At 72.0% G+C, this 108,411-nt stretch carries 129 protein-coding genes, 3 rRNA genes and 20 pseudogenes (1 of these 152 only partly in view); 72 read left to right on the top strand and 80 right to left on the bottom strand.

Features of this window, described 5'->3' with window-relative positions; genetic code table 11:
* Positions 1-814, top strand: the 3' portion of a protein-coding gene (locus U6N30_RS31565) for a M20/M25/M40 family metallo-hydrolase (RefSeq protein WP_324275400.1). Its footprint begins 440 nt before the window's first position; the window shows 814 of its 1,254 coding nt (coding positions 441-1,254); its start codon lies off the left edge, out of view; its stop codon occupies positions 812-814.
* Positions 799-993, top strand: a complete 195-nt coding sequence (locus U6N30_RS31560; protein WP_324275399.1) for a hypothetical protein — start codon at positions 799-801, stop codon at positions 991-993. The genes U6N30_RS31565 and U6N30_RS31560 overlap by 16 nt, the downstream gene beginning before the upstream one ends.
* A gap of 118 nt (positions 994-1,111) precedes the next feature.
* On the opposite strand, the gene U6N30_RS31555 is transcribed toward U6N30_RS31560, so the two are convergent.
* The 12 genes and pseudogenes from U6N30_RS31555 to U6N30_RS31505 all read right to left on the bottom strand — a co-directional run bounded on the left by U6N30_RS31555 (position 1,112) and on the right by U6N30_RS31505 (position 11,488).
* Positions 1,112-1,624 carry a hypothetical protein gene (locus tag U6N30_RS31555; protein ID WP_422678165.1) on the bottom strand — a complete coding sequence of 171 codons (513 nt, stop codon included), beginning with the start codon at positions 1,622-1,624 and terminating at the stop codon, positions 1,112-1,114.
* A gap of 84 nt (positions 1,625-1,708) precedes the next feature.
* Positions 1,709-2,007: pseudogene (locus U6N30_RS35020) on the bottom strand (L-arabinose isomerase family protein); the annotation flags it as partial.
* Positions 1,998-2,612, bottom strand: coding sequence for a hypothetical protein (locus U6N30_RS35015; protein WP_422678004.1), 615 nt, complete (start codon positions 2,610-2,612; stop codon positions 1,998-2,000). The gene U6N30_RS35015 and the pseudogene U6N30_RS35020, both read right to left, overlap by 10 nt.
* Positions 2,613-2,625: 13 nt before the next feature.
* Positions 2,626-3,303: an L-ribulose-5-phosphate 4-epimerase gene (locus tag U6N30_RS31545; RefSeq protein ID WP_324275398.1), complete on the bottom strand. Its 678-nt coding sequence runs from the start codon at positions 3,301-3,303 to the stop codon at positions 2,626-2,628.
* Complete coding sequence (locus U6N30_RS31540) at positions 3,300-4,343, bottom strand: FGGY-family carbohydrate kinase (protein WP_324275397.1); 1,044 nt, start codon at positions 4,341-4,343, stop codon at positions 3,300-3,302. Before U6N30_RS31540 ends, U6N30_RS31545 begins: the two co-directional genes overlap by 4 nt.
* Complete coding sequence (locus tag U6N30_RS31535) at positions 4,295-4,936, bottom strand: FGGY family carbohydrate kinase (protein ID WP_324275396.1); 642 nt, start codon at positions 4,934-4,936, stop codon at positions 4,295-4,297. The genes U6N30_RS31540 and U6N30_RS31535 overlap by 49 nt, the downstream gene beginning before the upstream one ends.
* Positions 4,937-5,087: 151 nt before the next feature.
* Complete coding sequence (locus U6N30_RS31530) at positions 5,088-6,005, bottom strand: LacI family DNA-binding transcriptional regulator (protein WP_324278554.1); 918 nt, start codon at positions 6,003-6,005, stop codon at positions 5,088-5,090.
* 108 nt (positions 6,006-6,113) lie between these two features.
* The gene (locus U6N30_RS31525; protein ID WP_324275395.1) at positions 6,114-6,668 is read right to left on the bottom strand and encodes an ABC transporter permease subunit; all 555 of its coding nucleotides are present in this window, start codon (positions 6,666-6,668) and stop codon (positions 6,114-6,116) included.
* A gap of 130 nt (positions 6,669-6,798) precedes the next feature.
* Complete coding sequence (locus tag U6N30_RS31520; protein ID WP_324275394.1) at positions 6,799-7,362, bottom strand: ABC transporter permease subunit; 564 nt, start codon at positions 7,360-7,362, stop codon at positions 6,799-6,801.
* On the bottom strand, positions 7,359-8,909 hold the full coding sequence (gene mmsA / locus U6N30_RS31515) for a multiple monosaccharide ABC transporter ATP-binding protein (protein ID WP_324275393.1): 1,551 nt from the start codon (positions 8,907-8,909) through the stop codon (positions 7,359-7,361). The genes U6N30_RS31520 and mmsA overlap by 4 nt, the downstream gene beginning before the upstream one ends.
* A gap of 263 nt (positions 8,910-9,172) precedes the next feature.
* Positions 9,173-10,297 (bottom strand): multiple monosaccharide ABC transporter substrate-binding protein, encoded by a 1,125-nt coding sequence (chvE, locus tag U6N30_RS31510; RefSeq protein ID WP_324275392.1) that lies wholly within the window; start codon positions 10,295-10,297, stop codon positions 9,173-9,175.
* 261 nt (positions 10,298-10,558) lie between these two features.
* Complete coding sequence (locus U6N30_RS31505) at positions 10,559-11,488, bottom strand: DUF5926 family protein (protein ID WP_324275391.1); 930 nt, start codon at positions 11,486-11,488, stop codon at positions 10,559-10,561.
* Positions 11,489-11,645: 157 nt separating this feature from the next.
* Between U6N30_RS31505 and U6N30_RS31500 the strand changes: the two genes are divergently transcribed.
* From U6N30_RS31500 to U6N30_RS31485, 4 genes are all read left to right on the top strand, one after another.
* Positions 11,646-12,806, top strand: a complete 1,161-nt coding sequence (locus tag U6N30_RS31500) for a cytochrome P450 (protein WP_324275390.1) — start codon at positions 11,646-11,648, stop codon at positions 12,804-12,806.
* A gap of 103 nt (positions 12,807-12,909) precedes the next feature.
* Entirely contained in the window at positions 12,910-13,557 is a 648-nt protein-coding gene (locus U6N30_RS31495) for a class I SAM-dependent methyltransferase (RefSeq protein ID WP_324275389.1), read from the top strand.
* Positions 13,558-13,696: 139 nt separating this feature from the next.
* Positions 13,697-14,077: an AMP-binding protein gene (locus U6N30_RS31490; RefSeq protein WP_324275388.1), complete on the top strand. Its 381-nt coding sequence runs from the start codon at positions 13,697-13,699 to the stop codon at positions 14,075-14,077.
* Between the two features lie 8 nt (positions 14,078-14,085).
* Positions 14,086-15,312, top strand: coding sequence for an AMP-binding protein (locus tag U6N30_RS31485; protein WP_324275387.1), 1,227 nt, complete (start codon positions 14,086-14,088; stop codon positions 15,310-15,312).
* Between the two features lie 90 nt (positions 15,313-15,402).
* Here the strand turns inward: U6N30_RS31485 and U6N30_RS31480 are convergent, their stop codons facing one another.
* Together U6N30_RS31480 and U6N30_RS31475 are read right to left on the bottom strand one after the other, a co-directional pair.
* Positions 15,403-15,711, bottom strand: coding sequence for a hypothetical protein (locus U6N30_RS31480; protein ID WP_324275386.1), 309 nt, complete (start codon positions 15,709-15,711; stop codon positions 15,403-15,405).
* Between the two features lie 5 nt (positions 15,712-15,716).
* Positions 15,717-16,586 (bottom strand): HoxN/HupN/NixA family nickel/cobalt transporter, encoded by an 870-nt coding sequence (locus U6N30_RS31475; RefSeq protein WP_324275385.1) that lies wholly within the window; start codon positions 16,584-16,586, stop codon positions 15,717-15,719.
* A gap of 78 nt (positions 16,587-16,664) precedes the next feature.
* Here U6N30_RS31475 and U6N30_RS31470 point away from each other — a divergent pair, with 78 nt between their 5' ends.
* On the top strand, positions 16,665-16,994 hold the full coding sequence (locus tag U6N30_RS31470; protein WP_324275384.1) for a hypothetical protein: 330 nt from the start codon (positions 16,665-16,667) through the stop codon (positions 16,992-16,994).
* Between the two features lie 102 nt (positions 16,995-17,096).
* On the opposite strand, the gene U6N30_RS31465 is transcribed toward U6N30_RS31470, so the two are convergent.
* The 8 genes and pseudogenes from U6N30_RS31465 to U6N30_RS31425 all read right to left on the bottom strand — a co-directional run bounded on the left by U6N30_RS31465 (position 17,097) and on the right by U6N30_RS31425 (position 22,875).
* Complete coding sequence (locus U6N30_RS31465; RefSeq protein WP_324275383.1) at positions 17,097-17,612, bottom strand: hypothetical protein; 516 nt, start codon at positions 17,610-17,612, stop codon at positions 17,097-17,099.
* Positions 17,588-18,406: a tetratricopeptide repeat protein gene (locus tag U6N30_RS31460; RefSeq protein WP_324275382.1), complete on the bottom strand. Its 819-nt coding sequence runs from the start codon at positions 18,404-18,406 to the stop codon at positions 17,588-17,590. Before U6N30_RS31460 ends, U6N30_RS31465 begins: the two co-directional genes overlap by 25 nt.
* Positions 18,407-18,408: 2 nt before the next feature.
* The gene (locus U6N30_RS31455) at positions 18,409-18,960 is read right to left on the bottom strand and encodes a class F sortase (RefSeq protein ID WP_324275381.1); all 552 of its coding nucleotides are present in this window, start codon (positions 18,958-18,960) and stop codon (positions 18,409-18,411) included.
* A pseudogene (locus U6N30_RS31450) lies at positions 18,891-21,016 on the bottom strand (DUF4331 domain-containing protein). Before U6N30_RS31450 ends, U6N30_RS31455 begins: the two are co-directional and overlap by 70 nt.
* 464 nt (positions 21,017-21,480) lie before the next feature.
* The gene (locus U6N30_RS31440) at positions 21,481-21,690 is read right to left on the bottom strand and encodes a rhodanese-like domain-containing protein (RefSeq protein ID WP_324275378.1); all 210 of its coding nucleotides are present in this window, start codon (positions 21,688-21,690) and stop codon (positions 21,481-21,483) included.
* Complete coding sequence (locus tag U6N30_RS31435) at positions 21,633-21,812, bottom strand: rhodanese-like domain-containing protein (protein WP_324275377.1); 180 nt, start codon at positions 21,810-21,812, stop codon at positions 21,633-21,635. The genes U6N30_RS31440 and U6N30_RS31435 overlap by 58 nt, the downstream gene beginning before the upstream one ends.
* A gap of 47 nt (positions 21,813-21,859) precedes the next feature.
* Positions 21,860-22,318 carry a hypothetical protein gene (locus U6N30_RS31430; RefSeq protein WP_324275376.1) on the bottom strand — a complete coding sequence of 153 codons (459 nt, stop codon included), beginning with the start codon at positions 22,316-22,318 and terminating at the stop codon, positions 21,860-21,862.
* Positions 22,315-22,875: a helix-turn-helix domain-containing protein gene (locus tag U6N30_RS31425; RefSeq protein ID WP_324275375.1), complete on the bottom strand. Its 561-nt coding sequence runs from the start codon at positions 22,873-22,875 to the stop codon at positions 22,315-22,317. The genes U6N30_RS31430 and U6N30_RS31425 overlap by 4 nt, the downstream gene beginning before the upstream one ends.
* Before the next feature lie 206 nt (positions 22,876-23,081).
* Between U6N30_RS31425 and U6N30_RS31420 the strand changes: the two genes are divergently transcribed.
* The 4 genes and pseudogenes from U6N30_RS31420 to U6N30_RS31405 all read left to right on the top strand — a co-directional run.
* Entirely contained in the window at positions 23,082-23,585 is a 504-nt protein-coding gene (locus tag U6N30_RS31420) for a PH domain-containing protein (RefSeq protein ID WP_324275374.1), read from the top strand.
* 115 nt (positions 23,586-23,700) lie between these two features.
* Positions 23,701-23,940: pseudogene (locus U6N30_RS31415) on the top strand (PH domain-containing protein); the annotation flags it as partial.
* Positions 23,941-24,076: 136 nt separating this feature from the next.
* Positions 24,077-24,664, top strand: coding sequence for a YdbT family protein (locus U6N30_RS31410; protein ID WP_324275373.1), 588 nt, complete (start codon positions 24,077-24,079; stop codon positions 24,662-24,664).
* Positions 24,664-24,903, top strand: a pseudogene (locus U6N30_RS31405) (PH domain-containing protein); the annotation flags it as partial. The gene U6N30_RS31410 and the pseudogene U6N30_RS31405, both read left to right, overlap by 1 nt.
* 132 nt (positions 24,904-25,035) lie before the next feature.
* Here U6N30_RS31405 and U6N30_RS31400 read toward each other — a convergent pair.
* Together U6N30_RS31400 and U6N30_RS35010 are read right to left on the bottom strand one after the other, a co-directional pair.
* Positions 25,036-25,359: a glutamate mutase L gene (locus U6N30_RS31400; protein WP_324275372.1), complete on the bottom strand. Its 324-nt coding sequence runs from the start codon at positions 25,357-25,359 to the stop codon at positions 25,036-25,038.
* A gap of 98 nt (positions 25,360-25,457) precedes the next feature.
* Positions 25,458-26,305 (bottom strand): annotated as a pseudogene (locus tag U6N30_RS35010) (glutamate mutase L); the annotation flags it as partial.
* Between the two features lie 226 nt (positions 26,306-26,531).
* Here U6N30_RS35010 and U6N30_RS31390 point away from each other — a divergent pair.
* On the top strand, positions 26,532-26,939 hold the full coding sequence (locus U6N30_RS31390) for an Nramp family divalent metal transporter (protein WP_324275370.1): 408 nt from the start codon (positions 26,532-26,534) through the stop codon (positions 26,937-26,939).
* Positions 26,940-27,004: 65 nt separating this feature from the next.
* Here U6N30_RS31390 and U6N30_RS31385 read toward each other — a convergent pair whose 3' ends face one another.
* Positions 27,005-28,738, bottom strand: coding sequence for a sodium:solute symporter family protein (locus U6N30_RS31385; protein ID WP_324275369.1), 1,734 nt, complete (start codon positions 28,736-28,738; stop codon positions 27,005-27,007).
* Positions 28,735-28,964, bottom strand: a pseudogene (locus U6N30_RS31380) (DUF4212 domain-containing protein). The gene U6N30_RS31385 and the pseudogene U6N30_RS31380 overlap by 4 nt, the downstream one beginning before the upstream one ends.
* 236 nt (positions 28,965-29,200) lie before the next feature.
* Here U6N30_RS31380 and U6N30_RS31375 point away from each other — a divergent pair.
* The 5 genes and pseudogenes from U6N30_RS31375 to U6N30_RS31355 all read left to right on the top strand — a co-directional run bounded on the left by U6N30_RS31375 (position 29,201) and on the right by U6N30_RS31355 (position 32,242).
* On the top strand, positions 29,201-29,620 hold the full coding sequence (locus tag U6N30_RS31375) for a hypothetical protein (protein ID WP_324275368.1): 420 nt from the start codon (positions 29,201-29,203) through the stop codon (positions 29,618-29,620).
* A gap of 104 nt (positions 29,621-29,724) precedes the next feature.
* Positions 29,725-30,885 carry a PP2C family protein-serine/threonine phosphatase gene (locus U6N30_RS31370; protein ID WP_324275367.1) on the top strand — a complete coding sequence of 387 codons (1,161 nt, stop codon included), beginning with the start codon at positions 29,725-29,727 and terminating at the stop codon, positions 30,883-30,885.
* An 87-nt stretch (positions 30,886-30,972) separates the two neighbouring features.
* On the top strand, positions 30,973-31,125 hold the full coding sequence (locus U6N30_RS31365; RefSeq protein ID WP_324275366.1) for a hypothetical protein: 153 nt from the start codon (positions 30,973-30,975) through the stop codon (positions 31,123-31,125).
* Positions 31,122-31,949, top strand: a pseudogene (locus U6N30_RS31360) (Rieske 2Fe-2S domain-containing protein); the annotation flags it as partial. The gene U6N30_RS31365 and the pseudogene U6N30_RS31360, both read left to right, overlap by 4 nt.
* 113 nt (positions 31,950-32,062) lie before the next feature.
* A complete protein-coding gene (locus U6N30_RS31355) occupies positions 32,063-32,242 on the top strand; it encodes a hypothetical protein (RefSeq protein ID WP_324278634.1) in 180 nt (59 codons plus the stop codon).
* A 155-nt stretch (positions 32,243-32,397) separates the two neighbouring features.
* On the opposite strand, the gene U6N30_RS31350 is transcribed toward U6N30_RS31355, so the two are convergent.
* On the bottom strand, positions 32,398-32,829 hold the full coding sequence (locus U6N30_RS31350) for a MarR family winged helix-turn-helix transcriptional regulator (protein ID WP_324275365.1): 432 nt from the start codon (positions 32,827-32,829) through the stop codon (positions 32,398-32,400).
* Between the two features lie 97 nt (positions 32,830-32,926).
* On the opposite strand from U6N30_RS31350, the gene U6N30_RS31345 reads away from it, so the two are divergent.
* From U6N30_RS31345 to U6N30_RS31295, 11 genes and pseudogenes are all read left to right on the top strand, one after another.
* Complete coding sequence (locus U6N30_RS31345) at positions 32,927-33,496, top strand: copper chaperone PCu(A)C (protein WP_324275364.1); 570 nt, start codon at positions 32,927-32,929, stop codon at positions 33,494-33,496.
* A gap of 79 nt (positions 33,497-33,575) precedes the next feature.
* Positions 33,576-33,970 (top strand): annotated as a pseudogene (locus U6N30_RS31340) (DUF7134 domain-containing protein); the annotation flags it as partial.
* A 123-nt stretch (positions 33,971-34,093) separates the two neighbouring features.
* Positions 34,094-34,402, top strand: a complete 309-nt coding sequence (locus tag U6N30_RS35005) for a sensor histidine kinase (RefSeq protein ID WP_422678164.1) — start codon at positions 34,094-34,096, stop codon at positions 34,400-34,402.
* A gap of 2 nt (positions 34,403-34,404) precedes the next feature.
* Positions 34,405-34,734, top strand: a complete 330-nt coding sequence (locus U6N30_RS31330; protein ID WP_324275361.1) for a sensor histidine kinase — start codon at positions 34,405-34,407, stop codon at positions 34,732-34,734.
* Positions 34,731-34,895, top strand: coding sequence for a response regulator transcription factor (locus U6N30_RS31325; RefSeq protein ID WP_324275360.1), 165 nt, complete (start codon positions 34,731-34,733; stop codon positions 34,893-34,895). Before U6N30_RS31330 ends, U6N30_RS31325 begins: the two co-directional genes overlap by 4 nt.
* Positions 34,895-35,026, top strand: a pseudogene (locus U6N30_RS31320) (response regulator); the annotation flags it as partial. The gene U6N30_RS31325 and the pseudogene U6N30_RS31320, both read left to right, overlap by 1 nt.
* A 220-nt stretch (positions 35,027-35,246) precedes the next feature.
* The gene (locus tag U6N30_RS31315; RefSeq protein WP_324275359.1) at positions 35,247-35,651 is read left to right on the top strand and encodes a LuxR C-terminal-related transcriptional regulator; all 405 of its coding nucleotides are present in this window, start codon (positions 35,247-35,249) and stop codon (positions 35,649-35,651) included.
* Positions 35,652-35,896: 245 nt separating this feature from the next.
* A complete protein-coding gene (locus tag U6N30_RS31310) occupies positions 35,897-36,511 on the top strand; it encodes an ABC transporter ATP-binding protein (RefSeq protein ID WP_324275358.1) in 615 nt (204 codons plus the stop codon).
* Positions 36,484-36,669, top strand: a complete 186-nt coding sequence (locus tag U6N30_RS35910; RefSeq protein ID WP_324275357.1) for a hypothetical protein — start codon at positions 36,484-36,486, stop codon at positions 36,667-36,669. The genes U6N30_RS31310 and U6N30_RS35910 overlap by 28 nt, the downstream gene beginning before the upstream one ends.
* A 4-nt stretch (positions 36,670-36,673) precedes the next feature.
* Positions 36,674-39,136, top strand: coding sequence for an FtsX-like permease family protein (locus tag U6N30_RS31300; protein WP_324275356.1), 2,463 nt, complete (start codon positions 36,674-36,676; stop codon positions 39,134-39,136).
* Between the two features lie 385 nt (positions 39,137-39,521).
* On the top strand, positions 39,522-40,496 hold the full coding sequence (locus tag U6N30_RS31295) for an MBL fold metallo-hydrolase (RefSeq protein WP_324275355.1): 975 nt from the start codon (positions 39,522-39,524) through the stop codon (positions 40,494-40,496).
* A 57-nt stretch (positions 40,497-40,553) separates the two neighbouring features.
* Here the strand turns inward: U6N30_RS31295 and U6N30_RS31290 are convergent, their stop codons facing one another.
* From U6N30_RS31290 to U6N30_RS31255, 8 genes and pseudogenes are all read right to left on the bottom strand, one after another.
* Positions 40,554-41,111: a zinc finger domain-containing protein gene (locus tag U6N30_RS31290; RefSeq protein ID WP_324275354.1), complete on the bottom strand. Its 558-nt coding sequence runs from the start codon at positions 41,109-41,111 to the stop codon at positions 40,554-40,556.
* Complete coding sequence (locus U6N30_RS31285) at positions 41,078-41,407, bottom strand: DNA-formamidopyrimidine glycosylase family protein (RefSeq protein ID WP_324275353.1); 330 nt, start codon at positions 41,405-41,407, stop codon at positions 41,078-41,080. Before U6N30_RS31285 ends, U6N30_RS31290 begins: the two co-directional genes overlap by 34 nt.
* A gap of 78 nt (positions 41,408-41,485) precedes the next feature.
* Positions 41,486-42,055, bottom strand: a complete 570-nt coding sequence (locus U6N30_RS35905) for a malic enzyme-like NAD(P)-binding protein (protein WP_324275352.1) — start codon at positions 42,053-42,055, stop codon at positions 41,486-41,488.
* A 245-nt stretch (positions 42,056-42,300) separates the two neighbouring features.
* A pseudogene (locus tag U6N30_RS35900) lies at positions 42,301-42,585 on the bottom strand (NAD-dependent malic enzyme); the annotation flags it as partial.
* Positions 42,586-42,988: 403 nt separating this feature from the next.
* The gene (locus U6N30_RS31270) at positions 42,989-43,303 is read right to left on the bottom strand and encodes an SRPBCC family protein (protein WP_324275351.1); all 315 of its coding nucleotides are present in this window, start codon (positions 43,301-43,303) and stop codon (positions 42,989-42,991) included.
* A complete protein-coding gene (locus tag U6N30_RS31265) occupies positions 43,300-43,458 on the bottom strand; it encodes an SRPBCC family protein (RefSeq protein WP_324275350.1) in 159 nt (52 codons plus the stop codon). Before U6N30_RS31265 ends, U6N30_RS31270 begins: the two co-directional genes overlap by 4 nt.
* A gap of 71 nt (positions 43,459-43,529) precedes the next feature.
* The gene (locus U6N30_RS31260; RefSeq protein ID WP_324275349.1) at positions 43,530-44,207 is read right to left on the bottom strand and encodes a hypothetical protein; all 678 of its coding nucleotides are present in this window, start codon (positions 44,205-44,207) and stop codon (positions 43,530-43,532) included.
* Between the two features lie 94 nt (positions 44,208-44,301).
* A complete protein-coding gene (locus U6N30_RS31255; RefSeq protein WP_324275348.1) occupies positions 44,302-44,703 on the bottom strand; it encodes a DUF309 domain-containing protein in 402 nt (133 codons plus the stop codon).
* A gap of 197 nt (positions 44,704-44,900) precedes the next feature.
* Between U6N30_RS31255 and U6N30_RS31250 the strand changes: the two genes are divergently transcribed.
* The 8 genes and pseudogenes from U6N30_RS31250 (at position 44,901) to U6N30_RS31215 (ending at position 48,868) form a co-directional block, all read left to right on the top strand.
* Entirely contained in the window at positions 44,901-45,740 is an 840-nt protein-coding gene (locus tag U6N30_RS31250; RefSeq protein ID WP_324275347.1) for a DUF4397 domain-containing protein, read from the top strand.
* 234 nt (positions 45,741-45,974) lie between these two features.
* Positions 45,975-46,124 carry a class F sortase gene (locus U6N30_RS31245; RefSeq protein WP_324275346.1) on the top strand — a complete coding sequence of 50 codons (150 nt, stop codon included), beginning with the start codon at positions 45,975-45,977 and terminating at the stop codon, positions 46,122-46,124.
* Between the two features lie 58 nt (positions 46,125-46,182).
* Positions 46,183-46,407 (top strand): annotated as a pseudogene (locus tag U6N30_RS31240) (class F sortase); the annotation flags it as partial.
* On the top strand, positions 46,404-47,051 hold the full coding sequence (locus tag U6N30_RS31235) for an RNA polymerase sigma factor (RefSeq protein WP_324275345.1): 648 nt from the start codon (positions 46,404-46,406) through the stop codon (positions 47,049-47,051). The pseudogene U6N30_RS31240 and the gene U6N30_RS31235, both read left to right, overlap by 4 nt.
* Complete coding sequence (locus U6N30_RS31230) at positions 47,032-47,589, top strand: hypothetical protein (RefSeq protein ID WP_324275344.1); 558 nt, start codon at positions 47,032-47,034, stop codon at positions 47,587-47,589. Before U6N30_RS31235 ends, U6N30_RS31230 begins: the two co-directional genes overlap by 20 nt.
* Positions 47,529-47,771: an anti-sigma factor gene (locus tag U6N30_RS31225; protein WP_324275343.1), complete on the top strand. Its 243-nt coding sequence runs from the start codon at positions 47,529-47,531 to the stop codon at positions 47,769-47,771. Before U6N30_RS31230 ends, U6N30_RS31225 begins: the two co-directional genes overlap by 61 nt.
* Before the next feature lie 60 nt (positions 47,772-47,831).
* Entirely contained in the window at positions 47,832-48,764 is a 933-nt protein-coding gene (locus tag U6N30_RS31220) for an aminotransferase class V-fold PLP-dependent enzyme (RefSeq protein WP_324275342.1), read from the top strand.
* A complete protein-coding gene (locus U6N30_RS31215; RefSeq protein ID WP_324275341.1) occupies positions 48,725-48,868 on the top strand; it encodes a hypothetical protein in 144 nt (47 codons plus the stop codon). Before U6N30_RS31220 ends, U6N30_RS31215 begins: the two co-directional genes overlap by 40 nt.
* A gap of 159 nt (positions 48,869-49,027) precedes the next feature.
* On the opposite strand, the gene U6N30_RS31210 is transcribed toward U6N30_RS31215, so the two are convergent.
* From U6N30_RS31210 to U6N30_RS31175, 8 genes and pseudogenes are all read right to left on the bottom strand, one after another.
* The gene (locus U6N30_RS31210; protein WP_324275340.1) at positions 49,028-49,150 is read right to left on the bottom strand and encodes a hypothetical protein; all 123 of its coding nucleotides are present in this window, start codon (positions 49,148-49,150) and stop codon (positions 49,028-49,030) included.
* A complete protein-coding gene (locus U6N30_RS31205; RefSeq protein ID WP_324275339.1) occupies positions 49,147-49,962 on the bottom strand; it encodes an amidohydrolase family protein in 816 nt (271 codons plus the stop codon). Before U6N30_RS31205 ends, U6N30_RS31210 begins: the two co-directional genes overlap by 4 nt.
* 11 nt (positions 49,963-49,973) lie before the next feature.
* Positions 49,974-50,399, bottom strand: a complete 426-nt coding sequence (locus tag U6N30_RS31200) for an amidohydrolase family protein (protein ID WP_324275338.1) — start codon at positions 50,397-50,399, stop codon at positions 49,974-49,976.
* Positions 50,400-50,441: 42 nt separating this feature from the next.
* Positions 50,442-50,762, bottom strand: coding sequence for a DUF4333 domain-containing protein (locus U6N30_RS31195; protein WP_324275337.1), 321 nt, complete (start codon positions 50,760-50,762; stop codon positions 50,442-50,444).
* A 79-nt stretch (positions 50,763-50,841) separates the two neighbouring features.
* Positions 50,842-51,396 (bottom strand): hypothetical protein, encoded by a 555-nt coding sequence (locus tag U6N30_RS31190; protein ID WP_479690633.1) that lies wholly within the window; start codon positions 51,394-51,396, stop codon positions 50,842-50,844.
* A 135-nt stretch (positions 51,397-51,531) separates the two neighbouring features.
* A pseudogene (locus U6N30_RS31185) lies at positions 51,532-51,788 on the bottom strand (allantoicase); the annotation flags it as partial.
* A 320-nt stretch (positions 51,789-52,108) separates the two neighbouring features.
* A pseudogene (allB, locus tag U6N30_RS31180) lies at positions 52,109-53,248 on the bottom strand (allantoinase AllB); the annotation flags it as partial.
* Between the two features lie 56 nt (positions 53,249-53,304).
* Positions 53,305-53,463 (bottom strand): hypothetical protein, encoded by a 159-nt coding sequence (locus tag U6N30_RS31175; RefSeq protein ID WP_324275335.1) that lies wholly within the window; start codon positions 53,461-53,463, stop codon positions 53,305-53,307.
* A 183-nt stretch (positions 53,464-53,646) separates the two neighbouring features.
* Here U6N30_RS31175 and U6N30_RS31170 point away from each other — a divergent pair, with 183 nt between their 5' ends.
* From U6N30_RS31170 to U6N30_RS31145, 6 genes are all read left to right on the top strand, one after another.
* The gene (locus U6N30_RS31170; RefSeq protein WP_324275334.1) at positions 53,647-53,829 is read left to right on the top strand and encodes a hypothetical protein; all 183 of its coding nucleotides are present in this window, start codon (positions 53,647-53,649) and stop codon (positions 53,827-53,829) included.
* A complete protein-coding gene (locus U6N30_RS31165; RefSeq protein ID WP_479690632.1) occupies positions 53,757-54,098 on the top strand; it encodes an AAA family ATPase in 342 nt (113 codons plus the stop codon). The genes U6N30_RS31170 and U6N30_RS31165 overlap by 73 nt, the downstream gene beginning before the upstream one ends.
* Positions 54,095-54,343, top strand: coding sequence for a hypothetical protein (locus U6N30_RS31160; protein WP_324275332.1), 249 nt, complete (start codon positions 54,095-54,097; stop codon positions 54,341-54,343). The genes U6N30_RS31165 and U6N30_RS31160 overlap by 4 nt, the downstream gene beginning before the upstream one ends.
* Positions 54,340-54,504 carry a hypothetical protein gene (locus tag U6N30_RS31155; protein WP_324275331.1) on the top strand — a complete coding sequence of 55 codons (165 nt, stop codon included), beginning with the start codon at positions 54,340-54,342 and terminating at the stop codon, positions 54,502-54,504. The genes U6N30_RS31160 and U6N30_RS31155 overlap by 4 nt, the downstream gene beginning before the upstream one ends.
* Before the next feature lie 67 nt (positions 54,505-54,571).
* Positions 54,572-54,853, top strand: a complete 282-nt coding sequence (locus U6N30_RS31150; protein ID WP_324275330.1) for a hypothetical protein — start codon at positions 54,572-54,574, stop codon at positions 54,851-54,853.
* Positions 54,850-54,978 carry a hypothetical protein gene (locus U6N30_RS31145; RefSeq protein ID WP_324275329.1) on the top strand — a complete coding sequence of 43 codons (129 nt, stop codon included), beginning with the start codon at positions 54,850-54,852 and terminating at the stop codon, positions 54,976-54,978. The genes U6N30_RS31150 and U6N30_RS31145 overlap by 4 nt, the downstream gene beginning before the upstream one ends.
* 424 nt (positions 54,979-55,402) lie before the next feature.
* On the opposite strand, the gene rrf is transcribed toward U6N30_RS31145, so the two are convergent.
* The 6 genes from rrf to U6N30_RS31115 all read right to left on the bottom strand — a co-directional run bounded on the left by rrf (position 55,403) and on the right by U6N30_RS31115 (position 64,264).
* Positions 55,403-55,519, bottom strand: a 5S ribosomal RNA gene (rrf, locus tag U6N30_RS31140).
* A 180-nt stretch (positions 55,520-55,699) separates the two neighbouring features.
* A 23S ribosomal RNA gene (locus U6N30_RS31135) occupies positions 55,700-58,827 on the bottom strand.
* Positions 58,828-59,277: 450 nt separating this feature from the next.
* A 16S ribosomal RNA gene (locus tag U6N30_RS31130) occupies positions 59,278-60,794 on the bottom strand.
* The 16S, 23S and 5S rRNA genes sit together here, the layout of an rRNA operon.
* 396 nt (positions 60,795-61,190) lie before the next feature.
* Positions 61,191-61,847, bottom strand: a complete 657-nt coding sequence (locus U6N30_RS31125; RefSeq protein WP_324275328.1) for an alpha-ketoglutarate-dependent dioxygenase AlkB — start codon at positions 61,845-61,847, stop codon at positions 61,191-61,193.
* Positions 61,848-62,291: 444 nt separating this feature from the next.
* Positions 62,292-62,723, bottom strand: coding sequence for a hypothetical protein (locus U6N30_RS31120; RefSeq protein ID WP_324275327.1), 432 nt, complete (start codon positions 62,721-62,723; stop codon positions 62,292-62,294).
* Complete coding sequence (locus U6N30_RS31115) at positions 62,606-64,264, bottom strand: RecQ family ATP-dependent DNA helicase (RefSeq protein ID WP_324275326.1); 1,659 nt, start codon at positions 64,262-64,264, stop codon at positions 62,606-62,608. Before U6N30_RS31115 ends, U6N30_RS31120 begins: the two co-directional genes overlap by 118 nt.
* Before the next feature lie 78 nt (positions 64,265-64,342).
* Between U6N30_RS31115 and U6N30_RS31110 the strand changes: the two genes are divergently transcribed.
* From U6N30_RS31110 to atzD, 4 genes are read left to right on the top strand one after another with little or no spacing between them, the layout of a single operon-like run.
* Positions 64,343-65,176, top strand: a complete 834-nt coding sequence (locus tag U6N30_RS31110; RefSeq protein ID WP_324275325.1) for a histidinol-phosphatase HisJ family protein — start codon at positions 64,343-64,345, stop codon at positions 65,174-65,176.
* A gap of 55 nt (positions 65,177-65,231) precedes the next feature.
* Positions 65,232-66,197: a carbamate kinase gene (locus U6N30_RS31105; protein WP_324275324.1), complete on the top strand. Its 966-nt coding sequence runs from the start codon at positions 65,232-65,234 to the stop codon at positions 66,195-66,197.
* Positions 66,198-66,227: 30 nt separating this feature from the next.
* Entirely contained in the window at positions 66,228-66,494 is a 267-nt protein-coding gene (locus U6N30_RS31100) for a ring-opening amidohydrolase (RefSeq protein ID WP_324275323.1), read from the top strand.
* Positions 66,467-67,330 carry a cyanuric acid amidohydrolase gene (gene atzD / locus U6N30_RS31095; protein ID WP_324275322.1) on the top strand — a complete coding sequence of 288 codons (864 nt, stop codon included), beginning with the start codon at positions 66,467-66,469 and terminating at the stop codon, positions 67,328-67,330. The genes U6N30_RS31100 and atzD overlap by 28 nt, the downstream gene beginning before the upstream one ends.
* Positions 67,331-67,434: 104 nt before the next feature.
* Here atzD and U6N30_RS31090 read toward each other — a convergent pair whose 3' ends face one another.
* The 3 genes from U6N30_RS31090 to U6N30_RS31080 form a co-directional block, all read right to left on the bottom strand.
* Positions 67,435-68,055 (bottom strand): hypothetical protein, encoded by a 621-nt coding sequence (locus tag U6N30_RS31090; RefSeq protein ID WP_324275321.1) that lies wholly within the window; start codon positions 68,053-68,055, stop codon positions 67,435-67,437.
* 505 nt (positions 68,056-68,560) lie between these two features.
* Complete coding sequence (locus U6N30_RS31085) at positions 68,561-68,986, bottom strand: S24/S26 family peptidase (protein WP_324275320.1); 426 nt, start codon at positions 68,984-68,986, stop codon at positions 68,561-68,563.
* Between the two features lie 222 nt (positions 68,987-69,208).
* Complete coding sequence (locus U6N30_RS31080; protein ID WP_324275319.1) at positions 69,209-69,598, bottom strand: hypothetical protein; 390 nt, start codon at positions 69,596-69,598, stop codon at positions 69,209-69,211.
* A 455-nt stretch (positions 69,599-70,053) separates the two neighbouring features.
* On the opposite strand from U6N30_RS31080, the gene U6N30_RS31075 reads away from it, so the two are divergent.
* Positions 70,054-71,148 carry a Cache 3/Cache 2 fusion domain-containing protein gene (locus U6N30_RS31075; protein ID WP_324275318.1) on the top strand — a complete coding sequence of 365 codons (1,095 nt, stop codon included), beginning with the start codon at positions 70,054-70,056 and terminating at the stop codon, positions 71,146-71,148.
* Between the two features lie 59 nt (positions 71,149-71,207).
* Here the strand turns inward: U6N30_RS31075 and U6N30_RS31070 are convergent, their stop codons facing one another.
* From U6N30_RS31070 to rpsD, 3 genes are all read right to left on the bottom strand, one after another.
* Positions 71,208-72,896, bottom strand: coding sequence for a SpoIIE family protein phosphatase (locus U6N30_RS31070; RefSeq protein WP_324275317.1), 1,689 nt, complete (start codon positions 72,894-72,896; stop codon positions 71,208-71,210).
* 157 nt (positions 72,897-73,053) lie between these two features.
* Positions 73,054-74,169 carry an RNA 2'-phosphotransferase gene (locus tag U6N30_RS31065; protein ID WP_324275316.1) on the bottom strand — a complete coding sequence of 372 codons (1,116 nt, stop codon included), beginning with the start codon at positions 74,167-74,169 and terminating at the stop codon, positions 73,054-73,056.
* Positions 74,170-74,266: 97 nt separating this feature from the next.
* Entirely contained in the window at positions 74,267-74,869 is a 603-nt protein-coding gene (rpsD, locus tag U6N30_RS31060; RefSeq protein ID WP_324275315.1) for a 30S ribosomal protein S4, read from the bottom strand.
* A gap of 365 nt (positions 74,870-75,234) precedes the next feature.
* Here rpsD and U6N30_RS31055 point away from each other — a divergent pair, with 365 nt between their 5' ends.
* Positions 75,235-75,699, top strand: coding sequence for a hypothetical protein (locus U6N30_RS31055; RefSeq protein ID WP_324275314.1), 465 nt, complete (start codon positions 75,235-75,237; stop codon positions 75,697-75,699).
* Positions 75,700-75,769: 70 nt separating this feature from the next.
* Here the strand turns inward: U6N30_RS31055 and U6N30_RS31050 are convergent, their stop codons facing one another.
* From U6N30_RS31050 to U6N30_RS31035, 4 genes are all read right to left on the bottom strand, one after another.
* Positions 75,770-77,179 (bottom strand): YlbE family protein, encoded by a 1,410-nt coding sequence (locus tag U6N30_RS31050; protein WP_324275313.1) that lies wholly within the window; start codon positions 77,177-77,179, stop codon positions 75,770-75,772.
* Positions 77,176-77,814 (bottom strand): hypothetical protein, encoded by a 639-nt coding sequence (locus tag U6N30_RS31045; RefSeq protein WP_324275312.1) that lies wholly within the window; start codon positions 77,812-77,814, stop codon positions 77,176-77,178. Before U6N30_RS31045 ends, U6N30_RS31050 begins: the two co-directional genes overlap by 4 nt.
* On the bottom strand, positions 77,775-78,227 hold the full coding sequence (locus U6N30_RS31040; RefSeq protein ID WP_324275311.1) for a hypothetical protein: 453 nt from the start codon (positions 78,225-78,227) through the stop codon (positions 77,775-77,777). The genes U6N30_RS31045 and U6N30_RS31040 overlap by 40 nt, the downstream gene beginning before the upstream one ends.
* Before the next feature lie 229 nt (positions 78,228-78,456).
* Entirely contained in the window at positions 78,457-78,594 is a 138-nt protein-coding gene (locus U6N30_RS31035) for a hypothetical protein (RefSeq protein WP_324275310.1), read from the bottom strand.
* A gap of 290 nt (positions 78,595-78,884) precedes the next feature.
* Between U6N30_RS31035 and U6N30_RS31030 the strand changes: the two are divergent.
* From U6N30_RS31030 to U6N30_RS31000, 5 genes and pseudogenes are all read left to right on the top strand, one after another.
* Positions 78,885-80,341, top strand: a pseudogene (locus tag U6N30_RS31030) (uracil-xanthine permease family protein).
* Between the two features lie 194 nt (positions 80,342-80,535).
* A complete protein-coding gene (locus U6N30_RS31020) occupies positions 80,536-81,417 on the top strand; it encodes an FAD binding domain-containing protein (protein ID WP_324275307.1) in 882 nt (293 codons plus the stop codon).
* Between the two features lie 73 nt (positions 81,418-81,490).
* Positions 81,491-82,009: a (2Fe-2S)-binding protein gene (locus tag U6N30_RS31015; RefSeq protein WP_324275306.1), complete on the top strand. Its 519-nt coding sequence runs from the start codon at positions 81,491-81,493 to the stop codon at positions 82,007-82,009.
* Positions 82,010-82,114: 105 nt separating this feature from the next.
* Positions 82,115-84,465: pseudogene (gene cutA, locus U6N30_RS31005) on the top strand (aerobic carbon-monoxide dehydrogenase large subunit).
* Between the two features lie 64 nt (positions 84,466-84,529).
* Positions 84,530-85,201 (top strand): SRPBCC family protein, encoded by a 672-nt coding sequence (locus U6N30_RS31000; protein ID WP_324275304.1) that lies wholly within the window; start codon positions 84,530-84,532, stop codon positions 85,199-85,201.
* Here U6N30_RS31000 and U6N30_RS30995 read toward each other — a convergent pair.
* The 8 genes from U6N30_RS30995 to U6N30_RS30960 form a co-directional block, all read right to left on the bottom strand.
* Positions 85,152-86,192: an SDR family NAD(P)-dependent oxidoreductase gene (locus tag U6N30_RS30995; RefSeq protein WP_324275303.1), complete on the bottom strand. Its 1,041-nt coding sequence runs from the start codon at positions 86,190-86,192 to the stop codon at positions 85,152-85,154. The two genes, U6N30_RS31000 and U6N30_RS30995, sit on opposite strands and share 50 nt — an antisense overlap.
* A gap of 133 nt (positions 86,193-86,325) precedes the next feature.
* Complete coding sequence (locus U6N30_RS30990; RefSeq protein ID WP_324275302.1) at positions 86,326-86,832, bottom strand: hypothetical protein; 507 nt, start codon at positions 86,830-86,832, stop codon at positions 86,326-86,328.
* Positions 86,833-86,978: 146 nt separating this feature from the next.
* The gene (locus tag U6N30_RS30985) at positions 86,979-87,557 is read right to left on the bottom strand and encodes a hypothetical protein (protein ID WP_324275301.1); all 579 of its coding nucleotides are present in this window, start codon (positions 87,555-87,557) and stop codon (positions 86,979-86,981) included.
* A gap of 71 nt (positions 87,558-87,628) precedes the next feature.
* On the bottom strand, positions 87,629-88,495 hold the full coding sequence (locus U6N30_RS30980) for a serine hydrolase domain-containing protein (protein ID WP_324275300.1): 867 nt from the start codon (positions 88,493-88,495) through the stop codon (positions 87,629-87,631).
* Positions 88,420-88,713: a serine hydrolase gene (locus U6N30_RS30975; RefSeq protein WP_324275299.1), complete on the bottom strand. Its 294-nt coding sequence runs from the start codon at positions 88,711-88,713 to the stop codon at positions 88,420-88,422. The genes U6N30_RS30980 and U6N30_RS30975 overlap by 76 nt, the downstream gene beginning before the upstream one ends.
* A gap of 284 nt (positions 88,714-88,997) precedes the next feature.
* Entirely contained in the window at positions 88,998-89,135 is a 138-nt protein-coding gene (locus tag U6N30_RS30970) for a hypothetical protein (protein ID WP_324275298.1), read from the bottom strand.
* Positions 89,132-89,275, bottom strand: a complete 144-nt coding sequence (locus tag U6N30_RS30965; RefSeq protein ID WP_422678002.1) for a GNAT family N-acetyltransferase — start codon at positions 89,273-89,275, stop codon at positions 89,132-89,134. Before U6N30_RS30965 ends, U6N30_RS30970 begins: the two co-directional genes overlap by 4 nt.
* Entirely contained in the window at positions 89,242-89,463 is a 222-nt protein-coding gene (locus U6N30_RS30960; RefSeq protein WP_324275296.1) for a hypothetical protein, read from the bottom strand. The genes U6N30_RS30965 and U6N30_RS30960 overlap by 34 nt, the downstream gene beginning before the upstream one ends.
* 135 nt (positions 89,464-89,598) lie before the next feature.
* Here U6N30_RS30960 and U6N30_RS34995 point away from each other — a divergent pair.
* Positions 89,599-90,246, top strand: a pseudogene (locus U6N30_RS34995) (SDR family NAD(P)-dependent oxidoreductase); the annotation flags it as partial.
* 255 nt (positions 90,247-90,501) lie between these two features.
* Here the strand turns inward: U6N30_RS34995 and U6N30_RS30955 are convergent.
* Positions 90,502-90,984 carry an SRPBCC family protein gene (locus U6N30_RS30955; protein WP_324275295.1) on the bottom strand — a complete coding sequence of 161 codons (483 nt, stop codon included), beginning with the start codon at positions 90,982-90,984 and terminating at the stop codon, positions 90,502-90,504.
* A gap of 92 nt (positions 90,985-91,076) precedes the next feature.
* Between U6N30_RS30955 and U6N30_RS30950 the strand changes: the two genes are divergently transcribed.
* On the top strand, positions 91,077-91,742 hold the full coding sequence (locus tag U6N30_RS30950; RefSeq protein ID WP_324275294.1) for a winged helix-turn-helix transcriptional regulator: 666 nt from the start codon (positions 91,077-91,079) through the stop codon (positions 91,740-91,742).
* Here U6N30_RS30950 and U6N30_RS30945 read toward each other — a convergent pair.
* Genes U6N30_RS30945 through U6N30_RS30935 form a run of 3 tightly spaced genes read right to left on the bottom strand, consistent with a single transcriptional unit; the run spans position 91,658 to position 93,605 of the window.
* Entirely contained in the window at positions 91,658-92,224 is a 567-nt protein-coding gene (locus tag U6N30_RS30945; RefSeq protein ID WP_324275293.1) for an asparaginase domain-containing protein, read from the bottom strand. The two genes, U6N30_RS30950 and U6N30_RS30945, sit on opposite strands and share 85 nt — an antisense overlap.
* A complete protein-coding gene (locus U6N30_RS30940; protein ID WP_324275292.1) occupies positions 92,221-92,646 on the bottom strand; it encodes a RidA family protein in 426 nt (141 codons plus the stop codon). The genes U6N30_RS30945 and U6N30_RS30940 overlap by 4 nt, the downstream gene beginning before the upstream one ends.
* Before the next feature lie 44 nt (positions 92,647-92,690).
* The gene (locus U6N30_RS30935; RefSeq protein ID WP_324275291.1) at positions 92,691-93,605 is read right to left on the bottom strand and encodes a pyridoxal-phosphate dependent enzyme; all 915 of its coding nucleotides are present in this window, start codon (positions 93,603-93,605) and stop codon (positions 92,691-92,693) included.
* A gap of 552 nt (positions 93,606-94,157) precedes the next feature.
* Here U6N30_RS30935 and U6N30_RS30930 point away from each other — a divergent pair.
* Together U6N30_RS30930 and U6N30_RS30925 are read left to right on the top strand one after the other, a co-directional pair.
* Positions 94,158-94,397, top strand: coding sequence for a hypothetical protein (locus U6N30_RS30930; RefSeq protein ID WP_324278633.1), 240 nt, complete (start codon positions 94,158-94,160; stop codon positions 94,395-94,397).
* A complete protein-coding gene (locus U6N30_RS30925) occupies positions 94,292-94,699 on the top strand; it encodes a response regulator transcription factor (protein WP_324275290.1) in 408 nt (135 codons plus the stop codon). Before U6N30_RS30930 ends, U6N30_RS30925 begins: the two co-directional genes overlap by 106 nt.
* Here U6N30_RS30925 and U6N30_RS30920 read toward each other — a convergent pair.
* Entirely contained in the window at positions 94,581-95,225 is a 645-nt protein-coding gene (locus U6N30_RS30920; protein ID WP_324275289.1) for a hypothetical protein, read from the bottom strand. The two genes, U6N30_RS30925 and U6N30_RS30920, sit on opposite strands and share 119 nt — an antisense overlap.
* Before the next feature lie 286 nt (positions 95,226-95,511).
* On the opposite strand from U6N30_RS30920, the gene U6N30_RS30915 reads away from it, so the two are divergent.
* A complete protein-coding gene (locus U6N30_RS30915) occupies positions 95,512-95,937 on the top strand; it encodes an ATP-binding cassette domain-containing protein (RefSeq protein ID WP_324275288.1) in 426 nt (141 codons plus the stop codon).
* 4 nt (positions 95,938-95,941) lie between these two features.
* Here U6N30_RS30915 and U6N30_RS30910 read toward each other — a convergent pair whose 3' ends face one another.
* Positions 95,942-96,562 (bottom strand): dihydrofolate reductase family protein, encoded by a 621-nt coding sequence (locus tag U6N30_RS30910; RefSeq protein ID WP_324275287.1) that lies wholly within the window; start codon positions 96,560-96,562, stop codon positions 95,942-95,944.
* A gap of 149 nt (positions 96,563-96,711) precedes the next feature.
* Here U6N30_RS30910 and U6N30_RS30905 point away from each other — a divergent pair, with 149 nt between their 5' ends.
* From U6N30_RS30905 to U6N30_RS30895, 3 genes and pseudogenes are all read left to right on the top strand, one after another.
* On the top strand, positions 96,712-97,023 hold the full coding sequence (locus U6N30_RS30905; protein WP_324275286.1) for a hypothetical protein: 312 nt from the start codon (positions 96,712-96,714) through the stop codon (positions 97,021-97,023).
* Positions 97,024-97,308: 285 nt separating this feature from the next.
* A pseudogene (locus tag U6N30_RS30900) lies at positions 97,309-97,713 on the top strand (EAL domain-containing protein); the annotation flags it as partial.
* A gap of 59 nt (positions 97,714-97,772) precedes the next feature.
* A complete protein-coding gene (locus tag U6N30_RS30895; RefSeq protein ID WP_324275285.1) occupies positions 97,773-97,940 on the top strand; it encodes a hypothetical protein in 168 nt (55 codons plus the stop codon).
* A 34-nt stretch (positions 97,941-97,974) separates the two neighbouring features.
* On the opposite strand, the gene U6N30_RS30890 is transcribed toward U6N30_RS30895, so the two are convergent.
* The 3 genes and pseudogenes from U6N30_RS30890 to U6N30_RS30880 form a co-directional block, all read right to left on the bottom strand.
* Positions 97,975-98,577: a GGDEF domain-containing protein gene (locus U6N30_RS30890; protein ID WP_324275284.1), complete on the bottom strand. Its 603-nt coding sequence runs from the start codon at positions 98,575-98,577 to the stop codon at positions 97,975-97,977.
* A 94-nt stretch (positions 98,578-98,671) separates the two neighbouring features.
* Positions 98,672-98,881 (bottom strand): annotated as a pseudogene (locus tag U6N30_RS30885) (PAS domain S-box protein); the annotation flags it as partial.
* A gap of 196 nt (positions 98,882-99,077) precedes the next feature.
* Positions 99,078-99,281 carry a hypothetical protein gene (locus U6N30_RS30880; protein ID WP_324275283.1) on the bottom strand — a complete coding sequence of 68 codons (204 nt, stop codon included), beginning with the start codon at positions 99,279-99,281 and terminating at the stop codon, positions 99,078-99,080.
* Between the two features lie 5 nt (positions 99,282-99,286).
* Between U6N30_RS30880 and U6N30_RS30875 the strand changes: the two genes are divergently transcribed.
* Complete coding sequence (locus tag U6N30_RS30875) at positions 99,287-99,466, top strand: hypothetical protein (protein WP_324275282.1); 180 nt, start codon at positions 99,287-99,289, stop codon at positions 99,464-99,466.
* 6 nt (positions 99,467-99,472) lie between these two features.
* Here U6N30_RS30875 and U6N30_RS30870 read toward each other — a convergent pair whose 3' ends face one another.
* Positions 99,473-100,312 (bottom strand): ABC transporter ATP-binding protein, encoded by an 840-nt coding sequence (locus tag U6N30_RS30870; protein ID WP_324278553.1) that lies wholly within the window; start codon positions 100,310-100,312, stop codon positions 99,473-99,475.
* A 167-nt stretch (positions 100,313-100,479) separates the two neighbouring features.
* The gene (locus tag U6N30_RS30865; protein ID WP_324275281.1) at positions 100,480-101,205 is read right to left on the bottom strand and encodes an ABC transporter transmembrane domain-containing protein; all 726 of its coding nucleotides are present in this window, start codon (positions 101,203-101,205) and stop codon (positions 100,480-100,482) included.
* 317 nt (positions 101,206-101,522) lie between these two features.
* Between U6N30_RS30865 and U6N30_RS30860 the strand changes: the two genes are divergently transcribed.
* The 10 genes and pseudogenes from U6N30_RS30860 (at position 101,523) to U6N30_RS30805 (ending at position 106,981) form a co-directional block, all read left to right on the top strand.
* Positions 101,523-101,816 (top strand): MarR family winged helix-turn-helix transcriptional regulator, encoded by a 294-nt coding sequence (locus U6N30_RS30860; protein WP_324275280.1) that lies wholly within the window; start codon positions 101,523-101,525, stop codon positions 101,814-101,816.
* 133 nt (positions 101,817-101,949) lie between these two features.
* Positions 101,950-102,216 (top strand): DUF1707 SHOCT-like domain-containing protein, encoded by a 267-nt coding sequence (locus U6N30_RS30855; RefSeq protein ID WP_324275279.1) that lies wholly within the window; start codon positions 101,950-101,952, stop codon positions 102,214-102,216.
* Entirely contained in the window at positions 102,204-102,380 is a 177-nt protein-coding gene (locus tag U6N30_RS30850; RefSeq protein ID WP_324275278.1) for a hypothetical protein, read from the top strand. Before U6N30_RS30855 ends, U6N30_RS30850 begins: the two co-directional genes overlap by 13 nt.
* Positions 102,377-102,730 (top strand): hypothetical protein, encoded by a 354-nt coding sequence (locus U6N30_RS30845; protein ID WP_324275277.1) that lies wholly within the window; start codon positions 102,377-102,379, stop codon positions 102,728-102,730. The genes U6N30_RS30850 and U6N30_RS30845 overlap by 4 nt, the downstream gene beginning before the upstream one ends.
* 45 nt (positions 102,731-102,775) lie before the next feature.
* Positions 102,776-103,519 carry a hydantoinase/oxoprolinase N-terminal domain-containing protein gene (locus tag U6N30_RS30840; RefSeq protein WP_324275276.1) on the top strand — a complete coding sequence of 248 codons (744 nt, stop codon included), beginning with the start codon at positions 102,776-102,778 and terminating at the stop codon, positions 103,517-103,519.
* Positions 103,519-104,204: pseudogene (locus tag U6N30_RS30835) on the top strand (hydantoinase/oxoprolinase family protein); the annotation flags it as partial. The gene U6N30_RS30840 and the pseudogene U6N30_RS30835, both read left to right, overlap by 1 nt.
* On the top strand, positions 104,202-104,888 hold the full coding sequence (locus U6N30_RS30830) for a hydantoinase/oxoprolinase family protein (protein ID WP_324278552.1): 687 nt from the start codon (positions 104,202-104,204) through the stop codon (positions 104,886-104,888). The pseudogene U6N30_RS30835 and the gene U6N30_RS30830, both read left to right, overlap by 3 nt.
* Positions 104,885-106,453, top strand: a pseudogene (locus U6N30_RS34990) (hydantoinase B/oxoprolinase family protein); the annotation flags it as partial. The gene U6N30_RS30830 and the pseudogene U6N30_RS34990, both read left to right, overlap by 4 nt.
* 81 nt (positions 106,454-106,534) lie before the next feature.
* On the top strand, positions 106,535-106,756 hold the full coding sequence (locus U6N30_RS30810) for a hypothetical protein (RefSeq protein ID WP_324278632.1): 222 nt from the start codon (positions 106,535-106,537) through the stop codon (positions 106,754-106,756).
* Positions 106,757-106,849: 93 nt separating this feature from the next.
* Entirely contained in the window at positions 106,850-106,981 is a 132-nt protein-coding gene (locus U6N30_RS30805) for a hypothetical protein (RefSeq protein ID WP_324275274.1), read from the top strand.
* A 3-nt stretch (positions 106,982-106,984) separates the two neighbouring features.
* On the opposite strand, the gene U6N30_RS30800 is transcribed toward U6N30_RS30805, so the two are convergent.
* A complete protein-coding gene (locus U6N30_RS30800; RefSeq protein WP_324275273.1) occupies positions 106,985-107,341 on the bottom strand; it encodes an MmyB family transcriptional regulator in 357 nt (118 codons plus the stop codon).
* Positions 107,329-107,769 (bottom strand): helix-turn-helix domain-containing protein, encoded by a 441-nt coding sequence (locus U6N30_RS30795; RefSeq protein WP_324275272.1) that lies wholly within the window; start codon positions 107,767-107,769, stop codon positions 107,329-107,331. Before U6N30_RS30795 ends, U6N30_RS30800 begins: the two co-directional genes overlap by 13 nt.
* Between the last annotated feature and the right edge of the window lie 642 nt (positions 107,770-108,411).

Raw genomic sequence — 108,411 nt, 5'->3', positions numbered from 1 at the left:
CGACGACAAAGGCGCCCTCGTCGCGATCCTCGAGGCCGTCGAGTCCCTGGTGGCCGCCGGGTTCACCCCGGCCCGCGACGTCCACCTCTCCTTCGGCAACGACGAGGAGGTGGCCGGCGTCGGGGCGAAGCTGGCCGTGGACGCGCTCACCTCGCGAGGGGTCCGGCCCTGGGCGGTGATCGACGAGGGCGGCGCCGTGGTGAGCGGGGTGTTCCCCGGCGTCCCCGGCCAGACCGCCGTCGTAGGGCTCGCCGAGAAGGGGCTGCTGGACGTCGAGCTCGTCACCACCGACCCCGGAGGCCATGCGTCGGCGCCGGTCCGCGGCGGGGCACCGGCACGGCTGGCGCGGGCCATCCTGCGGATCGAGGAGAACCCGTTCCCGGCCCGGCTGCACGACGTCGTCCTCGGCATGGTCGACGCCCTTGGCCGGCACGCACCGACGGGGTACCGCGCCGTCTTCGCGCACGCCCGGTTCCTGCGGCCGGCCCTCGCTCTCGTCCTGTCGAAGGCGAGTCGCGAGGCGAACGCGCTGGTGCGCACCACGGTCGCGATCACCGAGCTCGAGGGCAGCAAGGCCCGCAACGTGCTGGCCACCCGGGCCCGCGCGCACGCCAACATCCGGATCGCCCTCGGCGAGACGGTCGAGTCGACCGTCGACCGGCTCAGGCGCGTCATCGGCGATCCCGGCGTGGAGCTGACCGTGGTGTCGGGCAACGACCCTCACCGGTGTCCCGCGCCGACAACGAGGCGTTCGCGCTGGTCGGGGACGCCGTCCGCTCGGTGTACCCCGACGCGGCGGTGGCGCCGTACGTGATGGTGCAGGCCAGCGACGCGCGGCACTTCAGCCAGATCTGCGACAGCGTCTACCGGTTCATGCCGTTCGACCTGACCAAGGAGGAGCTGGCCACCCTGCACGCCGCCGACGAGCGTCTCTCCGTCGCCGCCCTGCACCGGGGCGCCGGCTTCTACCGGTACCTGATCCGCCACCTCTGACGAAGGACCCCACTCTCCCCACCCTTCGCACGCTCAGGGCGGCGCCCTGAACGGGGCCTGAGGACGCTTGTGCTCTGCCCCGCTGAACGGGGCAGAGCACAAGCGTGCGGCGAGGGACCTAGAGGCGCTGGTTGAGGCGGTGGTAGGCCGCGCTCCAGCGCAGCTCCTGGGCCAGCGACCGCCGCGTGGTGTCGGCGTCGATGAGCACCAGCTCGGTCGAGAACACCTCGGCCAGGTCGGTGAGCTCGTCGGCGCCGAGCTGGGTGGTCAGCACCGTGTGGTGCGGGCCGCCGGCGGTCAGCCAGCCCTCCGTCGCCGTGGCGAAGTCCGGCCGCGGCTCCCAGACGGCGCGGGCCACCGGCAGGTTGGGCAGCGGCTCGTCGGGCTCGACGACGTCGATCTCGTTGGCCACCCAGCGGAACCGGTCACCGAGGTCGGACCAGCCGATGACGACGCCGGGCGCCGGGGCCGCGCTGAACACGAGGCGGGCCGGGTCCTCGCGCCCGCCGATGCCGAGCGGGTGCACCTCCAGGCGCGGCTTCTCGCCGGAGATCGTCGGGCAGACCTCGAGCATGTGCGCGCCGAGGATCTTCTCGCTGCCCACCTCGAGGTCGTAGGTGTAGTCCTCCATGAAGGACGTCCCGCCGGGCAGTCCGGCGCCAGCGACCTTGAGCACCCGCAGCAGCGCCGAGGTCTTCCAGTCGCCCTCGCCGCCGAAGCCGTAGCCGTCGGCCATCAGCCGCTGGACGGCGAGCCCGGGAGCTGGCGCAGGCCGCCGAGGTCCTCGAAGTTCGTGGTGAACGCCCCGAACCCGCCCTCCTCCATGAACCAGCGCAGCGCGGCCTCGACGCGCGCCTGGTAGCGCACGGCGTCGTGCCGGTCGCCGCCGGGTAGCAGATCCGCGGACATCTCGTAGAGGTCGGCGTACTCCTCGACCAGCTCGTCGACGGCTGCCTCCTGCACCGCCTCGACGACGGCGACCAGATCGTTCACGCCCCAGGTGTTCACCGACATGCCGAAGCGGATCTCGGCCTCGACCTTGTCCCCTCGGTGACCGCGACGTTGCGCATGTTGTCGCCGAACCGGGCCAGCTTCAACCCGCGGGCCGCGGCGGCTCCGGCGGCGGCCCGGGTCCAGGACCCGACCCTCGCCAGCACCCGCGGGTTGGACACGTGCCCGGAGACCGTCGTCCGCGGGACCCGGAGGCGGGTCAGCATGAACCCGTACTCGCGGTCGCCGTGGGCGGCCTGGTTGAGGTTCATGAAGTCCATGTCGATCGTCGCCCACGGGAGGGCGGCGTCGGCCTGGGTGTGCAGGTGCAGCAGCGGCTTGCGCAGCGCGTCCAGCCCGGCGATCCACATCTTCGCCGGGGAGAAGGTGTGCATCCAGGTGATGACGCCCAGGCAGGCCGGGTCCTCGTTGGCCTCGCCCATGATCCGGCGGATGGCCCCGGCGTCCTTCAGCACGGGTTTCCAGACGACGCGGACCGGCACCTCACCGGCACCGTCCAGGGCCTCGGCGACACGCCGCGACTGGTCGGCGACCTGCTGGAGGGTCTCCTCGCCGTACAGGTTCTGGCTGCCGGTGAGGAACCAGATCTCCTGACCTTCGAATGACACGGGAAGTCCTCCATCAGCGTTGTCCGTACACGTTCTGGTAGCGCGCGTAGAGCGAGTCGATGTCCGCCTGCGCGATCGGGATGGGCTCGCCGAGCTGGCGGGAGAGGTGCACGGTGCGGGCGACGTCCTCGGTCATGACGGCGGCCTTGACCGCCGCCTTCGCGTCGCGCCCGATGGTGAACACACCGTGGTTCTGCATGAGCACCGCCGGCGAACGGGAGTGCTCCAGGGTCGCGACGACGCCCTGGCCGATCGAGTCGTCGCCGATGAGCGCGAACGGGCCGACCGGGATCGGGCCGCCGAACTCGTCGGCCATCGCGGTCAGCACGCAGGGGATCTCCTCGCCGCGCGCGGCCCAGGCGGCCGCGTACGGGCTGTGCGTGTGCACCTGCCCGCCGACGTCGGCCCGGTTCCGGTAGACGTAGGCGTGCGCGGCGGTGTCCGACGACGGCGCCTTCACCCCGTCGACGACGTTCCCGTCCAGGTCGCAGACGGTGATGCCCTCCCACGTCAGCTCGTCGTAGGAGACGCCGCTGCCCTTGATGACGAACACGTCTTCGCCGGGCACGCGGCCCGACACGTTGCCCGCCGTCCAGGTGACCAGCCCGTAGCGGGTCAGCTCGGAATGCAGCGCGGCGACGTGCGCGCGCAGCTCCCGGTGGGTGCCGCGCTCGGTCGGGGTGGCGGTCATTCGTCTCCTCCTCGCGGGGCGGGGCTCACGTGCTCCACGGCGGCCCGCTCGACCGGGAGCCCGGCGACGTACCGCTGCATGAACGCGTCGAAGCCCTCGACGTCGGCCGGGTCGGGCTCGACGGTGTGCAGGCTCGCGCCCGTGAACACCGCGCCGTCCAGGTAGTCCGCCAGGCTCTGCTCCGGCGAGCTCCGTCCCGACGAACGATCGGCGGCGAACGCGGCCAGGACGGCGATGCCCCAGGCGCCACCTTCCGCAGCGACGTCGCCGACGGAGACCGGGGTGTCGATCGCGGCGGCCAGGAAGCGCTGCGCGACGCCCTCGGTCCTGAACAGGCCACCGTGCGCGAACATCCGGTCCAGCCGCACGCCCTCGACCTTCTGCAGGACGTCCATGCCGATCCTGAGCGTGGCCAGGGACGAGTACAGGTGCGTCCGCATGAACGTGCCCAAGCTCAGCCGGCTGTCCGGCGACCGCAGGAACAGCGGCCGGCCCTCCTCCAGGCCCGTGATCGGCTCACCGGAGAGGTAGTTGTAGGCGAGCATCCCGCCGCCGTCGCTCGCCCCGTCCAGTGCGGCGGCGAAGAGCGTCCCGAAGACCTTCGACGGGTCGACCTCGGCCCCCAGCGCCCGGGCGAACTCCGCGAACAGCCCCGCCCAGGCATCCAGCTCACTCGCCCCGTTGTTGCAGTGCACCATCGCCACGGGGTCGCCGGCCGGCGTGGTGACCAGGTCCAGCTCGCGGTGCACCCGGCCGAGCTCCTGCTCGAGCACGACCATGGCGAAGACGGACGTCCCGGCGGAGACGTTTCCGGTGCGCGGAGCGACGGAGTTGGTGGCGACCATCCCGGTGCCCGCGTCACCCTCGGGCGGGCAGAGCGGGATGCCGGGGTGCAGCCGGCCGGCCGGGTCGAGCCGCGCCGCACCCGCGTCGGTCAGCGTGCCGGCCGGCTGCCCGGCGACCGCGATGGCCGGCAGCAGCTCGGCGAGGGTCAGCTCCACCCCGGCCTCGGCGGCCAGCTCGTCGAACCGGGCGAGCATCGTGGCGTCGTACCCACCTGTCCCCCGTCGATCGGCAGCATGCCGCTGGCATCCCCGATGCCGAGGACCTTCTCCCCGGTCAGCTGCCAGTGCACGTAGCCGGCCAGGGTCGTCAGGTGGTCGAGCCGGCCGACGTGCTCCTCGCCGTCCAGGATCGCCTGGTAGAGGTGCGCGACGCTCCACCGGTGCGGGATGTTGCAGCCGAACTCGGCGCTGAGCCGCTCGGCCGCCCGGCCCGTGTGCGTGTTGCGCCAGGTGCGGAAGGGCGTCAGCAGCTTCCCGTCGGCGTCGAACGCGAGGTAGCCGTGCATCATCGCCGACACCCCGAGGGCGCCGACTCCTGCCAGCTCCACCCCGTGGCGTCGCCGCACGTCGTCGGTGAGGGCCGCGACGCTCTGCTGCACCCCGGTCCAGACCGCGTCCAGCGAGTACGTCCACAGCCGGTCCACGAGCTGGTTCTCCCAGTCGGAGCTACCGACGGCGAGCGGCGCGTGATCGGGACCGATCAGCACCGCCTTGATCCGGGTCGACCCGAGTTCGATCCCCAGGGTCGTGCGACCGTCCGTGATCGCTGCGACAGCGTCCGTCGTCATGTCAGGAACCCTTCCGCCCGCCGAGGACGGCGGAACCTGTTAGCGCTAACAGGATGCCCGACCTCACGCCGGGGCCGGTGCCGGTGCCGGGCCGGTGCTGGACCGCACCAGCAGCGCCGGGGGAACCGGCTCGGGATGCAGGTCCTCCCCTTCATGCGGGCGAGGACCAGCTGCACCCCCGTCGGCCGAGCTCGGCGAAGTCCTGCCGCACCGTGGTCAGCGGCGGGGTGAAGTACGGCGCCTCGGGCAGGTCGTCGAACCCGACCACGCTGACGTCCTCGGGGATCCGCAGCCCGCACTCGTGGAGCGCAGCGAGCAGCCCGAGGGCCATCTGGTCGTTCGCGGTGAAGATCGCGGTGATGTCCTCGCCGCCGCGGATCCGCGCGGCCAGGGCCTTGCCGGCCAGGTAACCCGACGACGGCGTCCAGTCCCCGCGCAGCATCCCCTCGGGCACCGGCGCTCCGGCCGCCAGCAGCTCCGAGCGCCAGCCGTCGATGCGCCCGCGTGCCTCCTGCGAGTCGGCCGGCCCGGCGACGTGGTGCACGGTGCGGTGTCCCAGCCCCAGCAGGTGCCGGGTGGCCAGGCGGGCGCCCGTCTCCTGGTCCACGCCCACGGCGGGCCGGTCCTCGCCGCCGCCCACCTGGACGGCGACCAGTGGCACCGGCGGGTCCAGCGCGCGCAGTGCCTCCGCGGCGTCGTCGTAGGTCGACAGCGCCACGATGCCGTCGACGCGCTGGGCCACGAACGTGTCCACGGCCTCCCGCATCGCGCCCGCGGTGGCGTCGTCCAGGATCGAGACGCTCAGCGAGTAGCCCGCGGCGCGCGCCGCGTTCTCCAGGCCGAGCATCGTCTGCGCCGGTCCGTACTGGTTGATCTTCACCGTGACCAGCCCGAGCGTGCGGGTGGAGCCGGTGACCAGGGCGCGGGCGGCGATGTTGGGCCGGTAGCCGAGCTCGGCGATGGCCCGCTCGACCCGCTCCCGCGTGTGCGGCGCGACGTTCGGGTGCCCGTTGACCACCCGGGACACGGTCTGGTGCGAGACCCCGGCGAGTGCGGCGACGTCACTCATCACCAGCGCTCGGGTCGCCCCTCCGGCTCCACCGCTCCCCTCGTCGTCCGGGCCGGCCGCCGCGACCTGCGACGGCGACGACCGGCCCGTCGCTCAGCGCCTCAGCGCTCAGCGGGAGGCCCCGGCGCGACGCTTGTTGTAGACGTCGAAGGCGACGGCCAGCAGCAGCACCAGGCCCTTGACCACGGACTGGATCGGCTGCTCGACGCCCATGAGCTGCATGCCGTTGCTCATGACCGCCATGATCAGACCGCCGACCATCGCGCCGACGACCGTGCCGACACCGCCGGTGACGGCCGCACCGCCGATGAAGGCCGCCGCGATGGCGTCCAGCTCGAACATCTCACCGGCCGACGGCTGGGCGCCGTTCATGCGCGAGGAGTAGATGACGCCGGCCACGCCGGCGAGGAAGCCCATGTTCACGAAGATCCAGAAGTTGACCTTCCTGACCTTCACGCCCGAGAGCATCGCGGCCGACAGGTTGCCGCCGATTGCGTAGACCTGGCGGCCGAAGACCGTGCGCTTGGTGACCAGTCCGTACACGATCACCAGCACCGCCAGGATGATCAGCACGATCGGCAGCCCGCGGGAGTGCGCCAGCTGCCAGGCGAACGCCATGACCACGGCCGCGACGGCGGCGATCTTGAGGATGAACAACGGCATGCTCCGACCGGCTGCTCGTAGCGCAGCTGTGCCATGCGCGACCGCCAGCTGCTCACCGCGTACCCGGCGACGGCGAGACCGCCGATGAGCAGGGTGAAGGCGTCGTAGCCGTCCCCACCGATGAGCCCGTTCAGGAACCCGGTGGCGATGCGGCTGTACTCGCGGGGAACGGCGACAGGGAGATGTTGTCGAGCACCTGCAGGGTGAGCCCGCGGAAGAGCAGCATGCCGGCGAGGGTCACGATGAACGCCGGGATGCCGACGTAGGCGACCCAGAAGCCGTGCCAGGCACCCACCGCCATGCCGACCGCGAGTGCGGCGACGATGCCGACCCAGGTCGGGTAGCCCTGCTGGATGACCAGCACCGCGGAGACGGAACCGCACAGCGCGACCACCGAGCCGACCGACAGGTCGATGTGGCCGGCGATGATCACGATGACCATGCCGATCGCCAGCACTAGGATGTAGCTGTACTGCAGGACGATGTTGGTGACGTTCCGCGGGCTCAGCGAGACGCCCTCGGTGAGGATGGCGAACAGCACCACGATCGCGACGAACGCGATGTAGATGCCGCTGGTGCGCAGGTTCCGGGTGAGCAGGTGCATCGGGTTGCTGTCGGTCGACTGCTCCTTCGCCTGCTGCGCGGCACCAGGCGCCGGGGCGATCTCCTCCGTCTGCGGGACCATCTTGGTCATGCCGCCTGCTCCTTGTCCTGGGTCATGAGCTCCATCAGGTTCTCCTGGGTGGCTCCGCCGCCCGCGCTGCGCACCGGCACTTCACCGGTGATCCGCCCAGCCGACAGGGTGTAGATGCGGTCGCAGATGCCGAGCAGTTCCGGCAGCTCCGACGAGATGACGACGACGGCCTTCCCGGCCGCCACGAGCCGGTTGATGATCGTGTAGATCTCGTACTTGGCGCCGACGTCGATGCCGCGGGTCGGCTCGTCGAGGATCAGCACGTCCGGGTCGGTGTAGAGCCACTTCGACAGGACGACCTTCTGCTGGTTGCCGCCCGAGAGCTTGCCCACGACCGACATGACGGTCGGCGCCTTGATGTTCATGCTGCGCCGGCTCTCCTCGGCGACCTTGGTCTCCTCGTTGCCGTTGACCCAGCCGCGGCGCGAGAGCTTGCCGAGGGCGGCCGCGGAGACGTTGCGGCGGATGTCCTCGATCAGGTTGAGGCCGTACTTCTTCCGGTCCTCGGTGGCGTAGGCGATGCCGTTGTCGATCGCCTCGGCGACGTTGCGCGACTTGATCTGCTTGCCGTGCATGAAGACGCGACCGTCGATGTTCCGTCCGTACGAGCGGCCGAAGATGCTCATCGCCAGCTCCGTTCGGCCGGCGCCCATGAGGCCGGCGATGCCCACGACCTCACCGGCGCGGACCGAGAAGCTCGCGCCGTCGACGACCTTGCGCTCCTGGGTGGGATGCCAGACGGTCCAGTCCTCGACCCGGAGCACCTCCTCGCCCGGGTGCGACTCGCGGTCGGGGTAGTAGCTCTCCAGGTCGCGGCCGACCATGCCGCGGATGATGCGTTCCTGCGTGACCTCGCCGGCGGCCAGCTCCAGGGTCTCCACCGTCCGGCCGTCGCGGATGACGGTCACGCGGTCGGCGATGGCGGTGATCTCGTTGAGCTTGTGCGAGATCATGATGCAGGTGATGCCGCGCTCCCTCAGGTCGCGCAGCAGGTTCAGCAGGTGCGCGGAGTCGTTGTCGTTCAGCGCTGCCGTCGGCTCGTCCAGGATCAACAGCTTGACGTTCTTCGACAGCGCCTTGGCGATCTCGACGAGCTGCTGCTTGCCCACACCGAGCTGACCGACCGGGGTCACCGAGCGCTCGCGCAGGCCGACCTGGCGCAGCAGCTCGTCGGCGTCGGAGTTCGCCCGGTTCCAGTCGATCAGGCCGCCACGGCCGGTCCGCTCGTTGCCCAGGAAGATGTTCTCGGCGATCGAGAGGTACGGCACCAGCGCCAGCTCCTGGTGGATGATCACGATGCCGACGTGCTCGCTGTCGCGGATGCCGCCGAAGCGCACCGGCTCGCCGTCGTAGACGATCTCGCCGTCGTAGCTCCCGGCGGGGTAGACGCCGGAGAGGACCTTCATCAGCGTCGACTTGCCGGCGCCGTTCTCGCCGCAGATGGCGTGGATCTCACCGCGCCGAACGGCGAGGGTGACGTCTTCGAGCGCCTTCACGCCGGGGAACGTCTTGGTGATGGAGCGCATCTCCAGGATGTAGTCGTCCATGGACTCCGCTGTCCTCGTCTCCCGCGCCGGACTCGGGCGGTCGGATGGTGGCGGCCGGCTACGGGCGGCGGTTCGCCGGGCGTGTACGGCCGGTGGGGCGTGCACGGGGTCCGGACGGCGTCCCGTGCCTCGCGGGTGGTGCGGGCGTCAGGTCGTGCGGTGTGCCGAGCTGTTCGGTCCTGCGGGTGCTGCAGATGGTGCCCGGTCGGGCCCGGCGGCGATAGCGGCGCCAGGCCCGACCGGAGTGTGCGGTGACGCGGAGATCAGCCCTCGGCCTGGCCGGCCTCGACCTCTTCGGCCGTCCAGTAGCCACTGTCGACCAGGACCTGCTGGATGTTGTCGGCCGTGACCGTCTCGATCGGGAGCAGGTAGGACGGGACGACCTTCACGCCGTTGTCGTAGGTCTCCTCGTCGTTGGCCTCCGGCGTCTCGCCACCGAGGAAGGCCTGGGCGGCGATGACGGCCTGCTCGGCCAGCAGACGGGTGTCCTTGAAGATCGTCGAGTACTGCACGTTGTCGGCGATCAGCTTGACCGAGGCGATCTCGGCGTCCTGGCCGGTGACGATCGGCATCGGGCGCTCGCCCTCGCTGATGGTCGGGCCGTACCCGGAGTTCTGCAGGGCGGTGATGATCCCGCGGGACAGACCGTCGTACGGCGAGAGGACGCCGTTGACCACCGAGCCGTCGTTGTAGGTGGAGGTGAGCAGGTTCTCCATCCGCTGCTGGGCGGTCTCCTGCTGCCAGCGGAGGGTGGCGGCCTGCTCGATCGAGGTCTGGCCCGACTTCACGACCAGGGTGCCGTCGTCGATCTTGGGCTGGAGCACCGACATCGCGCCGTCGAAGAAGAAGAAGGCGTTGTTGTCGTCCAGCGAGCCGGCGAACAGCTCGACGTTGAACGGCCCGCCCTCGCCGAGGCCCTCGAGCAGCGACTCGGCCTGCGCGACGCCGACCTGGAAGTTGTCGAAGGTGACGTAGAAGTCGACGTTCTCGCTGTCGCGGATCAGCCGGTCGTAGGAGATGACCGGGATGCCTGCGTCGGCGGCGGCCGCCAGCTGGCTGGACAGCGCCGTGCCGTCGATGGCGGCGATGATCAGGGCGTCGACGCCCTGCGTGATCATCGAGTCGATCTGCTGCGACTGGGTCGGGATGTCGTCACCCGCGTACTGCAGGTCCACCTCGTAGCCCTCGGCCTCGAGCTGTTCCTCGACGGAGTTGCCGTCGGCGATCCACCGCTCGGAGGTCTCGGTCGGCATCGAGACACCGATCGAGAGGTCCTCGGGGTCGGCGTTCGACGTGTCGGTGTTGCTGCCGGCGCCCTCGCCGCCACATGCCGCCAGCGTGAGCGCCAGAACGGCGCTCGCGGCGGTCAAGCCGAGCTTCCTGCTCACGTGTGATCTCCTCTTCGAGACATCTGCCGCCACTCGACCAGTCGGCCCGGCGCAGGCCCGCGGAACGCGAGCGAAGCCAATGTGAGCGCTAACAACAGGTGCCGTCAACCCCAGTTGGCCCATTCGTTGTCACGATGGCGTAACGCCCGCGTCACCTGGGCGCCGTCGTGGGCGGGGCGCACTCCCAGGGGCGTTCCCTCGCTGCCGGGTCCCGCAGGAACCGATCAGCGCGAGCAACGCCCCGGGGGTGGGACGGACGGATCAGCGGAGCGTGATCTGCCGCGAGATCAGGCCTGCGCGGGCGCGGCGCTCGTCGGAGTCGAGCGGCTCGGTCGACGTCAGCGCCGCCTCCAGCCGCGACTGGAACTCCGTCGCCGGTCCGATCCAGTCCTCCGCGGCGGTGTCGGCCGGGAGATCCCAGACGGGGACGACGAGGCCGAGGGCGCGGAACGCCCCGGCGTACCGGGTGCCCTCCCCGAGCAGGATCTGCCCCGACGCCGAGAGCCGGGCCAGGGCGTCCAGCAGCTTCTCCTCGGGCTCCGGCCGCACCCAGCGCAGGTGGGCCCTCTCGTCACCGGGACGCACCCAGTAGGCCGCCTCGAGCCCGGCGAGCCGGACGGTCGGCAGGATCGCCTCGTTGGCGTGCTCGAGCCCGGCCAGCGCCGCGGCGGACGGATCGGTCCCCTCCAGCCAGAAGGCGAAGTCGTCGTGCACGGTCACCTCGAACGGCGCCGTGAGGTCCAGCTGCTCCTGCAGGCGAGGGCCGGCCGAACCGGCGGCACCGATGGGGCCCGGGTCGACCGGCGCACCGGCCGGGGCCTCGAGCGCGGCGGCGAGAGCGGTGCCGATGTCGCGGCTGACGTCGTCCGACGAGGTCTGCATCTGCACGCCGAGCACGATCTCGCCGTTGGCCCGCACCAGGGCCGGCGTACCGCCGGGCAGCACGCTGGCGAGGGTCACCTGCCGGCCGTCCGTCGTCCGCAGGGTCGCCGTGGCGGCCGGGACCAGCTCGCGCAGGGCGACCCAGTCGGCCTCACCCGGCAGGCCCGCGAAGGGCCGGGTCACCGGCGGGGCGTAGCCCGAGCCGTGGCAGTGCTTGTAGCGGCGTCCGGAGCCGCAGGAACACGGCGCCTTCGGGTTGACGCCCTCCGGCGCGGCGGCGGGGGCGGAGGAGCGCTTGCGGGAAGCCATGCGGTCCAGCGTATGTGGGGTCCGGGCGGGGCCGGCGCCCGCGGTCGAGTGCGACGAAGTGGTGGCCATCAACCGCTGATCACCACCGCTTCGTCACACTCGGCGTGGACCGTCGCCTGTGACGGACGTCGTTGCCGCGGATCCTAGGCTCGCGGGCGTGACCGCCGTGCCGCTCGACCTGGCCGACCCTGCAGTCGTCGCCGACCCCTATCCGTCGTTCGCCCGGGCTCGCGCGGAAGCGCCGGTGCAGTGGCACGAGGGGCTCGGGCTCTGGCTGGCGTTCACGCACGCGGAGTCCAACGCCGTCCTGCGCGACCGGCGGCTGGGCCGCATCTGGTCGGACAAGGTGCCGGTCGACCGGTTCGAGAGCTTCAACCTCATCCACCGCAACGCCATCCTGGAGATGGAGCCGCCGGACCACACGCGGCTGCGCCGGCTGATCAGTGCCGCCTTCGCCCGTGGGCACGTCGAGCGGCTGCGCCCATGGGTGGAGGAGCTGGCGGGGAGGCTCGTCGACGGGCTGGTCGAGCGCTCCGCCGGCACGGAGCCGGTCGACGTCCTCACCGGGATGGCGGAGGAGCTGCCGGTCGCCGTCATCGCCGAGCTGCTGGGGGTGCCCGACTCCGACCGGCCACTGCTGCGCCCGTGGTCCAACGCCATCGTGAAGATGTACGAGTACGGCCGGACGACGGCGATCGAGGACGCCGCCGAGCGCGCCGCCGACGAGTTCGTCGCCTACCTGCGCGAGCTCGCCGCCGACCGCCGCACGAACCTCGGTGACGACCTCGTCTCGCACCTGGTGAGCGTCCGCGACGCCGAGGGCGACCGGCTCACCGAGGACGAGCTGGTCACCACCTGCATCCTGCTGCTCAACGCCGGCCACGAGGCCACGGTCAACGTGAGCGGCAACGGCCTGCTCGCCCTGCTGGAGCACCCCGACCAGCTGCGGCGGCTGCGCGCGGACCCGGGCCTGCTGCCGACGGCGATCGAGGAGCTGATGCGCTTCGACTCCCCGCTGCAGCTCTTCGAGCGCACGGCGACCGAGGACGTCGAGATCGGCGGGATCACGGTGGCGCGCGGGCAGAGGATCGCCGCACTCCTGGGCTCGGCCAACCACGACCCCGCGGTGTTCGGCGACCCCGAGACCCTCGACGTCGGCCGCAGCGACAACCCGCACATCTCCTTCGGGGCCGGCGTCCACTTCTGCATCGGCGCCCGCTGGCGCGGCTCGAGCTCCAGGCGTCGTTCGGGGCGCTGCTGTCGCGGACGTCGCGGCTGGAGCTCGGCCGCCCCGCGCAGCGCCGTCCGGAGTTCGTGATCCGGGGGCTGCGCGACCTGCCCGTCGTCCTCACCGCGTGACGTCGTTGCCGGAACGGCAACGGGAGTAGCCGTTTCCGGGCACCGCAGCACAAGGTGTCCGAGTGACCGACGACAACGACTCCCGCCCGCCCGCCATCGACCCCGCGGTGCAGGCCGAGTGGGACCGCCGGTACGCCGACCGGCCACAGCTGTGGAGCGGCCGGCCCAACGGCGCGCTCGTCGCCGAGGTCGCCGGGACGCCGCCCGGTCGGGCGCTGGACGTCGGCTGCGGCGAGGGTGCCGACGCCGTCTGGCTGGCCCGCGGCGGATGGGACGTCACCGCGCTCGAGGTGTCCGGCGTCGCGCTGGAGCGGGCGGCCGCGCACGCGCGCGAGGCGGGCGTCGACATCCGCTGGGTGCACGCCGGGCTGGCCGAGGCGGGGCTCCCGCCGGCGTCCTTCGACCTCGTGTCGGCGCAGTACCCGGCCCTTCCCCGCACCCCCGACGCCGCGGCCGAGCGGGCCCTGCTCGCGGCGGTGGCGCCCGGCGGTGTGCTGCTGCTCGTGCACCACGCGGGGATGGAGCACCACGAGGTGCACGACGGCGGAGACGACCCGGCCGACTACGTCTGGCCCTCGATGGTGGCGGCGCTGCTCGACGACGACTGGCAGGTGGAGGTGGACGAGCAGCGGTTGCGCGTCGTGCCGGAGGGCGGCGCCGGGGCCCACCACGTCGAGGACGTCGTGCTGCGGGCGCGCCGGCTGCAGTGACCGCGGCTGCGGCATCCTCCCTCACCGTTCGGGGTCCTCCCCGCCGTCGACCGCGAGGGAGGCCCCATGATGGTCAGGTGACCTGATCATCCGGGACGCCCCGGTAGAAGGTGAGCCGGGTCACTGGCAGGATCCGGCTATGCGCGGCCTGATGCAGGACACCCCACTGACCGTCGACGCGATCTTCCGGCACGTCGAGCAGCACTACGGCGACGGCACGATCGTCACCAACAACCCCGGGGGCGTGACCCGGGCGACCTACGCGGAATGGGCGCACCGCACCCGAAAGCTCGGCGGCGTCCTGGACACCCTGGGCATCAGCGGCGACGGCCGGGTGGGCACGTTCGGCTGGAACAGCCAGCGCCACCTCGAGCTCTACTTCGCCGCGCCCTGCACCGGCCGCGTGCTGCACACCCTCAACGTGCGGCTCTTCCCGGAGCAGCTCACCTACATCGCCAACCACGCCGAGGACGAGGTCATCTTCGTCGACCGCACGGTGCTCCCCTGCTCTGGCCGCTGATCGACACCATGAAGACGGTCAAGCAGGTCGTGATCATGGACGACGGCGGCGGCAACGAGATCCCCGACGACCCCCGGATCCTCGACTACGAGACGCTGCTGGCCGACGCCGAACCGGTCGAGTTCCACGTCGAGGACGAGTACCGGGCCGCCTCGATGTGCTACACGAGCGGCACCACCGGCAACCCGAAAGGCGTCGTCTACTCGCACCGCTCGACCTGGCTGCACACCATGGGCGTGATGGCGCCCAACGCCTTCGGGCTCGGCATCCGCGACGTCGCGATGCCGGTCGTCCCGATGTTCCACGCCAATGCCTGGGGCATCGCGCAGGCCGCACCGGCGTCCGGTGCCTCGCTGGTCATGCCGGGCGCGCTCATGCAGCCGGAGGCGATCGCCAAGCTGATCATCGACGAAGGCGTCACGTTCACCGCCGGCGTCCCGACCATCTGGCAGGGCGTCCTTCCCCACCTGGCCGGCAAGCCGCACAAGCTCCGGGACATCGGCTGCGGCGGCTCCGCCGTCCCCAAGGCCCTGTCGGAGGCCTACCGCGAGCAGGTGGGCATCCCGATCCTGCAGGCGTGGGGCATGACCGAGACCCACCCGGTGGCCTCGTCCGGCGTGCTGCCCAACCGGTACGAGGACGCCGACGACGAGACCAAGGCGACCCAGCGGGCGCGCGCGGGCATCCCGTTCCTGGGCGTGGAGGCGCGCATCGTCGACGCCGACACCCTCGAGCCGCAGCCGTGGGACGACAAGGCCACCGGCGAGCTGCAGGTGCGCGGACCCTGGTGCGCGAAGGACTACTACAACCCCGACGCCGGCGTGGAGCTCACCACCGACGACGGCTGGATGAAGACCGGCGACGTCGCGGCGATGGACGAGTTCGGCTCGATCCGGATCGCCGACCGCACCAAGGACCTGATCAAGTCCGGCGGCGAGTGGATCAGCTCGGTCGACCTGGAGAACGCGATCATGAGCCACCCGAAGGTGAAGGAGGCCGCGGTCATCGGCATCCCGCACCCGAAGTGGGACGAGCGCCCGCTGGCCTGCGTCGTCACCAAGGAGGGCGAGACCGTCACCGAGGAGGAGATCCTCGAGCACCTCAAGCCGCTGGTGGCCAAGTGGTGGATGCCCGAGGCCGTGGAGTTCATCGACGAGGTACCCAAGACGAGCGTCGGCAAGTTCTCGAAGAAGGACCTGCGCACCAAGTTCGCGGAGTACTCGCTCCCGAGCTGAGCCGAGTCGATCATCGTCTGCGTGCACGTCCCGGCGGCGTGTCGGTCCGTGTCCCGGACACGCAGCCGATGATCGACTTCGGAAGCGCGATCAGGCGCCGAGGACGACGCCCCGGGTCACCAGCGACAGCCCCACGAGGAGGACCAGGCTCGCCGTCAGCACGGGCGCGGCTCGGGTCGCCCCAGCGAGCCACCAGCTCCGTCCCAGGTCGGTCATCCGTCGTTCCAGCCGACCGCGCAACCGCACCAGGAGTAGCCCGACGGCGGTCAACGTAGCCGCCATGCCCAGCCCGTAGGCGAACACCAGGACGACGCCGAAGACGGTGCGCCCCAGGCCTATCGACGCGAGAAGCACGATGAGCGCCGACGGGCTGGGCACCAGGCCCCCGGCGATGCCCATGCCGATCAGCCCCCGCGACCGGCGCCGGGGCCGTGGGTGTGCCCTGCCGGGCCGTGACTGTGTCCACCAGCCCACCAACTGCCGTGCCCGTGCCCGTGCCCGTGCCCGTGGTCGTGCCCGTGGGCGTGCCCGTGGGCGTGGTCGTGGGCGTGGTCGTGGTCGTGGTCGTGCGCATGGTCGTGCCCGTGGGGGACTGCGCCTGGATGCTCATGCCCGTGGTGATCGCCTGCTGAGCGGGTGTGCGCGGTGGAAACGTGCACGGCTGCATCACCGCGGAGGCCGGCCGGAAGTGCACCGGCCAGGGCCGGCTCGGGCAACTCGTGAATGGTCGGCGTGGTCGCTGCGTGTGCCGGGCGCCGGCTCCGCAACGCCCCGCGCAGCATGAGCACCCCGATACCGGCCACGAGGAGCCCGCTGGCCACCCCGAGCCAGCGGATCACCTGGTCACCGGCCAGCGAGCTCGACAGCGAGAGCGCCAGACCGAGAACGAGCACGCCAGCCGTGTGCGTGACCGTCACGGTGGCCCCGACGGTGAGGGCGTCGCGGGTGCGCCCGCGGCGTCCGGCCAGATAGGCCGCCATCACCGCCTTACCGTGCCCGGGCAGCAGCGCGTGCCCGGCGCCCAGCAGCACCGCCAGCAGCACAGCGAGCGTGCCGACGAGCGGGGTCAGTCCCCGGTCGCCGACGAGATCCTCCAGCCAGCGGTCCACCGCGGCCAGCGCGCTGCTGAACGGATCCCCCGACTCCGGGGTGAGCGCCGCCCCCGCGCCGGTGTTCTGGCCGGGCTCGGTCGCGACCGTGAACGCGCGGACGTCGACCGGTGAGGACAGCAGGTCGTCGGGGTACGCCCGCAGCTCGTCGCTGATGCTCTCCACCGGAACCGGGGAGTCGACCAGCCGGACCCCTCGCCGTCCGCCGTCACCTCCCGCCACCCCACCCGGTCAGCCAGGTAGGTGTCCTCGAAAGCGACCTCGGCCGCGGCGTCGAGCCCGGCAGCCGCCTGCAGATCACAGGTCAGCCGGAGGGTCGGCAACCCGGCCGCTCCCGGCACGGTCTCCATCGCCGAGCCCCTGACCTGCCAGTCCACGGGTGCGCCGTCCACGGTGAAGCGCAGGGTCCGGGAGAGCTCGCCGCACTCGGTGGTGGCCGCGGCGGCGAGCTGTTCGGCACTCGGCGAGCCGTCCGGTGCGATCGTCTGCAGCGCCTGCGCCGTCGGGATCTCCGCCCGGTCGACGACGGACGTGAGCTCCACCCGATTCGGGAAGAGCTGGACGTGGTCGTAGTGGTTGACCGTGAAGTTGCCCAGCGGGTGTGCGTGGGCCGCCCCGGGACGGCGACCCAGAGGGCGGTCCCTGCCAGGAGGACGACGGCGGCTCCCCGCCGGCTCACGGGCGTCCGCCCAGCGAGCCCAGCAACTCCTCGGCCCGGGGAGCGTGCAGCGGGGAGAAGTAGGGGTTGGTCTCCAGCGCCTCGGCGAGGGAGGTCCGAGCCTGGTCGTCTTGCCCGAGCGCCGCCTCGATCACTCCGCGGTGGTAGAGGAACAGTGCATTCCGGCCACCGAGTGCCGTGGCCTGCTGGGCGTGGGGCAGCGCCTCGGCATCCCGCCCCGCAGCGTGCAGTGCCCAGGCCAGGGCGTCGTGCGAGTCGACGTTCTGCCGCCGGTCGTATTCCGCCTGTGCAGCAGCCAACGCAGCGGCCGGGTCGCCGTGATCGGCGGCGAACAGCGCCATGGTCAGGTCGTCGGACGCCCCGCTCGCCTCGAACAGCGCACGCACCGTCTCTACCAGCGCGAACTGCTGCCCGGCTTCGTCCGTCCGCCCCTGGGACTCCAGGTAGGCACCGAACTCCACCAGGTGCTCCGGAAGCGGGCTCGCATTCACCACGGCCTGGAAGGTCCGCACCGCCGAATCGACCTCCCCTGCGCCGCGAGAACCCGTGCCCGGCCCAGCAACAGCGAAGTGTCGCCCGGCACGGCATCGAGGCCGGCGTCGTACTGCGCGGACGCCTCCTCCAGGTCACCCGCCGCGAACGCCAGCGCGCCCAGGTAGGTCCGGCAGTAGGCCTCACCGGACCCGCCCTGCGTCGTCCCCAGCGCCTGTTCCAGCGCGGAACGCGCACCGGCCAGGTCGCCGTGCAACTCCGCGTCGTAGGACGCCCGGGTGAACGAGGCTAGCCCCGGCCGGAGGGCCAGCATCTCCTGCAGCGCATCAGTGGCGCCCGCGTAGTCCCCGAGCTGGGTCCGTGCGTCGGTCAGCACGCCCCACGCCGTCGCGTTGTAGGCGTTGATCGCCAGCGCCTGGCCGGACAGATCCGCCGCCGCGGCGAAGTCGTGGCGGGCGTTGGCGAGCGCGCCTTGTCCGGTCAGCGCGGCGTCGTTGCCGTCCGGTCGCAGTGCGAGCGACTCCTGCAGGGCGCCCTCAGCCCGGTCGTAGTAGGACGGGTCCGCGGTCACCCGGGCCTGCTCGACGTAGGCCGACCCCAACTGCGCCCAGGTGGTGTAGTCCCCAGGCACGTCCTCCAGCCGCAGTTGCGCAGCCTCGATGGACGCCGTGAGCGGGTCGACCTCGGCGACCGAAGCCGCCGCCTGCTGAGCCGTCGCGTCCTGGTCCACGGAGGCGGTGTAGAAGGCTGCCACCGCGACCAGAAGGAACAGGACGCCGGCGACAACCGCGCTCACCGCGGTCCGGGTGCGCATGGTCAGACGTTCGGCAGGTCGCCGGCGGGAACGGTCATACCGGCGGCGATGCGCTTGTCGCTCTCCTCCAGGGACCGCTCCATGTCGAGCGTGGCGCGGACGACGTAGTTGTCCTCGTAGGACCGCGCGGACTGGTCGAAGTCTCCGGTGCACGTGATGAGCACGATCTCCGAGCCATCGACCGGTGCGTATATCTCGTCGGTCGGCAGCGCGTCCTTCGGGTACTGCTGAGCGTCGCTGACGGCGAATACCGCCACGGTGTTGTCGGCGCGGGTGACCAGCACCTCGTCTCCGGTCGCCAACTCGGTCAACCGGAAGAAGACGGCCGGGCCGGTGACGTCGTCGACGTGGCCGGCGATCAGGCCGGGGCGACCCTGCGGATCGCCGGGGTAGTTGCCGCCGGTGAACCAGCCGGCCTTGGCGTAGTCGACGGGCACCTCGAGCGTGCCGTCCCCGTTGAGGCCGAGGTCGACCAGTGGGGAGCTCACCTCGATGGCCGGGATGTCGAGCTGGACGGGCTCGGCCCGGGCCAGCGCGGTGACCGCGTTCGGCACCTCGGACGGACGGGGAGTGACCTCGGTGGCGACCGGCGGGACGGCAGCCGCCGAAGGCGTCGCCTCGGAGCCGCCGAAGACGAAGTAGCCCACGAGCAGTCCGGCCGCGAGGGCCCCCAGGGTCGGAAGCAGCCACACCGGGATGCCGCGGCGCCGACGGGCGGGGCTCGACTGCTCACCGTGCCGCATCTCGGATTCGAGCAACGGCCGCTCACCCGAACCGTCACCGGGGAAGGGCGAGGAGTGATCGGGGTTCGTGCTGGACAACAAAGACCTCCTGTGGCCTGTTCTCGCGCCGTCGGCGACGTTCGCCCGGGGGCGTGGCTGTGGGGTGCGGCGGCACGCCGCACCCCACAACCGTCCAGCGCGTCAGCCCTCCGTGGTGGAATTCGCCGCTCGGCGCAGCGCCCGCCCCGGATCAGCGATCCGGCACCGGCCCCGATGAGCAGGAGCGCAGCCGATCCCGTGAGCGCCGGGATCAGGGTGTCCTCGACGCCACCCGCGCCGGTCTCGACCCCGCCCCGGGGGTACCTGTTGGCCACCGGCTGACCGGCCTGGGCGGCCGGCTTGGCCGCCGGCTGCTCCGCCGGCTTGGCAGCCGGCTGTTCCGCCGGGGCGACGGGCTTTCCGGGAGTGCCGTTGCCTGCCGCCGTGTCGGTGCCGCCGGCACCTGTTCCGCCGCCCTTGTTGACCGCCTGCGTGTTCGGGCCGGCGATGTAGGGGAACGACGCGGAGAAGGCGTTGTCGTTGGAGTTGACCTTGTCGCCCTCCTTCAGCGCGTCGAAGGCGGCCTGGCGGTCGGCCGGGATGTTGTCGACGTTGTAGATCCCCTCGAGCGCGAGGATCTCGATGTCCACGACGTCGTCGGCGAGACGGCGGCCGTTCGGGAAGCCCTGGATGTCGCCGCCGACGACCCCGAGCCGGCTGGCCTCGTGCAACGGCTGCATGTCCAGACCGGTCGGTCCGGTGATCGCCATGTTGAGCCGCAGCATCTCCGACGGCTGGAAGGCGGCCGGATCTGCAGCCGCGTTGAGCGCCTGCGAGTTGAGGTCGACGTCGATCGGATTCGGCGTGGCCGGGTCCCCGTCGACATCCACCACCCCGTTGGTGACGACCCCGGTCAGGAACACCTCGAAGATGTCGTACCGCGGGGTAGCCGGTGCCGGGATGCCGTAGATCGCTTCGATGAGACGCGGCACCTCGGGGTCGAGGACCCGGGCGACGACTGCGCCGTCGGCCGCAGCCGCGTCCTGGTCCGGGGAGATCGAGTTGAAGGCGTCCTTGAGGCCCGCCGGGACGACGACCTCGTTGACCAGCGGCTGGCCGAGGCGGGAGACCTGGGTGAAGCCGGGGTTGGCGTCGGCGGCCGTGCCGTCGGCGTCGCGCAGCGTCGGGCGGGTGGTCGTGCTCCAGACCCCGATGACCGGGTTCTCCCCGGCATTGCCCCCGATCGCCACCTGGTCCTTGGGCACCTCGAGCACGATGCTGTTCGCGTTGTACCCGGCCAGCGTGTCCGTGCCGCGCTCGGAGAGGTCCGCACCGTAGAGCAGATCGAAGACCCGGATGTCCAGGAAGAAGGGGTCTTCCGTCTGGGTGGTCAGGGTCATGCCCCCGCCGTCGACCTCGGTCTCGGCGGGCGTACGCAGGTTGTCCACGTACTCCTGGGACGTACCCATGCCGGCCATGCCCGTGTACGACGGCGAGGCCTGGCCTTCGGCGACCGGGGCCCCGTACGTCGTCCCCCGTCGGTGCTCACGTCGAGGGTGAAGTACTGCCGGTAGAGGAGGTTCTCGTCGTCGAGCGAGGTGACCGGGCCGTTGTTGTACAGGAAGGTGTCGGTGCCGCGAAGGTCCTCGGTGGTGAACCGCCACCGGTAGATCAGGTCGGCGACCGCGTCGCCGTTGTTGTCGATGTTGATCAGGTACTCGGCGTCCTCGGCCCAGGGGTAGAAGTTCGGGCCCTGGATGGGCTCCTGGAACGGTCCCCAGTTGGCGATGAGGACGACGTTGTCGGTGTTCTCGGGGCTCGAGAAGGCGTAGACGTCGGTGTTGTCCACGAGGGGTCACCCAGGATCAGCGGCGCCTCCCGGTGACTGGAGGCCCCGGCGATGGTGGGCAGGAGCCCGATCACGGTCGAACCCGCGAGCAGTCCGCCCGCGGCGATCATCGTGGTGGCACGGCTACCCCGGCTGTGGAGGAGTCGTTTGGAACTGAGCATGTGCGTCCCTTCCCAGTCGCCCGGACACGAGCGATCACCGACATGACGTCACAGCCAGCCGGTGAAGGAAGGTCACCCAGCCGCCGATAGGCGCTCCCTGGTACCTGCGCCAGGTCCTCGTCGTCCTGCTGCGACGGCGCGAAGGTAAGCAACGATCGGGCGGCGGCGCGCCCAAGTGTGAGGAAATGCGCAGACACACGGTTCGGCGGTCGCAATCCGTCACGTGACAGGAACGTAGACGACCTAATTGTCGGCTACCGGATCGGGCGCCGCGGGTCAGCCGTTCGAGCGCCGCAAGGGGCTTCAGACAACCGTCGGAGGGGCGCCGGTCTCGCTCACCATGGGCTTGCCGGCCGCCTCCCAGTCGCCCATGCCGCCGGCGACGTTCACCGCGTCGAACCCGTTCTGGTTGAGCCACGCGGCCACCCGGGCAGACCGGCCACCGCCGCGGCAGGTCACGTAGAGCGGATCGGCTTCCGGCAGGTCGTCGAGCCGGGCCGGGACGTCGCCCATCGGGATGTGGATCGCCCCTCGACGTGGCCGTGCACCCACTCGTCGTCCTCACGGACGTCGAGGATCACGGCGTCCTCGGGCAGCTCGCTGACGGAGACGGTCGGAACCTGCTGCGGCATCACGCCCCCATCGTGGCACGCAACAACCGCGGCCCACGGCGGAGGCGGCGTCAGAACAGGTCGAGACGAGGCAGCAGTTGCTCGGCCTGGTCGACGATCCCGGTCGCGGCCTGCAACGCTTCGTCCGTCTCCGCGCTGCTCACCGTCTCGGGACCATGGGCACCCGGGTACTCGAGTTCGTTCCGGCGCCTGCGCAGCACGTGGAAGTCGGCGAAGCCCGGGGCGAACTGCGCCCGCAGCACGCGTTCGACGGCGATGTGCCCGCCGGACGTAGTGGCTCGGAGACCCTGCCGCGCGAGGACCGCGGTGCCGGCGTGGCGGGCGGCGTCGTACGCCAGCACGTAGGCGGAGTCGGGGTCGGTGCCGGCCAGGGTGGCCGAGGAGTCGAGCAGCTGCCGGGCCCGGGCCAGGGACGCCGCCGCGGACCCGACCGCGGCGGGCACGCGCTGCAGGGCTCGCTCGGCGAGCATGGCGTCCACCTCCGCGGCACCTCTCTGCCAGGCACTCACCGCGTCGCCTCGACGGGGGCGGCTGCCTCACGCGGGCGGTCCAGCAGGGTCACGTGCGGAGAATGCCTGACCTGTGCGACAAGAGCGTCTGCGTCGGAACTCGACCACTGGTCGATCGAGCGCACGACGGGGTTGACCGGGAAGTGCAGTCGGCGCTGGGCCCGATCGGCGGCGGCGTAGACGTCCGCGCGACGCGGGGTTCCCACGACCAGGACGTCGACGTCCGCAGGTTCGGGCCCGTCCACGCCTGCGTGACGGGCGGCCCACGAGCCGAACAGCACCACCTCAGCGACGCCGTCGACGTCGGCGAACTCCTCGGCGATCACGACGGCCGGCCCGAAGCTGACCTGCAGCAGTTCCGTGAGCGCAGCAGCGGCGCGGTGACCGGTGTTGGCGCGGTGGAGGCTCGTGCGCCCCACCCGCCGGGCCAGCACGAGCCCGGCATCGACCAGCCGCTGCAGCTCCCGGTGCGCGGTGCTGAGCGGTATCCGGGCGTCCGCCGCGAGGTCGGTGACGGTGAAGTCCTGGTCCGGGTGGAGGTAGAGGCGGGTCAGCATCTCCGCCTGGTGCTGCGACCGGAAGATCGGCAACAACGACGGCGCATCACTACGCATAGATGCAAGAATAATCCCGATTATGTGGAATGACCACCGTCGAGTGCCTCCGCGCTTGCCATGGTCGGAGAAGCGAGGTCCCTCGCCTCCTCGCCGCCAGCGACCTTCATGTCCCGAACGCGACAGCGGCCCCTGCGAGGATGGGGGTGATGACCACCCCCGTGCGCGAGCCCGCCTGGCCGCTGTCCCGCTCGGCGATCGGCCTGTGGGTCACCGAGAGCGTCATCAGCTCGGTCCTCATCTGGATCGGCATCGGCGCCTTCCTCCTCTTCGTGCCCTCCGACGCCGGCGGCCCCGTCCCGGTGCTCCGCTGGGTCCTGCCGGTCGCGGGCGCGCTGTACGCGGCGATCGCGATCGGTGTCCGTCCCTGGCTGAAGCACCGGGTCTACCGGTGGGAGGTCACCGCCGAGACCGTCTACACGCTCACCGGCTGGCTGACCCGCACCTGGACGCTGGTCCCCATCTCCCGCATCCAGACCGTCGACGTCACCCGCGGCGTCCTCCAGCAGATGTTCGGCCTGTCCACCGTCGCGGTCATGACGGCGTCGTCGCAGGGCACCGTCCAGGTCTGGCACCTGGAGGCCGACGTCGCCCAGCAGGTCGCCGACGACCTCGCCCACCGGGCCGAGCAGGTCCGCGACCAGGCCACGTGATCCCGGCCGTGACCGAGCCGACTCCCCGGCCGCCCGACACCGGACGGCGGACCTCCCCCGCGTCGTCCTCGTGCACACGGCGACCTTCCGCCAGGCCCGCCAGTTCGTCCCGGCGATGATCCCGGTCGTCGCGGTCTTCGGCCTGGACGGCGGCGCGTGGACGATCGCCGCCCTCGTCGTCGGCATCACCCTGCTGTCCCTGGCCACCGCCGCTCTCTCCTGGTGGCGGTTCACCTACGCCGACGGCCCCAGCTCCGTCGTCGTCACTCGCGGGCTGCTGTCCCGCTCGGTGCGCACCGTCCCGAACGACCGCATCCGCGGCGTGGAGGTCGAGACGCCGCTGCTGCACCGGCTGTTCGGGCTGGTGCGGGTGCGCATCGACGCCGCGGCCGGGGCGGTCAACGGCAAGGACGAGGAGCTCGTCGTCGACGGCCTCCCCGAGCTGAGGGGACCGGCTGCGTGCCGCCGTCCTCACCCACCGCTCCGGTCCCGTGGCCGAGGAGGGCGCCGAACCGGATGCGGAGGAGCAGTTCGCCCGGTTCGACAACCGCTGGCTGCTCTACGCGCCACTCGTCGGCAGCTACCTCGCCGTGCCCCTGGCCGGCGTGGGCGCCCTCATGCGCCTGGCCCAGGAGCTGCCCGAACGGTTCCAGCCCGACATCGACGGCGTGCAGATCGGCGGCGTGCAGACGCTGCTCGTCGTCGTCGGGGTCGCCCTGGTGCTGCTCGTCGCCGGCTCCGTCATCGGGGCCGCCGTCGTCAACTGGGGCTTCCGGCTGACCCGCCGGGGCGGTTCGCTGGTCGCCGAACGCGGTCTGGTCACCCGCCGGCACACCGAGCTGGAGATCGACCGGATCCGCGGCTGGACCCTGTCGGAGGGCCTGGGCATGCGGTGGGTGCGGGCGGCGCGGGCGAGCGCGCTGGTCACCGGCCTCGGGGACGCCGCCCGGCGGGGCCAGCTCCTGCCGCTGGGCCCACGCGAGGAGGCCCGCGCGCTCGGCGTCCGCCTGGTCCCCGAGCCCGGCCCGTTGCTCCCGCATCCCCGGCCGCGCGCCGGCGGCGGATCGCCCGCGCGCTGATGGCCGGGCTCGTGGTCACCGCGGCCGGGGCCGTCGCCACCCCCGTGCTCGGCTGGTGGTGGGTCCTGGCGATCGGCGTGGCGCTGCTCGTCCTCGGTGTGCCGCTCGGCCTGGGCCGCTACGCCGCACTCGGCCACGCGGCGGGCCCGGGCTCGTTCGCCGTCCGCAGCGGCTGGCTGGTGCGCGAGCAGGCGGTGCTGCAGCACCGCGCCGTCGTCGGCTGGCAGGTCCGGCAGTCGTCGTTCCAGCGGAAGGCCGGGCTGGTGACCGTGACCGCCTGTGTCGGGGCCGGCGGTGGGGCTACGCCGCCGTCGACATGGCCGACGACGAGGTCGTCGCGTTCACCGCCGCCGCATCCGGCGACTGGGCCACTACCTTCGCCGCGCGAGCGGAGTGACCGTCTCGGTGCTGCTCAGCAGGTGCTGGGCCAGCGCCGCAGCCGCCTCCGGATGCTCCTCCGCCAGCAGCCCGACGGCGGCCAGCACGTAGCGCCGGTCCACGATCACCGCCTTGCCGTTCAGCACGCTGCCCGCACCACCGGCGTCCTCGGCCAGCCGGGCGAGGACCTGCTCCACCGCCGCCGGGTCGGCGTGCCGGAAGACGCCGCCGGACAGCACCACCATCCGGGCGGAGCGGGCACTGGCGCCGCCCGGCCCGTAGGCAGCCTCGGCGCGCAGATGCCGGCGCAGGGCCACGGCGGCCGCCGCCTCGCCGAGCGCGAGCGGGTCGTGCCCGGGCGACGGCAGCCCTCGGCCGCCGCGGCCGACCGCAATGCCCCGACGCTCCACGAGACGCCGAGGTCGCCCTCCACCGTGCGGCGGCGGGCCGGCACCCCGACCGCCTCACGGCCCAGCGTCGCCTGCTCGGCGTCCGCGTCGGGCACGCAGTACACGTCGGTGGTCGCACCGCCCACGTCCAGCGCGACGACGGAGACCTCCGCAGGAGCGAGCACCCGGGCCAGCACGGTCACGCTCTCCAGCACGGCGTCCGGGGTGACGGCGCGCACCCACGACCGCAGCCGCGGGTCGGTCGACAGCCGGTCGCCCCCGATCACGTGCTCCAGGAACACCGCGCGGATCGCCGCCCGCGCCGACTCCGGGGCCAGCCGGCCGATGTCGGGCAGCACGTTGTCGGCCTCGTGCACCGGCAGCCCGCCGTTCCGCAGCACGGCCGCCACCTCGTCCCGGACGGCGACGTTGCCGGCCAGGACGACCGGGACGGACCGATCCGTACCGGCGAGCAGTGCAGCGTTGGCCCGCAGCACCGACGCCTCGCCCCCGTCGGTGCCCCCGACCAGGAGGACGACGTCGGGCTCCGCGGCCCGCAGCGCCGCCAGCCCGGCGGCGTCCAGCACCCCGGCCGCCACGTGCACGACCCGCGCACCGGCCGACAGCGCCGCCCGGTGCCCCGCCTCGGCGCTGATCAGCTCCTCGTAGCCGACCACCGCCAGCCGCAGCCCGCCCCCGCGCTCGAGCACGCGACGACGGGCGCCTCGGGGAACCCCGCCGTCGCGGCCAGGGCGCCGGTGACGACGTCGTCGAGGGTGGTGGGGGCCTGGGCGGTGGCCAGGAGCCGCCCGGTGGCCGGGTCGACCAGCGCGGCCTTGGTGAACGTCGAGCCGATGTCGACGCAGGCGATCACCCGGCGGACCCTATCGACCGCGACGGATGGCCCGCGAGGGCCACCGAACGGCCCGACCGGCCCGGGAACGGCGGGCAGGAAATCCTTGCCTGCTCCCGTGCCGACCGTGCGAGGTCCCCGTGTACCTGTCCACGACCGACGCCGCACTCCTGCCCACCCAGCTCGTCGGCAGTCCGGGAGCGGTCCGGCGGCCGGCGGCGCCCGCCCCGGCCGGAAGCTGTGGCCGATGCTGGGCCAGGCGTTCGTCGCCGCCGTCGCCTACGTCGACCCGGGCAACGTCGCGACCAACTTCTCCGGCGGCGCCTCGTTCGGCTACACGCTGCTGTGGGTCATCGTCGCCGCGAACCTCATGGCGATGCTCATCCAGTCGCTGACCGCGAAGCTCGGCCTGGCCACCGGCCGCGACCTCGCCACGCTCTGCCGGGAGCGGCTGCCGCGGCCGGTCACCCGAGGGCTGTGGCTGCAGGCCGAGGCGGTCGCCATCGCCACCGACCTGGCCGAGATCGTCGGTGGGGCCGTGGCGCTGAACCTGCTCTTCGGCGTCCCGCTGCCGGTGGGCGGGGTGCTCACCGCGGTGGTCGCCTTCGGACTGCTCGCTGCCCAGTCCCGCGGGCGCTCCCGCCACCCTGCCTGACCCCCGACGCACAGAGGCGCGCGCCCCCGAGGGGGACGCGCGCCTCGCGTCGTGCCGGAGCGACCCTAGTGAGCGCGCGGCCCGGGCGGCGGATCCTCCGACCTGCCTTCCAGGACCACGTCGTCCAGGTGGCCCTCGGCGTGGGCCGCGACCAGCCGGCTCTTGCCGGGGTAGCGGATCTCCTCGACCAGCTCCTGCATGACCGGCGACGGCTTCGGGGTGAACTGCGAGACCACGATGGTGACCACGAAGTTGATGATCATGCCGATCGTGCCGAAGCCGGTCTCCGGGATGCCCCAGAGGCCCTCGCTGTTGCCGTAGATGTCGATCGTCCACAGCATGTAGGCGATCGTGGTGCCGAGGCCGGCCGCCAGGCCAGCCGTGGCTCCCATCGCCGTCGTCTTCTTCCAGAAGATGCCGAGCACCAGAATCGGGAAGAAGCTCGCGCAGGCCAGGCCGAAGGCCAGCGCCACCACCTGGGCCACGAACCCGGGCGGGTTGATGCCCAGGTAGCCGGCGACGACGATCGCCCCAGCCATCGCGATCCGGCCGACGAGCAGCTGACGCGCCTCCGTGGCCTGCGGGTTGACCCGCTTGTAGTAGACGTCGTTCGCCACCGACGACGAGATGACCAGGAGCAGACCCGACGCGGTCGAGAGCGCCGCGGCCAGAGCACCGGCAGCGACCAGGCCCACCACCGGCGCCGGGAGGCCGGCGATCTCCGGCGTCGCCAGGACGATGATGTCGTTGTTGATCACCAGCTCCCCGGTGTCGGGCCCGTAGTCGATGACACCGTTGTCGTTCACGTCGTCGACGGTGATGAGCCCGACGTCCCGCCATGTGTTGAACCAGCCCGGCGTCGCATCGGTGCCGGTTCCGGCGATCTGGTCGATGAAGTTGAGCTTGCTGAACGCGCCGACCGCCGGGGCGGAGGTGTAGAGCAGGGCGATGAAGAACAGCGCCCACAGCGCCGAGTACCGGGCGGCCCGCACGCTCTTGGCGGTGTAGAACCGGACGATCACGTGCGGCAGGCCCGCGGTGCCGAACATCAGCGCCGCGGTGATCAGCACCATGTTCATCATGGAGGTCTGCGTGAAGGCCTCGGTGTACGCGGCGAAGCCGAGGTCCTGCTGCAGCCCGTCGAGCTCGTCCAGGATCTCGCCGAACGCGATCTGGGGTACGGGGATCCCGGTGATCTGGGTCGAGATGGCCACGACGGGGATCAGGTAGGCGATGATCAGGACCGTGTACTGCGCCACCTGGGTCCAGGTGATCCCCTTCATGCCGCCGAGCACGGCGTAGAAGAAGACGATCACCATGCCGATGACCACACCCGTCGCGGTGCCGACACCGAGGAACCGCTGGAACACCAGGCCGACGCCGGCCATCTGCCCGGCGACGTAGACGAACGAGACGACGATCGCCGCGACGACCGCGACCAGGCGTGCGGTCTCGGAGTACCGGTCACCGACGAAGTCGGGAATCGTGTACTTGCCGAACTTCCGCAGGTAGGGCGCCAGCAGGAGGGCCAGCAGCACGTAGCCGCCGGTCCACCCCATCAGGTACACCGAGCCGGCGTAGCCGTTACCGGCGAAGGCGATGATGCCCGCCATCGAGATGAACGACGCGGCGCTCATCCAGTCCGCCGCGATGGCGGCACCGTTGGCCGGAGCCGGGATGCCGCCACCGGCGACGTAGAAGCCGGACGTGGTGGACACCCGGCTGGCGTAGGCGATGTAGATGTAGATGCCGAACGTGATGACGACGAAGACGAGCGTCCAGACCTGGATGTCGCTCATGAGTGGTGGACCTCCTCCTCGTACTCGTCGATGCCGAACTCGGCGTCGAGCTTGTCCATCCGCCAGACGTAGACGGCGATGAGCACCACGAACGTCACGATGGATCCCTGCTGGGCGAACCAGAAGCCGAGGGGAAGCCGAGGATCTCGATGGTGTTCAGGGCGTCGACGAAGACGATCCCCGCACCGAACGACACCAGGGCCCAGATCACGAGCAGCACGCTCATCAGGCGGAGATTCCTCCGCCAGTACTCCTTACGCTGTGTAGCGTCCACCCACTCCTCCAGAGGTCCGGCCCTGTGTGTCAGGTCACATGCGCGCGGAAAGGGAAGCAGACTGGTCCGTGCCGGTCAAACGCTGACATATCAACTGCAACGAGGTCGTGACTTTCGATGAACTTTCGAACGCACCGGCAGGTGAGGCGCTGTCGCTACGGCGCCGGAGCACCTAGAGTCCCGTCCCCATGGCAGTGAGTACACGGGAGTCGGAGCGCCGCGGTCGACGTCGCAACCCCGGGAGCAGGCGTCTGCTGGGCGCTGCCCTCCTGGTCCTCCTCGGGGCTTTCCTCCCGTGGGTCGTCACGGGCGCGGGCAACGTCGCCGGCGTCCGGGGCGCCGGCCTGTGGACCATGTACGCCGCGGTCCTCGGCATCGCCGGCGCCATCATCCGCTCCCACGTCCTCGCCGCCGCCCACGCCGCGCTGCTCGCGGTCGTGGCCACCGCTCTTCCGCTGTGGCAGGTGCTGCACCTCGCGAACCTCGTGGGCTTCTCGGGGTGGGCGCCCGGCCCCGGGTTGGTACTGAGCCTCGGTGGAGGCATCCTCGCCGGCTCCGCCGCCGTCTCGTTGTTCCGGGCCTCTCGGGCTGCTCCTGCGGCGAACTGACCCGTCGACCCACGCGGCACCCCTTCGGTCAGGGCACGGTGACGCGCGGACGCCGTGGGCCGCGACGACCCCGATCCGGCCGAGGCCGGCTGTACGTTCGCGGCATGCCGGGTCTCCCGGAGGGGTTCACCTCCACTCTCCGGCAGCGGATCCCGTGGTGGTCCCATCCTCGGCGGCGCGCCGTCGTCCTGGCCGCACTGCTGGTCGCCCAGTGGGCGCTGGTGGCCGGCGCCTCCACCCCTGGGCTGGCCGTGGCGATGTACGGCCTGGTGCCGATCGTGCTCGCCGGCTACTGGTTCGAGCTGCGCGGTGCCCTGCTGCTGGCGACCGCCGCGACCCTGGTGTTCCTCACCGACAAGCTGCTGGTCTCCCACCCCGACCTCGCCGGGTCGACGCTCTGGCTGGCCACCCTCAACCGGGCGCTGGTGTTCTTCTCGGTCGGCGTCCTGGTCACCCTGCTGCTCCGTCGCGAGCGGGCGCTCACCCTGCGCGTCCGCATCCAGGAGGAAGAACTCGCCGAGCTCGACGCGCTGCGCGCGGCGCTCACCCCGGCCGACGTCCCCGAGCGGCCGCACCTGACGATCGCCACCTCCTTCACGCCTGCCGAGGGGCTGGTCGCCGGCGACTTCTTCCTCGTCGTCGACGGTCCGGACGCCAGCACCACCGTCGTCGTCGGGGATGTCGTCGGGCACGGGCTCGACGCCGCCCGGTGCGCCGCCTTCGTGCGGGCCGCGCTCGCGACCTTCGCCCGGTTCACCGCCGACCCGGTACAGCTCCTCCAGTTGGCGAACACGGCCCTGTCCGAGCACCGCAGCGCCGAGTCCCGGTTCGTCACCGTCGTCTGCCTGAACATCGCACCCCCGCCCGGGCGCACCGTGCGCTGGGCCGCCGCGGGGCACGAGGTGCCGTGGGAGCTGGACTCGGCCTCACCCCTTCCGGGTGGCCGCGTGGGCGCACCCCTGGGCATCGGCACGCCCCTGACGATCGGCGCGGGGACGTACGCCCTCGCCGAAGGAACGGGGCTGCTCGCCTTCACCGACGGTCTCGTCGAAGGCCGGAGCGCGCGCCGCGACCCGTCCCGACCCGTCGAGCTGTTCGGCGAGGAGCGGGCCCAGCAGCTCGTCCGTGACCACCGTGGAGCGGAGCCCGCCGCCCTGCTCGACGCGCTGGTGTCCGCCGTCACCGCGTTCACCGGGGGCGCCCCGGCCGACGATCTCTGCCTGGTGGCCGTCCGCGCGACGCCGGCCCTGGCCACGAGCGGCTGACCCACAACGTTGCGCAGCCCGTAACGCCACGCACATCCGGCGACGGTGCAATGGGTCATGACCGGGACGTCGACAGGGTGGTACCCCGTGGCTCGAAGCGCCGAGATCGGGACGACGCCGGTCCCCGTCGGAGCCGCGGGGCGGGCGTTCGTCGTCGTCCGCCTGAGGCCCGGCGGCGAGATCAGCGCCTTCCCTCCCGCTGCCCGCACCGGCTGGTCCCGCTGGCGACCGCCACGGTGACCGACGGCCGGTTGCAGTGCCCCGCACACGGCTGGTCGTTCGACGGCGAGGGACGGTGCCTGGACATCCCGTCGCTCGGATCGGCGGGCACCCCGCCCCCGAGGGCGGACCTCGCGACGCCGTGGGCGGTCGAGGAACGGCACGGCTGGGTGTGGCTGGCGCCGGAACGGGCCGCGTCGCCGTCCCCACCGCGGACCCCGGCCGCGGACCCGGAACCAGTCCCGCCACCGAGGTCTCCCCGGGGCCCGATGTTCGGCAATCTCGATCCCGCCCTGGAGCACGCGTGGCACCCGGTGGCGTTGTCGCGCGAGCTCCGACCCGGGGGCTGGCTGCAGATCCGCCTCCTGGGCCGGACCTGGATGCTGCGCCGGGACGGCGCCGCGCTGGCCGCGGACCCACCCGCCCACGGTGTACGCGAGCGGCTCGGCGTCATCTGGCTGGCGCCGGACGAACCCGCCGATGTCTCCCTGGACGTGCCGGAGGCCGCTGACCGGCGGTTCGTCGGCAGCTGGCTGGCGCCGGCGCGGTCACCCGGCCCGGCGGGCCCGCTGGCCGACACCGTCCTCGACGCCACCCACGGCCCGTTCGTCCATGCCTCGACCGTCGGCGCCGCGGACAGCGCGGAGGTCACCGCCTGTGAGGTGGTGGTGGAGCCCGGCGGCTTCAGCAGCGTGCAGGATCAGTGGGTCGACAACCCGGTCGATCCGGCGGTGACGACCGGCGGTCGCCCGCTGCGGCAACGGCGTCGGACGACCTACACCTACCGGGCGCCGTTCCAGCTGCGGCTCCGCCAGGACTTCCTCGACTCCGGCGCGACGACGACGATCCTCTACCTGCTGCAGCCCGAGGATCTCGACTCCACCCGGATCTACGTCTGCCTGCTGCTCTCCGACGGCCGCGGGCAGCCGCTGCCCACCCCGCCAGGGCCGCCGCCCGGTTGGCGCTCCAGCGGCAGATCCTCGAGGAGGACATCCGCTCCCAGGAGGTGCTCGAGCTGGCCGGGCTGCCGCTGGACGGCCGCGACGAGCTGCACGTGCCGGCCGACGGGCGCGGCATGGCGCTGCGCCAGGCGCTGTGCGACTTCATGCTGGCGGGACGACGCCGGCTGGCGGCGTGACCGGTCAGTCCGCGACCAGGTCCTCGCCGCACGCGGGACAGGTGGTGGGCGGATCCTCGTCCGCGAGCCCGCCGCACGCCGGACAGACCCGGCGCAGCCAGCAGGCAGGGTCGCCACCTCGTCGCCGGCTGCCGGCCGGACGGGGATCTCCTCGCTCACGGGGCGGTCCCGGGTGCAGTGGAACCGGCGAGCTGGTCCAGGACGGCGACGGCATCCGGGCGCCGGTCCTCGGGCAGCCGTTCCAGGAGCAGCTTCATGTCGGCCAGTCGCAGGTCGTCGTACCGGTCGAGGATCGCCTGTCCTGCGGGGGTCACGGTGAGGGTGAGCTCCCGCCTGCTCCGCGGGGAGAGCCGACGGTCGACGAGCCCGGCGGACACGAGCCGGTCCACCAGCCGGCTCGCCGTCGAGAGGGTGACGCCCATGCCCGCAGCCAGCCGGCCCAGGTTGGGCCCGTCCAGTGCGCGGAGCACGGTCAGTGCCCGGAGCTGGACCACCGAGAGCCGGCCCAGCTGGTCGGCCGCACGCGTCGCGACGCCCACGACCGTTCGGGCGAGGGCCAGCAGAATCTCGTCCTCGGCGGGCCGCACGACGCCTCCGGTTTCATTGCAGTCGGACAACAGTTGGCATTCTGCCGTAGGAGGCGGGTACGGGGCCAGCGTTGCGACTCCTCAGGGAAGGACCCTCATGACCACGCTCCACCCGCTGCGCAGACCGCTCGCGGTGGCCGCGCTCGCGGCGCTGCTCCCGCTGACCGCCTGCAACCAGGACAACCCCGTCGCGAACGAGGGCGAGGAGGTCGTCGGGGGCAACGTCGGCGCCGACGAGGCCGTGACCGAGGACCTGAAGATCACCGCGCTGCAGCTGGCCTACCCGGAGGACGGGCAGTGGGAGGAGGGCGAGGACGTGCCCGTCTACGCGGCCATCGCCAACACCGGGTCGACCGGTGACCGGCTCGTCGAGGTCCGCGGGGATGATTTCGCCGACGCCGAGCTGACCGGCCTCGACGGGGGCAGCGGCGGCATCGAGGTGGCCGAGAACGACAACGTCTACCTGGAGCCCGAAGGTCCGCCGTCGGTGCTGCTGCTCGATCTCGGGACGTCGCTGCGGTCGTCCCAGTCCATCCCGGTCACCTTCGTCTTCGAGGAGGCCGGCGAGGTGACGCTGGAGGCATCGGTCGCCTCGTCGCCCCCGGACAGGGCGACTTCGAGGCGCCGGAGGACCCCACCTCCGAGGACTGATCCGTCTGCGGTCTGACAGCGGGGTCATCCCACAGGGCGACGACGTCGCCGAGGCCGCTGCCTAGGGTCTCCGTGATGGACCGCCCCTCGACCGCGTGGCCGCGTGGACGCGCGAGCACCCCTTCGCCGTCGACGTCGTCCTCGCGGTCGGGGTGTTCTTCTTCAGCGTCCTCCTCCCGATGAACAGCTACTGGCAGGGGCAGGGGACGGCGCTCGCCTTCGGGGTGCTGCTCACCGCACCCTCGCCTGGCGCCGGCGCGCACCGATCCCGGCCGCGGGCGTGGTCGTCGCCGTCGGCCTGCTCGAGCTCGTCCTCGTCGACGACTTCCTCGCCGCGAACGTGTCCGCGCTGATGATGGTCTACGCGCTGGCCGCGTACGCGCCGCGCTGGGCCGGGCGCGCCGGACTCGGCATCGGGCTGGCCGGGGCGGTGCTCGCCGCCGCGCGCTACTTCTTCCTGTCGAGCCTGCAGGAGCTGGTGGTCACCGCAGGGTCGATCGCAGTGGCAGTCGTGGCGGCCTGGGCGCTGGGCGACCTCCGGCGGGCCCGTCTCCAGCGGGAGGCGGCGCTGGAGGAGCGGGCGCAGCTGCTGGAGCTGGAACGCGACCAGGAGATGCGGCTGGCCGCCACGGCCGAGCGGGCCCGCATCGCCCGCGAGCTGCACGACGTCGTCGCCCACTCCCTCTCGGTGGTCATCGCCCAGGCCGACGGCGGCCGGTACGCCGGGAAGGCCGATCCCGAGGCTGCCACCGGAGCGCTCGAGGCGATCGCCGCCACCGGCCGGCAGGCGCTGACCGACATGCGCTCGCTGCTCGGCGTGCTGCGCGAGGGCGGTGGCGAGGAGTACGCCCCCAGCCCGACGTCGCCGCGATCCCGACCCTCGTCGAGGACGTCCGGTCCAGCGGTCTCGACGTCGACCTGATCGTGGAGGGCGAGCCACGGCCGATGCCTCCCGGCCCGCAACTGGCCGCCTACCGGATCGTGCAGGAGTCGCTGACCAACGTCCTCAAGCACGCCGGGCCTGCGAGCCGGGCATGGGTGCGCCTGCAGTGGCGCCCCGACTCCCTGGAGCTGTCGGTGCTCGACGACGGGCGGGGCGCCTCGGCGGCGATGGTCCACCCGGACGGTCGTGGGCAGGGAGTCCGCGGCATGCAGGAGCGGGCGTCGCTGCACGGCGGCCGACTCGAGGCGGGGCCCCGCACGGGAGGCGGCTTCGGGGTGCACGCCGCGCTGCCCTACGGTCGCAGGCGATGAGCGAGCCGATCCGGGTGGTGCTGGTCGACGACCAGCAGATGGTGCGGGCCGGCTTCCGCATGGTCATCGACTCCCAGCCCGACCTGACGGTCGTCGGCGAGGCGGGTGAGGGGCGAGCGCCGTCCAGCTGCTGCGCCGGACACCGGCCGACGTCGTCCTGATGGACGTCCGCATGCCCGGCACGGACGGGATCGAGGCGACCGGCCAGGTCACGGCGCTGCCCGACGCCCCGCGGGTGGTCGTGCTGACGACCTTCGACCTCGACGAGTACGTGGTGGCGGCGATCGGCGCCGGGGCCAGCGGCTTCCTGCTCAAGGACGCGCCGCCGGAGGAGATGCTCGCCGCGGTCCGCACCGTGCACGCCGGCGACTCGGTGATCGCCGCCAGCTCGACCCGGCGGCTGCTCCAGCACGTGGCGCCGATGCTGCGGGGGCCGCGCCCACGTCGACGACCGGCGCCGACGCCCGAGCGCTGGCCGACCTCACCCTCGCGAGCGCGAGGTCCTCGAGCTGATGGCCTTCGGCGCCACCAACGGCGAGATCGCGGAGCGGTTCGTGGTCAGCGAGGCGACGGTGAAGACGCACGTCGGCCGCGTGTTGGCCAAGACCGGCCCCGCGACCGCGTGCAGGCCGTCGTCCTCGCCTACCGGACCGGCCTGGTGCAGCCGGCCGACCTCCTGCGCGACGCCTAGCAGGCGGGCGGACGCCCGATCCACTTCTGGAGCCTCATCTGCCTCCTGTGGACCTTCCACCAGCTCCACGTGCCGGACACCTGAGCTCTGCCGAGCTCTTCGACACCCGGCGAGCCACCGGCCGCGAGCTCCCTGTCGATCCGGGCTGCATCCCTGGACTCGTGCGCGGCAACGGTCTCCTGCGCTGCTCGGCTGCGTCGTGACGCCAGGGGATGGGCGGCGATGAGCGCCTGGACCTCCTCGAGCTCGGCCCTCAGGGCGTCCACGTCCCGTCGTCGGCTCATTCCGACAGTGCGGCGGACGCCCGGCCCTCGGCGCTGACGCTGACGGGTCCGACCCGAGGATGACGGCGTCGTCCGTCCCCGGGGGCACGGGTGACGGCGGCAAGATCGCTCCCCGCTCCGACGCGAGTGGAGGGCTCCGACCGGCACCGTGATCACCGTCGAAGATCACTGCCATCGGAGGTCCGAAGTGTCCGTCCCCGTCATGACCGTCCCCGGCGAGCCGCCGGCCTCGCTGTCCGGTGCCGCCGTCCAGGCCTCCGGGCTGCGGAAGACCTACGGCACCGGCGAGACCGCCGTGCACGCACTGGCCGGCGTGGACGTCGCCTTCGCCGCGGGCGAGTTCACCGCGATCATGGGCCCGTCAGGCTCGGGAAAGTCCACGCTCATGCACTGCCTGGCCGGCCTCGACAGCGCCACCGCCGGTGAGGTGTGGCTCGGCGGCACCGAGCTGACCCGACTCCGGGACGACGAGCTGACCCGGCTGCGCCGCCAGCGCATCGGCTTCGTCTTCCAGTCGTTCAACCTGCTGCCGGTGCTCGACGCCCGCGAGAACATCGTCCTCCCGATGCAGCTGGCCGGTCAGCGGCCCGACAAGACGTGGATGGACGCCGTCATCGCCCGGCTGGGGCTGCGCGAACGCCTCGGCCACCGCCCGCACGAGCTCTCGGGCGGCCAGCAGCAGCGGGTGGCCATCGCCCGCGCGCTGCTCCCCGCCCGGATGTCGTCTTCGCCGACGAGCCCACCGGCAACCTGGACTCGCGCTCCGGCGCGGAGGTGCTCGGCCTGCTCCGGTCGAGCGTGAAGGAGACCGGCCAGACCGTCGTCATGGTCACCCACGACCCGGTCGCCGCCGCGTACGCCGACCGCGTGGTGCTGCTCGCCGACGGCCGGCTGGCCGGCGACATCGACGCCCCGACGGCGGAGTCCGTGCTGGACGCGCTCCGCGGGCTGGGTGGCTGACCCGATGCGCAGAGTCACGCTGGCGAGCATCCGGGCCCATCTGCCCCGCCTGATCGCCTCGACCCTGGCGATCGTCATCGCCGTGGGATTCGTGGTCGCCACCCTGGTGCTGAACGAGACCACGAAGGCCACCGTCCTGGAGGCGGCCGGCGCCCAGTACGTCGACGCCGACGTGGTGGTCACCTCCGGCAGCGGCACGGGGCTGGCCGAGCACGTCGACACCCTCACCGGGCTGACCTCCGTGCAGGCCGTCGACCCGACCTGGCAGACCTCCGTGCAGGCGGTCGCCCCCGACCGGACCGGCGCCCAGTTCCTGCTCGTCGAGTCGGTGGCCGGCGATCCGCAGCTGCGCTGGCAGCAGCTCGCCGACGGCTCGCTGCCGACGCGCGCAGGTGACATCGCCGTCAGCGAGGGCGTGGGCGCCGCCGTCGGCGACGTCCTCCCGGTCACCGTCTACGACGCCGAGGGCACCGGGACCACCGTCGACGCGACCGTGACCGGCGTGGTCGACCTGGGCGGCGACCCCACCGCGGGCATCTACGGCAAGGCCTACGTCACCGCCGACCAGGCCCGGGCCTGGGGCGCGGAGGAGCCGACCGAGCTGCGCATCGCCGGCCCCGCCCGGACCGACCCCGGCCTCCTGGCCGACGAGGTGCGCGCCGCCCTGGCCGGCGAGGACGTCACCGTCCGCACCGGCACCGAGCAGGCCGAGGAGTCCGTCGCGGCGCTCACCGGTGACGCCGCCTGGCTCACCACCTCACTGCTGGTCTTCGCCACCATCGCGGTGCTCGTCGCCGGCCTCGTCATCGCCAACACCTTCGCGGTGCTGCTGGCCCAGCGGACCCGCGACCTGGCGCTGCTGCGCTGCGTCGGCGCGACCGCCCGCCAGGTGCGCCGGAGCGTGCTCGCCGAGGCGGTGCTGACCGGGCTGGCCGCCTCGGCGGTCGGTGTGCTGGCCGGGATCGGGTTGTCCGCCGCCGTCTCGGCGCTGGTGTCCGGCATCGACTCGCCCATCCCGCTGTCCGGGGTGTCGGTGCCGCTGTACGCCGTGCTCGTCGGCCTCGCCGTCGGCACCGTGACCACGCTGATCGCCGCGCTGGCCCCGGCCCGCGCCGCCACGCGGGTCGCCCCGCTCGCCGCGCTGCGCCCGACCGACCCGGCACCGCTGCGCTCCCGCGGGGGCGTCGCCCGGCTGGTCACCGGCCTGCTGCTCGCCGTCCCCGGGGTGGCGCTGATGGCCGTCGGCGTGGTGACCGCGCAGATCCTCGTCGCGCTGGGCGGCGGAGTGCTCAGCTCGCTAGGGCTGCTGCTGCTCGCGCAGCGGGCGGTGCCGCCGATCGTCGCCGGGGCGGGCCGGCTGCTCGGCCGCTTCGGCGGGCTGCCGGCGCGGCTGGCCACCGGCAACGCCACCCGCAACGCGCGCCGGACGGCGGCCACCGCCACCGCGCTGCTGATCGGCGTCACGCTGACCACGGCGATGGTGGTCGGCGCCAGCTCGACCCGGGCCACCGCTCAGGCGGGCCTGGCGGCCAACTACCCGACCGACGTCATCGTCGAGAGCTTCGACGACCCGATACCGGCCACGCTGCAGACCCAGCTCGAGTCGGTCGACGGCGTGGTGGAGGCCACCGCTCTCACCGCGGCGATGGTCACCGGGCCGGACGGCACGGAGAGCTGGGTCAGCGGCGTCGACGCGGCTCAGGCGCTCCCGGTGCTGCGTTCGACGGCCGAGGTGACGGTGCCCGAGCTCGGCCAGGTCGTGCTCGCCGAGTGGGAAGCCGACAACTGGGGCGTGCAGCCGGGCGATCCGCTGACGCTGACCGCTGGTGACCGGTCCCGCACGCTGACCGTGGTGGCCGGCGAGACCGACCGGTCGCTGCTGACCAGGACCGACCTGCAATCCCTGGTGCCGGAGGCCGCGGTGGAGACGATGTGGCTGCGGCTGGCCGACGGGATCGACCACACCGCGGCGATCGACGAGGTCACTGACCTGGCCGGCACCGCGATGCCCAGCTCGTTCGTCACCGGGCTAGCCAGCGAGCGGGCTGCCATCGATGAAGTGGTCGACGTCCTGCTCCTCGTGGTCACCGGGCTGCTCGGGGTGGCGGTGCTGATCGCGCTGATCGGGGTCGGCAACACCCTGGCCCTCTCGGTGGTCGAGCGGCGTCAGGAGAGCGGTCTGCTGCGGGCGCTCGGCCTGACCCGCGGCCAGTTGCGCGCGCTGCTGGCCTGGGAGGCGGTCCTGGTCGCCGGGGTCGCCGCGGTGCTCGGCGTTCTGGTCGGGAGCGCCTACGGCCTGGTCGGGGCGGCGTCGGCGCTGGGCGAGATCGGCGAGGTCGTGATCAGCGTCCCGTGGCTGCAGGTGGGCGCGATCGTGCTGGTCGCCACGGTGGCCGGGCTGCTCGCCTCGGTGCTCCCGGCCCGGCGCGCGGCCCGCACGTCCCCGGTGGCCGCCATCGCCTCCTGACGCACGATGATCAGGTTCCCTGATCGTTCGGGGTCCTCCCTCGTGGTCGACCACGAGGGAGGACCCCGCATGACCAGGTCTCCTGATCATCATGGGGGCGTGGACGTCGCCCGGTTCACAGCCCGGAACCAGCTCCGGCTGGGATGCTGGGAACCGTGCCGTCCCGCATCGCTCGTCGCACCGCTCTGACCGCCGCCGTCCTCGCCGGGCCGGTGGGGTTCGTCGCCGCCGCCGCCTGGGGACTGCCGACCGCGCTCGGTGCCCACCGCCGGCGGCTGCGCCCCGTCGTCACCCGCTCCGCGCAGTTCGCCGACGGCAAGTTCCACAACCGGATGCCGACGCCGGCGCTCTCACCGGCCAACACCCGTGACGGCCTGCTCCGGCAGTGGCACGAGGAGCGGCACGTGGGGCTGCCGGGCGCCCCGATCCCCTCGCCCCCGCCGAGCTGCCCGAGGACCCGGCCGAGCTCGCCGTCACGTGGTTCGGGCACGCCAGCGCGCTGCTCGAGGTCGACGGGCAGCGGATCCTCGTCGACCCGGTCTGGGGCCACCGCGTCTCGCCGTCACCGGTGTTCGGGCCGACCCGCCTGCACGAGCCGCCGATGCCGATCGGGAGCCTGCCCCCTGTCGACGCCGTCCTCATCTCCCACGACCACTACGACCACCTCGACCTGCCGACCGTGCGGGCGCTGCTGACCAGCCAGAGCGCGCCGTTCGTCGTCCCGCTCGGCATCGGTGAACACCTGCGCAAGTGGCACGTGCCCGAGGAACGCATCGTCGAGCTGGACTGGGACCAGGCGCACGTGGTGGGCGGGCTGACGCTGACCTGCACCGAGGCGCGCCACTTCTCCGGGCGGTACTTCCACCGTGACACCACGCTGTGGGCCTCGTGGGCGATCACCGGCCCGCGGCACCGGGTCTTCTTCGGCGGCGACACCGGGTACACGCCCGCGTTCGCCGGGATCGGCGCCCGGCTCGGCCCGTTCCACCTGACGCTCCTGCCGATCGGCGCCTACAACGACGCGTGGCACGCCATCCACATGGATCCCGAGGAGGCGGTGCGCGCGCACGGCGACCTCGGCGGGCAGCTGCTGCTGCCGATCCACTGGGCCACGTTCAACCTGGCCTTCCACCGCTGGGCCGAGCCCGTGCAGCGGTTGCTGAAGGCCGCCGGGAGGACCGGCGCGCAGGTCCTCGTGCCCCGGCCGGGCGAGCGGATCGACGTCCTGGACCCGCCGCCGCTGCACGACTGGTGGACGGCCGTGGGATCGACGGCACCCGACACGCACGGGGACGCCGGCGTCGGGTCGTCGGTGCTGGCGCGCACCCTTACCCGCCTGCTGTCCCTGCTGCCCGGCTGAATCCCACGGGCGCCGTGCGGCCGGTTCCCGGGCGGGGGCACCGCCGGCGCGGGCGGTTCAGCGCAGGAGCTTGGACATCCGCCGGTCGGCCAGCGGCTTGCCGCCGGTCTGACAGGTCGGGCAGTACTGCAGCGACGTGTCGGCGAAGCTGACCTCTCGCACGGTGTCCCCGCACACCGGGCAGGGCAAGCCGGTGCGCGCGTGCACCATCAGCCCGGAGCGCTTCTCACCCTTCATCGTCGCGGCCTTCTGCCCGCGCTGGCGGTCCAGCGCGTCGGTCAGCGTGGCCCGCATCGCGTCGAAGAGACGGACCAGTTCGTCGTCCTTGAGCTTGTCGGCGCCCTTGAACGGGGAGAGCCGCGCGGCGTGCAGGATCTCGTCGGAGTAGGCGTTGCCGATCCCGGAGATCAGCGTCTGGTCGGTGAGCGCGCCCTTGAGCTGTCCGGAACGGCTCCTCAGGATCGCCGCGAACTGCTCGCGCTCGACCTCCAGGGCGTCGGGGCCGAGCCGGGCGATCCCGGGCACCTCCGACGGCGACCGGACGACGTAGACGGCCAGCCCCTTGCGGGTGCCCTGCTCGGTCAGGTCGAAGCCGTTGCCGTCGTCGAGGTGCACGCGCAGGGCCAAGGGCCCTTTGCCCGGCTTGGGCGGCGCAGGGGGAGTCCCGTACGCCAGTGCAGCCAGCCCGCGCGGGCCAGGTGGACGACGAGGTGCACCCCGGAGACGTCGAGGTCGAGGAACTTGCCGTGCCGGCTCGCGCCGGTGATCTCCAGGCCACCCAACGCGGAGAGCGGCGGGTCGAAGGTCTTGATCGCCTGGACGGAGGCGAGGTCGGCGCGCGCCAGCACGTGGCCGACGGCGTTCTCGCGCAGGAACGCGGCCAGCGCCTCCACCTCGGGCAACTCGGGCACCCGACGATCATCGCCCGGATCCGAGCGCTCCGCCGCCCCCGATCAGGGGACTTTCCGCGCCGAAAGTCTCCTCCGCGCTCACACAGGTGTGGTCTCGATACCGCTGACCTCGACGGTCGCCCCGGGCTCCTGCCGCGCCTGCTCGGCGACGGCGGCGGCCACCGCCGTCGTCACCTCGGGGTCGAACACGCTCGGGATGATGTAGTTGGCGTTGAGCTGGTCGTCGCGGACGACGGCGCCGAGTGCGGCCGCCGCGGCCAGCAGCATCCCGTCGCTGATCTCGGTGGCCCGCGCGTCGAGCAGCCCCCGGAAGACGCCGGGGAAGGCGAGCACGTTGTTGATCTGGTTCGGCAGGTCCGACCGGCCCGAGGCCACGATCGCCGCGTGCTCGCGCGCCCGCACCGGGTCCACCTCCGGCGTCGGGTTGGCCATCGGGAAGACGATCGCCTGCTCGTTCATGCGGGCGAGGTCCTCGACCTTCAGCACGTTGCCGGCGCTGACGCCGATGAAGACGTCGGCACCCTGCAGCGCGTCGGGCAGCTCGCCCCGGACGCACGCCGGGTTGGTGCGCCGCGCGAGGTCCCGCTTGGCCGGGCCGAGCCGGTCGTCGTCGGGCGAGAGGATGCCCTCGCGGTCCCATACGAGCACCTGCCCCGCACCGGCCTCCAGCAGGAGGTGGACGATCGCCGTGCCGGCCGCGCCACCCCGGCGACGACGATCTTCACGTCGGCCAACCGCTTGTCGACCACCCGCAGCGCGTTCTTCAGCGCGGCGAGGGCGACGATCGCCGTCCCGTGCTGGTCGTCGTGGAAGACGGGGATGTCGAGCTTGTCGCGCAGCCGCTTCTCGATCTCGAAGCACCGCGGGGCGGCGATGTCCTCGAGGTTGATGCCGCCGAAGCCGGGGGCGATGAGCTCGACGGTGCGCACGATCTCGTCGACGTCCTGGGTGTCGAGGCAGATCGGCCAGGCGTCGATGTCGGCGAACCGCTTGAACAGCGCCGCCTTGCCCTCCATGACCGGCAGCGAGGCACCGGGGCCGATGTCGCCCAGACCGAGGACGGCGGAGCCGTCGGTGACGACCGCGACGGTGTTGCCCTTGATCGTGAGCCGGCGGACGTCCTCGGGGTGGTCGGCCAGCGCCAGGCAGACCCGCGCCACGCCCGGCGTGTAGGCCATCGAGAGGTCGTCGCGGGTCTTGAGCGGCACCTTGGAGGCGACCTCCAGCTTGCCGCCGAGGTGCAGCAGGAACGTCCGGTCGCTGACCTTGCGGACCGTCACCCCGGACACGGCGCGCAGCGCGGCGACCATCTCCTCGGAGTGTGCGGCGTCGGCGGCGGAGCAGGTGACGTCCACGGTCAGCCCGTCGGAACGGGAGTCGACGACGTCGATGGCGGTGACCGCACCACCCGCGGACCCCACGGCCGTGGCGATCCGCCCGATGGACGCGGGGTCGCCGTCGGAGGTGAGCCGCACGGTGATCGAGTACGACGCGGAGGTCACCGGTCCCCGGGGGACGGCGGCGGGGACGGTCTCGGCGGCGGCAGGCGCGGTTTCAGTGCTCATGGCGCCGTCCATGGTGTCATCGCGGGGAGCCGCAGGCAGGGTGCCGGTCAGGTCGACGGACGTGAGATGCGCCCTCGGCCTTCGCCTTGAGGCCGGCGCAGAACTGGCGGAAGGACGGGTTGAGGTCGGGCGTGCTGCGGCCGAGCAGCCCCGCGAGCGGTCCGGAGTGGACCTCCCGCACGGTCAGGACCGTGCCGCCGTCGCCCTGGGCATCGAGGGAGTAGGTGCGCTCGATGACGGCGAGGCCGCCGGGCAGGCCGCCGCGCCACCGCATCGCCTCCCGCGGGCGGATCTCGGTGACGGTCGCCGAGAAGGGCCGGTTGCGGATCATGGTCGCGTAGACGGTGAGCCGCTCGCCCAGCGCGACCCGCCCTCGACCCGGTCGACCCCGGAGTCCCAGTCCCGCCACGACCCGACGTCGGTCAGCAGCGCCCACACGTCGTCGGGGCTCGCGTCGATCCGGGCCACGGCCTCGAAGGTCCTCACGCACCCGGAGTCTCCTCCGTCCGCGGGTCGACGGCCAGGGCTCGGCCGCGCGGCCGTCGCCCGATCGACCGTCAGCCGACCAGCAGGGAGGCCGGGTCCGGCCGGAGGACGGCGCGGACACCGAGCGCCACGGCGACCGTGGCCGCCGCTGCCAGCGCCGACACGGTCACCACGGTGGGGCCGCCGTCGACGGCGATCGCGACGAGGCCCCAGCCGACGGCCAGGGCGTAGGGCCCCACCGCCGCCTGTGCCGCCAGCACGAGCGCCGAGACGAGCACCGCCACGGCCACCAGCGCGAAGACCGCCCAGACACGGGCCTGCTCGCCCGTCGCCGAGGCGCCGAGCGCCACGCCGGCGCTGGCCACGTTCACCGCGGCCGCGACCGTTACCCAGCCGAGGAGCAGGCCGGCGACCGCCGTCGGCAGCAGCCGGTCGAGCCCCGCGGACCGGAGGTCCTGCACCCGAGCCCACGCCAGCGCCGCCGCGGCCACGATCGCGAACAGCAGGACCGCCGGCACCACGGGCTGGGAGACCCCGATGAGCGGGAACAGCACCTCCCACAGCGCGTTGCCCGCGAATGCGAGCGCCAGCGGCCAGCCGGTCCGCCGGTGCAGCACACGGCCGCGCTGGGACGGCAGCGCCTGGTAGACCGCCCAGGCCAGCGACCCGGCGAAGATCGCCGCCCAGATGGTGAACGCGTAGCCGGCCGGCGTGATGAGCGACTCGGTCCGGTCGCTGACCTCGCCCACGCTGCGACCGGCCAGCGCCGTACCCAGGGGCTGCCCACGACCTGCGCGACGGCAGCGAGCGCGACCGCGGCGGTCCGTGCCGTGTCCTGCATGGTCACCCTTCCGCTCGGCGTCGTCCCGCGGCCAGCCGGGGGACGGTCGTGCCGGCGAGGTCCCCGTCGCGCGCGCGGGCGGCGAGCACCCGACCCCAGTGCACCAGCCCGGCGACGTCGACGCCATGCGGCGGATCCGCGGCGTAGGCGTCGATGGTGCCGGCGCCCCGCTCCAGGAGGACCGCTGCGCCGCGGGCGTTGCCGCGGGCGGCGTGGGTGAGGCCGACGGCGAGCTGGGCCAGCCCGCGCCACAGCTGCCGCTCCTCCTCGGGCGCGGACTTCCAGGCGTCCTCGAGCACCTCGTGCGCATGGAACGGCCGGCCCGCGTCGAGCAGCTGCTGCGCCTCCGCCAGGGCCCGGCCGGGCTCGCGCACGATCCCTTCCGGCGCCCGCTCCTCACCCACCTCCCCGTAGGGCAGCGGGCGGCCCAGCGCGTCCCGGGGCCGGGCGTTGCGGGCGCGCCCTCGGCGTCGCGGTCCCGGTCGGAGGTCACGTCTCCATCCTGCCTCGGCGAGATGGTTGAGAGTCGATGCATCCGGATCGGACGGCGCCCCGGAAGGAGGGGTGACAGGCAAGTTCCCCACCAAGGAAGGAACCTCTCGTGATCACCACCCGCAGCTCGTTCCGCGCAGCCGGTGTCGTCGGCACCGCCGGCGCCCTGGTCCTCCTCGCCACCCCGGCGCTGGCCGACAACCACACCGCCACCGTCTCGGTCCTGCACGCCGTCCCGGACCTCCCGGTCGACGTCTACGCCAACGGCGAGCGGCTGATCGACGACTTCCAGCCCGGCACCCTGACCGACCCGCTGCAGCTGCCCGCCGGCTCCTACGACCTCGCGCTGTTCCCGGCCGACGCCGCTGACGGCTCCGGCGAGCCGCTGCTCTCCGCCGACGGCGTCGCCGTGCCCGCCGGCGCCAACGCGACCGTGGTGGCCCACCTGACCGCCGAGGGCCAGCCCGCGCTGACGCCGTTCGTCAACGACACGTCGGCCGTCCCCGCCGGCGAGGCGCGGGTCACCGTCCGGCACACCGCGGCGGCTCCGGCCGTCGACGTGCGGGCCGGCGGCACGGTGGTCGTGCCCGGTCTGGAGAACCCGAACGAGGCCAGCCTGACCGTGCCCGCGGGCACGGTGAGCGCCGACGTCGTCGTCGCGGGGACCGAGACCGTGGCGATCGGCCCGGCCGACCTCACCTCGCCGAGGGCACCACGACCATCGCCTACGCGTGGGGTTCGGAGGAGGCCGGCTACGAGCTGGCCGTCCAGACGATCAGCGGCGCCCACTCGGCGCCGTCCGGCGTCCCCGGCGGCTCCGCCGGCCTGGTGGACGACGGCTCGATCCCGGCGCCCGTCGCGGCCCTCTCGGTGCTCGGCCTGGTGGCGGCCGGCGCAGGCGCCCTGCGCCTGGCCCGCAGCCATGGCTGAACCGCACCGCCTCCAGTAGGTAGGAGACCACCGTGCGTCCCGCCCTCGCCACCACCGTCCTGGGTCTGGCTCTCGCCGTCGCTGCGCCGACGACGTGGTCGCTGACCCGACCGGAGGCGTCGGCGGGCGCACCGGTGGAGCAGATCCTCCCCGCCCCGGCGACCCCCATCGCCGGGTCGGGGGATCCGGGTGCGCTGCCCGAAACCACCGCCCGGCCGGCGTCCCCGGACGACCAGGAGCGGCGGCCCCGCCGGTGCGCCTGGCGGTTCCCGCCCTCGGGGTCGACACGCTCGTCGACCCCGTGGGCGTGGAGCCCGACGGTCAGATGACCATCCCCGCAGAGGTGGACCGGGTGGGCTGGTACCGCTTCGGCCCCGCGCCGGGGACGACGGGTCGGCGGTGATCGCCGGGCACGTCGACGACCGCGAGCAGGGGCTGGGCGCCATGGCACCCTCCGCGACGCCGCGGTCGGCGACGAGGTGGCCGTCACCGACGCCGCCGGGACGACGACGACCTGGCGGGTCGTGTCGCGGGAGCTGATCCAGAAGCAGGCGCTGCCGCTCGACCGGCTGTTCGCCCGCGACGGACCGGCCCGGCTGACCCTGATCACCTGCGGCGGGCCGTTCCTCCCGGAGTACGCCAGCTACCGGGACAACGTCGTCGTGGTCGCGGAGCCACTCCGATGAGCGGCCTTCTCGCCGTCCGGCCGGCGGAGATGGGTAGCGTCGTGGGCGTGGATCCCGTGCCGGCACAGCGCAACGCTGTGGAGCCGGACGACCGGGAGGTCGGCCGGCGCTTCGCCGCGGGCGACGAGCAGGCGCTGGCGCTGGCCTACGAGCGGTGGGCCGGCCAGATCCACGGCATGGCGGTGCGGGCCTTCGGGCCCGGGCCGGACGCCGAGGACGTCACCCAGCAGACCTTCGTCTCGGCCTGGACCGGCCGGGCCGGCTATCGGTCCGACAAGGGCCCGCTGCCCGGCTGGCTCGTGGGCGTGGCCAGGCACAAGATCGCCGACACCTGGGCCAAGCGGGAGCGGCAGCGGCGCGAGACCGAGGCCGCGATGGCCGACGCCCAGGCTGCGCCTCCGGATCGGGTCACCTCGGGATTCGACAGCCAGGTCGCCGACCGTTTCCTCGTGCTCGAGGAGCTGGCCCGCCTGGGGCAGCCCCAGCGCGGGATCATCGAACTCGCGTTCTTCGAGGACCTCACCCACGCCCAGATCGCCGACCGCACCGGGATCCCGCTGGGCACGGTCAAATCCCATATCCGGCGCACGCTCGAACGCTTACGGACACGGTTGGAGGTGGACGGTGCAGCACTGCACGCCTGAGCAGCTCGCGCTCGCCGCACTGCGCGAGCCCCTCCCTGCCGACGACGCCGACCATCTCGCCGGGTGCGAGCAGTGCCGGACGGAGGTCATCTCCCTGCAGCGGGCGGTCGACGCCGTCGCCGTGCCGCAGCTGGCCGCGCCCGGCGCGCCGGTGGCCCCACCGCCGGGCGTCTGGGCAGGCATCGCCGCGGCCACCGGCGTGTCGGCGACCCCGCGCACCGACGTCGCCCGGCAGGCGCCCGCAGCCGAGGAGCCCGCGCAGCCGGCCGCCGAGGTGGTGCCGTTCCGGTCCCGCCGGCGCCCGCTGCTCCTCGTGGCCGCCGCCGTGGTCGCCGGGGCCGCGCTCGGCGCCGGGGCGGTCGCGGTCGTGCAGAGCCAGGACGGCGGGGAACCGGTCACCGCCGTGGCGCTGGACCCCTGGCCGACAACGAGGCCTCCGGTCGCGCGGAGGTCATCGAGCAGTCCGACGGTTCGCGGGTGGTCGAGGTCGACCTCGACGCGCCCCAGCTGGAGGACGGCTACTACGAGATCTGGCTGATCGACCGCGACGTCGTCGGCATGGTGACGCTGGGCGTCGTGCGGCCCGGCACCCAGACCTTCGAGCTGCCCGCCGGGCTCGACCTGGGCGAGTTCCCGCTGGTCGACGTCTCGGTCGAGCCGCTGGACGGCGACCCGACGCACTCGGGCGTGTCCGTCGCGCGCGGGGAGCTGGACGCCTGATGACGTACCCCGTGCCCCCACCACTCGCCCGCCCACGGTGGGCCCCTGCACGGGGCCGCCGTGAGCCTGCTGCACGAGGACCTCGGCGCCTCCTGGCGCAAGGCCCGGCCCCGACCGGCCGGCCGGCACCTCGACAGCGCCGCGTGCAGCCGGCAGAGCCACCGCACCCTCGAGGCCGCGGCGCACCACTGCCGGCACGAGGCGGAGCTCGGCGGGTACGTGGCTGAGGCGACGGCCGACGACCTCCTGCAGCAGGGCCGGTCGGTGATCGGCGGGCTGGCCGGGATGGCGGCCGCGGACGTGGCCTTCGTCGAGTCGGCGCAGGCGGCGCTGGTCGCCCTGCTCACCGGGTGGCGGCTGCCCGCCGGCGCCCGCGTCGCCTGCCTGCCCGGCGAGTACGCCCCGAACATCGCGCAGCTGCGCACGTACGGGCTGCGGCCGGAGCCAATGCCCGTCGACGGGCTGGGGCGGGTCGACCTCGAGGACCTCGAACGGATGCTCGGCGCCGATCCGCCGTCGTTCGTGCACCTCACGCAGATCCCGAGCCACCGAGGACTGCTGCAGCCGGCGGCCGAGGTGGCGACGCTGTGCCGGGCGGCCGGCGTCCCCCTGGTGGTGGACGCCGCCCAGTCGCTGGGTCACGCGGACACCGACCTCGGTGCCGACGTCGTCTACGGCACCTCCCGCAAGTGGCTGGCCGGACCGCGCGGCGTCGGGGTGCTCTGCGTCCGGCCGGCGCTGGCGGCCCGGCTGACGCCGGTGCTCCCCGAGCGGGACGACGTCCCGGCGATGCGGGCGTTCGAGTCGGGGAGGCCCACGTGGCCGGCCGGGTCGGGCTGGTCGTGGCCGTCGGCGAGCACCTCGCCGGCGGGCCGGACCGCGTGCGGGAGCGGCTGGCCTCGATCGGCCGCACCACCCGCGAGCTGCTGGACGGCGTCGGTGGCTGGCAGGTGGTGGAGCCGCTCGACGAGCCGACGGCGACGACGACGCTGATCCCGCCGGACGGGATGGATGTCGTCGGTGTCCGCAGCCACCTGCTCACCGAGCACGGCATCGTGGTGAGCGCGATCGGTCCCGAGCGAGCACCGGGGAGATGACCGGCCCGGTGCTGCGGGTGTCCCCGCACCTCGACGTCACCCTCGACGACCTCGAGGCCCTCGCCGCCGCCCTCTGACAGAGGCCCCCGGCCGCCCGCGCCCACCCAGGCATAGGTACCTATACATGCGTTCGGGGCCCGAAAACACACGCATAGGTACCTATGCCTGGATGCGTACGGCGATCCGGCGGTGGGCGGCGAGCTGCTCGTCCAGCCCGGCGTGCACCGGGACGCCGTCCGCCACGACCAGCCGCCCGCCGACGACGGTGTGCCGGGCACTCACCGGCCCGCAGCGCAGCCACGCCTCGACGGGGTCGGACAGCGCGCCGGCGAACCGCACCCCGTCGAGCCCCCACACCACGAGGTCGCCGCAGGCCCCACCGACAGCTGCCCGATCTCACCCGTCCGCCCCAGGCAGGCCGCGCCGCCCCGGGTGGCCACCTCCAGGGCGTCGCGCGCCGACATCGAGGCCGCCCCGTGCCGGAGCTTCCCCTGCAGCATCGCCGTCCGGGTCTCCAGCCACAGCGAGGCCGAGTCGGCCGAGGCGGAGCCGTCGACGCCGAGCCCGACCGGGGCGCCCGCGGCCCGCAGCTCGGCGACCGGGGCCAGCCCGCTGCCCAGGATCATGTTGGACGACGGGCAGTGCGCCGCCCCCACCCGCGCGGCGCCCAGCCGGGTCACCTCGTCCGGCGAGGGCCAGACGGCGTGCGCCAGCCAGGTCCGGTCGGTCATCCAGCCCACGTCGGACAGGTACTCGACCGGCCGGCGGCCGAAGGTCTCCAGGCAGTAGGCGTCCTCGTCCTGGGTCTCGCACAGGTGCGTGTGCAGCCGGACGTCGAGCTGCTCGGCCAGCTCCGCGGTACGGGTCATGAGCGACGTGGAGACGCTGAACGGCGAGCACGGAGCCAGCGCGATCCGGGTCATGGCCAGGGGCGAGCGGTCGTGGTGGGCCTCGACCAACCGCTGGGAATCGGCCAGGATCTCGTCGTCGTCCTGGACGACGGAATCCGGTGGTAGCCCGCCGTCCTTCACCGACAGCGACATGGAGCCCCGGGTCGGGTGGAAACGCATGCCGAGGTCGCGGGCCGCGGCCACCTCGGCCGAGATCAGGTCGCCGCGCCGCGGGGGTGCACGTAGAGGTGGTCGGTGGAGGTCGTGCAGCCGCTCAGCGCGAGCTCGGTGAGCCCGACGTAGGCGCTGACGTAGGCGGCCTCCTCGTCCAGCCGGGCCCACAGCGGGTAGAGCGTGACCAGCCAGTCGAACAGCCCACCGGTCAGCGCCGGGGCGTAGGCGCGGGTGAGGTTCTGGTACAGGTGGTGGTGGGTGTTCACCAGGCCCGGGGTCACCAGGCAGCCGCGGGCATCGATCGTGCGCTCGGCGTCGGGCCGCGGATCTCCCGGACCACCGAGCCCGCTGATCGCCCCGGCCGTCACCGCCACCCATCCGCCCGGGATCTCGCGGCGTGCGTCGTCGACGGTGGCCACGAGCTCGGCGTCGGTGATCAGCAGGTCGGCGCGCGCAGCGGTCTCCACGCCCGCATCCTGCCGAGGTCGTGCGACGGGCGCGCCCCGGGCCTAGCCGAGCGGCTCGTCGTCCACCTGGACGTCGAAGTTCGCGGTGTCGTCCTCGACCGAGGTGACCGTGACCGTCACGCCGTACTGCTCGGGATCGCCGTCCACGGTGAGCGTGCAGCGGGTCTCCGCGCCGACCTCCGCCACGAGGTCCTCCGGGCAGGAGACCTCGGGCCGGACCCCGACCTGGTCCTCCAGCGCGTCCTCCGCCCCGTCGGCGACCTCGTCGGCGGGCAACGAGTCGGTGCCGCCGAAGCTGCAGGCCGACAGCGGCACGGCGAGGAGCGGGGCGGCGACCAGCAGGCGCACGGGACGGCGGGACACGGCGGCTCCTCGGGCACGGGTGGAGGCCGCCGACCCTAGCGGCGCGGCACCCGTCGCCGTACGGCTTCGCGCACGGCGGTCAGGTGACCGGCCCGTCCACCAGCCGCGCCACCTCGACGGGCAGCTCGCCCGCGAGCGGCCGCGCGCCGACGACTTGGCCCGCGACCTGCGGGGTCACGCCCGCCGCGCCGAGGACCTCCAGCGCCTGGACGTCGGGGAGGGCGTCGAACCATCGCCGTCCCAGTGCCGCGCGGCCGGCGGGCGTGGGCCGGCCCCACAGCCGCAGCCGGGCCATGCCGCCGTCGGGGAAGACGTCGAGCCGGACCCGGTCGACCCCCGGCGCCGCGTCGAGGACGAAGCGGTGGCGGGTGTCGGGCTGGAGCCGGGTGCGCGGCAGCAGGGCGATCTCCCCGCCGGGGCCGATGCCGGTGAGCGAGGCGCTGCCGGGGGCGTTGTGCAGGAACCAGCTGGTGTCGAGCTCGGCGAGGGTGGCCATGCCCTCGCAGGCGAGGGACACCTCGACCCAGTCGTGACCGGGTTCGCGGCGTCGGGCGGTCTCCCAGCCCTCCCCCATGTTCCGCGCGAGGCCGGGGGCGATCAGCTGCTGCGGGCGACCGTAGAACTCGTTGCTCACGCCCGTGACGACGGCACCGTTCTCCAGTGCGGCCAGGTCGAGCGGGCCGGCGTCGACCAGCCGGGGGTCGGGCACCGCGTGCCCGTGCACCTGGAGCCGGGCCACCCCGCCGTCGGGGTGGATGTTCAGCCGCACGTGCGTGACCCGCCGGTCGGAGTAGACCGGGAAGATGTTGGAGCTGTTACCGGCCAGGTCCGACTGAGGCAGCAGCGGCTGCCAGTCGGCCTTGAGCATCTCGTCGACCGAGCAGTGCCCTCGATCGCCGCCCCGTCGACCGAGGCGTGCGGCGGGTAGTTGCCACTGAAGAACGAGGTGTCGACGACGACCCCCGAGACGATGCCCGGAGTGCCGAGCCGCACGACGGCCCAGTCGTGGCCCGGCGTCCGGCGTCGGCGGGTCTCCCAGCCGTCGTAGACCTTGCCCTTGTGCCCGAACTCCGTCCGGGCGACCGGGGTTCCGGACGCACCAGGTTCTCGCGCTCCGCGAACGACTCGTCGTTGGCCGCCACCACCCCGCCGCCCAGGGCGCGGCTGGCGAGGTCGGGCAGACGGGCGAAGTCGCTCATCGGTCTCCTCCGGTCGACGGGGCGGACCTCACTCTGGCACGCCGCCGCGCCGCAGCAACCGCCCGAGCGGGGCGCCGTCGGCCGGCTCTCCCTCAACCAGGTCCGGCGGACGACGCCGACCAGTTCCCGGCCGGCGTAGGGCGTGACCGGACTGCGGTGCGCGAGCACGCCTACGGTCCAGGGCTCCTCCGGCGCGAACGCGACGAGATCGGCGTCCCGGCTCACCGCGATCGCCCCCTTGGTCGGCAGCCCGGCCAGGTGGGCCGGCGCCTCGGCCATCCAGCGCACGACCCGGTCCAGGCCGATGCCGCGCGCCCGCGCGCCGCTCCACACCACGGGGAGGGCGATCTGCAGGGAGGCGATGCCGCCCCAGGCCTCGCCGAAGTCACCGGCCTCCAGCCGCTTCAGGTCCGGGGTGCACGGGGAGTGGTCGCTGACCACCAGATCGACGTCCCCGTCGGACAGCGCCGCCCACAGCGCCTCGCGGTGGGTCGCTTCCCGGATCGGCGGGCAGCACTTGAACGCCGTCGCCCCGTCGGGAACGTCCTCGGCGGCGAAGGCTAGGTAGTGCGGGCAGGTCTCGACCGTGATGCGCACGCCTTCGGCCCGGGCCGCGCGCAGGATCGGCAGTGCGTCGGCGTCGGCCAGGTGGACGACGTGGGTGCGGGCTCCCGTGTCACGGGTGGCCGCGACCAGCGTGCGGATCGCGGACTCCTCCGCGGCACCGGGTCGCGACGCCAGGAAGTCCGCATAGCTGCGACCGGTCGGGGGTGGAGCGGCGGCGATCACGTCGGCGTCCTCGGCGTGCGCGATCAACAGCCCGTCGACGCGGGCCAGCTCGGTGAGCGCGGCCCGCAGACCGGCGTCGTCGAGCGGCGGGAACTCCGGCACACCGGAGTCGAGCAGGAAGCACTTGAACCCGACGACGCCGGCGTCGTGCAGCGGGCGCAGCTGGTCGAGATTGCCGGGCACGGCGCCACCCCAGAAGGCGACATCGGCCCTGACCTGGCCTTTCGCCACCTCGCGTTTCACGTGCAACGCCTCGACGGTGGTCGTCGCCGGCACGGAGTTGAGGGGCATGTCGACGATCGTGGTGACCCCGCCGGCGATCGCGGCCCGCGTCGCGGAGGCGAAGCCCTCCCACTCGGTCCGCCCGGGCTCGTTGACGTGCACGTGGCTGTCGACCAGGCCGGGGAGCAGCACTTCGTCGTCGGGGAGGGTGACCGCCGCCGACGGCGCATCGTCGAAGCAAGTGACGGCGGTGATCCGGCCGGCCTCGGTGTGCACGGTGGCGGCGCGCTCCCCGTCGGGCAGCACGACCCGGCGGGCACGGACGACGAGGCTCACGCGGTTCCCCGTGCGGCGGCGTCCGGGTCCAGCGCCTCGGCGGCCGCCACCACCCGGTGCAGCTCCGCTCCCCACGCCGTCGGCCAGCCGCCGGGCAGGGGCCGCCGGACGGCGCACTCTCCCGTCCGCACGTCCGTGTCCGCTCCGATGTACACCGTCGATGCATAGGCCCCCGACGCCACAGGCCGCAACCTGGCCGCTCGTCCGGTGAGGCGCAGCGGTCGGCCTCCGGTGGAGACGGGGCTCCGGCGCTGACCCCGCAGCTGCTGACCGGTCACCGCGTGCCCACCAGCGGCTCCTTGGAGGTGTTGGGGGAGCGACCCTAAGAGAACGACAGGGTGCTCGGCCGAATCTGCTTCATCAAGGAGGGCCAGCGCTACCCCGACCACTACCGGGTACGCGACGCCCTCGGCGCCGCGGCCACGGTCTTCCCCACTGGGACGCCGACCTGGCGCAGTCCCTCCTGGTCGACTTCGACCTGCCGGCGAAGCGGACGATCGAGAAGCTGTCCCGCGGCATGAACTCTGCTGTGGGCATCATCATCGGCCTGGCCTCGCGCGCACCAGTCACGCTCTTCGACGAGCCGTACCTGGGCCTGGATGCCGTCGCCCGTCAGCTGTTCTACGACCGCCTGCTCGCCGACTACGCGGAGAACCCGCGCACCGTCGTCCTGTCGACGCACCTGATCGAGGAGATCGCCAGCCTGCTCGAGCGGGTGCTGCTGATCGACCGCGGGCGGGTCCTCCTGGACGCGGACGCGGAGTCGCTGAGGGCAAGGCCCTCACGGTGACCGGACCGAAGGACCGGGTGGCCGCCTTCGCGGCACGGCACGAGGTGCTGCACACCGAGAGCATCGGCGGGCACAGCCGGTCGGTCGTCCAGCTCAGCGGGGGCGCAGACGCCGACGACGTCGCGGCAGCGGGCCTCTCCACCGAGCCCACCAGCCTCCAGCAACTCGTCGTCGCCATGAGCCTGCAGCCCACCCGGCCGGGTACGGCCGCTCCCTCCGTCGACCTCGAGGAGGTCCCCCGATGAACCGCGTTCTCGCCGCCGCCCGCATGCAGGTGGTGAACCCGGCCATGATCTTCGGCATCCCCTGGCTCGTCGTGGGCATCAGCTTCGCCATCAACGTGGCGGTGTGGGGCCTGGCCGAACTCCGGGACGAACCGGGGCCGGCTTCACCGGCGGTGTCCTAGCGCTGTACGTCACGGTCAGCGTCGTGTTCGTCCAGGCGGTCACGCAGTTGCTCCCGTTCGCCATGGGGTGAGCCTCAGCCGCCACACCTACTGGCTCGGCGTCGCGCTGGTCGGCGTCGTGTCGGCGCTGGGATACGGCGTCACACTGGCCGCCCTCGACGCGCTCGGGGACGCGACCGACGGCTGGGGCGTGGGGCTGGCATTCTGGGCGCCGCAGCCGATGCAGGCCGGCAGCTTCTTCCTGCAGGTGCTGGTGTCGGGCACACCGATGCTGGCCTTCATCTTCTCCGGCATCGGGATCGGGGTGGTGTTCAAGCGCTGGGGGCGAACGGCGTCTGGGGCCTGGTGATCCTGTCGGTCGTCGTCCTCGGTGGGCTCGCCGTCCTGATCACCGGCCTGCAGGCGTGGCCGGCGGTCGGCGGCTGCCTCGCCGACCAGTCGCTCCTGACCCTCGCCGTGGGGCTCCCCTGGTGATCGGTCTCGCAGCGGCCGCCCTGTCCTTCGTCGGGATCCGCCGCGTCGTCACCTGATCACGACCTCACCAGGCCCCCGCTCCGTCGTCCGGCGGAGCGGGGCCTGCTGGCTCTACGGTGCTCCTGTGCGAAGCCGGCACGGCGACCGCCTGACGATCGTGACCGCGTCCTGCCTGTCGATCGGTCAACGGCTTCCGGGACGGGCTCTCGGTGGAACTCCGTGACGCGGACGGCGCCGGCCACCAGCGCCCGGGATCGATCCCGTGCGTCCGGCGCCCGAACGCCGCTTCCGGACTGCCGGCGACCGAGACCGTATGACGCTTCCTCGCCGCCATTCGACAGCCGTAGTTCGTGATCGATCAGCAAGGACTCAGCACGCACGAAGGGGCCCCAGCATGGATGCTGGGGCCCCTTCGGGAATGGTTGTCCGGCGGCGTCCTACTCTCCCACCCCGTCTCCAGGGCAGTACCATCGGCGCTGAGAGGCTTAGCTTCCGGGTTCGGAATGTTGCCGGGCGTTTCCCTCTCGCCATGGCCGCCGTAACTCTGTGAACATATCAACGCACCTCCGGTGGGGAACCGGAAGAACGCTGCCGACCACACCTCCGGTGGGGAACCGGAGTGGTCGTGCGTTCAGAACCGCACAGTGGACGCGAAGCAATCTTCGTAAACGACTCTGACCAGTGTTCCCGCACCCCCGGTCGAAGACAGAGGGAGGTGTGTGTGGTCAAGCCCTCGGCCTGTTAGTACCGGTCAGCTGCACACCTCGCGGTGCTTCCACTTCCGGCCTATCAACCCGCTGGTCTGGGCGGGGCCTTACCCGGTTGACCCGGTGAGAGACCTCATCTTGAAGCGAGCTTCCCGCTTAGATGCTTTCAGCGGTTATCCCTGCCGAACGTAGCTAACCAGCAGTGCACCTGGCGGTACAACTGGCACACCAGAGGTTCGTCCGTCCCGGTCCTCTCGTACTAGGGACAGCTCTTCTCAAGTCTCTTACGCGCACGGCGGATAGGGACCGAACTGTCTCACGACGTTCTAAACCCAGCTCGCGTACCGCTTTAATGGGCGAACAGCCCAACCCTTGGGACCTACTCCAGCCCCAGGATGCGACGAGCCGACATCGAGGTGCCAAACCATCCCGTCGATATGGACTCTTGGGGAAGATCAGCCTGTTATCCCCGGGGTACCTTTTATCCGTTGAGCGACACCGCTTCCACATGCCGGTGCCGGGTCACTAGTCCCAGCTTTCGCTCCTGCTCGACCCGTCGGTCTCACAGTCAAGCTCCCTTGTGCACTTGCACTCGACACCTGATTGCCAACCAGGCTGAGGGAACCTTTGGGCGCCTCCGTTACATTTTGGGAGGCAACCGCCCCAGTTAAACTACCCACCTGACACTGTCCCTGATCCGGATCACGGACCGAGGTTAGACATCCAATTCGACCAGAGTGGTATTTCAACGGCGACTCCACGAACACTGGCGTGCCCGCTTCACAGTCTCCCACCTATCCTACACAAGCCGAACCGAACACCAATATCAAGCTATAGTAAAGGTCCCGGGGTCTTTCCGTCCTGCCGCGCGTAACGAGCATCTTTACTCGTAGTGCAATTTCGCCGAGCCTGTGGTTGAGACAGCTGAGAAGTCGTTACGCCATTCGTGCAGGTCGGAACTTACCCGACAAGGAATTTCGCTACCTTAGGATGGTTATAGTTACCACCGCCGTTTACTGGCGCTTGAGTTCTGAGCTTCGCCCCGAAGGACTAACCCGTCCCCTTAACGTTCCAGCACCGGGCAGGCGTCAGTCCGTATACATCGTCTTACGACTTCGCACGGACCTGTGTTTTTAGTAAACAGTCGCTTCTCACTGGTCTCTGCGGCCACCCCCGCTGCCCACCGTCAAGGTGTTGACAGGAAGTGGCCCCCTTCTCCCGAAGTTACGGGGGCATTTTGCCGAGTTCCTTAACCACAGTTCGCTCGATCGCCTCGGTATTCTCTACCTGACCACCTGAGTTGGTTTGGGGTACGGGCCGCTCGGAACTCGCTAGAGGCTTTTCTCGGCAGCATAGGATCATCCAATTCGCCTCATTCGGCTATGCGTCAGGTCTCACCCTCGTGCGACGCGGATTTACCTACGTCGCGGGCCACACCCTTGCCCCGGTACTACCACTCACCGGTAGAACTACCTTCCTGCGTCACCCCATCGCTTGCCTACTACCAGTCCGGGTCCCGCGCTAGAACCCACGCCTCACCTCGAAAGGATCGGTCACGGGCGTTCGGGCGGTTAGCATCGCTGGGTTCAGCATGGGCGTTCCTTCGCGGGTACGGGAATATCAACCCGTTGTCCATCGACTACGCCTGTCGGCCTCGCCTTAGGTCCCGACTCACCCTGGGCGGATTAGCCTGGCCCAGGAACCCTTGGTCTTCCGGCGGGGAGGTTCTCACTCCCCTCTCGCTACTCATGCCTGCATTCTCACTCGCGTGGCGTCCACGGCTGGATCACTCCGCCGCTTCCACCGCCACACGACGCTCCCTACCCATCCACACACCTGGCCGCCGGCTCGAGGCCGGCGACAGGCTGTTGCATGAATGCCACGGCTTCGGCGGTGTGCTTGAGCCCCGCTACATTGTCGGCGCGGAATCACTTGACCAGTGAGCTATTACGCACTCTTTCAAGGATGGCTGCTTCTAAGCCAACCTCCTGGTTGTCTCTGCGACTCCACATCCTTTTCCACTTAGCACACGCTTAGGGGCCTTAGCCGATGATCTGGGCTGTTTCCCTCTCGACTACGAACCTTATCGCCCGCAGTCTCACTGCCACGCTCTCACTTACCGGCATTCGGAGTTTGGTTGACGTCAGTAACCTTGTGGGGCCCCTCAGCCATCCAGTGCTCTACCTCCGGCAAGAAACACGTGACGCTGCACCTAAATGCATTTCGGGGAGAACCAGCTATCACCGAGTTTGATTGGCCTTTCACCCCTACCCACAGCTCATCCCCCAGGTTTTCAACCCTGGTGGGTTCGGTCCTCCACGCGGTCTTACCCGCGCTTCAACCTGGCCATGGGTAGATCACTCGGCTTCGGGTCTAGGGCACGCGACTGACTCGCCCTGTTCGGACTCGCTTTCGCTACGGCTACCCCACACGGGTTAACCTCGCCACGTACCACTAACTCGCAGGCTCATTCTTCAAAAGGCACGCAATCACCCCCATCGCACGAAGCGACATAAGGCTCTCACGGCTTGTAGGCACACGGTTTCAGGTACTATTTCACTCCCTCCCGGGGTACTTTTCACCTTTCCCTCACGGTACTTGTCCGCTATCGGTCACCAGGAGTATTCAGGCTTAGCGGGTGGTCCCGCCAGATTCACACCGAATTTCACGGGCTCGGTGCTACTTGGGAACACGCCCAAGGGAGACAACGCGTTTTCGTGTACGGGGCTCTCACCCTCTACGGCGACCCCTTCCAGAGGCCTTCCACTAACGACGCTGTTTTCTCACTCCCCGAGTGCTCGGCAGAACACTCCAGACGGTCCCACGACCCCGACCACACAACGCCTGCCGGCTATCACATGCGATCGGTTTAGCCTCATCCGCTTTCGCTCGCCACTACTCACGGAATCACGGTTGTTTTCTCTTCCTGTGGGTACTGAGATGTTTCACTTCCCCACGTTCCCTCCACACGCCCTATGTGTTCAGGCGCGGGTCACACCACATGACTGGTGCGGGGTTCCCCATTCGGAAATCCTCGGATCAACGCTCGGTTGACAGCTCCCCGAGGCTTATCGCAGCCTCCTACGTCCTTCATCGGCTCCTGGTGCCAAGGCATCCACCGTGCGCCCTTAACAACTTGGCCACACAAAAATCCCACCCACCATTGCCCCGGAAGGAACAAAGACGGGCGGGCCTACAAGAACTCTGCTAATCAGAGTCAAAAGATGCTCGCGTCCACTGTGCAGTTCTCAACGTACGACCAGACACCGATCACCCCCACCCCACCAGACCCACCACCCCACAGGGCGACGACGGTATGAGATGCAGACCGGCCCCGACATGAGCAAACGGTCGCCCGCTCCCTCAGGACCCAACAGCGCGCCTACGACCCCCGCACTCCACGCGATCCACTTCCACACGCCACCGAAGCGACGCCGTACTGAGGACCGACCGAAGCCGGCGGCCGAACTGGTCAGCGTTCCACCCTCGAGCACCACCCCAGAAACACCCGACCCATCGGTAGTGACGGGCCATCGCGTCCTGGGCGCGGCTCTGGACCACCCTCACGAGGAGAGCGGCCAGTGCTCCTTAGAAAGGAGGTGATCCAGCCGCACCTTCCGGTACGGCTACCTTGTTACGACTTCGTCCCAATCGCCGATCCCGCCTTCGACGGCTCCCTCCACAAGGGTTGGGCCACCGGCTTCGGGCGTTACCGACTTTCGTGACGTGACGGGCGGTGTGTACAAGGCCCGGGAACGTATTCACCGCAGCGTTGCTGATCTGCGATTACTAGCGACTCCAACTTCATGGGGTCGAGTTGCAGACCCCAATCCGAACTGAGACCGGCTTTTGGGATTCGCTCCACCTCACGGTATCGCAGCCCTTTGTACCGGCCATTGTAGCATGTTTGCAGCCCTAGACATAAGGGGCATGATGATTTGACGTCATCCCCACCTTCCTCCGAGTTGACCCCGGCAGTCTCCTATGAGTCCCCACCATCACGTGCTGGCAACATAGGACGAGGGTTGCGCTCGTTGCGGGACTTAACCCAACATCTCACGACACGAGCTGACGACAACCATGCACCACCTGTGCACGACCCTTACGGACCCACCATCTCTGGAGGATTTCCGTGCATGTCAAGCCTAGGTAAGGTTCTTCGCGTTGCATCGAATTAAGCAACATGCTCCGCCGCTTGTGCGGGCCCCCGTCAATTCCTTTGAGTTTTAGCCTTGCGGCCGTACTCCCCAGGCGGGGCGCTTAATGCGTTAGCTGCGGCACGGAACTCGTGGAATGAGCCCCACACCTAGCGCCCAACGTTTACGGCGTGGACTACCAGGGTATCTAATCCTGTTCGCTCCCCACGCTTTCGCTCCTCAGCGTCAGTTGTTGCCCAGAGACCCGCCTTCGCCACCGGTGTTCCTCCTGATATCTGCGCATTTCACCGCTACACCAGGAATTCCAGTCTCCCCTGCAACACTCTAGTTTGCTCGTATCGACTGCAGACCCGAGGTTGAGCCTCGGGATTTCACAGCCGACGCAACAAACCGCCTACGAGCTCTTTACGCCCAATAATTCCGGACAACGCTTGCACCCTACGTATTACCGCGGCTGCTGGCACGTAGTTGGCCGGTGCTTCTTCTGTAGGTACCGTCACTTCCGCTTCGTCCCTACTGAAAGAGGTTTACAACCCGAAGGCCGTCATCCCCCACGCGGCGTCGCTGCGTCAGGCTTCCGCCCATTGCGCAATATTCCCCACTGCTGCCTCCCGTAGGAGTCTGGGCCGTGTCTCAGTCCCAGTGTGGCCGGTCACCCTCTCAGGCCGGCTACCCGTCGTCGCCTTGGTAGGCCACTACCCCACCAACAAGCTGATAGGCCGCGGGCCCATCCCCAGCCGATAAATCTTTCCACCACCAGACCATGCGGTCAGCAGTCATATCCGGTATTAGCCCCAATTTCTTGGAGTTATCCCAGAGCTGAGGGCAGGTTGCCCACGTGTTACTCACCCGTTCGCCACTGATCCCCCGCAAGCGGAGTTCACCGTTCGACTTGCATGTGTTAAGCACGCCGCCAGCGTTCGTCCTGAGCCAGGATCAAACTCTCCGTAGATGAATTTGAACCAGCTGAGAACCGCGAGCTGACACTCGCGATATCAATCAACCAAAGGAATCCCAAACCAGAACCCGAAGGGCCCCGGCACGGGGTAATACTTGGCACTGACTTTCGGCACGCTGTTGAGTTCTCAAAGAGCGGACGCGCAACAACTCCACCCTCACGGGCTTCCCTGCTGGCTGGATGTCCAACACTACGCCGGTTTCCAGCCCCCGCCACAGCGGGGCACCTGGACCGGCGGACCTCCCGGTCCGCGCGGCGCATGGAGAACCATACACGGTCTTCAGGGCCCCTTGCAGGGGGTCCCGGCCCTTCAGGAGGCTCGCCCTGGGCGTGCGAGCAACAAGGGGTGGGGTCGCCCCTGCCCGTGTCAGGCGGGGATGCTGGGTTCCCTCACGCGACGCCGGTCGGCCGGAACTGCACGCTGACCCGAGGCCCCACGGGCTTCGTCGTCTTGGGGATGCAGTGCTCCCAGGTGCGCTGGCACGAGCCGCCCATGACCACCAGGTCGCCGTGCCCCAGCGGGAAGCGCAGACTCTGCCCGCCCTTCGCCGGGCGCAGCAGCAGTGGGCGAGGGGAACCGAACGACACGATCGCGACCATCGTGTCCGTGGAGCGGCCGCGGCCGAGGCGATCCCCGTGCCACGCGACGCTGTCGCGCCCGTCCCGGTACAGGCACATGCCGGCGCTGACGAAACGGTCGGCGGGCTCGACCCCGTAGTACCGGTTCAGCGCGTCGCGGGCCTCGGTCAGCAACGGGTGCGGCAGCGTCTCCCTGCCGCTGTACCAGCGCAACAGGCGCGGGACAGCCACCTCCCGCTCGTACATCTGGCGGCGGTCCTCCCGCCAGCCGATGTCGCCCAGCAGCACCTCCAGCACCTCGTCCGAGCCGGCGACCCAGCCGGGCAGGTGGTCGACCCATGCCCCGTCGCTGAGCTCGTGCCGTCTGACGTGGCCGGCCAGTGGCCCGAGCGTGGCTTCCTCGGCCAGGTCCCACATGGAGGGCTGACTCGGCCCCGCCCAGAGGCCCGGCCTCGTGCCGAGGCTCACCGCGAGCTCGCGAGGGGTGCGGAGGACGGGATCCTTCTCCGAGTGCCGAGGGGGCGGGGTCCTTGCCCATGGGGGCACGTTACTCCGACTTTCGCACAGGTGTGCGAAAGGCTGTGGATACGGCCTCTCTGCAGGGTCCTGCGCCGAGCGTGCGAGGCGTGGGGGCAGAAGAGGACCCCGTCCTCCTCGGGACGGGGCCGTCAGGCGGTGAGGGCCAGGGCGAAGGGCAGCACCCCGGCCGCCCCGCGCGGCGGAGCTCGCGCCCCGCCACGGTCATGGTCCAGCGGGAGTCGGCGAGATCGTCCACGAGCAGGATCGGCGCGGACCCGGCCTGGGTCAGGCCGTCGCGCAGCTCCGGTCCGACGACGATGCGGTCCCACACGGCCGCCAGCCGGAAGGCGCTGTTCCCGCCGGGCTGACCGGTCGGTCCACCGTGCTGGAGCGTCATCTCCCCAGGTAGGGCAGGCGCCCCAGGCGGGCCAGCCCCTGCGCGAGCCCGGTCACCAACTGCGGCCGGCGGCGGGAGGGGATGGCAACGACCGCACCCGGCCGCTCCTTCCAGTCCCAGGACCCGAGCACCCGTGCGCACGCCCGGATGAGCTCGTCGTCCGGGGGTAGATCGGAGATCGACCGCTTCACGGGTACGTCGAACGCGGCGTCCGGGTCCTCCTCGATGCTGGGGGCCTCCAGGTCGACGACGCCGCCGAGACCGTCGTCCCCGAGCAGCGTCCGCAGCCGCTGTCCCCAGCCGAGGTCGGTCAGCCGGGCGACCGCCCGGCCCGTCTCGACCTGGTCAGCGGCCGCGATCTTGCCCTTGACGTCGACACCCAGCCGGTCGGCGCCGGTGGGCCACTGCGCCCGGGGCGCCAGCTCCACCCCGGCCGGTCGAGCGCGGCTGACGCCGCTTCCGCCGCGGCCTCGGGGACGTCGGCCGAGTACCAGGGACCGGCGCACACGTCGCAGCGCCCGCACGGCGCCGCCGTCGGGTCGTCGAGAGCCTCCTGCAGGAAGGCCATCCGGCACATCGCCTCGTCCACCGGCCTGGCGTAGGCGATCATCGACCGCTGCTCCGCCTCGCGGGTGCGCGTGACGCGGGCGTAGCGGTCGGCGTCGTAGACCCACGGCTGCCCGGTGGAGCGCCACCCGCCCTGGACCCGCTCCACCGCGCCGTCGACGGCGAGGACCTTGAGCAGCAGCTCGAGGCGGGACCGCCGGACGTCGGCCACCGTCTCCAGACGGGCCACCGACCAGGCCTTGCCGTCGGCCATCGCCGTCAGCACCGCGGCCGCATGGTCCTCCCGCGGCATCGACGAGGTCGCGAACCACTGCCAGATCGCCAGGTCCTCGGGGCCGGGGAGCAACAGGACGTCGGCGTGCTCGACGGCGCGGCCGGCGCGGCCCACCTGCTGGTAGTAGCTGACCGGCGACGACGGTGCACCGAGGTGGACGACGAAGCCGAGGTCGGGCTTGTCGAAGCCCATGCCGAGCGCCGAGGTGGCCACCAGCGCCTTCACCTCGTTGTTGCGCAGCGCCTCCTCGGCGTCCTTGCGGTCGGCGTCGTCGAGCCGGCCGGTGTACGCCCGCACCTCGTGGCCGGCGCCGCGCAGCAGCGCGGCGGTCTCCTCCGCAGCCGCGACGGTCAGCGTGTAGACGATGCCACTGCCCGGCAGGTCGCCGAGGTGCGCGGACAGCCACGCCAGTCGGGCACGGTCGGAGGGGAGCCGGAGGACGCCGAGCCGCAACGAGTCACGGGAGAGCGGGCCCCTGACCGTCGTCACCTCCACGCCTCCGGAGCCCAGCTGCTCGGCGACGTCCGCGACGACGCGCTCGTTCGCGGTCGCGGTGGTCGCGAGCACCGGCGTCCCGGCCGGGAGCGTGCCCAGCAGATCGCGGATGCGGCGGTAGTCGGGGCGGAAGTCGTGCCCCCAGTCGGAGACGCAGTGCGCCTCGTCGACGACGACCAGGCCACACCGGGCGACCAGCCCCGGGAGCTGCTCCTCGCGGAAGCGCGGGTTGGTCAACCGCTCGGGTGAGACCAGCAGGACGTCGACGTCGTCGGCGGCGAGGCGAGCGGCGATGTCGTCCCACTCGGTCATGTTGGCGCTGGAGATCTCCACGGCGCGGATGCCCGCACGCGCGGCGGCGGTCACCTGGTCGCGCATCAGCGCCAGCAGAGGGCTGACGAGCAGGGTCGGACCCTTGCCGCGGCGACGGAGCAGCGCGGTGGAGACGAAGTAGACAGCCGACTTGCCCCAGCCGGTGCGCTGGACGACCAGCGCCCGCTGGGAGCGTTCGACGAGCGCCGACACCGCGGCGTCCTGCCCCTCGCGGAAGACGGCGTCGGGGCGACCGGTCAGCTCGCGGAGGATGGCGAGCGCCTCGTCAGCGATCTCGGACGGCGGCGCAGCGGTGGTCATGCCCCGACAGTAGGCACCGTGGACGACGGAACCGACCTCCCGGCGGCAGCTGTGGAGGAGAGGGGAGAATCCACAGCGATGCGATCCCAGGAGGGCCTGCCGCCCGACAACCACGTCCACACCCACTGGTCCTGGGACACCGCCGACTCCTCGACGATGCGCCGGGCCTGCGAGCGCGCGGTCGCACTGGGCCTGCCGGCCATCGCCTTCACCGAGCACCTGGACTTCACCGTCTGGGACCCCGACGACCGCGCGACCGACGAGGGCCTGGTCGACCGGCACGCGTCCCGGCACGCCGAGATCGACGTGGCGGGCTACTTCGCCGAGCTGGCCGAGGTGCGCGACCGGTTCCCGGAACTGCGCATCTGGTCGGGCGTCGAGACCGGCGAGCCGCACCTGTTCTCGGCCAGCGTGGCCGCCTACCTGCGCGACGCCCCGGTGGACCGGGTCCTCGGCTCGCTGCACTCGCTGTCGAAGGACGGTCGCCTCTACGGCGTCGGCCACCTGCTCTGGGACGACGCCGACGCCACGATGCGCCGCTACCTCGGCGAACTGGTGGACATGATCGAGACCAGTGACGTCTTCCAGGTGCTCGCGCACGTCGACTTCCCGCGGCGCTACTGGCCGGGAGGAACCCAGCGCTACGTGGAGAAGACGTTCGAGGAGGAGTACCGCGCGGTGTTCCGCGCGCTGGCCTCCTCCGGTCGCGCTCTCGAGATCAACACGAGCAGCCCGCTGGCCTCGGTCGACCAGATCCGCTGGTTCCACGAGGAGGGCGGCGACGCGGTGAGCTTCGGGAGCGACGCGCACCAGCCGGCCGCCGTCGGCCAGCAGTTCCGACTGGCCGTCGACATCGTCGAGGCAGCCGGTTTCCGCCCCGGTCGCGATCCGTTCGACTTCTGGCGGCGCTGAGCTCGACCGGAACAAGTACTTCACCGCTAAGGAAACTGCCGCTAGGGTCTCCAGGATGACGTCGCGCCGTGTGGTGATCGCTCTGGGCGGCAACGCCATGACCGGACCCGACGGGTCGGCGACGGTCCAGGCGCAACGGGATGCCATCCGTGCGGCGGCCGAGCACGTCGCCGACGTCGTCGCGGCCGGCGTCGAGGTGGTCCTGACCCACGGCAACGGCCCGCAGGTGGGTAACCTGCTGGTCAAGAACGAGATGGCCGCACAGGTCGTCCCGCCTGTGCCGCTGGACTGGAACGTCGCGCAGACCCAGGCGACGATCGCGTTCACCGTCGCCGACGAACTCGACGCGGCACTCGAGGCCCGCGGGCTCGCGCAGCGCACCGCCGGGTTGATCACCCGCACTCTGATCGACGTCGACGATCCCGGCTTCCGGGCGCCGTCGAAGCCGGTGGGTCGATTCCTCCCGCGCGAGGAGGCGGAACAGTTCGTCTCCCTCGGCCAGATCTGGGAGGACCGCGGCGAGAAGGGCTGGCGCCGGGTCGTGGCGAGCCCCGAGCCGCGATCCGTCGTCGACTCGCCCGCCATCCGCGCCCTGGCGGCGGCCGGCTTCGTCGTCGTCTGCGCCGGGGGCGGCGGCATCCCGGTGACCGACGACGGCCTGGACGGCGCCGGGCTGCGCGGGGTCGAGGCCGTTATCGACAAGGACCTGACCGCCGCGATCCTCGCCACGCAGCTGGACGCCCACAACCTGGTCATCGCCACCGACGTCCCGAACGTGATGGTCGACTTCGGCACGCCGTCCCAGCGGCCGCTCGGCCGGGTGACCGTCGCCGAACTCCGCGAGCACGCTGCAGCGGGTCAGTTCGCCCGGGGCAGCATGGGGCCCAAGGTCGAGGCCGCCCTGCGCTTCGTCGAGGGAAGCGATCCCGCCGACGGACGGCGCAGAGCCGTCATCACCTCTCTCGAGCACATCGCCGACGCCGTCAGTGGCGACGACGCCGGCACCGTCATCACCGCCTGATCCGTAGCCAGTCCCTGAGAAGGAGTGCCAGTGCCCGCACCGATCGAGGTCCGCAAGGTCCCGCTGCACAACGTCAGCGACGCCTCCGAGCTCGCCAAGCTCATCGAGGACGGCGTCCTGGAGGCCGACCGGGTCGTGGCGGTCATCGGCAAGACTGAGGGCAACGGCGGGATCAACGACTACACGCGGATCATCGCCGACCGCGCCTTCCGCGAGGTGCTGCTGGAGTTGGGCTCCCGCTCCTCGACGAGGTCAAGCAGATCCCGATCGTGTGGTCCGGCGGCACCGACGGCGTGATCAGCCCGCACGCCACCGTCTTCGCCACCCTCCCGGAGGACGCGGTCGAGAAGACCGACGAGCCGCGGTTGACCGTGGGGTACGCGATGAGCGACGTCCTGCTGCCCGAGGACATCGGCCGCGTCGCGATGGTGGAGAAGGTCGCCGAGGGCGTGAAGCAGGCGATGGAGGCCGCCGGCATCACCGACCTGGCCGACGTGCACTACGTGCAGACCAAGACGCCGCTGCTGACCATCGACACCATCCGCGACGCCCACGAGCGCGGCCAGACGACCATCCTGGAGGAGCCGCACGGCTCGATGGACATCTCCAACGGCACGACGGCGCTGGGGATCGCGGTGGCGCTCGGCGAGATCGAGATGCCGACGCAGGAGCAGATCATGCGCGACCTGTCCCTCTTCAGCGCCGTCGCCTCCTGCTCCTCGGGCGTCGAGCTGGACCGCGCGCAGATCGTCGTCGTCGGCAACGCCCGCGGGCACGGCGGCAACTACCGCGTCGGCCACTCGGTGATGAAGGACGCGCTCGACCAGGACGGCATCTGGAACGCCATCCGCGACGCCGGCCTCGAGCTGCCCGAGCGCCCGCACCACACCGATCTGGGCGGCCGGCTGGTCAACGTGTTCCTCAAGTGCGAGGCGTCGCCGGACGGCAAGGTCCGCGGGCGGCGCAACGCGATGCTGGACGACTCCGACGTCTCCTGGCACCGCCAGATCAAGGCGACCGTCGGCGGCGTGACCGCGTCGGTGACCGGCGACCCGGCCGTCTTCGTGTCGGTGGCCGCGGTGCACCAGGGCCCGTCCGGCGGAGGCCCGGTCGCCGCGATCGTCACGGCGTAGATCCTCGAGGCTTAGATCGTCAAGGCGTAGGCGTTCGGAGCGGGTGAGCTGACGTCCGGTTCTGAGGTCGGGATCGGACGTCAGCGCACTCTGCCGCGCTCGAGCTAGGCGAAGCTGCCCCAGAGGCCGCCGGGCACGGGGACGGCCTTGGCCAGTGGCGCGGTCAGGTCCACAGGCTCGGCGGCCGACGGTGACACCGGCGCCGGGACGGGCGGCTTGCCGCGGCGACGGTCAGGCATGCCGGGGACGACGAAGCGGTAGGTGGCGTCGACATCCCGGACGGCGAAGACGTCCTCGTCCTCACCGGCGTGGTGCAGGACGACGGTGTCGAACCGCTCCGCGACCCGGTGCAACGCCTCGGCGTCGGAGACGTCGATGACCGTGGTCCCCGGGGTGAACGAGGCCACGGGCAGGATCCGGTCGGCATGCCGCACGAGGAACTGGTCCGCGACGTCGCCCCGTCCGATCCGGCCCACCCACGCCCCGCCGCCCAGAGCGACGAGCGCGAGGAGGAGGGCAGTGCCGGCGATCTTCTGGGCGACGCCCAACGGCAGTGACACGGCGAGGACCTGCAGGCTGCGAGGCACGACCTTCTCGATGTCCACCGCCGTCTGAACACTCGGCGAGAGGGCCGTGGGTTCGGTGGCAACGGGCCGGAGCACCATCGGATCGAGCGTGAAGTCCAGGCCGGCCGGCGCGGCGGCGGTGAAGCTGCGCCCCTCCACGGTGCCGGTCGTCTCGACGACGGGAGTGACGGTGAGCGTCGCGGAGCCGCCGGCGGTACCGATCTCGGCGTGGTGCCGGTCGAGCAGATCCCTGGCCGCGCCGGTGTCGAGGGGACCGATGCGGTCCCCGTCCCGTTCCGGAAGGCGACGACGGGACCGCTGGTGACGAGTGCGCTCCAGCCGTCCGGCGCGGTGACCACGACATCGAGGCGCAGCGTCCCGGTGATGTCGTCGAGTCCGGGTGCGGTCACGGCGTTGGCGAAGGAGACACTGAGGTCTTGCACGAGGGAGGTCCAGACGGTGTCGCCGGTCGTGACCATGCCGGAGGGGTAGGTCGTGCCGACCACCGCCTCGCCGGTGTAGGTGAACTCGCCCTGCTGGATCACCTGCACCGTGCGCGAGTCCGTCCGGGTGGGCGGTAGTACGAGCAGCACGACGCAGCTGGCGGCCGCGACGACAGTCACCCCCGCGGCGCCCAGCGCGACCTGGCGGGCCCGTGCGCGCGTCACCGCGGACGCTCCGCCGGCCGGCGTCGGGATGGCCGTGCGGGACAGCGCCGGCAGCGCCGCTCGGGCCCGGGCCGGCACGGAGGAGCCGGCGATGCGACGGCGCAACGCCCGGACGTGGTGCCGCACGGGGGCTTCGCGGTCGCGCCGACGACCGATGCGGCGGCGACGATCAAGGCCAGGAGCACACCGGGCGAGCGGAGCGCGCCGAGCACTGCGCCGCCCTGCGGGATGCTGAAGAAGAGCCGGCCGAGGATCTGCTCCTCCGTCGGGTGGTCCTCGTCGAGCCAGTCGTTGTTGTCGCCCTGGGTCACGAAGCCGTCTGCGTCCCCGTCGACGATCCGGTGCATGACGATCGTGTCGAGGGACTCACTGCGGTAAGCGACCACGTCGCCGACGGAGTACGAGCCTGCTGAGGTGAGCACGGCCAGGTCCCCGTAGAGAAGCCGGGCTCCATGCTGTTGCCGTACGTGCTGATGTACGTCGTCGCGCCGCCCAGCCCGGTCGGCCAGAAGAGCCACACGGTCGCCAGCACCAGCGCGACGACGGCGCCGGTGCTCGCGAATCTGGATGCGGCTGTCATAGGGAAGGCACCGATCGGGGTTCGGGCGGGGCGGCCCAGTGCCGCCCCGCCCGGTCCGGACGAACTACTGGGAGACGACCGTGAGGCCGATGCCGTCGAAGGCCTCGAAGAGGACGGGGCTGCTGAGGGTGCACGTGATGACCTGAGCGCCGACAGTGCCGGTGATCGGGCAGCTGGAGCTGGTGGCCACCGACGTACCGCTCATGGTGAGGTTCATCGTCGCGGCCAGGTTGGTGACGTCGCTCGTCGCGGTGAACGCCACGCTCGCCAGCTGCGCCGGGTTGGTGTGCGGGTTGTACCTGATGTTGTTGACGGTTGCCCCGGACACAACAGCGTCGTCGTAGCCAGCGACGTTGTCCGGCGGGGCGAGCGTGTTGCTGGCGGTGAAGGCGGTGGTGGCGGCACCGGCAGCGGCGACCGCGACACCGGCGAGCAGAACGCGCGACTTGCGCATTGCAGGGTCCTGTTCTCTCAGTGGCTCAGTACGGCGCGGATGGGGTCACCCGGCTCAGCGACGGCTGTGCCTGTTCGTTGACGAACTGAGCTTCGGCAGCGCAGTAGGCGGACTCAACTCCTGTCCCAAAAGAAAACTGGAGTCGCTAGAGCGACATCAGAAAGGCGGTCAGCGACCGGCTTTCCAAGGGGTGGGATCAGCGGCGCGCCCTTGCCGCCAGCGGTGGAACGCGACCTACCGTGTCCCGGAGATCGTCGACCGCGAGCCGTGGCATCGGAGATCGTCGGACGGAATCTCAGGAGGAATCGGTCGTGCGCAGGTCAGTTCGCCGACACGTCGGTCCGCCCGCGACGCCCACCGTTCCGACGGCCACCGTTCCGACAGCCACCGTTCCGACGCCGCGGCCGCCTGCCCCTGCCCGCCAACAGCAGCAGCAGCAGCAGCAGCAGCGCGACGTGAGCCTCGAGGCCGCCGCACGGCAGGCCGGCGTACTGTCGCAGGCCAGCCGGGAGGTGTCGGACACCTCCCGGGATGCCGCGGCCTCGCTGTCCGAGCTGCGCGCCGCGATCGGCGAGATCGCCGCCAGCACGGCGCGCGCCTCGTCGGTCGCCGAGGACGCCGTCCGCGACGCCCAGGCCGTGGACGCGCGGATCGCCGCACTTCAGGCCGCCAGCTCGGCGATCACCGACCTCGTCCAGCTCATCACCGCGATCAGCCAGCAGAGCCGGACCCTCGCGCTGAACGCCTTCGTCGAGGCCGCCCGGGCCGGCGATGTGGGCCGCGGGTTCGCGGTCGTCGCCCAGGAGGTCAAGCAACTCGCGGGGCGCACCGCCCAGGCCGCCGAGGACATCGGCGCCCAGGTCGCCGCCGTCCAGCAGGAGACCGGGCACGCCGTCGACGTCATCCAGCGGATCGGCGGCACGCTCGCCTCGATCGCGGAGGCGCAGGACTCGATCGCCGCCGCCGTCGAGCAGCAGCGGGTGGCCACCGACCGCGTCGTCGACAACGTCGACCGCGCGGCCAGCGGCTCGGCCAGGATCACCGAGGCGGTCGGGCAGCTGGCCGAGAGCCAGCGGGTCGCCTACGTGCGGCGGGCCCTGGACGCCGCACAGCACCTCGTCGACGAGGCCGGCGGGGTGGAACTGGGCAGCGGACGACGGACGCTGACGGTGCGCGACCAGGCGACCTCGCAGGCCCACGCCGCGGAGCTCCCCGAGCTGCTGCTCGGCGGCGATCCGGTCGACCTGAACGACGACCCGGGCCGGCCGTCCGCGCTGGTGGACGAGGTGGTGGCCCGGGTGGGCGGGAGCTGCACGCTGTTCCAGCGCCTGGACGCGGACGGCAGCATGGTGCGGGCCGCGACGACCGTCGTCACCCCGGCCGGCCGTCGGAACGTGGGCACCTACATCGCCCGGACGGACGCCGACGGCAGGGTCAACCCGGTGCTGGCCGCGGTCCACGCGGGCAAGACGTACACCGGCGCCGCGACGGTCGCCGACCGGCCGTACTTCACCGCCTACGCCCCGCTGCACTCCCCGCGGGCGACCTGATCGGGATGCTCTACGTCGGCATCCCGCTGGACTCGCTCCCCGCCTGACCCGGGTCGCGATCAGCAGCGGTAGAGCAGGAAGGCCACGTCGTCGTCCGGGGCGTCGCCGAGCAGCTTCAGGCGGAGCAGATCCGCCAGGTCCGCGGGCGCGAGGGCGTGACCGCTGAGGAGCGCGTCGGCGGCCCGCGCCAGACCCTCGTCCAGCGGCTCGTCCCGCCGTTCGATCAGGCCGTCGGTGTAGAGGAGCAGGGTCGAGCCGGGCGCCAGGACGACGTCGGCCTCGGGGCGCTCGAGGTCGGGGACCACGGCGAGCGGCAGCGAGCCGGCTGCCTCGAGCATGGTCACCTCACCGTCGACGCCGACCACCATGCCGGGGACGTGACCGGCGCTGCTGTACCGGAGGATGCCCGTGGCCGGGTCGACGATCCCGCAGAACACCGTGCTCACCGAGGCCCCGGGGATCAGCGAGGCGAAGCGGTCGAGCGCCGACAGCACGTGCGCGGGCGACCTGCTCTCCAGCAGCAGCGCCCGGCCGGCGCTGCGGAGCTGGCCCATCACCGCGGCCGCGGACAGCCCCGTCCCGACCACGTCGCCGACGACCACCCCGTAGCGACCCTCCGGCAGGTCGACGACGTCGTACCAGTCGCCGCCGACCTCGAGCGTTCCGGTGGCCGGCTCGTAGTGGACGGCGAAGCCCTCGGGCAGCGCGGTCGGCCCGAGGACGGCGCGCTGGAGAGTGACGGCGACCTCGGTGAAGAACTGCGCCCGCGCCCGGTCGAGCTCGGACTGCTCGGCGGCGCGGAGACGTTCGATCTCGACCGCCCGGGCGTCGGCGAGCGCGACCGATATCTGCCCGACGACGAGTGAGAGGAAGGTCCGGTAGTCGTCGTCCAGCCGGAGGTGCGGGCTGGTGCCGAGGACGACGGCACCCGTCGGACGCGAGGTGCCGACGAGGGTCAGCGGCAGGACGACGGCGGTGTGGACGTCCGCGGCCCCGACAGCCTCGGACTGGGCCGGGGACAACCCGAGGAGCGGCTCGGCCAGATCGGTGACCAGCTGCGGCTCACCGCTGGCGATCGTGGCGTGCACGGCCGTCCCGAACAGGTTCCGGACCACATCGCCCTCGGCACTCGCGCCATGTCCGGCGACCAGCCGAGGGTTGCCGGGGCGGTCCTCCATGAACACGAGCCCGAACGGGCAGTCCATCCGCGCCTCGGCGAGGACCTGGAGAGTCGCCGTGACGGCGGCGACGGTGTCGCCGTGCGCCGAGCGCGGCAGGCTGCCCAGCTGCTGGAGAACGGTCAGCCGTCGGGCGGCCAGGACCCGTGGGGTGGTCTCGACGACCGTGTTGAGCAGGCCCACGACCCGTCCGCCGGGCTCGACGACAGGGCTGTAGGAGAAGGTGAAGTAGCACTCCTCCTCGAAACCGTGCCGTGTCATCGTGAGCGGCAGGTCTTCGAAGTAGGTGACGCCACCGGCGAAGACGTCGTCGATCATCGGCTCGATGTCGGCCCAGACGTCGACCCAGACGTCAGACACCCGCTTGCCGAGCGCGTCCGGATGCCGCAACCCCAGCATGGGTGCGTAGGCGTCGTTGTAGGCCATGGTGAGCTCGGGGCCCCACATGAGCAGCTTGGCGAAGCGGGTGTTCAGGGCGTTGCTGACCGTGGTCAACAGCGTGGACGACCACTCCTCGACGGCGCCGAGCGCAGTCTCGGACCAGTCGTGCTCGAGGACCAGACGCTGCATCTCGGTCCGCGGACTGCTCGGGATGAGCTCCGCCAGCCGCTCGTTCAGTGCCGCACCCCACCTGACACGCGCCTCGGCCCCCGCGGCGCCGACAACGGCTGTCGAGCACCATGATCCCACCGGATCGCACGCACGGCCCGCTCTGCTCACGACAAGTTCAACGCTGGCCGCGTTCAGTGACCGACAGGTACTCCGGCGGTACGACGTCGACGAGCCAGACGCCGTTCGCGGACACGGAGAAGCGCGTGCCGTCGGCTGCGAGCCGCGCGGCCTCGACACGGAGGACGACGGCTCGCCCGCGCCGTCCGCCCACGGTGCGCGCGGTGGCCACGTCCGCGCTGAGGTGGACCGCGTGCCGGCGCCCGGGCCAGAGCCCCTCGGCGAGGATCGCGGGGAGGAATCGCTCGACCGTGCCGTGGAACAGCTCGGCCGGTGGAGTGGCGGGCGCGTAGCCGAGGTCGACGGGAACGCTGTGGCCCTGGCTCGCGCGGATCCGTGTGCCGCTCTCGTCGAGGGCGAACCGCCGTTTGTCGTTGCCCGCGACGACGGCGTCGAGGTCCTCGCGGGTGAGCGGGAGACCGTGCGCCGCCAGCGCGCGGAGCAGGTCGTCCACGCCCACCCAGCCGGCGGCGTCGAGCGCGATCCCGACGCTGGCCGGCTGGTGGCGGAGCACGAAGGACAGCCGCTTGCTGACGCGGACGACGTCCACGAGCGCTTCCGTCAGCCGGCGGCGAACCAGCTGCCCGTCGGCAGATCCGGAGCAGGGGGCGGCGGTCGGTCGTGGTCGGGCGGGCTCCAGGGCCAGAGCGTCACGACGTCCGCGGCCGCCTGCCGGATCACCGCGCCGTCGAGGACGGTGCTGGTCTCGTCGATGCCCAGGCGGCGCAGCCGAGCACGAAGCGCAGCGGACCCGCAGGCGGAAGGGGTGCAGCCACCACGACTGGTCCACCGACAGCTCGCCACCACCGCCACCACCGGCGTGGAAGACGATGCCGTCGTCGCTGTCGCGGCCGAACACGTTGCTCGCCCGCCGGCCGTCGGCCATCTCGATGCCCAGCAGGAAGCGTCCTGACGACGCGCCGTGTTCGAAGACGAGGTCGCTGAGCCCTCGGTGCGCCGGTTCGAGCGGCGACCGGACGCGGAAGGCGAGGTCGAAGGAGACGCCGGTGGAGTACACCTGGAGACCGGTGAGGGCGACGGCGACGTCGGAGGTGCGCGCCAGGACGGTGTTGAGCGGCACTGCGACCGGGATCTCGTTGTCGGGTGCGCTCATCCGGCGGTGGAACTCAGGGTCCGGCTCACCGTCCTGCGAGAACGCGCTCCACATGACCCGATCCTGTCGGGTTCCGTCACCGCCCGGCAAGCGCGTATCAGCGGGAGTAGTACTCCACGACCAGCTGCTCCTCGCAGATCACCGGGACCTCGTCGCGGCCCGGCGTCCGCTCGACGCGGGCGACCAGGTCGGCCAGCCGCACCTCGAGGTACTTGGGCGCCTCGGCGTGCGCCCCGGACGCCGCGACGAGGAAGGGGTCCTTCTTCTTGGACTTCTCGGCGACCTGGATGAAGTCGCCGGGCTCGAGCCGGTAGGAGGGGCGGTCGACCCGCGTGCCGTTGACCAGCACGTGCTGGTGGGTGACGAACTGGCGGGCCTGGTAGATGGTCCGCGCGAACCCGGCGCGCAGCACCGTGGCGTCCAGCCGCGACTCCAGGTCCTGGATCAGCGCCTCGCCGGTCTTGCCGCCCGAGCGCTTGGCCCGGTCGAAGGCGGCCCGCAGCTGGGTCTCGCTGATGTCGTACTGCGCCCGCAGCCGCTGCTTCTCCTTGAGCCGGGTGGAGTAGTCACTGTCCTTGCGCCGCTTGCGGCCGTGCTCACCCGGCGGGTACGGCCGGCGCTCGAAGTACTGCACGCACTTCGGCGTGAGCGGGATGCCCAGCGCGCGACTGAGCCGGACCTTGGGACGGGGCGTGTTCACGGGCACCTCTTCGCGACCTGGCGTTGTTTGGTTAGGCTACCTTATAACCCATCCAGTACTCCTCCGAGGTGGTCCCATGACGGCCGGTTCGCCCTCCTCGTCCGCGACCACCGAGCACCAGCCGCCGCTGGCGGAGCGGGCACGGACGGTCGCCGCCCGCCCCGCGGCCTCGCTCCACTGTGCGGGGCTCGGCATCAGCCAGCTCTGGGGAGCGACGACCACGAGGAGTGGGGACGTGCTGCTCGTCGTCCCCACGTCCGGCCAGGTGATGAACGCTCTCGCCTCCTCCCCGTCGGCGACGTCCCGGCCCGACTGGCGGTCACCGACCGGGCGCCGCTGCCGCTGCGGCACCCCGTGCGGGGGTCGTGCAGCTGTCCGGCTGGGTCACTCCGGTACCCGAGGACGACGTCGCGCGACTGGTCCTGGACTTCGCCGACACCTACCCCTGCGACACCCTGTTCGACGTCGGGCTGAGCGCCTCGTTGGTCCGGCTCGACCTGGCCGAGGTGGTGCTGGAGGAGGCGGGGATCTCCAGCGACGTCGAGCCCGAGGACTTCCTGGAGGCCCGGCCGGACGTCGTCAGCGCCGCCGAGACCGAGCTCATGGCCGCTGAGAGCCGCGCGCTGAGCCGGCTGTGCGGCCGGGTGCAGCAGTGGGCCGGCCGGCACGACGACGTCCGGCTGCTCGGCCTGGACCGCTTCGGGGTCCGGTTCCGGGTGCAGGGCAGGAGCGGCTGCTACGACCTGCGGGTGCCGTTCGGGTCACCGCTCGACGGGCCCGCCGGATTCGCGGCGGCGGTCGACCACCTGCTCACCTGCGGCCCCGCCTAGGTGCGCGTCGAGTGCGACGAACTGGTGGCGATCAGCGGCTGATGGCCACCACGTCGTCACATTCGGCGACTCAGGCGGTGCGGGCCTCCTCGGCCAGCGCGGTCAGCGCCTGCTCGAAGCACGCCTGCGGCGGCTGCACGAGGCCGGCGCCGACCTGGCCGGTGCCGGCGATGCGGCCGGCCATCCCGGTGTTGATCTGCGGCAGCCAGCCGGTACGCGCCACCTTGAGGACGTCGATCCCCGTCGGTGAGCCGCGGAAGCCCATGATCGGGATCGCCATGGCCGGGTTCTCCGCGAGCGTGACCTGGTACATCCGCTCGGTGGTCGCCAGCGCGTCGGGCACGGTGCCGCCGACGAAGCGGACGATCGCGGGGGCAGCCGCCATCGAGAAGCCGCCGACGCCGTAGGTCTCCATGATCGCGGAGTCGCCGATGTCGGGATTGGCGTCGTCCGGGCCGTAGTCGCCCAGGAACAGGCCGACCGGGGTGTTGGCCGGGGCGGTGAACCAGCGGTCGCCGGTGCCGGCGGTCTGGATGCCGAACTCGGTGCCGTTGCGGCTCATCACGGTGAGCATCGACGAGCCGGGGACGTCGCGGGCGGCGTCCAGCGCGAGCTTCGCCGTCGGCATGCCGAGGTTGAGGAAGAAGTGCTCGTTGCCACCGATGAAGCGCAGCACCTCGGCGATGTCGGACGACGGGACGCCCTCCACCGCCACGATCGACGGCGACAGCTCGCGCAGGGTCATCAGCGAGCCGGCGCGGTTGCGGTTGTGCCCCTCGTCGCCCATCTGGAGCATCTGCGCCAGCACGCTCTTCACGTCCAGGGGATCGGCCATCGACCGGACGGCCTTCTGCAGGATCGGCCCGAGGACGTCACGCATCCAGGCCAGCCGGGTGAGCACCTCGTCGTTGAAGGCGCCCATCCGCAGCACCTTGCCGAGGCCCTCGTTGAGGTTGCAGAACGCCTGCCCGCCGTGGACCGGGTCCTTGAGGCACCACATCCACATCGACGGGCTGGTCACTCCCGCCATCGGCCCGACGGTGCGGTGGTGGTGGCACGGGTCGAGGGTGATCTCGCCGGCGGCGAGGATCCGCTCGGCGTCCTCGACGTCGGTGGCCCAGCCCTCGAAGAGGCAGGCGCCGATCAGCGCGCCGCGCATGGGGCCGGAGGCGGTCTCCCAGGTCAGCGGTGGGCCGGAGTGCAGCAGCGTGCGGTCCTCGAGCCCGATGACCTCGCGGGCCGGGCGGACGTCGACCAGCTGGGAGCCCGCCGCCATGATCCGCTCGACGGCCACCCGGTTGGCGGCGTTGCGGCGGGGGTCCAGCGCCAGTGCGGCGAGGTCGGCCGGGTCGCCGAAGCCCGGCGGGCGCCAGTCGACGTCGTGCACGTCGGCGCCCTGGGCGCGGAGTGCGTCGGAGAAGACGTCGACGCCAGCGGCGACGATCGCCGGGGGCGCGGAGAGCAGGCCACCGAGGGTCACGTGGATGCTCCCAGCAGGTCGAGGGCGTACCGCGTGGCCGCGGCGTTGGAGGAGAAGACCGCGGCACCGGCGGCGGCCAGGGCATCGGCCTGGCGGGACCAGCCCTGCGGATCGCCCTCCGTGCCGATCAGGGCGATGACGACGGGGAGGGCGGTCCGCGCGCGGGCGGCGGTGAGCGCCGGGACGAGCGCCCCGGCCGGGTCCGGGTCCGCGCCGTAGCCGAGGACGACGTCCATCAGCAGGACGGCGGGCTCACCGGATTCCGCGAGCGCGGCCAGTGCCTCCAGCCGGAGCGTCGGGTCGATCATGGGGTGCGCGCGGCCCACCGTCAGGGCGTCGTCCCCGAAGTCGATGACGACGTGACCGGAGGCGGACAGGTCCGTACCGAGGTCGAGCTCGGGCTCCAGCGGGGTGTTCGAGCGGATGTCGCCGAGCGCCGGCGCGGCCAGCAGCATCGTCTCGTCGGCCAGCGTGCCGCCGGAGTAGAGGCCCTTGAGGACGGCGCCGGGCACCGCGGCCTCGGCCGGTCCGGGCCGGGACGGCCACACCGGGACGTCGAGCCCCATGTCGGTCAGCAGGCCCTCGACCGCTGCGGTCAGGTCGGGCGTCTCCGGCGAGAGGACGGCGGAGCGCACCGGTACCGAGAGCCCGTCGGCGAACTGCCCGACGGCTGCGGCCACCGAGGGCGCGGGCGGCTTGAGACCAGCAGCACCCGCTCGGTGGCGTCATCGGCGTCGAGCGCGGCCAGGGCGTCGAGCGTGCCCAGCCCGCCGACCTCCTCCTTCAGGTCACGGCCGCCGACGCCGAGCACGTGCGAGACGCCGACGCCGGCCATGTCGAGCAGGCAGGAGATCTGCTGGGCGCCGGTGCCGGACGCGGCGACCAGGCCCACCGGCCCGGGCCGGACGACGTTGGCGAAACCGAGGGCGACGCCGGAGACGATCGCGGTTCCGCAGTCGGGGCCCATGACCAGTACGCCGGCGTCGTGCGCCGCGCGCTTGAGCGCGACCTCGTGCTCGACCGGGACGCCGTCGGAGAAGACCAGCACGCTGCGGCCGGCGGCGATGGCGTCGGCGGCCTCGACGACGGCGTACTGGCCGGGGACGCTGACGATCGCCAGCGCGGGGCCCTCCCCTCGAGCTCGCCCAGCCCGGCGCCGATGGTGCGCTGCGGGATGGCCTGCGCGGATCCGGTGGAGCGCTCGCGGGCGGCCAGGGCGGCGTCGACGGCGGCCAGGGCTCGGGCCAGCGCGTCGTCGTCCTCGGCGCGGACGGCGATCAGGAGCTGCTCGGGGAGGTCGGCTCCTCGGGGGCGAGACCCATGTTGCCCGCGAGCTCGAGGTTCAGCGGCGTCGCCATGGCCACCAGGACGGCGGTGACGCCGTCGGTCGCGGCGACGTCCCGGCTGACCTGCATGAGCTTGACGGAGTCGGCGTAGACGCCGGACCGCAGGGCGACCGACCGGACGCCGGACGTGGCGGATGGGGCTCCCGGGGTGCTGTGGCGGTCACCTGTCCGACCGTACCCACAGATGTCTCAGCGGTGAAGTATCCGTTGCTACCTGCAATAACGATTTAGCACTGAGGTACTTCCGCCAGGGTCGATCTGGTGACACATTGGCCGCTCCCGGTGGTGGCTGGGCCCACGACGCGGCCCGTTGACCGGCACCGATTCGGGTCGGAAGTTGTGTCGGAGGAGGCGCTCAGATGGCGTTCAGCTGGAAGCTCTACGGGGACGGCAAGACGCCGCCCCTGGGTGAGGCGGTAGCCCCGGACGAGCGGCTGTCCTGGCCGCTCACGGTCGGGATCGGCGCACAGCACGTGGTCGCGATGTTCGGGGCGACCTTCGTCTTCCCACTGATCATGGGGCTGGACGCGAACCTCGCGATCATGATGAGCGGCGTCGCGACGATCATCTTCCTGCTGATCGTGAAGGGCCAGGTGCCCAGCTACCTGGGCACCAGCGCAGCCTTCGTCGGCGGCGTCCTCGCGGTACGGGCTCAGTCCGACAGTGACGCCGCGGTGCTGGGCGCGATCCTGGTATCCGGCGTCGTGCTGGCCCTGGCGGGCGTGTTCATCCACTTCGTCGGCCCCCGGGCGATCAACGCGGCGCTCCCGCCGGCCGTCACCGGCGCCGTCGTCATGCTGATCGGCTTCAACCTGGCCCCGGTCGTCGCAGGCGTGTACTGGCCGCAGGACCAGTGGGTCGGCCTGGCGACCATGACCTTCGTGATCATCGCCTCGCTGCTGCTGCGCGGCTTCTGGGCGCGCATCTCCATCCTGCTCGGCCTGATCTTCGGCTACCTGCTCTCGGTCCTGCTCGACGTCACGACCGGCCAGATCACCTCCTTCGACCCGAACACCGGTGAGGAGACCACCCGGGACCGGATCAACTTCGACGCCGTCGGACAGGCCGACTGGATCGGGCTGCCGGAGTTCACCACGCCGACGTTCTCGGTGAACTTCAGCCTGCTGGTGCTGCCGGCGGTCATCGCGCTGATCGCGGAGAACGCGGGCCACGTCAAGGCCGTCGCCGCGATGACCAAGCGTGACCTGGATCCGGTGATGGGCCGCGCGGTGTTCGCCGACGGTGTCGCCACCGTCGTCGCCACCTCCGTCGGCGGCTCCCCACCACGACGTACGCCGAGAACATCGGCGTCATGGCCGCCACGCGCGTCTACTCCACCGCGGCCTACTACGTGGCCGCGATCGTGGCGATCCTGCTGGGCCTGGTGCCCAAGTTCGGCGCGCTGATCAACATCGTCCCGGGCGGGGTGCTCGGTGGGATCACCGTCGTCCTCTACGGGATGATCGGCCTGCTGGGCGCCAAGATCTGGAAGGAGAACCGGGTCGACTTCGCCAACCCGATCAACCTGGTGCCGCTCTCGGCCGGGATCATCATCGCCATCGGCAACGTGACGCTGAACGTCACCGACTCCTTCCCGCTCAGCGGCATCGCCCTGGGCACGATCGTCGTCGTGGCCGGCTGGCACATCGCCCGGGCAGTGGCACCGCCGGAGATGAAGGCTGCGCTGCTGGAGGAAGGCAGCTTCGTGGGCGGGACCGGCCCGGCGCTCGGGCACACGGGCGGGCACGAGGTGCGACCCGACCCGTCGTCGGTCGACCAGGTCGGCCGACCGGGCACCCCGGGCACGAACCGCTAGCCCGCGAGCCGGCGATCCCGGCTGTCCCGACCGCACGCCGCCCCTGTTCGCAGGGGCGGCGTGCGGCGTTCCGGGGCAGGAACGACCCCCGCTCCGGGAGCGATAAAGATTTAGCACTGAGGTACTTTCGCCGTCCCTGGGGCGGTGACAGAGTGACTGCTCGCGCACGTCTCGCACGGAGGTGACCGCAGCCGGTGAAGCCCGCACCGTTCCGTTACGCCGACCCCGGCACGCTCGACGACGTCCTCACGGTCCTGTCGGACGAGGGCCCGGGCGCCAAGGTGCTCGCCGGCGGCCAGTCGCTGCTCCCGCTGCTCTCCATGCGGCTCGCGGCGCCCACCACGCTGGTCGACATCAACCGGGTGCCCGGCCTCGACTCCGTCGACGTGAGCGTGGAGGGCGTGACGGTGGGCGCGCTGGTGCGGCACCGGGCCCTGCTGGACGCCGCCGCCGCCGCGCGGGTCCAGCCGCTGCTGGCGCGGGCGACGGCGAACGTCGCCCACCCGGCCATCCGCAACCGGGGCACCACCGTCGGCTCGATAGCGCACGCCGACCCGTCGGGCGAGATGACCTCCGTCCTCGCTCTCACCGACGGCTCCGTCTCCGTGGCCTCGCCCGGCGGCGTCGAGACGATCGGCTGGCGCGACTTCTTCGTCGGCCCGCTGGAGACCTCCGTCTCCGGGCCCGCCGTCGTCACCTCTGCCTTCTTCCCAGCGCTGCCCGCCCGCTCGGGCACCGCCTTCGCCGAGGTCGCCCGCCGCAAGGGCGACTACGCCGTCTGCGGCGCCGGCGTCGTCGTCACGCTGGACGCCGACCGCCGCGTCGAGCGCGTCCGCGCCTCCTACGTCTCGGTGGGCATCACCCCCGAGGTGCACGACCTGACCGAGGCCGTCGCCGGGTCGCCCGTCGACGGCGCCGACTGGGCGGCCGCCGGTGCGCTCGCGCGCACGATGGTCGACCCGGACACCGACATCCACGCCAGCGCCGACTACCGGCGTCTGCTGGTCGGCGTCCTCACGGAACGAACCCTTCGCGACGCAGCCGCGGAAGCTGACGCGAGAGCGACGGGCGAGTGAGCATCGCAGGGAGCGCCAGCGACCGAGGAGCGGAGCGACCCCGGAGCCGAGCCATCAGCACAGAGAGGGCGGCATGACCTCCGTCGACACGGACCGCACCATCACCCTGACCGTGAACGGCGTTCCCCGCGAAGCCACCGTGCCGGTGCGCCGTCTGTTGTCCGACGCCCTGCGCCACGACCTCGGGCTGACCGGCACGCACGTCGGCTGCGAGCACGGCGTCTGCGGGGCCTGCACCGTGCTCGTGGACGGCGACCCGGTGCGTTCCTGCCTGCTGCTCGCCGTCCAGGTCGACGGGCACGAGGTGACGACGGTCGAGGGCCTCGCGCGCGAGGACAACCGCGGCGGCCAGGTGCTGCACCCGGTGCAGGAGGCCTTCCGCGAGTGCCACGCCCTGCAGTGCGGGTTCTGCACGCCGGGCTTCCTGACCACGATCGCCGCCGGCCTGGAGAAGCGGGACAACGCCGCGGAGCTCACGGAGGAGGAGGTCGACGACATGGTCGGCGGCAACCTCTGCCGATGCACGGGCTACGCCAACATCAAGAAGGCCGTGCACCACGCCAACGCCGCCATGCGGGACGGCGCCCGATGACCGCATTCGCCCCAGGCATAGGTACCTATACGTGCGTTCTGGAGGCGAAAACGCAGGTAAAGGTACCTATGCCTGGGGGCGGGGAGTCCGACAAGGGAAGCTCCGGTGACGACGAAGCTGTTCGGTGAGCCGGTCCGCCGGCGTGAGGACGCCCGGCTGATCATCGGCAAGGGCCGCTACCTCGACGACATCGGCTCGAAGGCGCTGGCCGCGGCGTTCGTGCGGTCGCCGCACGCGCACGCCCGGATCACCGACATCGACGTCGAGGGCGCCCTGGACGTCGAGGGCCTGGTCGCGATCTACACCTACGAGGACCTGACCGGCCCGATGGCCGAGCCGCTGCCGGTGCTCATCCCTCACCCGCAGCTGACCGAGCCGCGCACCGCGTACTCGCTGGCCAACGGCGTCGTGCGGCACGTGGGCGAGCCGGTGGTGATGGTGGTCGCGACCGACCGGTACGTGGCCGAGGACGCCGCCGAGCGGATCGTCGTCAGCTACGAGGAGCTGCCGGTCGTCGTCGGCGTAGACGCCGCCGCCGAGGCGGAGGCGGCCGTGCACGACGACGTCCCGGACAACGTGGCCGCCCGGCACCGGCAGGAGACCGGCGACGTCGAGCCGGTGCTGGCCGCGTCGCCGCACACGCTGAGCTTCACGCAGTACATCGAGCGCAGCGCCTCCATGCCCATGGAGGGCAAGGGCGTGCACGCGAAGTGGGACGCCGACGACCGGTCGCTGCGGGTCTACACCAGCACCAGGCGTCGACGTCGGTGCGCGCGGCGATCGCGGCGAAGCTGGAGCTGTCGCTGGACACCGTCGAGGTCATCGCGCCGGACGTCGGCGGCGGCTTCGGGGTCAAGATCGTGCACCCGTGGCCGGAGGAGCTGCTGGTGCCGATGGCCGCGATCGCGCTGCAGGCCGAGGTGAAGTGGGCCGAGGACCGCCGTGAGCACTTCATCTCCTCGGCGCACGAGCGGCAGCAGCGCCAGGACATCACCGTGGGCTACGACGACGAGGGACGGATCACGGCGCTCGACGTCCACGTGCTGCACGACAACGGCGCGTACACGCCCTACGGGATCATCGTCCCGATCATCACCGCGACCCAGCTGGTCGGCCCGTACGTGATCCCCGTGTACCGGGTGCGCGTGGACAGCGTCTACACGAACACCGTGATCGTGACGCCGTACCGCGGGGCCGGGCGGCCGCAGGCCTGCTACGCGATGGAACGGACGATGGACCGCATCGCCGACGCGCTCGGGATCGACCGCGCCGTCGTCCGCGAGCGGAACCTGATCCAGCCCGACCAGTTCCCCTACGACCACCACCTGACGTTCCAGGACGGCCGGCCGGTCATCTACGACTCGGGCGACTACCCGGGGCTCATGACGAAGCTTCGCGACCTGGTCGGCTGGGACGACGCCGAGGCGCTCCGCGCCGAAGCCTTGTCGCGTGGCAAGCACCTCGGCATCGGGATGGCGCTGTACGTGGAGGGCACCGGGCCCGGCCCGTACGAGGGCGGGCACGTGCAGGTGCTCGGCAGCGGCAAGGTGCTGGTGTCGACGGGGCTGACGTCGCAGGGCCAGGGCCACGAGACGGCGTTCGCGCAGATCGTGGCCTCGGAGCTCGGGGTGCCGATCGAGGACATCGAGGTGACCACCGGCGACACCCGCCGCTTCGGCTACGCCGTGGGGACGTTCGCCTCGCGGGCCGCGGTGATGAGCGGCAACGCGATCGCACTGGCTGCACGCGGGGTGCGGGAGAAGGCGCTGCGGATCGCGGCCGACGTCCTGGAGGCCTCCCCGGAGGACCTCGAGATCGACGAGGGCCTGATCCAGGTGAAGGGCGTGCCGGGGACGTCGATCCCGCTGCGGACCGTCGCCGTCCTTTCCAACCCGCTGCGCTACGCGTTCGACGAGGCGGCCAAGCAGGCCACCCAGTTCACGACGCACGACGACTCGAAGCCGCCGGTGGCCGAGGGCGATGCGCCGGGGCTGGAGCACCGCGACTACTACTCGCCGCTGCGGTCGACGTTCGCTTCCGGGGCCCATGCGGCTGTGGTCGAGATCGACCCGGCGACGTGGGAGATCGACATCGTGAAGTACGCCGTGGTGCACGACTGCGGCAACGTGGTGAACCCGATGATCGTCGAGGGCCAGGTGCAGGGCGGCGTCGCGCAAGGCGTGGGCGGGGCGCTGTACGAGCGGATGGTCTACGACGCCGACGGGCAGCTGCAGAACGCCTCGTACATGGACTTCCTCATGCCGTACTCGAGCGAGGTGCCGGACGTGGTGATCGACCATCAGACGACGCCGTCGCCGCTGAACCCGCTGGGCATCAAGGGGCCGGCGAGGCCGGCGTCATCCCGGGGACGGCGGCGATCGCCTCGGCCATCGAGGACGCGGTGGGACGGCGGATCTCGTCAATGCCCATCTCGCCCACGGAGCTGTACGACCTAATGCGCAACGACGACTCGGAAATGACCGCTGCGGCCGCGCGCCGGGCGGGGACTGGAGTGATGGCGTGAAGCTCGACGGCTCGGCAGTTCTGTCCGGCGACCCGGAGAAGGTGTGGTCGGTGATCACCGACCCGGCCGTGCTGGCGCGCACCATTCCGGGCTGCGAGACGCTGGAGCAGGTCGGGGACGACGAGTACAAGATGAACGTCTCCGTGGGCGTCGGGGCGATCCGCGGGACGTACGCGGGCGAGGTGAAGCTGTCGGACAAGCAGCACCCGACGTCCTACGTCATGCACGCGTCGGGTGCGGGTGCGCCGGGGAACGCGCGGGCGCAGGTGACGATCAAACTGGAGCCGGCCGGGGACGGGAAGACGAACCTGACCTATTCGGCCGACGCCGTGATCGGTGGTCCGGTGGCCGGCGTGGGCCAGCGGATGATCACCGGCGTCGCGAAGCGGATGGCCGGCCAGTTCTTCACGGCCATCGACGACGAGCTGACGGGCAAGGTCGTGCCGATCGCCGCGGCACCGTCGGCAGCTGCGGCCGCGCCGAGCGACGCCTCGCTGCTGGCCGGCGGTGCGCCGGCTGACGCTGCCGGTCCCCAGGTGTTCGCCGGCAAGGCAGCGCCGTCTGCTCCGTCCGGCGACGCCCAGACGTTGCTGCTCGGCGCAGTCGGCGGCGCCGTGCTCACCCTGATCGGCGTCCTGGTCGGCTACCGCCTCGGCCGCCGCAGCTGACCGAGATCACCGGGCGCTGAAGACTGGCCGATCCACCTGTCGGGCATTTCTCAGTGCGTTCTCGTCGACTGTCACAGCTTGATCCGGACACCAGTCTCTTGCTCGGAGACCTGCCACAGGTCGTCGATCTGCCTCTGCAGGTGGAAGCGGCGGAGGATCGGGCGGCGGACGGCTGGGCCGTGGGAGCCGTAGCGCGGGGCGTACATGTCCCCGCCCTCGCCAGCGGATCGGCCGCCGCCCTCAGCTGCGGGCGCGCGCCCTCGAACGGCGTCATCCCCGACCGCGCCGTCATCACCTCGAAGAACGCGCCGATCCAACCGGCGCCGCCCTCCCGCACCGACCGCGCCTGTAGGTCGGTGTTCGACAGCCCCGGATGCGCGAGCAAGCTCTGCGCAGCGACCCCGGCCCGCTCGAACTGCTGCTGCAGCCCCAGTCCGAAGTGCAGGTTGGCCATCTTCGACCGGGCGTAGGACGCCCAGGCCCCGTAGTTCCGCCGCAGGTGGGGGTCGTCGGGGTCCAGCCGACGGGCCCGGTGCCGCGCCGTGCTCGTCACCGTCACCACCCGTGCGGCCGGCGCCGCCAGCAGCGCCGGCATCAGGTGCGCAGTCAACGTCCAGTGCCCGAGGTGGTTGATCCCGAGCTGCATCTCGAACCCGTCGGCCGTCTCGCGCTGCGGCATCGCCATCACCCCGGCGTTGTTCACCAGGATGTCCACCCGCTCGTGCCCAGCGAGAACCTTCTCCGCGGCCGCCTTCACCACCGACAGGTCACCGAGGTCCAGCGGCACCACCTCGAGCGACGCCGCCGGGTACCGCTCGGCGATGCGCGCCACCGCCGCCGTCGTCTTCGCCGAGTCGCGGGCAGCGACGACCACGTGCGCTCCGGCCCCGGCGAGCGCGAGCGCCGTCTGGAAGCCGAGGCCACCGTTCGCGCCGGTCACCACGGCCGTGCGTCCGGTCAGATCGGGGATGTCCTTCTCGGTCCAGGCCATGCCCCATCTCCGCACGGCCGAGGAACGCTCGCGACGTCGGGGAGGCGCGACCCAGCCCGCGGGACGTTCCCGCGGGAACGCGGTCAAGGCAGGCGGCTTGACGACGTCCCCGCGGGCACGCGCAAGGGGCGATCTAGCGGCGATCCGGTGGGTGCTCGGCCCGCCACTCGTCGAACGCGGCCAGGAACGACTCGGCCATCCCCTGCTCGGTGAGCAGCTGATCGCGGTCCCGCTCGTCGACCATCCGCTCGCTCAGCGCGCCGGTGTTGAACTTGATCGCGCGGAAGTACGGGATGAACGACGCCGGCTGGAAAGCGCGCTCCGAGGGCTGCGGCTCGACGTCGGGCGCCCAGGGCGGGATCGCCACCGGTTCGAGCCCGAGCGATTCGAGGGCAGCCAGGACCGGTTCGTCGTCCGGACGGTCGGTGAAGTCGCGGGACAGCTCCCGGAACACCTCCCGCCCGTCGGGGGCGACGGCGACGACGAGCGGCTTGAAGATCCCGCCGCGGTCGGGGTTCCAGGCATCGAGGGGCTTGGCCAGCCGCACCCCGCCCGGATCACTGATCCAGCGGAACGGCAGGTGCCAGGTGCGGTTCATCGCCAGCTGCACCTCCGGCGGGTCGGTGGAGGCGAGCACCACCTCGGTGCCGGCGTCGGTGAGTCGGGACAGTGACCGGGCCAGGCGGACCGCCTGGGCGCAGCAGTACGGCTACCAGTCGCCGCGCAGGCCGATCAGCAGCAGGGCGGCGCGCTCGTCCGAGCGCAGGGCGAGCAAGTCTTCGGAGTTCATCGTCCGACCCTAAGCACGACCGGAGGGTGCCCGCCCTCGGCGCGGAGCTGCACCGCGGTCAGCACCTCCCAGCGGATCGCGGTGCTGCCCGGCTGCACGAACAGCCAGTAGAAGCCGAACCGCCGCCGCGTCGCCGGATCGGTCGCCAGCACCCGGGTCTCCGACGAGAGCTCCGTGCCACCCCGTGAAGGTGTGAGCCGGAAGTCCATCGCGGCCTTCACCCAGCCCGGCTGGATCCAGGCGTGCAGCTCGTCGGCGTCCAGCTCAGGCGACTCCTCACCACCCCTGAGCCGCCACGCCTGCAGCACCCCGCCGAACACCACCGATTCCGGGGGCGACGACGACAGCGTCGGGATCGGGAGCGCCTCCAGGAACGGCCGGTCGTGCAGCTGGCCCAGCCCCTTGCCGGAGAGCACCACCGGCAGGAACCGGACCGCGCCCAGCGCCATGGTCACCGGCAGGCCGGTCAGCTTCACGTCGTGCAGGGCGTCCCACACGACCTCCGGCGGGGCGTCGATCCACCGCGCCTGCCGGGTGACGTAGTGGCTGGTCGGCAGCACGCCGTCGAGATCCATGACCGGCTAGCTATCCCGCCTCGTCGGTCCGCACGCATGGGCGGCCCGACGTGACGGACCGGTCCAGCGCCTCAGAGGGCGGCGTACACGGCGTTGGTGTAGGCCTCGCTCCGCGGCGAACCGATGATCCCGGGCGCCATCCGGTTCATCAGGTAGGTGATCGTCAGCCGCCGGTCGCGGTCCATCACGGCCAGCGAGCCGCCCCAGCCGCCCCAGAACGCCACCTTCCCGGCCGGCAGGTACGGCACGGTCTCGGTCGGGGTCAGCGCGTAGCCGATGCCGAACGTCAGGGGCGCCATGAGCACGAGGTCCACGCCGTCGGACTGCTGCCGGAAGACGAGGTCGACGGTGCGGTCGGACAGCGTGACCGACCCGGACCCGCCCAGCGTCAGCGTGCGCATCACGTCGAGCAGGCCGCGGGCGTTGGTGTGCCCGTTGAGCGCCCCCATGTCCGCGCGCCGCCACTCCGGCGAGTTGGCGGCCGACGCCGACGCCACCGGCCCGGTGAACGTGCGCACCAGCGGCGCGGCCGGGTCCAGCGAGGCGAAGTCGATGTCCATCGGCGGCGGAGGGATCACCGGCGCGATGCGGTCCCAGTCGGACTCCCGCGCCCCGATCTGGTAGTCGGCTCCCAGCGGCCCGGCGATCTCGTCGCGCACGAACTTCTTGAACGTCTTGTTGGTGATCCGCCGGATCACCTCGCCGACCAGGTGCCCCTGGTTGTTGGCGTGGTAGCCCGACGCGGTCCCCGGCTCCCACCACGGCGCCTGCTGGGCCAGCCGCTCGGTCGACGCCGTCCAGTCGTACATGTCGGTGATGGTGAACGGCGGGTCCCAGCCGGAGACGCCGGACGTGTGGGACATCAGGTGCCGCACCAGGACGTCCTTCTTGCCCTTGGCGGCGAACTCCGGCCAGTAGTCGGCGACCGGCGCGTCCACGTCCAGCTCGCCGCGCTCGACCAGCAGCAGCGCGGCCAGGAGAGCACGCACTTCGTCGTCGACCAGCCGTTGACGATGGTGTCCTGCGTCCAGGCGGTGGTCCGCTCCTCGTCCCGGTAGCCGCCCCAGATGTCGACGACGGTCTCGCCCTCGAGGTCCACCGCGATCGAGGCGCCGAGCTCGTCGCCGTCCAGCTGCGCCGCCAGCGCGTCCCGCACCCCGCGAACCGCTCGTCGCAGCTGCCGTGGACCTCGGCCATGAACGCTCCTCGCTCTCCGCCCGGCTCCGTTGCCGCGCCCAGAGGGGATGAGACCACGACCACACCGAGCCAACAACGAGAGCCCGGTGACCGGCATCGTCAGGTGGCCGCTCACCGTTGCCGGGACGCACGGTCTGGGCGGCGCTCCAGGCCACCAGATCCGGGACGTCGAGCAGCACCAGACGTCCACCACCGATCCGGCCATCGGACAGGGCGGACGGCGCTCCCGCGGGAACGCCGGGGTCAGAGGCGGCGCTCCAGCACGTGGCCCGTCGCGTCGAACGCCGGATTGCCGGCAAGGCCGCCGCGCCGGGTCTCGACCAACCGGAAGCCCTCGCTCTCGTAGAGCTTCCGGGCCGGGTTGCCGTCGAGCACCGTCACGGTGACGGAGTCCTCGCCGCCGAAGTCGTCGGCGTGGCCCAGCGCATGGCGCAGCAGTGCCCGCCCACACCCCGCCGCTGCGCGTCGGGGTGGACGTACAACCAGGTCACCTCGGCGTGCGCGAAAGCGACGAAGCCCACGACCTCGCCGTCACGCTCGGCCACCCACAGGAGGTCGTCGAAGAGCCCTCGCGCCTGGCCGTCTCCGCGAGCGGGCGGAACGCCTGCACCCCCACGGACGGCGCCAGCTCCTGCAGCCGCGCGGCGTCGTGCGCCCGCGCCAGCGCGTCCCAGTCCTCGGGCCGGTACTCCCGGATCTCCACACCCATGCCGGAACCCTCCCCGCGAGTCGGCGTGCCCGTGCACCGGCCGGTCGGAACACAGCGGCGGACGGCGCGCTTGAGCGGAACAGCAGCCCGGCCGACGGCCGATGGCTCGCACGTGATCCGACGCAGAGGAGATCCATGCCCAGGACCTGGTTCATCACCGGCGCATCCCGCGGCTTCGGCAAGGAGTGGTCGATCGCTGCCCTCGAGCGCGGTGACACCGTCGCCGCCACCGCTCGCGACCCGAGGACCCTCGACGACCTCGCCGAGCAGTTCGGCGACCGCGTGCTGCCCCTGACACTCGACGTGAACGATCGCGATGCCGTGTTCGCCGCGGTGAAGGACGCCCACGACCGGTTCGGCCGACTCGACGTCGTCGTCAACAACGCCGGCTACGGGCAGTTCGGCATGGTCGAGGAGATCTCCGAGGCCGAGGCCCGCGCCCAGTTCGACACCAACGTGCTCGGCGCACTGTTCGTCGTCCAGGCGGCGCTGCCCTACCTGCGCGCGCAGGGCTCCGGCCACATCCTGCAGGTCAGCAGCATCGGCGGGATCAGCGCGTTCCCCAACATCGGGATCTACAACGCCTCCAAGTGGGCGCTCGAGGGCTTCAGCCAGTCGCTGGCCGCGGAGGTCGCCGACTTCGGCATCACGGTCACGATCATCGAGCCCGGTGCCTACTCCACCGACTGGGGCGGGGCCTCGGCCAAGCACGCCGCCGCGAACCCGGCCTACGACACCTTCCGCGAGAAGGCGGCCGAGCAGCGCAAGGCCCGCGCCGGCAACCCGGGCAACCCGCTCGCCACCCGCGAGGCGGTGCTCCAGGTCGTCGACGCGACGAACCCCCGCTGCGGGTCTTCTTCGGCGACGGCCCGCTGGCGATCGCCAGCCGGGACTACGAGTCCCGGCTGGCCGAGTGGCGCACGTGGGAGCCACTCTCCGTCGCGGCCCACGGCGCGAAGCGCTGACGGCGTTCCCGCGGGAACGCCCAGGCAAGCCCGACGGCTTGCCGGGACGCTCCTGCGGGAAGACGGTGCGTCGTCAGCCGATGCGCGCCGCTTCGGCGCCGAGGGTCAACGTGTCCGGGTCCGACGGCGTGCCCCGCCCGGTCTCGAGGAGGCTCCGCAGGCTGTCACCCACGTAGAAGGCCCACGCGTTCCGGCAGATGTCGAAGCACTCGTAGGTCGGCACCAGGCCGTCGTGGGTGAACCGGAGCACGGTCCCGTCGTCCGTGCCGGTCACCTCGAACCGCATCTCGGTGCCCAGCCACTCGCTCTGGTCGTCGATGAAGGACATGTGGTTGTCGACGACCCGCCAGACCACCGTCTCGCCGGGCACCAGCTCGGTCACGCGCATCCGGCAGTAGTGGACGCCCGGCACGCGGAAGGAGAACTCGTCGCCGACGGCGCGGTTGTCCCCGTCGACCTTCGTCATCCACCAGCTGCGGACGTCGGTGACCGCGACGACGACCTCATCCGGCGTGCGGTCGACGGACAAGGACGTGCTGTAGCTCTGAGCACTCATGGATGCCTCCCTGGCGATTGCTGCTTGCATGATGCAAGTCACCCTAGAGTCGATCGCTTTCATGACGCAAGCGGCTTGACTACGCTGGTCGCATGCTCGGGAAGACGTACGACAACGAGGTCTGCTCCATCGCGCGCGCGCTCGAGGTGGTGGGCGAGCGCTGGAGCGTGCTGATCGTCCGCAACGCGCTCTTCGCCGGATCCACCCGGTTCGCCGATTTCCAGCGCAGCCTGGGCATCGCGACCAACGTCCTGGCCTCGCGCCTCGACGGTTTCGTCGACGCCGGGATCATGCGGCGGCACCGGTACTCCGAACAGCCCGAGGCGTACGAGTACCTGCTGACCGAAAAGGGCCGCGACCTGGCGCCGGCACTCATCGCGCTCACCGAGTGGGGTGACCGCTGGGCCGCCCCGACGGTCCGCCGATCCGCTACCGCCACCGCGCCTGTGGATCCGACGTCCACCACGAGGTCACCTGCTCGACCTGCGGGTCCGTGGACGACCTGGCCGGGATCGACGCGCTGCCCGGCCCCGGCATGCCCGCCGAGCGCCGGGAAGGCATGGAGCAGCGGATGGCCGCGCAGGCCCGCTGATCGGCAGACGCCGGGCGCGCCGGACCGCGGGCCGTCGCCGCCGTCGCCGCCGTCGCCGCCGTCGCCCCGGAGGCGATCCGGTCAGCCTGGAGGTGCCTTCGTCGGCGGAGGACTGCCGGGTCCTGCGGGCCGCGGCACACCGGCCGGCGAGGTGCTCACGAACTGACCCGTGAGAGCGTCCTTGCGGACCTGGCCGGCGGAGAACGCGCGGCCGCCCATGCAGACGTACACCCCGGGGGCGAGCGTCTGGGAGGCCATCAGCGCGGCCCCCAGGTTCAGCGCCGCGTCGCTGACGGTCATGGCTGCCGGCTGCAGCGAGCCCGTGAGCACGACGGTCCTGGACGCCTCCGGCCGATGGCGGCTCAGGTACACGGCGGTATCGGACAGCGTGTCCGTGCCGTGAGTGATCACGACCGACGAGGTGTCCAGCTGATCGACCGCGTCGGCCAGGGCTTGCCGGTCGTCGTCGGTGATGTCCAGGCTGTCCTTGCCGATGACGGAGTGCACGACGATGCGGAGCTCGGTCCTGAGCACCTCGAGCAGCCGCTGCGCGGCGGGCGGCCCGATCTCCAGCTCACCGGCGAGGGTGTACACCTTGTCGATCGTGCCGCCGGTCGCCAGCACGGTGATGTCGGCCGTGCCGCTCATCGTGCCGCCGCGACGGCCGCGATCTCCAGCGCGGCGCCGTAGTGGAGGTCCGCCACGCACGCGACCGCTCGCGCGGGCCGGTGCGCGCCGATCCACTGCGCGTACGCGGCGTCGAACGCGGGCCACTGGGCGATGTCGGTGACGTACACGGTGACCGAGAGCAGCTGCTCGCGACTGCTCCCAGCGGTGCGCAGGCACTGGTCGAGGTTGTCGAGCACCTGCGCCACCTGCACGTCGAACGGCTGACCGGCCAGCGGGGTGCCGGAAGCGTCCAGCGGCAACTGGCCGGAGATGTAGGCGACGCCGGCGTGGACGGCGACGTGCGAGTAGTGCCCGCGCGGAGGGACCAGCCCAGGGCTGTCGCGCAGGTCGATGCCGTCGGCCGCTGCGGCAGCGCCGGTGGTCGGCTGATTCCGCGTCATGCGTGCGCTCTCCTACGGTGTCCGGGGTCCGCTGGACTGCCCGGTCAGACCGGGTCCGGGTACAGGGTCGCCATCGTGTCGGCGGACTTCAGCCCCGAGCCGGTCAGGACGACGACGGTCGTCTGATCAGGGGTGATCGTGCCGTCGGCGATGAAGAGGTCGAGCGCGGCGACCGCCACCGCGGAGGTCGGCTCGGCGTACAGCCCCCGCGCCGCGATGGCGCGGACCGCGTCGCGGATCTGCTGCTCCGGCACGGCAACGGCCGCGCCGCCGCAGCGGCTCAGCGCCTCGACGGTCTCCGGCAGCCGCACCGGCGTGGCGATGGACGCGCCCTCGGCGATCGTGGGGACGCGCGGGCCGCGACTGGCCGGGTCCGTGCCGTTGAGGGCGTCGGCGATCGTCGCCCAGTGCTCGGGCTGTCCTACGAGCAGCCGCGGGAGGCGGTCGATCTGCCCGGCCGCGAGCAGCTCCTGGAAGGCGAGGTCGCAGCCGAGGATCTGGCTGCCGGCACCGGCGACCAGCACGATGTTGTCGGGCGCGGTGAAGCCCAGCCCCTCCCAGATCTCGTAGGCGATCGTCTTGGTGCCCTGGACGAACATCGGGTGCCAGTTGTGGCTGGCGTACGGGATGCGCTTGGACTGCCGGACCGCCTCGGCTCCGACCTCGTCCCGGGTGCCCTCGACGAGCTCGATCTCCGCACCGAAGGCCCGCGCCTGCACGATCTTCGCAGTGCTCGTCGCCGCCGGGACGATGATCTTCGCGCGGATGCCGGCCGCCGCGGCGTAGGCGGCCACGGCGGCACCGCCGTTGCCCGAGCTGTCCTCGAGCACTCGGTCAGCGCCCTGCGAACGCAGGTGCGACACCATGACCGACACCCCGCGGTCCTTGAACGACGACGTCGGGTTGAACCACTCCAGCTTGACGTGCACCCGGTACTCGCCCCAGGCGAGCGCGATCATCGGTGTCAGTCCTCGCCGAGCGACACGCGGTGCCCGGGGTCGACGGGGAGCACCGCCTGGTACCGCCACAGCGAGCGCTCCGCGTGCACGATCTGGTCGGGGGTCAGGCCGGGCAGCGGCGACAGGGCCAGGGGCCCGTGGTCGTCGCCTCGCCAGCGACGGTCGCTGAGGGGTAGCTGTGTCCGCTCCTGTCCAGCAGCACGGGTACGGGGTCTGCCCGCATGGCCCTCCCCTTCCCGAGCGCGGCGCCCGGCTCGGCTTCACGGTCCTCGTGCGCGGCGTACCGCGGACGGGCCGCTGCCGCGCTGGCCGGCGACGACCCGGTCCCGCGCGCCTGACGAGCTCACCCGGACGGAGCGCCTGGCACGGCGAGCATGGCACGGGCACGCCCGGGGGCCGGTGCCCCGGACCGAGCCGAGGGTGGCTCGCGGCTGGACAGGCATGCGCAGGCGCTGTGCAGCGTCGACGAGAGCGAGGGGCAGCAAGAGCACTGAGCGCGCCCCCGGTCCGGAGACCCAGGGCGTGCCGAGCGTCGCCCAGGTGTGCCGGCGCGTGGGCCCTGCACCCGGCCACTGCCGCACCGTCGCCGACGGCACCGCGACGCTGTCGCCCAAGGTGACGACGACGCTGATCGAGTCCTACGTCGAGCGCCGGGCCGCCCCCGCCGGGCCGCGGCGCTGCAGCGGGTGGCCGCCCTCTCCGATCGCGAGCGCGAGGTGCTCCAGCTGCTGGGCAGCGGCGGGTCCAACGCCGAGCTCGCCACGCGCCTCTTCGTCAGCGAGGCGACGGTGAAGACGTACGTGTCGCGACTCTTGACGAAGCTGGACCTGGGGCCGCGCCCAGGCGGCGATCCTCGCCCACGAGGCCGGCCTGCTGGAAGGCTGACCCCAGCAGGCCGGGCACCCGTTCAGACCGTGGCCTCCGCGGAGCGACGGGAACGCATCAGCAGCACGACGCTGGTGGCGAGCACCCAGATCAGGAGGAGCAGGAAGCCGCCGAACCCGCCGATGGCGACCAGCCACGTCTCGTCCTGGCTCTCGAAGACCCCACCGAGGCCGAGCACCAGCACCACGGCGTTGGCCCCGGAGAGATAGCCCAGCCACGCCGGGAGCGCGTGGGTGCTGAGAACGGCCCCCGTGGCGCCGATCGCCAGAGCGACCGCGATCGGGACGGTGCCGAGACCGACCCAGTAGTCGAGCGCGGCGATCGTGGGCAGCGTCGAGGGTCGGCGCTCTCCGCGGCCTGCACGAGGGCGAGGTAGATGCCCTCGGAGACCACGATGGTCGCGACGAAGGCGGCTCCGGCGATCGCGAACAGGCCGGACATCATGCCGCCGCTGCCCTCGTAGCGCCGGAACCTGCTCCACACTCCGGCGAGGAACACCAGGAACGCGATGTCCGCGAGGAAGCCGAGCAGCAGCGACATCTGGTGCCCGGCGCGCTCGTCGGTCAGCCCGGCGGCGAGCTCGTCCGCGGTGCTCCCGTACTCGGGGGTCTCGGGAGTGAAGAAGCTGGCGACGACCAGGACGATGAACAGCAGGCCGGCGACCGCGGCGATGCGGTCCCACCTCGCCTCCACCCCGTCGTCCCGCATCCCACCGGCGACCGCTGGGTCGTTCATCCCGGATCCAGCTCTGGCTTCCATGACGACACCCCTCCCTTGACAGGGCCAGGCCGGGCGGCGAGGCCCACCAGGAAGTGTGGATCCGTCAGGGCCCGGGTGGAGGGCCCTCGTGCGCGCCTTCTCTCCGAGCGGGCTCGGACTGGTTCCGGAGATGCGAGAGCACGTGGCCGGGCTGCGCACGGAACGACGAGCAGCGGGGCGGCTGCCTCTTCGTGGGCGGCATGGTCCTCATGACGGCCGCGATCGTCCTGGCGATCGTGCTCGGTGAGCCGACCTTCGACTCGTGGGGACCGTGGCTGGCCACGCTGACCGGCTCGCAGCGCGCCGGGGTCGGTCTCCTGGCGGGGACGGCCGCGGCCGCGCCCCTGCTGCTGCTCGCCTTCTCCCAGCGGGCGTGGCTGGTCGGGCCGCTGCTCTGTTACGGCTTCACTGCCTTCAGTTGGCCGACCGGATGCCCGACGAGGTGTCCCTCGGCGAGCAGCAGCGCACCGCGATCGCCCGTGCCCTCGTGGTCCGGCCGTCGCTCCTCATCGCCGACGAGCCGACCGGCCGCCTCGACGAGGAGTTGTCGACGCACGTCGTCACGACGCTGCGCCAGGTCTACGCCGCGGCCGGCACCGGCGTGCTGATCGCCAGCCACGACTCGGTGGTGGTGGCCGCGGCCGACCGCGTCGTCCGCCGCAGCGACGGCCAGGTGGTCGAGGCCTGACCGATCAGTCGTACTCGGGGCCGACGGCGCCGTGCTCCACCTCACCGACCCGCTGGTAGGTGAGCAGCAGCGCGCCCGACCGCGTCGTCGAATGCGCGGCCAGCCGCCAGCTGCGGGGGATGGTGCCCTCGCCGAAGAGCCGCTTGCCCTCGCCCAGCGCCACGGGGAACACGACCAGCCGCAGCTCGTCGACGAGGTCCTCGCGCAGCAGCGTCTGGATCAGCCCGGCGGAGCCGTGCACCTGCAGCTCACCGCCGTCCTGCGCCTTCAGCGCCCGGACGGCGTCGCCGACATCGCCCCGCAGCAGCTCCGCCGTCTCCCACTCCACGGCGTCCAGCGTGCGGGAGGCGACGTACTTCTTCTTGAGGTTGAGGCCCTGCGACACCGGGTCGTCGCTGATCATCTGCGGCCAGGACGCGTAGAAGATCTCGTAGGTACCTCGGCCCAGCAGGAAGTCCTGGGCGCCGGTGAACCAGGCGTTCATCTGCTCGCCCATCGCCTCGTCGAAGAAGGGCGGCAGCCAACCCTCGTGCGAGAAGCCGTCCGAAGGGTCCTCCCCGGGGCCGCCGGGAGCCTGCATGACCCCGTCGAGGGTGACGAACGTGGTGACGACGAGCGGACGCATGACGACTCCTCCGTGGCAGTGGGCCGGCTGTCCGGCCCTCGCTAGGACGTCGAAGGGGCGGGGCTCTCATCGACACGTCCGGAAAATTTTCTCCAGCAATCACCCCGAACGGTCGATGAGGGAGGAGGGATCGATCCGGAGGAGGAGCAGTGGGCAAGCAGCGGACGGAGGCCGAGCAGCAGATCGCGGACCTCCTGCAGACGGCGCGGAAGTCGCTGCGGCTCAGCGTCGCCTTCCTGAGCCGGCTCGACGGGACGACCCAGCACCTGGAGGTGGTCGACACCTCGGTGCCGTTCCTCTTCCAGGAGGGCTACCAGCAGAAGCAGGAGGTCACGCTCTGCCAGGCAGTGCTGGACAGGAAACTGCCGCAGGTCATCCCGAACCTGAAGGACTTCCCCGAGGCGATGAAGCTGCCGGCGGCCGCATGCCGCGGCTGCGCAGCTACGTCTCGGTTCCGGTGACCCTGAGCGACGGATCCCTGTACGGCACCTTCTGCGCCGCCGGCCTGACCTCGGACAAGGACCTGACCAAGCGCGACAAGGCCCTGATGGACGTGCTCGCCTCCGCTGCGGCAGTGATCATCGAGCCGGAGGTCCGGTCGCAGCAGCGGCGCACGGAGATCTCCGACCGCCTGGACCCCTCATCGCCGACGGCGGGCCCACCGTCGTGCTGCAGCCGATCGTCGACCTCGCGACGGGGGCCGGGTCGGCGCCGAGGCGCTCAGCCGCTTCCCCGCCGAGTGGGGCATGGCGCCCGACGTCTGCTTCGCCGAGGCCCACGCCATCGGGGTCGGGCACGTCCTCGAACTGCTCGCCCTGGAGCGGGCCGCCGAGCACCTGGACCGGGTCGACGGCTACGTGGCCATGAACGTCTCACCCGCCACCCTGCTCACGCCGGAGTGCGGCGAACTGCTCGGCCGGCTGCCGCTGTCCCGGGTGCTGCTGGAGCTGTCCGAGCACGACCAGGTCGAGGACTACGCCGCCCTGAACGCCACGCTGGCTCCGTTCCGTGCCGACGGCCTGCGCCTGGCGATCGACGACGTCGGCGCCGGGTTCTCGTCACTGCGCCACATCGTCGTCACCGCCCCCGACGTCATCAAGATCGACCGCAGCATCGTGGCCGGGCTGGACCACGATCCGGTGCTGGAGACCCTCGTCCGCTCGCTGGTGGAGTTCGGCCACGGCTGCGCGGTGCGCGTGGTCGCCGAGGGGTGGAGACCGACGCCGAGGCCGTACTCCTGCGAGCTCTCGGCGTGGACTACGGCCAGGGCTGGCACTTCGGCCGCCCCGGGCCGCCCGAGGCGCTGGCCCCGATCGCGGCTCCGGTCGGCCGCATCCCGTCCCCTCGGAGCGAACCGACGCCTCGCGTCCTCGCCTGACAGTCGGCGAACGCTCCGCGAGGTCCGAGCCGGCTCAGTCCCCCGCGTGGTCCGCGCGACGAGGCGGCCCGCCGTGCCGGTGCGGGTGGCTCTTCGCCCCGTACATCGCGCGGTCGGCCCGGCCGATCAGCTCGTCGGCGTCGTCCCCCGGGCTGGCGACGGCGATCCCGATGCTGACCCCGACCGAGAGCGGCCCCCGGGGACCGGTCCACGGCCGGCGCACGGCCTCGTCGACCCGATCGGCGAGCGCGGCGAGCTCGTGCTGGGAGCGGCCCTGGCTGAGGATCACGAACTCGTCGCCGCCGAAGCGGGCCACGAGGTCCCCGGGCCCGCCGAGCTCGGCCATCCGGCGTGCCGTCTCCGCGAGCAGCGCGTCCCCGACCGCGTGCCCGTACCGGTCGTTCACGATCTTGAACTGGTCCAGGTCGCAGAAGAGCAGCGCGCAACCGTCCCCGTCGGCCAGCCGGGCCCGCAGCTCGTCGAACAGGGCCCCGCGGTTGGCGATGCCGGTGAGCAGATCGGTCTGCGCCTGCAGGTGCAGCTGTGCCTCCCGCCGACGGTCGTCGGTCACGTCGATGCCGACGCAGCCGACCGCGTAGGGGCGCCCCCGGTCGTCGCGCAGCACGGTGTTGCGCATCGCGACGCGGCGCCGCTCCCCGCACCGGTGAGCCAGTCCCCTCCTGCGGGTGGGCGACGCCGGTGGCCATGGCGCGGGCGACGGCGTCCTGCGAGGGCTCGACGTGCTCCGGGACGACGTAGACGTCCCAGAAGGGCAGGCCGACCATCTGCTCGCCGGCACGCCCGGTGAACCGCTGCAGGGCGGGGTTGGTCAGGAGGATCCGGCCCTCCCCGTCGACGATGCACAGCAGCGCGTCGCTGGCGTCGACGAAGTCGCGCAGCAGCTGGTCCGGGAGTTGCGCCACCTCAGGGTGCACCGTCATCCGGACAACTCCGCCGTTGGTCCGGTGCACGTCGACGTGCACCCGGCGCCCGGACCGGGGCGACGATCCGCCGCGGTCCACGCATCCCCCACCGATGATTCTGCGGCCATGCACGCATGAGGCCGCAAGTGTTACCACAGGTACGGGTCAGCTCCGACTTCCCGTGGGCATGGGGTGGTCCGGTGCGGTGCGCGGTTCAGGCGCCCGCGGTGCGCTCCACGGCGGCGAGCATGGCGGCGAGCATGGCGGTGAGCACCGGCCGATCCGCACCGGCGAGGGCGGCCAGCAGCCGGTCCGGCGTCGCCACGTGGTCGGTGACCGCCGCGTCGACGAGGGCCCGCCCGGCCGGGGTCAGCTCGACGACGCCGAAGCGGCCGTCCGCCGGATCGGGACGGCGCACCAGGCGTGGCGCTGTGCACCTGCACCGCCACGAGGCCGGACCGCGAGACGCCGCTGGAGAACAATCTGGCGCACGTCGTCCGGCTGCGCGACGGCCGGATCGCCGAGTCATGGCTGCACAGCCGCGACCAGTACGCCGTCGACGAGTTCTGGGGCGCCGCGGTGCCGGCGGGCGCTCCGGCCTGACCACTGTCAGCCGACCAGTTCGACGGCGCGCTCGGCGCTGCCCACCAGACGGTCGTACCGCCCGCCCGCTGCGACGAGCTCGTCGTGCGAGCCCTGCTCCACCACCCGCCCGGCGTCCAGGACGGCGATCAGGTCGGCATCCCGCACGGTGGACAACCGGTGCGCGATGGTGATCGTCGTCCGGCCCCGGGCCGCCTCGTCGAGCGCGGCCTGCACGGCCCGCTCGGTCTGGTTGTCCAGCGCGCTGGTCGCCTCGTCGAGCACCAGCACCCGCGGATCGCGCAGCAGCGTCCGCGCGATCGCCAGCCGCTGCTTCTCCCCGCCGGAGAACCGGTGCCCGCGGGCGCCGACCACGGTGTCGTAGCCGGCCGGCAGCCCGGCGATCACGTCGTGCAGCTGCGCCCGGCGGGCCGCCTCGACCATCTCGTCGTCGGTGGCGTCGGGTTTCGCGTGCCGCAGGTTCTCGCGGATGGTGCCGTGCAGCAGGTAGGTCTCCTGGGAGACGACGCCCACGACGCGGGCCAGATCGGTGAGCCGCATGTCCCGCACGTCGACGCCGTCGATGGTCACCCGGCCGGTCGTCGGGTCGTTGAGCCGCGCCACCAGCGAGGCGAGCGTGCTCTTGCCCGACCCCGTCTCGCCGACCAGCGCCAGCGTCGTCCCGGCGGCCACGGCCACGTCGACGTCCGTCAGGGCCGCCCGGTGGCCGTCTGCATAGGTGAAGCCGACGCGCTCGAAGCGCACCTCGCCCCGGACGTCGGCAGGATCGACCCGGACGGGGTGCGCCGGGTCGGCGATCTCGACGGGCAGGTCGAGGTACTCGAACACCCGGCTGAACAGCGCCATGGACGCGGTGAGGGAGACGCCGATGTCCAGCAGCTGCATGAGCGGCCGGAAGAGCGCGCCCTGCAGCGTGGTGAAGGCGACCAGGGTGCCGATGGTCATGCCGCCCGAGGTCGCGGGAAGCCCGGCGGCCAGGTAGATCAGGGCGGGGATGCCGGCGAAGACGATGCTCATCGTCGCCATCCGCCAGCGCCCGGCCAGCTGGGAGCGGACCTCCAGCGCGACGAGGCCGTCGGAGGTGAGGGCGAACCGCTGCGACTGTGCCGGCCCGGCGCCGAGGGTCTTGCCGAGCAGCACGCCGCTGACCGAGAGCCCCTCCTCGACCTGCGAGTGCAGGTCGGCCAGGAGCGCTGGCGCTGGGCGGTGATCGTCCGGCGCATGCGGGCGACCCGGCGGGTCAGCAGGATCGCCGGCGGCAGCACGATCAGCGAGAGCAGCGACAGCCGCCAGCTGAGCACCGCCATGGCCACCGCCGTCCCGATCACCGTGGTCAGGCTGGACGCGAACGACGTCGCGGTCGAGGTGACCACCGACTGCATGCCGCCGATGTCGTTGGTGAGCCGCGACTGCACCTCGCCGCCCCTGGTGCGGGTGAAGAAGCCGAGCGACTGGCGCTGCAGGTGGGTGAAGACCGCCGTCCGCAGGCCGTGCATGACCCGCTGCCCGACAGTGGTCGAGAGCCAGGTCTGGACGACGCCGAAGACCGCGGTGACGACAGTGACGGCGAGCATCCCTCCGACCGCCCACAGCAGCAGCGCGATGTCCTGCTCCGGGATCGCGTCGTCGATGACCAGCCGGATGAGGAACGGCGTGGCCAGGGCGACCGCCGAGGACGCCACGATCAGGGCCACCACCACCGACAGCTGCCACCGGTAGGGGCGGAAGAGCGCGACCACCCGGCTCCATCGCACGGGGACCGCTCGAGCTGGGCCTTGTCGGCCGGATCGGGCGAGCGGCCCGGTCGTCCGCCGCTCCCGCCGCGTGCGCCGCCGTCGTCCGTCGTCATCTGGTCGATGCCGACCACCTCCTGGAATCGATGCTGAGGTTACCTCACGGTGTGGTAACCGCGCGGCCGCCGCTACGATTCCCGCATGGCGGACGACGGGACGGCCGATCTCGGCGACCTCCTCATGCGGGTCGCGCGCAACCAGCGGCGGCGCTTCCGCGAGGTGCTCGCGCCCTGGGACCTCTCCCCCACCAGGCCCGCGCCCTCATGGTCGTCAGCACCCAGCACGGGGTGCGCCTGTCCGACCTCGCGGAGCGGCTGCGCATCGCACCGCGCTCGGCGACGGAGGTGGCAGACGCGCTCCAGGATCGCGGGCTCGTCGAGCGCACACCCGACCCCGCGGACCGGCGGGCGGTCATCCTGCGGCCGACCGACGAGGGACGGCGGATCCGCGAGGAGATCGCAGCGGCCCGTACGGCGGACGCCGTCGAGCTCTTCGAGCGACTCCCCGAGGCCGACCGCGCGACCCTGGCCCGCATCCTCCGCGCCCTGCTGGACTGAGCGCCGGGGCGAGCGTGCGGTTTCCGGGGCCACGCCGCGTGCATGACCCCGCGAACTGCACGATCGCCGCGGTGTGACGCTGACGAGCGTGGGCACCGCCGATCGACGCACGTGCGGTGCGACGATGCGTCCCGTGAGCGATCCCGTCCGCCCCGACGACCTGCGGGTGTCCGACGCCGAGCGGGCAGTCGTCCAGGAGCGGCTGCGCCGGGCGGTGGCCGACGGCCAGCTGGAACTGCCGGAGTTCGACGGGCGTCTGCAGTCGGTGTGGGCCGCGAAGACGCGCGGTGAGCTCCGCCGGGTCACCGCCGACCTGCCCGAGCCGCCACCTCCCCGCCGCCGGTGCCGTCGTGGGAGGCGTTCGCGGCCGACGACGCCGGGACCGCGATGCGGGTGCTGACGATCATCTGGGCCTGCGCGGTCGCCCTGAACTTCGTGATCTGGGGCAGCGTCTCGCTGGCCATCGACGAGTTCGTGCACCCGTGGTGGCTCTACGTCGCCGGCCCACCGGGCGCCGTCCTGGCCGTGCTGTACGCCTTCGGCATCGGCCGGCCGAGGCGGTGACCCCGCCCTCGCACCCGGGGCGGGTCTGGCCGCCGCTGAGCGCATCCCTGGTCGTCGTCCTGGTGCTCGCGACCATCGGCAGTTTCGCCGTGACCTTCGGCCTGATGACCAGTTGCACGACGACGTTCAGCTGCACCGCCACCAGCTGCTCGCCGTGCGCCACCACGAACGCGTGGCTGACCGCCGGCTGGATCGGCCAGGGCGCGCTGCTCCTCGTCGGCGTGGCGCTCGCCGTCCTCGCCGTGCGCCGGGCCCGCCTCCGGGGCGTCAGGGCGGGCGCCACACTGCTCGGCCCGCTGGCCATCGCGCTGTTCGTAGTCACGACCGCGCTCGCCGCCCGTTCCTCCTGAGCGGCGGCCTTCCCGCAGCGGTATCTCATCGCTAAGGTATCGCCCATGACTTCTCGCCGGGTCCGCATCGGCATCGACACCGGCGGGACGTTCACCGACGTCGTCGCCGTGGACGAGGACACCGGCCGGACGACCACGACGAAGACGCCGTCCACGCCGGCCGACCCGGCGGAGGGTTTCCTCACCGGCGTCCGCAAGGTCCTCGACCTTCTCGGCATCTCCGACGAGGCGGCCGGCGACACGATCTCGGCGGTCAGCCACGGCACGACGGTGGCCACCAACCAGCTGCTCGAGGGCAAGCTCGACCGGATCGGCTTCATCACCACCGAGGGCTACGAGTCGGTGCTGGAGATCGCCCGGCAGTCGGTGCCCGACGGCTACGGCAACAGCTACTTCTGGGTCAAGCCGCCGCGGATCGTCCCGGCCGACCTCGTGCGGACCGTGCGTGGCCGGCTCGACCCCACCGGGGCGGAGGTCCGCCCGTTCGACGAGGACGACGCCCGCGCGGCGGCCCGCTTCTTCCGCGACGCCGGCATCACGACGATCGGCGTCTGCTTCCTGCACGCCTACGCCGACGACGCGCACGAGCGCCGCATGCTCGAGGTGATCCGGGAGGAGCACCCGGGCGCCGTCGTCTCGATCAGCTCCGAGGTGCTGCGCGAGTACCGCGAGTACGAGCGCTCGGTCACCACGCTGGTCGACGCCGCGGTGAAGCCGAAGGTCGCCGCCTACGTCACCAACATCCGCACCCGCCTGGACGAGATCGCCCCGGTGTGCCGTTCTACGTGATGAAGAGCAACGGCGGCGTGCTGTCGGCCGGCGAGGTCGTGCACCAGCCCATCACCACGATGCTGTCCGGCCCGGCCGCGGGCGCGCTGGGCGCGGCGCTGATCGCCGGCACCGCCGGGTTCGACCGGGTGCTCACCTGCGACGGCGGCGGCACCTCCACCGACGTCACCGTGGTCATCGACGGCCAGCCCGCGCTGACCACGGAGGGCTCGGTCGGCGACTACCCGTCGAAGATCCCGATGATCGACGTCGTCACCGTCGGCGCGGGCGGCGGCTCGATCGCCTGGATCTCTCCCGAGGGCACGCTCAAGGTCGGCCCGAAGTCGGCCGGCGCCGACCCGGGCCCGATCTGCTACCCGGACGGCGGCGACCAGCCGACGGTGACCGACGCCCACGTCGTCCTCGGCCGGATCCCCCGCACCTGCTCGGCGGTGAGATCCCGCTGTCGGCCGACGCAGCGCGCGACGGCCTGCAGCAGCTGGGCGCGAAGCTCGACATGGACCTCGAGCGCACCGCCACCGGCATCCTGGAGATCTCCGCCTGGAACCAGGCCAACGCGTTGCGCCAGGTGACGGTCGCGAAGGGCCTCGACGTCCGCGACTTCACGCTCACCACGTTCGGCGGCTCGGGCTCGCTGCTGGCCTGCCGGTTGATGGACATCCTGAACCTGCCCCGCACGCTGGTGCCCCCGAACCCGGGCAACGTCAGCGCCTTCGGGCTGCTCACCGTCGACGTCCGCAACGACTACGTGCAGACCGTCGTCAGCAAGCACGTGGATCTCGACGTGGCGCGCGTGCAGTCGGTCTTCGCCGACCTGGAGGCCCAGGCGCAGGACGCGCTGGACGGCGAGGGCTTCGGCCGCGACGAGCAGCGCATGCAGCGGACGGCGGACCTGCGCTACGTGGGCCAGGCGTTCGAGGTGCGGGTGCCGGTGACCGAGGGCGAGCTCGACCGCGAGGCCGCCGAGGCGGTCGCGCAGGCGTTCCACGCCGCGCACCGCCAGCTCTACGGCTACGACTTCGCCGCCGACCCGCGCCAGGCGGTCGAGTGGGTGAACCTCCGGGTCAGCGGGATCGGCCCGATCCGCCGTCCCGACCTGGTCGAGCTGGAGGCAGGTGACGGCGGGACGGACCGGGCCGTCACGGGCTCGCGCCGGGTGTTCTTCGACGCTGAGCACACGGCGCCGTCCTCCGGAGGCGGCTGGGTGGACACCCCGACGTACGACCGCCCCGCCCTCGCCCCCGGTGACGTCGTGAGCGGTCCGGCGATCATCGAGGAATTCGGCTCCACCGTCCCGGTGCACCCCGGCTTCGCCGCCACCGTCGACGCCTACGGCAACCTGTTGCTCACGAAGGAGTCGGGCCAGTGACCGAGACCCAGAAGGTCGACGCCGACCCGGTCCTCGTCGAGATCGTCGCCGGCACGCTGGCCGCGATCGAGAAGGAGGTCGAGACCTCCATCGGCCGGACGTCGCGGTCGCCGATGATCCGGGACGCGCACGACTTCCGCGCCGGCATCCACGACCGGCAGCTGCGCAAGCTCACCGGCCGCTCGTACTCGGCGCTCGTGCACCCGGTGGTGCGCGACTACCCGATCGAGGCGATGAACGTCGGCGACGTCTACTTCCACAACGACGTGTACCTCTCCGAAGGCGGCATCGGCCACCTGCCGGACCTCTGCGTGACGGTGCCGGTGTTCGCGGCGTCGGCCGAGACCGGTGAGCCCGAGGTCGTGGCCTTCATCCAGGCGTTCGGCCACCACGACGACATCGGCGGCGCCGTGCCCGGCTCCATGCCGTCGGCGGCCACCAGCGTGTACGAGGAGGGCCTGATGGTCCCCCGATCAAGCTGTGGGACCGCGGCGTGCCCAACGAGTCGGCGCTGAAGATCATGACCCGCAACTCCCGGATGCCCGACTCGCTGGCCGCGGACCTCGACGCCGAGTGCTCGGCCTGCCTCGCCGGCGCCCGCCGCCTGGGGAGCTCTTCGACCGCTACGGCGTGGCCGCGGTCGAGGCCTGCTTCGAGGCGATCCTGGCCAGCTCCACCGAGGTGTACCGGCGCGAGATCCTCAGCCAGATCCCGGACGGCACCTACGTCTGGGAGGACTACGCCGAGCACGACGGCGTCGAGGAGCCGCAGCTGCACCGCCAGAGGATCACGCTGATCATGGACTCGTCGAAGGACGTCCCGCTGGTCATCGACTTCACCGGCACCGGCCCGCAGGCGAAGGGCCCGATCAACCACTGCGGCGACTACGCCGACGGCAACTTCCTCAAGAAGTGGCTGGCGCCGATCCTGCGCAACCTGGCCGAGACGCCGGAACGGATGGCGCAGCTCGACGTCAACGAGGGCGTCGTCCCGCTGATCGAGATGCGCTTCCCGGAGAAGGGCACGCTGCTCACGCCGATCTTCCCGGCGCCCACCAACGCCCGGACGTTCGTCATCCTGCGGCTGCTCGGCGTGCTGGCGGGCGTCCTGGCCAAGGCCACCGGCGGCCGGATGCCCGCCGACCAGGAGACGATCCGCTACACCGGCGTCTACGGCACCGACCTCGAGGGCGAGCCGTACCTCATGCGCGAGGTGCTCGGCGGGGGTCGGGCGGGCGGTACTACGCCGACGGCGAGGACACGATCCACGTCGTCCCGGACTCCCGGAACCTGCCCACGGAGTTCACCGAGTCGCGCTTCCCGCTGCGGGTGGAGCGGCTGGGCCTGGCCGTGGACTCCGGCGGCGCCGGGCGCTACCGCGGCGGTTGTGGCTACGAGAAGCACATCCGGGTGCTGCGCGACGCGCACTTCATGTCCATCGCCGACCGCTCGATCCTCGCCTGCTGGGGCGTCAAGGGCGGCAAGGCCGGCAAGCCCTTCCAGATCACCGTCGACCCGGGCGGCCCCGGCGAGCACGAGGTCGACGCGCTGGCCGACGCCGAGCCGCTCACGGCCGGCACCGTCGTCCGCATCCGGACGACGGGCGGCGGCGGCTGGGGCGATCCGCTCGACCGCCCGGTCGAGGAGGTGCTGCGAGACATCGCCTGGCGCAAGGTGTCGGTGACCGGCGCCCGCGACGACTACGGCGTCGTCCTGCGCGAGGACGGGACGGCGGACGAGGCGGCCACGGAGTCGCTCCGAGCCGACCTCCGGGCCTCCCGCACCGGCGAGGAGCCGTTCTTCGACCGCGGCCCCGGCTACGCCACCCTCTCCGGCGGCGCGGCCTTCAACGAGTTCGACGTCCTGTAAGGGGTCTGCGGAGGCTTGTGCTCTGCCCCGCCTGGCGGGGCAGAGCACAAGCTTCCGGGGGCGGTTGCCGGAGATCGGCGGCACCCTGAGCGCATGACCGAGCCGCGCGAGGACGACGAGCACGAGAACAACCTGCACCCCGGCCAGCACGACGAGGGCGGCCACGGCGGCATGGCCACCCGCGAGCTGGACGCGGAGAAGGAAGACGGGCAACAGGACGACTGAGCCCTACGACGCGGCGAGTGCCCGCAGGACGTCGGCGGTGCGCGGGTCCGCGGGCAGGAACGCCTCGATGCTCAGCTCGGCCGCGGTCAGATCCACGGCCGTGCCGAACGTGGTCACCGTGCTGAGGAAGCTCAGGACGTCGTCGCCGGCGCGGATCCGCAGCGGAACGGCGATCCCATCCGGTGGCGTGCGGTCGGTGCCGCCGGGCAGTGCGGCGAGCTCGCCGTGCAGCGCACGCAGCTCGGGATCGCCGGTGAGGGAGGCCTCCCGGTCGAGCCGGTGCAGCACGTGCCTGCGCCACTGCGGCAGGTTGAGGATCCGGGGTGCCATGCCCTCGGGATGCAGGCTCAGCCGCAGCACGTTGGCCGGCGGTGCGAGGAGCTCCTCGGCGACCCCGCGGTGAGCAGCGCGACGCTGCGGTTCCCCGCCACCAGGTGCCACGAGCGGTCTACGACGACGGCCGGGTAGGGCTCGTAGGCCGCCAGCACGAGGTCGAGGGCCCGCCGGACGGCGGACATGTCCGGATCGTCGAGCCCCCGCCGCGCGTACGCGGGGGCGAAGCCGGCCGCGAGGAGCAGGTCGTTGCGGTCGCGCAGCGGCACCTCCAGCTGCTCGGCCAGGTGCAGCACCATCTCCCGGCTCGGGCGGGCCCGGCCGGTCTCGACGAAGCTCAGGTGCCGCGCGGAGACGCCGGCGTCGCTGGCGAGGTCGAGCTGGCTGAGCCGCCGGCGCTGCCGCCACGTCCGCAGCAGGGAGCCGACCGGCGGACGGGTCGCGGTGGCTGTCATGCCGGCAACGCTAGCGACGCAACATCCGGCCGTCGCCTACCTGGGAGGTAATCGACCCGCCGCCCCGGCGCCGCCACGGTGGGTCCATGACCACCTCCACCGCCGCGGGGAACGCGGCTCGCACGCACACCCGGCCCGACGGCCTGCTCCGGCTCGCCCTCCGGCTGGACGCCGTCGTCACCGGCCTCAACGGTGCCGCCTACCTGGTGGGCGCCGCCCTGCTGGACGACCTGCTCGGCCTCTCCGCCGGACTCCTCCGGGGGCCGGGGCCATCCTGCTCGTCTACGCCGCCGCCGTCTGGCTCGTCGGCAGCCGCGCCCGTCCGAGCACGCCGGCGGTCGAAGCCGTCGTCGTCCTCAACGCGCTGTGGGCCGTCGGCAGCGTCGTCGCCGTGCTCACCGACCGGTTCACCCCCACCACCGTGGGCGCCGTCTGGCTCGTGCTGCAGGCGCTCGTCGTGGCGGGGTTCGCCGCGCTCCAGGTCGCCGGTCTCCGCCGGCGCGCCTGATCCACCACCCAGAGAGACGCCCACCACGACCAGGTCCGCTTCACCTGGGAGCTGGGGCTGCCGGGCGAGGAGGCTCCGGTCAGCGGCCTCGACGTCGCCGTCGTCGCCAGCAGCGGGCGGATCCGCACGATGCT

The sequence above is a fragment of the Blastococcus brunescens genome (assembly GCF_035320885.1).
In the GTDB taxonomy this organism is placed as follows: Bacteria; Actinomycetota; Actinomycetes; order Mycobacteriales; family Geodermatophilaceae; genus Blastococcus_B; species Blastococcus_B brunescens.
The sequence above is the reverse complement of the archived record's forward strand: the minus strand, read 5'-3'. Positions and strand labels throughout refer to the sequence as shown.

Excerpts from the sequence above, each read along its gene's own strand:
- U6N30_RS31385 (WP_324275369.1), bottom strand. The coding sequence starts at position 28,738 with ATGAGCGACATCCAGGTCTGGACGCTCGTCTTCGTCGTCATCACGTTC.
- U6N30_RS30995 (WP_324275303.1), bottom strand. The coding sequence starts at position 86,192 with ATGGCCTGGACCGAGAAGGACATCCCCGATCTGACCGGACGCACGGCC.
- U6N30_RS31540 (WP_324275397.1), bottom strand. The coding sequence starts at position 4,343 with ATGCTCGCCCGGTTCGACGAGCTGGCCGCCGAGGCCGGGGTGGAGCTG.
- U6N30_RS31155 (WP_324275331.1), top strand. The coding sequence starts at position 54,340 with ATGAACCGCGTTCTCGCCGCCGCCCGCATGCAGGTGGTGAACCCGGCC.
- U6N30_RS31530 (WP_324278554.1), bottom strand. The coding sequence starts at position 6,005 with ATGAGTGACGTCGCCGCACTCGCCGGGGTCTCGCACCAGACCGTGTCC.
- U6N30_RS31370 (WP_324275367.1), top strand. The coding sequence starts at position 29,725 with ATGCCGGGTCTCCCGGAGGGGTTCACCTCCACTCTCCGGCAGCGGATC.
- U6N30_RS31080 (WP_324275319.1), bottom strand. The coding sequence starts at position 69,598 with ATGCGCAAGTCGCGCGTTCTGCTCGCCGGTGTCGCGGTCGCCGCTGCC.
- U6N30_RS31315 (WP_324275359.1), top strand. The coding sequence starts at position 35,247 with ATGGCCTTCGGCGCCACCAACGGCGAGATCGCGGAGCGGTTCGTGGTC.
- U6N30_RS31345 (WP_324275364.1), top strand. The coding sequence starts at position 32,927 with ATGACCACGCTCCACCCGCTGCGCAGACCGCTCGCGGTGGCCGCGCTC.
- U6N30_RS35005 (WP_422678164.1), top strand. The coding sequence starts at position 34,094 with ATGCGGCTGGCCGCCACGGCCGAGCGGGCCCGCATCGCCCGCGAGCTG.
- U6N30_RS30795 (WP_324275272.1), bottom strand. The coding sequence starts at position 107,769 with ATGACAGCCACCGCGACCCGTCCGCCGGTCGGCTCCCTGCTGCGGACG.
- U6N30_RS31460 (WP_324275382.1), bottom strand. The coding sequence starts at position 18,406 with ATGCGCACCCGGACCGCGGTGAGCGCGGTTGTCGCCGGCGTCCTGTTC.
- U6N30_RS30920 (WP_324275289.1), bottom strand. The coding sequence starts at position 95,225 with ATGAACGACCCAGCGGTCGCCGGTGGGATGCGGGACGACGGGGTGGAG.
- U6N30_RS30940 (WP_324275292.1), bottom strand. The coding sequence starts at position 92,646 with ATGACGCGGAATCAGCCGACCACCGGCGCTGCCGCAGCGGCCGACGGC.
- U6N30_RS30960 (WP_324275296.1), bottom strand. The coding sequence starts at position 89,463 with ATGGGTGTGGAGATCCGGGAGTACCGGCCCGAGGACTGGGACGCGCTG.
- U6N30_RS31520 (WP_324275394.1), bottom strand. The coding sequence starts at position 7,362 with ATGACCAAGATGGTCCCGCAGACGGAGGAGATCGCCCCGGCGCCTGGT.
- U6N30_RS31440 (WP_324275378.1), bottom strand. The coding sequence starts at position 21,690 with ATGGGCGACGTCCCGGCCCGGCTCGACGACCTGCCGGAAGCCGATCCG.
- U6N30_RS31390 (WP_324275370.1), top strand. The coding sequence starts at position 26,532 with ATGCTGGGCCAGGCGTTCGTCGCCGCCGTCGCCTACGTCGACCCGGGC.
- U6N30_RS31065 (WP_324275316.1), bottom strand. The coding sequence starts at position 74,169 with ATGAGCGCACCCGACAACGAGATCCCGGTCGCAGTGCCGCTCAACACC.
- U6N30_RS30945 (WP_324275293.1), bottom strand. The coding sequence starts at position 92,224 with ATGAGCGGCACGGCCGACATCACCGTGCTGGCGACCGGCGGCACGATC.
- U6N30_RS31420 (WP_324275374.1), top strand. The coding sequence starts at position 23,082 with ATGACCACCCCCGTGCGCGAGCCCGCCTGGCCGCTGTCCCGCTCGGCG.
- U6N30_RS31325 (WP_324275360.1), top strand. The coding sequence starts at position 34,731 with ATGAGCGAGCCGATCCGGGTGGTGCTGGTCGACGACCAGCAGATGGTG.
- U6N30_RS30870 (WP_324278553.1), bottom strand. The coding sequence starts at position 100,312 with ATGGCGCTGTTCAGCCGGGTGTTCGAGTACCTCGACCTGCCCGTCGAG.
- U6N30_RS31300 (WP_324275356.1), top strand. The coding sequence starts at position 36,674 with ATGCGCAGAGTCACGCTGGCGAGCATCCGGGCCCATCTGCCCCGCCTG.
- U6N30_RS30950 (WP_324275294.1), top strand. The coding sequence starts at position 91,077 with ATGCTCGGGAAGACGTACGACAACGAGGTCTGCTCCATCGCGCGCGCG.
- U6N30_RS31545 (WP_324275398.1), bottom strand. The coding sequence starts at position 3,303 with ATGACCGCCACCCCGACCGAGCGCGGCACCCACCGGGAGCTGCGCGCG.
- U6N30_RS31480 (WP_324275386.1), bottom strand. The coding sequence starts at position 15,711 with ATGGGCATCGCCGGGGGCCTGGTGCCCAGCCCGTCGGCGCTCATCGTG.
- mmsA (WP_324275393.1), bottom strand. The coding sequence starts at position 8,909 with ATGGACGACTACATCCTGGAGATGCGCTCCATCACCAAGACGTTCCCC.
- U6N30_RS31270 (WP_324275351.1), bottom strand. The coding sequence starts at position 43,303 with ATGATCCGCAACCGGCCCTTCTCGGCGACCGTCACCGAGATCCGCCCG.
- U6N30_RS30955 (WP_324275295.1), bottom strand. The coding sequence starts at position 90,984 with ATGAGTGCTCAGAGCTACAGCACGTCCTTGTCCGTCGACCGCACGCCG.
- U6N30_RS30910 (WP_324275287.1), bottom strand. The coding sequence starts at position 96,562 with ATGCGTCCGCTCGTCGTCACCACGTTCGTCACCCTCGACGGGGTCATG.
- U6N30_RS31425 (WP_324275375.1), bottom strand. The coding sequence starts at position 22,875 with ATGCTGACCCGCCTCTACCTCCACCCGGACCAGGACTTCACCGTCACC.
- U6N30_RS31375 (WP_324275368.1), top strand. The coding sequence starts at position 29,201 with ATGGCAGTGAGTACACGGGAGTCGGAGCGCCGCGGTCGACGTCGCAAC.
- U6N30_RS30860 (WP_324275280.1), top strand. The coding sequence starts at position 101,523 with ATGGTCGTCAGCACCCAGCACGGGGTGCGCCTGTCCGACCTCGCGGAG.
- U6N30_RS30890 (WP_324275284.1), bottom strand. The coding sequence starts at position 98,577 with ATGCGCAACACCGTGCTGCGCGACGACCGGGGGCGCCCCTACGCGGTC.
- U6N30_RS30985 (WP_324275301.1), bottom strand. The coding sequence starts at position 87,557 with ATGGATCTCGACGGCGTGCTGCCGACCAGCCACTACGTCACCCGGCAG.
- U6N30_RS31235 (WP_324275345.1), top strand. The coding sequence starts at position 46,404 with ATGAGCGGCCTTCTCGCCGTCCGGCCGGCGGAGATGGGTAGCGTCGTG.
- U6N30_RS31535 (WP_324275396.1), bottom strand. The coding sequence starts at position 4,936 with ATGACGACGGACGCTGTCGCAGCGATCACGGACGGTCGCACGACCCTG.
- U6N30_RS31035 (WP_324275310.1), bottom strand. The coding sequence starts at position 78,594 with ATGCAGGTCAGCCGGGACGTCGCCGCGACCGACGGCGTCACCGCCGTC.
- U6N30_RS31505 (WP_324275391.1), bottom strand. The coding sequence starts at position 11,488 with ATGGCTTCCCGCAAGCGCTCCTCCGCCCCCGCCGCCGCGCCGGAGGGC.
- U6N30_RS31555 (WP_422678165.1), bottom strand. The coding sequence starts at position 1,624 with ATGGAGGACTACACCTACGACCTCGAGGTGGGCAGCGAGAAGATCCTC.
- U6N30_RS31115 (WP_324275326.1), bottom strand. The coding sequence starts at position 64,264 with ATGACCACCGCTGCGCCGCCGTCCGAGATCGCTGACGAGGCGCTCGCC.
- U6N30_RS31015 (WP_324275306.1), top strand. The coding sequence starts at position 81,491 with ATGACCTCCGTCGACACGGACCGCACCATCACCCTGACCGTGAACGGC.
- U6N30_RS31490 (WP_324275388.1), top strand. The coding sequence starts at position 13,697 with ATGCGCGGCCTGATGCAGGACACCCCACTGACCGTCGACGCGATCTTC.
- U6N30_RS30840 (WP_324275276.1), top strand. The coding sequence starts at position 102,776 with ATGACTTCTCGCCGGGTCCGCATCGGCATCGACACCGGCGGGACGTTC.
- U6N30_RS31070 (WP_324275317.1), bottom strand. The coding sequence starts at position 72,896 with ATGCAGCGTCTGGTCCTCGAGCACGACTGGTCCGAGACTGCGCTCGGC.
- U6N30_RS31485 (WP_324275387.1), top strand. The coding sequence starts at position 14,086 with ATGAAGACGGTCAAGCAGGTCGTGATCATGGACGACGGCGGCGGCAAC.
- U6N30_RS31110 (WP_324275325.1), top strand. The coding sequence starts at position 64,343 with ATGCGATCCCAGGAGGGCCTGCCGCCCGACAACCACGTCCACACCCAC.
- U6N30_RS30805 (WP_324275274.1), top strand. The coding sequence starts at position 106,850 with ATGACCGAGCCGCGCGAGGACGACGAGCACGAGAACAACCTGCACCCC.
- U6N30_RS31105 (WP_324275324.1), top strand. The coding sequence starts at position 65,232 with ATGACGTCGCGCCGTGTGGTGATCGCTCTGGGCGGCAACGCCATGACC.
- U6N30_RS31525 (WP_324275395.1), bottom strand. The coding sequence starts at position 6,668 with ATGCCGTTGTTCATCCTCAAGATCGCCGCCGTCGCGGCCGTGGTCATG.
- U6N30_RS30850 (WP_324275278.1), top strand. The coding sequence starts at position 102,204 with ATGCGGGTGCTGACGATCATCTGGGCCTGCGCGGTCGCCCTGAACTTC.
- U6N30_RS30935 (WP_324275291.1), bottom strand. The coding sequence starts at position 93,605 with ATGATCGCGCTCGCCTGGGGCGAGTACCGGGTGCACGTCAAGCTGGAG.